60 protein-coding genes and 2 tRNA genes are annotated in these 81,412 nt (G+C 61.0%); 20 read left to right on the top strand and 42 right to left on the bottom strand.

Annotation, left to right across the window (positions count from 1 at the left end):
• Positions 1–253: 253 nt before the first annotated feature.
• Positions 254–1,246 carry an SIS domain-containing protein gene (locus ACTNA2_RS07140; protein ID WP_117648180.1) on the bottom strand — a complete coding sequence of 331 codons (993 nt, stop codon included), beginning with the start codon at positions 1,244–1,246 and terminating at the stop codon, positions 254–256.
• A 206-nt stretch (positions 1,247–1,452) separates the two neighbouring features.
• On the opposite strand from ACTNA2_RS07140, the gene ACTNA2_RS07145 reads away from it, so the two are divergent.
• Both ACTNA2_RS07145 and ACTNA2_RS07150 read left to right on the top strand, forming a co-directional pair.
• Positions 1,453–1,716 (top strand): GntR family transcriptional regulator, encoded by a 264-nt coding sequence (locus ACTNA2_RS07145; protein ID WP_441049009.1) that lies wholly within the window; start codon positions 1,453–1,455, stop codon positions 1,714–1,716.
• 30 nt (positions 1,717–1,746) lie between these two features.
• On the top strand, positions 1,747–2,175 hold the full coding sequence (locus ACTNA2_RS07150) for a GntR family transcriptional regulator (RefSeq protein ID WP_441049010.1): 429 nt from the start codon (positions 1,747–1,749) through the stop codon (positions 2,173–2,175).
• 21 nt (positions 2,176–2,196) lie between these two features.
• On the opposite strand, the gene ACTNA2_RS07155 is transcribed toward ACTNA2_RS07150, so the two are convergent.
• The 4 genes from ACTNA2_RS07155 to mfd all read right to left on the bottom strand — a co-directional run bounded on the left by ACTNA2_RS07155 (position 2,197) and on the right by mfd (position 8,489).
• Positions 2,197–2,787 carry an N-acetyltransferase family protein gene (locus tag ACTNA2_RS07155; RefSeq protein ID WP_441049011.1) on the bottom strand — a complete coding sequence of 197 codons (591 nt, stop codon included), beginning with the start codon at positions 2,785–2,787 and terminating at the stop codon, positions 2,197–2,199.
• Positions 2,788–2,865: 78 nt separating this feature from the next.
• Entirely contained in the window at positions 2,866–3,891 is a 1,026-nt protein-coding gene (locus tag ACTNA2_RS07160; protein WP_441049012.1) for a threonine aldolase family protein, read from the bottom strand.
• A 45-nt stretch (positions 3,892–3,936) separates the two neighbouring features.
• A complete protein-coding gene (locus ACTNA2_RS07165; RefSeq protein ID WP_441049013.1) occupies positions 3,937–4,800 on the bottom strand; it encodes a phosphatase PAP2 family protein in 864 nt (287 codons plus the stop codon).
• Between the two features lie 56 nt (positions 4,801–4,856).
• Complete coding sequence (gene mfd / locus ACTNA2_RS07170) at positions 4,857–8,489, bottom strand: transcription-repair coupling factor (RefSeq protein ID WP_441049014.1); 3,633 nt, start codon at positions 8,487–8,489, stop codon at positions 4,857–4,859.
• Positions 8,490–8,813: 324 nt separating this feature from the next.
• Between mfd and ACTNA2_RS07175 the strand changes: the two genes are divergently transcribed.
• From ACTNA2_RS07175 to ACTNA2_RS07185, 3 genes are all read left to right on the top strand, one after another.
• Entirely contained in the window at positions 8,814–9,770 is a 957-nt protein-coding gene (locus ACTNA2_RS07175) for an FHA domain-containing protein (protein WP_441049015.1), read from the top strand.
• A gap of 144 nt (positions 9,771–9,914) precedes the next feature.
• Complete coding sequence (locus tag ACTNA2_RS07180) at positions 9,915–11,924, top strand: DUF6273 domain-containing protein (protein WP_441049016.1); 2,010 nt, start codon at positions 9,915–9,917, stop codon at positions 11,922–11,924.
• A 35-nt stretch (positions 11,925–11,959) separates the two neighbouring features.
• Positions 11,960–12,949 (top strand): FHA domain-containing protein, encoded by a 990-nt coding sequence (locus ACTNA2_RS07185; RefSeq protein ID WP_441049017.1) that lies wholly within the window; start codon positions 11,960–11,962, stop codon positions 12,947–12,949.
• Positions 12,950–13,162: 213 nt separating this feature from the next.
• On the opposite strand, the gene ACTNA2_RS07190 is transcribed toward ACTNA2_RS07185, so the two are convergent.
• From ACTNA2_RS07190 to ACTNA2_RS07210, 5 genes are all read right to left on the bottom strand, one after another.
• Positions 13,163–14,920 carry an InlB B-repeat-containing protein gene (locus tag ACTNA2_RS07190; protein ID WP_441049018.1) on the bottom strand — a complete coding sequence of 586 codons (1,758 nt, stop codon included), beginning with the start codon at positions 14,918–14,920 and terminating at the stop codon, positions 13,163–13,165.
• Positions 14,921–15,079: 159 nt separating this feature from the next.
• Positions 15,080–15,742 (bottom strand): endonuclease III, encoded by a 663-nt coding sequence (gene nth / locus ACTNA2_RS07195; RefSeq protein WP_427796176.1) that lies wholly within the window; start codon positions 15,740–15,742, stop codon positions 15,080–15,082.
• Between the two features lie 63 nt (positions 15,743–15,805).
• Positions 15,806–17,608, bottom strand: coding sequence for an ABC transporter ATP-binding protein (locus ACTNA2_RS07200; protein ID WP_441049019.1), 1,803 nt, complete (start codon positions 17,606–17,608; stop codon positions 15,806–15,808).
• Positions 17,609–17,735: 127 nt separating this feature from the next.
• Positions 17,736–19,091, bottom strand: a complete 1,356-nt coding sequence (locus tag ACTNA2_RS07205; protein WP_441049020.1) for a DNA recombination protein RmuC — start codon at positions 19,089–19,091, stop codon at positions 17,736–17,738.
• 119 nt (positions 19,092–19,210) lie between these two features.
• Positions 19,211–19,633, bottom strand: a complete 423-nt coding sequence (locus ACTNA2_RS07210) for a hypothetical protein (protein WP_441049021.1) — start codon at positions 19,631–19,633, stop codon at positions 19,211–19,213.
• Positions 19,634–19,659: 26 nt separating this feature from the next.
• Between ACTNA2_RS07210 and ACTNA2_RS07215 the strand changes: the two genes are divergently transcribed.
• Positions 19,660–19,857, top strand: a complete 198-nt coding sequence (locus tag ACTNA2_RS07215) for a hypothetical protein (protein WP_441049022.1) — start codon at positions 19,660–19,662, stop codon at positions 19,855–19,857.
• A gap of 281 nt (positions 19,858–20,138) precedes the next feature.
• Here the strand turns inward: ACTNA2_RS07215 and rbr are convergent, their stop codons facing one another.
• From rbr to ACTNA2_RS07285, 14 genes are all read right to left on the bottom strand, one after another.
• Positions 20,139–20,678 (bottom strand): rubrerythrin, encoded by a 540-nt coding sequence (rbr, locus tag ACTNA2_RS07220; protein ID WP_154518486.1) that lies wholly within the window; start codon positions 20,676–20,678, stop codon positions 20,139–20,141.
• 113 nt (positions 20,679–20,791) lie between these two features.
• The gene (locus ACTNA2_RS07225) at positions 20,792–21,697 is read right to left on the bottom strand and encodes an adenine glycosylase (RefSeq protein WP_441049023.1); all 906 of its coding nucleotides are present in this window, start codon (positions 21,695–21,697) and stop codon (positions 20,792–20,794) included.
• A gap of 21 nt (positions 21,698–21,718) precedes the next feature.
• On the bottom strand, positions 21,719–22,204 hold the full coding sequence (locus tag ACTNA2_RS07230; RefSeq protein ID WP_154518481.1) for an RrF2 family transcriptional regulator: 486 nt from the start codon (positions 22,202–22,204) through the stop codon (positions 21,719–21,721).
• A 339-nt stretch (positions 22,205–22,543) separates the two neighbouring features.
• Positions 22,544–22,621, bottom strand: a tRNA-Asp gene (locus ACTNA2_RS07235).
• A 412-nt stretch (positions 22,622–23,033) separates the two neighbouring features.
• Complete coding sequence (locus tag ACTNA2_RS07240) at positions 23,034–23,501, bottom strand: YfcE family phosphodiesterase (RefSeq protein ID WP_154518649.1); 468 nt, start codon at positions 23,499–23,501, stop codon at positions 23,034–23,036.
• A gap of 94 nt (positions 23,502–23,595) precedes the next feature.
• A complete protein-coding gene (locus tag ACTNA2_RS07245; RefSeq protein ID WP_154518646.1) occupies positions 23,596–24,312 on the bottom strand; it encodes a LytR/AlgR family response regulator transcription factor in 717 nt (238 codons plus the stop codon).
• A 72-nt stretch (positions 24,313–24,384) separates the two neighbouring features.
• Complete coding sequence (locus ACTNA2_RS07250) at positions 24,385–25,728, bottom strand: histidine kinase (RefSeq protein ID WP_427794496.1); 1,344 nt, start codon at positions 25,726–25,728, stop codon at positions 24,385–24,387.
• The gene (locus ACTNA2_RS07255) at positions 25,725–26,912 is read right to left on the bottom strand and encodes a glycosyltransferase (protein WP_427794495.1); all 1,188 of its coding nucleotides are present in this window, start codon (positions 26,910–26,912) and stop codon (positions 25,725–25,727) included. Before ACTNA2_RS07255 ends, ACTNA2_RS07250 begins: the two co-directional genes overlap by 4 nt.
• Before the next feature lie 170 nt (positions 26,913–27,082).
• Complete coding sequence (locus tag ACTNA2_RS07260) at positions 27,083–28,342, bottom strand: MFS transporter (RefSeq protein ID WP_441049024.1); 1,260 nt, start codon at positions 28,340–28,342, stop codon at positions 27,083–27,085.
• Positions 28,343–28,443: 101 nt separating this feature from the next.
• Positions 28,444–29,388, bottom strand: a complete 945-nt coding sequence (locus ACTNA2_RS07265; protein WP_441049025.1) for a zinc dependent phospholipase C family protein — start codon at positions 29,386–29,388, stop codon at positions 28,444–28,446.
• Between the two features lie 92 nt (positions 29,389–29,480).
• A complete protein-coding gene (locus tag ACTNA2_RS07270) occupies positions 29,481–30,215 on the bottom strand; it encodes a LytR/AlgR family response regulator transcription factor (RefSeq protein ID WP_441049026.1) in 735 nt (244 codons plus the stop codon).
• Between the two features lie 39 nt (positions 30,216–30,254).
• Positions 30,255–31,640 (bottom strand): sensor histidine kinase, encoded by a 1,386-nt coding sequence (locus ACTNA2_RS07275; protein ID WP_441049027.1) that lies wholly within the window; start codon positions 31,638–31,640, stop codon positions 30,255–30,257.
• A 117-nt stretch (positions 31,641–31,757) separates the two neighbouring features.
• Positions 31,758–33,035 (bottom strand): metal-dependent hydrolase family protein, encoded by a 1,278-nt coding sequence (locus ACTNA2_RS07280; RefSeq protein WP_154518625.1) that lies wholly within the window; start codon positions 33,033–33,035, stop codon positions 31,758–31,760.
• 131 nt (positions 33,036–33,166) lie between these two features.
• The gene (locus ACTNA2_RS07285) at positions 33,167–34,618 is read right to left on the bottom strand and encodes an APC family permease (RefSeq protein ID WP_441049028.1); all 1,452 of its coding nucleotides are present in this window, start codon (positions 34,616–34,618) and stop codon (positions 33,167–33,169) included.
• 723 nt (positions 34,619–35,341) lie between these two features.
• On the opposite strand from ACTNA2_RS07285, the gene ACTNA2_RS07290 reads away from it, so the two are divergent.
• A complete protein-coding gene (locus ACTNA2_RS07290; protein ID WP_441049029.1) occupies positions 35,342–35,974 on the top strand; it encodes a C39 family peptidase in 633 nt (210 codons plus the stop codon).
• Positions 35,975–36,285: 311 nt separating this feature from the next.
• On the opposite strand, the gene arcC is transcribed toward ACTNA2_RS07290, so the two are convergent.
• Positions 36,286–37,248 carry a carbamate kinase gene (gene arcC / locus ACTNA2_RS07295; RefSeq protein WP_006235166.1) on the bottom strand — a complete coding sequence of 321 codons (963 nt, stop codon included), beginning with the start codon at positions 37,246–37,248 and terminating at the stop codon, positions 36,286–36,288.
• Between the two features lie 602 nt (positions 37,249–37,850).
• Here arcC and ACTNA2_RS07300 point away from each other — a divergent pair.
• The 3 genes from ACTNA2_RS07300 to ACTNA2_RS07310 all read left to right on the top strand — a co-directional run bounded on the left by ACTNA2_RS07300 (position 37,851) and on the right by ACTNA2_RS07310 (position 40,398).
• Positions 37,851–38,267, top strand: coding sequence for a DUF3830 family protein (locus ACTNA2_RS07300; protein WP_154518619.1), 417 nt, complete (start codon positions 37,851–37,853; stop codon positions 38,265–38,267).
• A 5-nt stretch (positions 38,268–38,272) separates the two neighbouring features.
• Positions 38,273–38,794, top strand: a complete 522-nt coding sequence (locus ACTNA2_RS07305; protein ID WP_441049030.1) for a hypothetical protein — start codon at positions 38,273–38,275, stop codon at positions 38,792–38,794.
• Positions 38,795–39,036: 242 nt separating this feature from the next.
• On the top strand, positions 39,037–40,398 hold the full coding sequence (locus ACTNA2_RS07310) for an ATP-binding protein (protein ID WP_441049031.1): 1,362 nt from the start codon (positions 39,037–39,039) through the stop codon (positions 40,396–40,398).
• Between the two features lie 281 nt (positions 40,399–40,679).
• On the opposite strand, the gene nifJ is transcribed toward ACTNA2_RS07310, so the two are convergent.
• From nifJ to dnaX, 7 genes are all read right to left on the bottom strand, one after another.
• A complete protein-coding gene (gene nifJ, locus ACTNA2_RS07315; protein WP_441049032.1) occupies positions 40,680–44,219 on the bottom strand; it encodes a pyruvate:ferredoxin (flavodoxin) oxidoreductase in 3,540 nt (1,179 codons plus the stop codon).
• Between the two features lie 476 nt (positions 44,220–44,695).
• Positions 44,696–45,634 (bottom strand): FHA domain-containing protein, encoded by a 939-nt coding sequence (locus ACTNA2_RS07320; protein WP_441041735.1) that lies wholly within the window; start codon positions 45,632–45,634, stop codon positions 44,696–44,698.
• 3 nt (positions 45,635–45,637) lie between these two features.
• On the bottom strand, positions 45,638–47,479 hold the full coding sequence (locus ACTNA2_RS07325; protein WP_441049033.1) for a serine/threonine protein kinase: 1,842 nt from the start codon (positions 47,477–47,479) through the stop codon (positions 45,638–45,640).
• Positions 47,476–48,384 carry a hypothetical protein gene (locus ACTNA2_RS07330; protein ID WP_441049034.1) on the bottom strand — a complete coding sequence of 303 codons (909 nt, stop codon included), beginning with the start codon at positions 48,382–48,384 and terminating at the stop codon, positions 47,476–47,478. Before ACTNA2_RS07330 ends, ACTNA2_RS07325 begins: the two co-directional genes overlap by 4 nt.
• 243 nt (positions 48,385–48,627) lie before the next feature.
• Positions 48,628–49,224 (bottom strand): recombination mediator RecR, encoded by a 597-nt coding sequence (gene recR / locus ACTNA2_RS07335; protein WP_099432550.1) that lies wholly within the window; start codon positions 49,222–49,224, stop codon positions 48,628–48,630.
• Positions 49,225–49,237: 13 nt separating this feature from the next.
• Complete coding sequence (locus ACTNA2_RS07340; protein WP_427719331.1) at positions 49,238–49,558, bottom strand: YbaB/EbfC family nucleoid-associated protein; 321 nt, start codon at positions 49,556–49,558, stop codon at positions 49,238–49,240.
• Between the two features lie 221 nt (positions 49,559–49,779).
• The gene (gene dnaX / locus ACTNA2_RS07345; protein ID WP_441049035.1) at positions 49,780–52,314 is read right to left on the bottom strand and encodes a DNA polymerase III subunit gamma/tau; all 2,535 of its coding nucleotides are present in this window, start codon (positions 52,312–52,314) and stop codon (positions 49,780–49,782) included.
• A 115-nt stretch (positions 52,315–52,429) separates the two neighbouring features.
• Between dnaX and ACTNA2_RS07350 the strand changes: the two genes are divergently transcribed.
• From ACTNA2_RS07350 to pknB, 7 genes are all read left to right on the top strand, one after another.
• Positions 52,430–53,155: a hypothetical protein gene (locus ACTNA2_RS07350; protein WP_441049036.1), complete on the top strand. Its 726-nt coding sequence runs from the start codon at positions 52,430–52,432 to the stop codon at positions 53,153–53,155.
• Between the two features lie 144 nt (positions 53,156–53,299).
• Positions 53,300–55,153 (top strand): serine/threonine-protein kinase, encoded by a 1,854-nt coding sequence (locus tag ACTNA2_RS07355; protein WP_441049037.1) that lies wholly within the window; start codon positions 53,300–53,302, stop codon positions 55,151–55,153.
• The gene (locus ACTNA2_RS07360; protein WP_427795134.1) at positions 55,150–56,157 is read left to right on the top strand and encodes an FhaA domain-containing protein; all 1,008 of its coding nucleotides are present in this window, start codon (positions 55,150–55,152) and stop codon (positions 56,155–56,157) included. Before ACTNA2_RS07355 ends, ACTNA2_RS07360 begins: the two co-directional genes overlap by 4 nt.
• Positions 56,158–56,163: 6 nt before the next feature.
• Positions 56,164–56,580: an FHA domain-containing protein gene (locus tag ACTNA2_RS07365; RefSeq protein WP_055250779.1), complete on the top strand. Its 417-nt coding sequence runs from the start codon at positions 56,164–56,166 to the stop codon at positions 56,578–56,580.
• On the top strand, positions 56,577–58,514 hold the full coding sequence (locus tag ACTNA2_RS07370; protein ID WP_441049038.1) for a Stp1/IreP family PP2C-type Ser/Thr phosphatase: 1,938 nt from the start codon (positions 56,577–56,579) through the stop codon (positions 58,512–58,514). The genes ACTNA2_RS07365 and ACTNA2_RS07370 overlap by 4 nt, the downstream gene beginning before the upstream one ends.
• Before the next feature lie 16 nt (positions 58,515–58,530).
• Positions 58,531–61,401, top strand: coding sequence for an FtsW/RodA/SpoVE family cell cycle protein (locus ACTNA2_RS07375; RefSeq protein WP_441049039.1), 2,871 nt, complete (start codon positions 58,531–58,533; stop codon positions 61,399–61,401).
• Between the two features lie 133 nt (positions 61,402–61,534).
• The gene (gene pknB / locus ACTNA2_RS07380; RefSeq protein WP_427795137.1) at positions 61,535–63,484 is read left to right on the top strand and encodes a Stk1 family PASTA domain-containing Ser/Thr kinase; all 1,950 of its coding nucleotides are present in this window, start codon (positions 61,535–61,537) and stop codon (positions 63,482–63,484) included.
• Between the two features lie 426 nt (positions 63,485–63,910).
• Here pknB and ACTNA2_RS07385 read toward each other — a convergent pair.
• The 7 genes from ACTNA2_RS07385 to ACTNA2_RS07415 all read right to left on the bottom strand — a co-directional run bounded on the left by ACTNA2_RS07385 (position 63,911) and on the right by ACTNA2_RS07415 (position 71,383).
• Positions 63,911–63,986, bottom strand: a tRNA-Arg gene (locus ACTNA2_RS07385).
• Positions 63,987–64,317: 331 nt separating this feature from the next.
• Positions 64,318–64,716 carry a DUF956 family protein gene (locus ACTNA2_RS07390; protein ID WP_427719318.1) on the bottom strand — a complete coding sequence of 133 codons (399 nt, stop codon included), beginning with the start codon at positions 64,714–64,716 and terminating at the stop codon, positions 64,318–64,320.
• A 120-nt stretch (positions 64,717–64,836) separates the two neighbouring features.
• A complete protein-coding gene (locus ACTNA2_RS07395) occupies positions 64,837–65,757 on the bottom strand; it encodes a PTS system mannose/fructose/sorbose family transporter subunit IID (protein WP_154518429.1) in 921 nt (306 codons plus the stop codon).
• A gap of 16 nt (positions 65,758–65,773) precedes the next feature.
• Positions 65,774–66,592 (bottom strand): PTS mannose/fructose/sorbose transporter subunit IIC, encoded by an 819-nt coding sequence (locus tag ACTNA2_RS07400; protein WP_055285302.1) that lies wholly within the window; start codon positions 66,590–66,592, stop codon positions 65,774–65,776.
• Positions 66,593–66,610: 18 nt separating this feature from the next.
• Entirely contained in the window at positions 66,611–67,600 is a 990-nt protein-coding gene (locus ACTNA2_RS07405; RefSeq protein WP_154518426.1) for a PTS sugar transporter subunit IIB, read from the bottom strand.
• Positions 67,601–67,978: 378 nt separating this feature from the next.
• A complete protein-coding gene (locus ACTNA2_RS07410; protein WP_427719316.1) occupies positions 67,979–68,407 on the bottom strand; it encodes a hydrogenase maturation nickel metallochaperone HypA in 429 nt (142 codons plus the stop codon).
• A gap of 198 nt (positions 68,408–68,605) precedes the next feature.
• Positions 68,606–71,383, bottom strand: a complete 2,778-nt coding sequence (locus ACTNA2_RS07415; RefSeq protein ID WP_441049040.1) for an FAD-dependent oxidoreductase — start codon at positions 71,381–71,383, stop codon at positions 68,606–68,608.
• Between the two features lie 189 nt (positions 71,384–71,572).
• Here ACTNA2_RS07415 and ACTNA2_RS07420 point away from each other — a divergent pair, with 189 nt between their 5' ends.
• The 3 genes from ACTNA2_RS07420 (at position 71,573) to ACTNA2_RS07430 (ending at position 75,025) form a co-directional block, all read left to right on the top strand.
• Positions 71,573–72,235, top strand: coding sequence for a TetR/AcrR family transcriptional regulator (locus ACTNA2_RS07420; RefSeq protein ID WP_427719312.1), 663 nt, complete (start codon positions 71,573–71,575; stop codon positions 72,233–72,235).
• Between the two features lie 62 nt (positions 72,236–72,297).
• Entirely contained in the window at positions 72,298–73,305 is a 1,008-nt protein-coding gene (locus tag ACTNA2_RS07425; protein ID WP_441049041.1) for a DUF5692 family protein, read from the top strand.
• A gap of 232 nt (positions 73,306–73,537) precedes the next feature.
• Positions 73,538–75,025 carry a hypothetical protein gene (locus ACTNA2_RS07430; RefSeq protein ID WP_441049042.1) on the top strand — a complete coding sequence of 496 codons (1,488 nt, stop codon included), beginning with the start codon at positions 73,538–73,540 and terminating at the stop codon, positions 75,023–75,025.
• Between the two features lie 132 nt (positions 75,026–75,157).
• On the opposite strand, the gene ACTNA2_RS07435 is transcribed toward ACTNA2_RS07430, so the two are convergent.
• The 3 genes from ACTNA2_RS07435 to ACTNA2_RS07445 form a co-directional block, all read right to left on the bottom strand.
• On the bottom strand, positions 75,158–75,352 hold the full coding sequence (locus ACTNA2_RS07435) for a hypothetical protein (RefSeq protein ID WP_229770727.1): 195 nt from the start codon (positions 75,350–75,352) through the stop codon (positions 75,158–75,160).
• A 144-nt stretch (positions 75,353–75,496) separates the two neighbouring features.
• Positions 75,497–78,124, bottom strand: coding sequence for an ATP-dependent chaperone ClpB (gene clpB / locus ACTNA2_RS07440; RefSeq protein ID WP_154518122.1), 2,628 nt, complete (start codon positions 78,122–78,124; stop codon positions 75,497–75,499).
• Positions 78,125–78,748: 624 nt separating this feature from the next.
• A complete protein-coding gene (locus ACTNA2_RS07445; protein ID WP_441049043.1) occupies positions 78,749–81,049 on the bottom strand; it encodes a hydratase in 2,301 nt (766 codons plus the stop codon).
• Positions 81,050–81,412: the final 363 nt, after the last annotated feature.

The raw sequence follows: 81,412 nt of genomic DNA on the forward strand, positions 1-81,412 counted from the left end.
GACATGCCGGGGGCGGACCGGGACGGGTTCAACGGCAGGCCCCGCCGACCGATTGCAAGCGGTCGGCGGGGCCATTGTGGCTCTTGACAGCGGATTGGGTCATATGAGCGAAAACCCGCCAGAGCGAGCAAGGTGCCTTGAAGCGAAGCGGCATTGACCTTCTGGTCATGCCGCTGAAGCTGAAAGGCAGATTGCCGCTCTGGCGGGTTTGCAGCGTCGAGCCGTTACGCGGTTTGGCAAAACCGCGTAACTCCTAGTAGTCGAGCTTCCACATGTAGCGGCGCGTCATATAGTCCTTGTGGGTGACGGCAGAGAGCGCACGCATGTAGACGTTGTTGAGGATCGGCGCGAAGATCAGGTGGTTGAAGTACTCGCTCACGCTGTCCTTGATGTCGTTGAGGCCGAGCTCCTTGGCGTCGAGCTGATAGACGCGCTCGCCACCGTACTGGTTGACGAAGCGGATGCCGCGCTCGTCGTTGCAGCGGCTGCGGCCGACGCTGATGAGCTGGAACAGCGAGGTGCGCTTGTCCAGGATCTCGAAGGGGCCATGGAAGAAATCGCAGGTGTTGATGGTGCAGGAGTCGATCTGTAGCATCTCCTGCACGTTGCAGATGCTAAAGACGTAGGCGGCACCAAAGAGCGGACCCTGAGCCATCACGTTGATGCAGGGCTTGTCGGCGTTCTGCTCGGCCCACTTGGCAGCGAGCGGACGGGTGTACTCGACGGCCTTGCGATAGATGGGGTCGACCAAGTCGAAGGCGGCCATAGCGGTCTCGTACTCGGCATAGCCCTCGGTCTGCTGCGTGAGCTCCATGGCAATCATGGTCACGACGGCGGAGTTGGTGCGGCCCATGCAGGACTCGTCGACGGCCAGGCTGTCGTACTGGATCTTGTAGTCGCAGACCTCGGTGAGGGCGGACTCGTCGACATAGATGGCGATGGTGCTGGCGCCGTGGTCCTTGGCCACCTGGGCGGCGACGATAGTCTCCTTGGTGCCGCGCATGGACACGACGACGGCCAAGGTGTTCTCGTTGACATAGGCGGGCGTGGCGTGCACGAACTCGTTGCTGGTGTAGCTGGAGCTCACGACCTGCGTGGCCTCGTGCTCCATAAAGTACTGGGCAGGATAGTTACCGCCGTTGGATCCGCCGGCGCCAATCCACACGACGCGCTTGATGCCGCCCTTGTCTGCCTTGTCGGCCAAAACCTGGGAGACGACATCTTTAACCTGTTCCTGAGTAGTCATCGTGCATCAGCCTTTCTTCTCGTTTGATGCTCATCACAGGCATACAAGTTACATACATGTTTTGGTTATGTCGACTAGTTGTATGCTATATTTGTCTTAGAAATTTTGCTGCTGCGGTTTTCGGTAGCTCGCTAACAGCAGTTTTATTGTTTTATTAAATACATGCTTGCTTAGGTAAGCATACAGGTTAGATATAGGTTGGCAATATGGGCGTCACATCTAAAAAGAAACTGACCCAATACGAGCGCTTGGCGGGCACGCTGCGCGATCGCATCGCTGCCGGCACGTATGCGCGCGGAGACAAGCTGCCGTCCGAGATGGAACTCATGGACGAATCGGGGCTGTCACGCAGCACCGTACGCCACGCCCTTAAGGTGCTCGTTGATGAGGGCCTGGTGCGCACCGAGCGCGGGCGTGGCGCCTTTGTGGGCGCCAACCCCGCGCTCCACCAGAAAAAACAGGGGTTTTAGTTCTATAACAAGCACGTCGAAGGCCAGGGCATGAAGCCCACCACCCGCACCGTGGACTCGGGCTTTGCCAAGGCGGCCGGCAGCATAGCTAAGTTCTTTGACGCCGCCGTGGGCAGCAAGCTCGTCAAACTTGTCCGCCTACGCTACCTGGACGACGCGCCGCTGTGCCTGGAGACCACCTACCTGCCGCCAAGCTTCGAGACGCTCATCGATCGCGATATCAACGGTTCGCTCTACGCCACGCTGCGACAGGAGTTCCATCGCGCACCGGCACAGGGGCATAAGACCTTTGAGGTGTGCTACGCCTCGCAAAACGAGGCGTTTTTGCTCAACGTTGAGCGCGGGCAGGCGCTGATCCTGATCACCGACTACGTCTACGACACCGACGGCCGACCGCTCCATGTCTCCAAGCGCATCCAACGCACCGACCGCGCCAAATACACCGAACCCATCGGCTAACCTGCCAAAATAAACCTGTCCCTAAATGGTAGGTTTGGGGAGGTCGGGGAACCAGGTTGGTTTGGGTTGGTTGGGCGTGCGCTCGGCTAGGACCAACTCCATCCAACACATGTCGTACCAGCGACCGAACTTTTGGGCGCAGCGGTCGAAGGCACCCACCAGGCGGTAGCCCATATGGGCATGGAAATCCTGACTGTTGTGCGTCAGGTACTCGTCGTCCTTGTCGTGCGGCACGGCGATGAGAGCGCACATGTTGGTGATGCCCATCGCAATCAGGCATTGCTTGAGCGCATCGTGCAGCTTGCGGCCCAGCCCGCCGTGGCGCACATCGCGCGCCAGGTAGATCGACGTCTCGACCGACCAGTCGTATGCCTCGCGGCTGTTGAGCGGACTCACATAGGCATAGCCTACCGGACGCCCGTCCAGCTCCATCACCAAATACGGGTAGCGCTTGAGCGTACGCTCGATACGCCCGGCGAACTCCTCAACGCTCGGCACCTCGTATTCGCAGGTAATCGCCGTATGGCGCACATACGGCTCATAGATGGCAAGCAACGCCGGCGCATCGTCGGGCGTCGCCAGGCGAATCGTCGGCTCGGACATTTCGGTCATACAACCCTTCCCCCTCAAAAACAAAGGCTGCCCTGCGCCAAGCTCAGGCGCAGGGCAGCCCCTTGTCACTACATCAGGCTACAGGACAGCCGCCAACGCGTCGATGTCCTCCTGCGTCGTGGCCCAGCTGGTGCAAAAGCGCACCACCGTGTGGGTCTCGTCGTACTTTTCCCAGTACTCAATCGAGGCATGCTCGCGAATGCGGGCCATGTCCTCGTTGGGCAGAATCACAAACTGCTGGTTGGTCGGCGTCTCCAAAAAGAACTGGTAGCCGCGCTCGTGCAGCACGCGACGAAGCGCCTGAGCCGTCTCGATCGCCTGGCGCCCAATCTCAAAATACAGGCCATCGGTAAAAAGAGCCTCAAACTGCACGCCCGTCAGGCGGCCTTTGGCAAGCAGCGCGCCATGCTGCTTGATACGCGGAATGGGATGCGCCGGGGCGTGCATACCGCAGAACACCACAGCCTCGCCGCAGAGCGCGCCGCACTTGGTACCGCCGATGTAGAACACGTCGCACAGCTGCGCCAGCTCGGGCAGGGTGATGTCGCACTCATCGGCCGCCAGCGCATAGGCCAGGCGGGCGCCATCCACAAACAGCGGAATCTCGCGCTTCTGGCACACTGCGTGAATCGCCGCGAGCTCGGCCTTGGAGTACAGCGTGCCGTACTCGGTCGATAGGCTCACGTACACGGCACCCGGGAACACCGTGTGCTCGTAGCTCTCGTTTTCGTAGAACACCTGGATATAGTTCTCAAGGTCCTCGGCGTGCATCTTGCCCTCGTAGCCGGGGATGGTGAGCACCTTGTGGCCGCCAAACTCGATGGCGCCCGCCTCGTGGCAGGCGACGTGGCCGGTCTCGGCAGCAACGACGCCCTCGTACGGCGCGAGCAGCATGTCGATCACCGTCGCGTTGGCCTGCGTGCCGCCCACCAGAAAAAACACGTCGGCATCGGAGGCCTGACAGGCCTCGCGGATAAGCTGCTTGGCACGCTCGGTATGTGCATCGGTACCGTATCCGGGCTGCGGCTCCATATTGGTGTAGACGAGCGCCTGCAGCACCGCCGGGTGTGCGCCGTGGGAATAATCGTTGTTAAACGCGAGCATGGCAATCCTCTCTTACCGGGTATCGGCCAGATGATTCAAACGGAGCTATTGTACGCCGCTGGGATAGGCAATGCGCGCGGCAAGGCACTCAAGTGCCAGCACCAGAGCAAAACCGCAGCTCACATCACTCAAAAAGTGCGCTCCGATCACGATGCGGCCAAACGCGACGAACGCCACAACCACAGCCGCCGTCCAAAAGACCACACGACGGCGCGACGGCTTTTCCTTAAAGGCCGCTGCGGGAAGCCCGGCGAGCATAAGGCCGATCGCCGCGTGCGCCGCGTGTCCGCTCGCAAACGACTTAAAGCCGTCCTTGGCTACACCGGCGGCAATATAGGCCCGCTTGTCGGGGTTGCCGATCACCCACCACGGCTGAAACTCGAGCCCCGGCGTCACCTCGACCACGCGCATGCGCGGGCGCGACCACAGCGGCTTGACGATCACGTTGAGGATGATGGCCTGAGCGACCCACACGGCAAGCACCATGAGCGCCCAGCGTGTGAGCTCATCAGGCTCGGTCGTGCGCGTGAGGCGATAGACGATAAGGTTGGCGACGATGGCCAGCACAAACGTCAGCACCAACTGAGCCGCGATGAGTTTGCCGCCAACCCTCAGGGACGAAGCGATCTCGTAGCCGGTCAGGCCAACATTGACGAGGATGCCGAGCACGGCGAGCCATTTGCTCCCCCTGGAGTCGGGACGCACCGCGCGCACGAGCATAACGCCCGCGACGCTCGCCGTCAGCTCAAACGGCAGCTCGCCGGTCGCCTCGATAAAGCGGCCGTACACGCTGCCGATGTTGAACAGCGCGCTCGAGATCTGATAATCGAAGAAACTGCCCACGCCCAGGCAGAGGGCAAGGATAACCGCGATAGCAGCGGCATCTTTCTTATAGATGTACCCGAACATGCTTTCCTTTCGATGGAACCAGATTGCCCAAATGGGGCGTTTACGGCGTCGACCCGTTAGTCATCGTCGGACGTGCCCAGCTGCTGCAGCAGCATGAGTGCCGCGGCCACGGGGCCGGTGCCGTCGTTGGCGTCGAGACCGCGACCCAGGCCGCTGCCCACGCCGGCGCCCGCCTTGTAGGGCACCGACAGTTTGCGGCTCTTGGGGAAGTTTACCGCGCCATAGCGGGTCTTAAGCTCATAGGCCACCTTCTTGGGAACGTCGACGCCCAAAAACGTGATGCGACCGCCACTGAGCGTAACGCTCTCGAGCCCCAGGCGCTCGCCGCGAATGCGGATTCGCGCGCGATTGAACAGGTTGAGTCCCGCCAACGGCAGCTCGCCATGCGCGGCCTCGGTCTCTTCCTGCACCTCGTCGATGCTCTCCAGGTCCCCGGCCGCCGCAAGCTTACGGTATACGAGCACGCGCTGATCCACCGCCGGCAGGTACTCCTCGGACAAGAAGTAGTCGGCCGGCAGGTTGATGCCCACGCTCGCCGCCTCCACACCGGCATCGTCGTCGCCGCGCGCCTCGGCCACGGCCTGACCCAGCATCTGCGTAAACAGGTCAAAGCCCACGCTCGACAGATTGCCGTGCTGCTCGGCGCCCATGAGCGAGCCGGCGCCGCGAATCTCCAGGTCGCGCATGGCGATACGCATGCCACTGCCCAGGTCCTGGAACTCGGAGAGTGCGGTCAGGCGCGCCGTAGCCTCCTCGGTGAGCGGCAGCTCGCCCGGGAACATAAAGTACGCGTAGGCTTGCGTGGCAGAACGGCCCACGCGGCCCTTGAGCTGGTAGAGCTGCGCCAGACCCAAGCGCTGCGAATCCTCGATGATGAGCGTGTTGGCGGTCGCGTTGTCGATGCCGCTCTCCACGATGGTCGTGGCGATGAGCACGTCGATCTTTTTGGTCGCAAACTCGATCATCACGTCCTCGACCTCGCGCGGGCTCATCTTGCCGTGCGCCACGCCCACGCGCGCCTCGGGCGCGGCCTCGTGCACGCGTGCCACGGCGTCGTCGATGGTCTTGACGCGGTTGGACACGTAGTACACCTGGCCGCCGCGGCCCACCTCCAGGCGAATCGCCGCGCTCACCACGTCGGGGTCGTACTCCCCCACGTGCACGATCACGGGACGGCGCCCGGTCGGTGGCGTGGTGATCAGGCTCATGTCGCGCACGCCGCTCGTGGCCATCTGCATGGTTCGCGGAATAGGCGTTGCCGAAAGCGTGAGCACGTCAATCTGCTCGCGCAGGTTCTTGAGCTGCTCCTTGTGCTGCACGCCAAAGCGCTGCTCCTCGTCGATGATCACCAAACCCAGGTTCTTGGGGTTCACATCGGCCGAAAGCAGGCGGTGCGTGCCGATGAGCACGTCGATCGTGCCCTCGGCAAACGCCTTGAGCGCACGCTTCTGCTGCGCCGGCGTGCGAAAGCGGCTGAGCACCTCGACCTCGAGGCCAAACGGGGCAAAGCGCTCAAAGAAGGTCTCGTAGTGCTGTTGGGCCAGAATGGTCGTGGGGCAGAGCACCATGACCTGACGGCCGGAGTCCACGCACTTAAACGCCGCGCGCAGGGCGACCTCGGTCTTGCCAAAGCCCACGTCGCCGCAAAGCAGGCGGTCCATGGGCTTGGGCGCCTCCATGTCGGCCTTAATATCGGCGATAGCCTCCAGCTGGTCGCGCGTCTCGTCGTAAGGAAAGCTCTCCTCCATCTCGATCTGCTCGGGCGTATCGGGCGGGCAGGCGATACCGGTAATCGAAGAACGGCGCGTATACAGATCGACCAGGTCAAATGCCAGCTTTTTGGCGTTCTTGCGCGCCTTGTTGGTGGCACGCGTCCAGTCGGCGGTGTTGAGCCTAGTCAGGCGCGGCTTGTCGCCGTCGGGACCAACATAGCGCGTGATGCGGTCGACCTGCTCGAGCGGTACGTAGAGCTTGTCGCCGTCGGCATATTCCAGCAAAAAGTAGTCGCGCTCCTTGCCGCCCACTTCCTGGCGCGCGATCTCGCTAAAGAGCGCGATGCCGTGGGTAGCGTGCACCACGTAGTCGCCCGGCTTAAACGGAAACGTGATCTGCGTAATGTCCACCTTGCGACGGCTGCGCGCGCGGTTGGCGTCCATGCGGGCATTGAGATCGGCGATCGAGAACACGGCTAGGTTGGCATCGGGCACCACCACGCCCTGCGGCAGGGCAGCATCCACAAAGGTCACGCGTCCGCGCGAGATGGTGGGTACGGCAGCACCGGCGGCAGCCTGGGCGGCGCCCGCCTCGAGCGAGCGGGCGTTGAGTGCGTCGACGCGGCGCTCGCGGATCGAGGCATGGGCCTCCTGGCGGGCAGCACGGTCGGCAGAATCTGCCGCTGCCACGCGTACGCGCTCGCCAATAACGCCGGCGTTTTCGGGGGCGGCCGTCAGCGACTCCTCAAAGGTAATGCCCTCGTCGCCAAAGGTGAGCTCCATCGACTCGCGCGCTCCGCGGTCGGGAATGGCAAACACGCAGGCATAGCGCTTGCCCACGACTTCCTGAACGCGCGTCATAAAGCGGTTGTCCGAGCCTGCGATAGCCGGCTGCTCAATCTTGAGCTCTGCCGTAACCGCACCGCCGGCGCGGATCAGGCTCACGTAGTTCAGGCGCTGCTGAGCACCAAAGTCGAGCTGCTGGGCGCGCACGTACAGGCCGTCCAAGCGGTCAATCCCCGCCTCGCCGGCGCGCGCCTCGATATCCTCGTAGGCACGCAGGCAGTCGTCGAACAGCGAGCGCGGCTCGGACAGAACCACAAGCGCCTTGCCGCTCACGTGCGCCAACGGGCTCACGGTCTGGCCGTACATCACCGGCAAAAAGCGGTCGAGCTCGGGTGTGACGATGCGCGCATCAACCATCTCGAGCAGCGCCGCCAGCTTGCTGTCGCTCTGGCTTGCGCGATAGAGCGCCACGTGCATGTTGTGAACGGCTTCGTCGGTAAGCGCCAACTCGCGGCACGGGAAGATCTCGATGCTGTCCTCGTTGCCGATGGTTTGGCCCGTGGAGCTCACCATACGGCGAATGCGATCAATTTCGTCGCCAAAGAACTCAATGCGCACGGGCGCTTTCTCTTGTGCGGGGAATACCTCGACGGTGTCGCCGTGCACGCGGAACAGGCCGGGTGCGTCGGCGGCGCCGGCATTGGTATAGCCCATGCCCACCAGGCGCTGCGGCACTTCGTCAAAAGGAATCTCCTCGCCCACCGCAAAGGTCGTGGACTCCCAGTAGCGGCTCTCGACTGGCGGCACGCAACGCAGCAATGCACGGGCCGAGGCAACCATGATGCAGTTGTCCCCGCGCACGATACGCCCCAGAGCCTCGCAGCGCTGCGCCACCACGGCATCGTCGGGCGCCTGCTCGCGCCACGGATAGTCCTTGCGCTCGGGAAAGCGGCACACGTGCGCCAGGCCCACGTAGGCGGCAAGGCTGCGCGCGGCGCGATCGGCCGCGTCCTCGCCGCTCACAATGTAGACCGTAGGGCGCGGGCGGCGCGCAAACTGAGCAGCCGCCATAAGCGTGCGGCCCGACTGCGACACGGCCAGCGTCACATCCTCGCCGGCGTCGAGCCCGGCCTCGACGGTCTGCAAGGCCTCGGCAGTGTAGAGCTGCGCGGCTATACGGTGAATGAGCATGCTGTTCCTCCGGCATCGCAACGCCAAAAGCCCGCCGGGGCAAGCTCGGCGGGTCGTGCGTCAAAGTTCGTTGACGCTTATGGTACCGCACGGTCCCGTGACCAAAAGCCAAAGCGACATCATGCCAAATGTTGCCCACAACGGTCTTGCCAACGCGTTTCCCAGCTAATTAATCCGCTTTCCGCTTTTTAATTTGATGTCTTCTGGCAGCAATTTACACCGTCCGCGCCCCATGGCGAGCATTTCGAGCTGCAAAGCGCCTATAATTGAGGATAATTGCGTATTCAATGTCACTTTTTTGATGAAGGGGGGGGGTGAAAATAAATGGCCGACACTCCATCTTGTGCACTGTACACCGGGCTCAAGTCACTCGGTCGCATCAAAAACGGTAACGCCGCGCAAATTCTCATGGACGGCAACGCCCGTTACGGTGGACGCCTCATCTCCGAACGCTTGATGGTCCCGTCGTTTATCTCACGCGAAATCGTTCACGCCAAACCCGGTGACCTTCCCGAGTCGCTGTTTGCGCCCTTTGAACAAAGTGCGCGCCAGATACTTAACCTCATCATACAAAACCGAGGCTCCGACCCCCAATCGCTGTGCAGGGTCGCTAAACGCTATATGGAATCGTGCGCCCCAGACATGCAGGATGCCCTTACCAATTGCGGCGTCGACGGCATGCTCTTTAAAAACGGCGTCGAGCGCATCGAGACCACTGACGATAGCGACATTAAAAACCGCCTCTACATCCATCTGGTCTTTTTTATCGTTACCGGCTGCCTTGGCGACCCCGCCCGCGCCATCGAATACACCGAGTCCTTTGTGTCCGACCAGATGCTCTCGACACTCGGCACGGTCGAGACAACCGTCACCTCATTTTTCTCGACAACCGCGCGCCCCACGGGAGACATTCGCCTGGGGCTGCTGCGCGTCGTGGGCAACTCGGCACGACCGCCGTTGCGTCCCCTTACCACGGACCCGGTGGGCAGCATTATCGGGTCGCTGACGAGCGACGAGAACGCCATCACCGACGTCGATTCCGATGTCTCGCGTCAGCACCTGCGCATTTGGCTCCAAGACGGACGCTGGCTTGCGCAGGGCCTCGGCTCCACCAACGGATCGTTTTTGATCTCGGGCGTCGATCGCTGCCGACATGCTATCGAACCGCCTAGACGCGAGCGCCCCGCCAACTTTGCCAACACCCCCGTCGAGATTCACAACGGAGACACGCTTTGCTTGGGCGCCACGACGCGCTTCTTGGTCATTCGCATCACAGACTAGCCCGCCCACACATCTTCGACGCACAAGGTGCCGTTATTTGCATCAACCCATGCAAATAACGGCACCTTTTCGATTAAGGCAACGGTTGCGCTACCTTTTCACTAACATTATCGCCATGCACTTTTTTCTCGAAAGGATCGCCCCGTGACGTACGACACGGATATGAATATCATCGCGTTGTCCCCCTTTGAACCAAACGCCATGTTTGCGACCACCGAAGACCCCGATACTATTCGCCGCTTTACCACCCTGTTGGATTGCGGGGCAGTCGGCGGCGGTTCCCACCATCTTCGCAAGGTCGCCAACACCGAGGGCGAGACCTTTGCGCTCAAGACGCTGTGGCCCCTCAGCGGCTGTGATGAAGACGGCTCCGCCGTCAGCCCCTCGGACATCAAGACGCTTACCGAGGAGTATCGCAATCTTGCAGCCGTCTCACTGTTGGACGGCTTTCCCAAAACCTATGGCTACGGCTATACCGGCTCCGTACCGGTCATCGTTATGGAGTGGATTGAAGGCCTGCCCCTTCGCGATGCTGCGGCAGAGCTAACCGACCCCGCCGAGGGCGGCCACATTCCCGCAAACACCGTCGCCGCGATTGGAAAACGCCTGGGAGAGATTCTCCTGGGTGCCCAAAAGCTCGATGCGCCGTTTGTACACCGTGATATCTCCTTGCGCAATATCATCATTCGCACGACGCTCCGGTCCCTTGCCCAGCAGATTGCACACTGCAGTTTTGACCTTTGCCTGGTCGATCTGGGCAGCTCGAGCATCAAGCGCTCAGACCCCTCGTTTACCATGTCCACCGGCATCTGGCGCAACGGCACCCCCGAGTTCGCCCCACCCGAGATGCTCTCCAACGACATCCCCGAGCTGGCACCGCTGCGTACGTCGCCCAGCATCGATACATACGAGCTCTGCAGCGTACTCTACACGCTCTATGCCGGCCACACGCCATATCGCCTAAACGAGCATATGGACCAGTCGCCCTACCTGTACAAGATCGAGCACGAGCACGAGCCGCTTGAGGCACGCGTACCCGGCGACCAAATGCTTGTCGATGTCATCATGAGCGGTATCCATAACGAGCAGTCCCAGCGCGCGCCGCTGTCTACGATTGTCGGCAAGCTCGATGCCTGGATTAAAGACATCGATTTTGAGCCGCGCACGCCGCTGCCCACCCCGATCGACATTAGCCAGCAACCGAAGCCTTCCTGCTCCGACAAGGCTCAGACGCGCCACCCAGTCATCTCGCGTCGCGCTGCGCTCGTGCTCGGCGGCGTCTGCGTTGCCGGCATAGCAGGCTCTGCCATTGCCACGGGATGCTGGGGGCTTATCGACCTGGCGCACGGCATCAAGCCGTCACTCGACGATTACACCTGGGAAGAACTCGCCCTGATCTCCCGCAAAATCCAAGAAACATCTTCCAGCAAAAAGGTGCTCGAGATTGCCGAAACCTACCACCTGGTAAACAGCAAGCAGTCGCTCAAAAACGAGAACACCAAGACCGTCAGGCTTTCCGACGGGACCAAGGCACAAGTCCAGATCGTGGGCTTTAAGGCAGACACGTTCACCGATGACGGCCTTCCCGCTGGCATCACCTTTATGTTCCGTACCCCCATCGCCATGCGCGCCGTAAACGACCACGCCGCGACGGGCGGTTGGGAGCAATCGTCGCTTCGCGAATGGTTGGCGGACAAGGGCATGGCCACGCTGCCCGACGATCTCCGCAATCAGATTCGCTCGGTGCGAAAGCTCACCAACAACACCGGCGGCACCAAAGACGCCTCCAGCATCACCGTCACCGATGACAAGCTGTGGCTGCCGTCCATGAGCGAGCTGTGCGGCTACCAGGCGCCCGAAACGTTCGCAGAAGGCTACGAGTACCTTTCTACCCTCTACAGCGGAGAAGGCGAGCAGTACCAGCTCTATCGCGAGCAGAGCGTAAGCGGTCTGACCACCAACGACGCCATGATCCGCACCGTCGCCGGCAAAAAGATCTACTACTGGGAGCGCACCCCCAGCGCCGACTGCAGCGAGGGCGCCAACTCGACGTACTTTAACCGCGTTGGAAAAGATGGCGACGTGTTTAGCTGGGCAACGCCCGGAAACAAACCAGACCAAAAGACCTATGTCCTACCCGGCTTTTGCATCTAACACCTTCACCGGATACCAGAAAGGAGCCTCGCATCATGCGCGCGGAAACACCTTCCGAGGTGCTCTTTGATTTCCTTAAGTGCGACCTGCAGATCAATAATCGAGAAGCGGCGCGTATCTTGGTTTCGGACAAGCCGCTGGGCGCCAAACCGGCCCCTAGGTTTCGCATTGCCGAAAAGACGTTTCTATCGCGACGCGTGGTGCACGTCGTTCCGGGTACCGACAAGATCGACCCCGAGATGTTTGCCGATTTTTCGCAGAGCGTCCAGAACTTGGCTGCCGCTGCAAAAATCGGCAGCAGCAGCAGTCCAGCGGCCGCCAACGCTCGCCAGCAAGTCATTACGACGCGCGCCCTCGAGCGCATGGCAACGTCGCTCGAACACTGGGGGCTCGATGGTTCCATCCTGCGCAATATCTTTGACCGCATCGCCGTCATGCCGGGACTCAAGCAAAGCGACCGGCGCCTTTTGGAGCTCCTTGCGCTAACGGTCTGCGGATGCTTGGCTGATCCCAATGCCGCCGCCTCCGAGGTCAAAGACTTTGCCATAACGCAACTGGCCCAGACCTTTGGCACGCTCGAGACCGCCGAGGTCGTCCAGGCACAAGGCACTAACCGCAAGGTCAACGAGCCTCCTGCAAAACTGGGGCTGCTCAGGCTTTCGAAAGACGGCTCGGCCTTGCCGCCGATCTATCCTTTGAGCCTCGATCCCGAGGGTACGGTACTAGGCTCTTTTGCACACGACCAAAACGCCATCACCAACGTAGGACCCGATGTATCCCGCCGGCACCTGCGCGTGGCGTATTCCAACGGCACATGGCTCGCAAGCGGACTGCACTCCACCAACGGAACGGTGCTGGTGACACGCAACGGCACGACCACCGTTATCGAAAAACCACGCTCGCTGCGCACCGCCGATGACGAGGACAGTCAGATTCCTATCCACGACGGCGACCTGCTCAAGCTGGGTTCCTCGACCGAGTTTTTGGTGCTGAAGATCTCCTCAAACGTACGCGCGCTGGCCTAGGGCCGAGCACATACAATAAGAATCAACGCAAAGGAGCGCCGCTGCACACATCGCAGCGGCGCTCCTTTATATGACGCGGACATCTAAATACGGATGCAGGAGCCGACAAAACTTACGCAAGATAACTAAAACATAAAAGCCGCGTGGGGGTCGGGTCCCCACGCGGCTATCAGGTTTGGGCTAATTAAGCCCTGAGGTAAACACTAGCAGAGATTAGTGCTCGCGACGCTTGGTCATGTACATGCCCACGGCGGCAGCCACGGCGCCGGCAAGGGAAGCAGCTGAGGTCACTACAAAGATCGGGTCGCCAGTGGTAGGAAGGGCAGCGGCGTCCTTCTTCTCGGCCTTAGCCTCGTCCTTCTTGTCAGCAGCAACCTGCTTCTTAGAATCCTCGGCCTTGCCGTTCTCGACGGTCTCCTTCTTAGCGTTAAACATAGCGTAGATGGTGAGGTCGCCGGTCACAGGCTGATCGAAGTCATACTGAGCCATTTCGGACTTAGAAGTCGACCAACCGACGAACTCGTAGCCAGCAACAGCCTCGGGGTCGGCGGGCTTGGAAAGCTTCTCGCCATCCTTGACCTTGACCGTGCTAACCTTACCATTCTCATAGATCGTAACGGTATGCTCGTTCTCGGTCGGCTCGGGAGTGGGCTCGGCATTCTTCTGCCAAACAGCCTGCAGGCACACATCAGCGTCGGGCATAGCAGTCTTGGAGAAGTCAATGATGTGGTCATCGGTGTCGCCGGTGAACTTGTAGCCGACGAAGGTGTAGCCGTCCTTGGCAGCGGGCTTGACCTGATCCCAGTTGAACTGGCCGGCCCGGATCTCACCATAGCCGATGGGCTCGTAGCCCTCGTCGTAATAGGTCACCGTGTGGACGGCAGCCTCGGCGTCCTTCCAGACAGCCTGAACATTCCAGTCAGCCTTGAGCTCGGTGCCAGCGGGGATGATCTCGCTGTCATCAGCGCCAACGAACTTCCAACCGACGAAGACCTTGCCGTCCTTGGCGGCGGGAGTCTGGTTCATCCAAGTCGTGGAGCCGGCGAAATCAACCAGCTGGATAATGGGATCGTAGCCCTCGTCATAGAAGTTGACGGTGTGGGTCTCCTTGGCAGCGTCCTTCCAGACGGCCTGAAGAGAAACGTCGGCCAGGATGGGGGTAGTCGCGAAGTCGATGATCTGGTCGTCGGAAGCACCCGTGTACTTCCAGCCGACGAAGACCTTGCCGTCCTTGGGAGCGGGCGTGATGGCATCCCAATTGAAGGAGCCGACCTGATAGGTGGCGTTGCCGATCGGCTGGTCGCCCTCGTCGTAGAAGGTCACGGTAGCGTACTCGACCGGGGCGTCGGCCCAGACGGCCTGCAGGTTGACGCTCTCATCCGTGTAGTTAAGAGGCTGGCCAGGCTTGATGATCTCGCTATCGTCGGCACCCGTGTACTTCCAACCGACGAAGACCTTGCCAGGCTTGTCCATCGGCTTCTGGTTCATCCAAGTAGTGGAGCCCTCGAAGTCGACGACGCGGATGATGGGATCGTAGCCCTCGTCGAAGTACTGGACGAGGACGGTGCGCTTCTCCGCGGGGGTCTCCTGCTTCTCAACGAAGTGTACATAGAGATCCATGTTGTCGTTCACCGTAGCCTCGTTGCCAGACCAGGTATTCGTTGCTTCGTCGTAGCTAAACTGCAAACCACTCTGAGTGTAGAGGTAGCCAATCTTGTAGCCAGGCTTCGCAGGCACGTTACCCTCGAGCGCCTCAGTTACCTTTTTTTGGCCCTTTTGAACCGAAATCCCCAGTAACTGCTGGCCATCTGCCTCATCGTAAACATTGAGCACGCACCAGTCATTAGCCTCGGTTGCGCTCTTGGCAGCAGGCTGCTGGACCTGTGCAGCAATAGCGGTTACCGGCGTAGAGCCAAGCACCATACTCAAGCTCAGACCGGCTGTGATAGCAGCGTTAAGCTTCCTATTCATGTGGTCGTCCTTTCCCGACTTGCTTCTCCGCGACCACTTCGCGAAAGAAGACATTTGAATTGCATGGTTAATTCAAGCCGAGAAAAAACTCAAAAGGTTGCGCAACCAAGCTATATCTAAGGTTTGAGACTTTTTTGCAAAAAAGTTTGCAAAAAGCTATTACACCATCCGTACGCTGGGGCAAAGATCTGCCAGCGGGCACTCGTCGCACTTAGGTTTGCGGGCGTCGCAGATCTCGCGGCCAAAGGTGATCCACTGGTGGTTGACCGACTCCCAATACTCGTGCGGCAAGATCTTGAGCAGATCCTGCTCCGTCTTGAGCGGCTCTTTGGCGTGCGTCTTGGGACTCAGCATCAGACGGTGCGCGATCCGGTTGACGTGCGTATCGACCGCGATGCCCTCGACAATGCCAAACCCCACGTTGAGCACGATGTTCGCCGTCTTGCGCCCAACGCCCGGCAGCTTGACAAGCTCCTTCATGTCGGCCGGCACCTCGCCGCCGTAATCGGCGACAATCATCTGTGCGGCCTCCACGGCGTGCTTGGCTTTGCTCTTATAGAAGCCGAGCGACTTAATGGTATCTGCCACATCGGCAACGCTCGCCCCCGCCATGGCCTCGGGCGTGGGCCACTGGGCAAACAGCTTCGGCGTCACCTTGTTGACCTGCGCGTCGGTCGTCTGCGCCGAGAGCAACACCGCTATGAGCAGCCTATAGGGATTCTCGTGGTCCAAAAAACACTCAACCGGGCCATAGCGACGGTTAAGGCGCTCGCACACCTCAACGGCGCGCTCGCGCTTGGCGGCATTGGTCTCGCGTGGCATAACGACTCCTCGGATCAGCGGCATAACCTACCTATGGGCACGATTGTCCCACGTATGGGGTCTTTACGCCTCCAAAAATGCGCCGGTCTGGCGGCCCCACAAGCTTGCGTACTCGCCGCCTGCCTCGACAAGCTGCGCATGCGTACCGTCCTCGACAATCTCGCCGTCCGCCAGCACCACGATGCGGTCGAGCGCCGCCACGGTGGACAGGCGATGTGCCACCACAATAGAGGTGCGGCCACGCATCAGGTTCTCAAGCGCCTCCTGCACCAGCGCCTCGGACTCACTGTCCAGGGCAGAGGTCGCCTCGTCGAGCACCAGAATCGGCGCGTCGGTAAGGATGGCACGGGCGATGGCCACGCGCTGGCGTTGGCCCCCCGAAAGCTTAACGCCGCGCTCGCCCACCATGGTGTCAAAGCCCCGGGGCAGGCGGTCGATAAACTCCAGGGCATTGGCCAAGCGGGCCGCCTCGCGGATCTGTTCGTCGGTGGCGTCGGGGCGGCCGTAGGCGATGTTCTCGCGAATGGAGCGGTGAAACAGCAGCGCCTCCTGCGGCACGTAGGCAACCTGGCGGCGCAGGCTCTGCTGCGTGCAGCGCGAGACATCCTGACCGTCCACGAGTACGCGACCGCCTTGTACGTCGTCCAGGCGCAGCAGCAACTTGGTGAGCGTCGTCTTGCCCGAGCCCGATTTGCCCACCAGGCCCACGCGCTGACCCGCCGCCACATGGAGCGTCAGGTCGTCGAACACGCTCTCGCCCGCCGCGGCGTCGCGGTATGCAAAGCTCAGGTGCTCAAAATCAATCGCGCCCTCGCCCACCTTGAGCTCGGGAGCGTTCTCGTCGTCTGCCACCAGACGCGGCTCGTCCAGCACGCGCGTCATCTCGGCCGCATCGCCCAGCGCGCGGTTGATGCGCTGCATCATGGAGCTTACGTAGTTCAGACGCATGGTGAGGTTGTACGTATAGGTAAAGATCATGACGAGCGCGCCGGCCGAGATGCCAAACCACGCGTTGCCGCCCGCCACAAACACACTCACCACGGCCATGGTAATGACGATAAGGCCCGAGGTCGTAAAGTTGCGCTGCATCATGGCGTGCATCGAAACCGTTTCGGCGTCGCGCGCGGCGCGGTCGGCAGCATCGAACAGGTCGCGCTCAAAGTCTTCGCGCCCGCAGGTCTTGACGGCCAGGATGTTCGTGACCGCGTCGGAAAGCACGCCCGACAGCTTGTTCTGCGCGGCGGACGTCGCGGCCGAAAGCGGCATGATGCGCTTATACATGAGCCAGACAAACGAGATGTAGACGACCATAATGCCCACCAGGATCACGGTAAACGTCGGCACCACCGGAGCGAGCGCCGCCACCGTGCAGACAACCGAGGTGACAGTGGGGATGAGCGAATACACCGTCACGTCCACCAACCCCGTGTAGCCGCTCATAAAACGGCTCGTCTGGCTCACAAGCGATCCGCCAAAACGGCTGGTGTGGAATGTCATGGATTGATTGGAGAGCGTGTCGAAGCACAATCGCGCCAAGTGATAGTTACCCGCAATCTCGAGCTTGTAGACGGTGTAGTCCTGCAGCTTGGAGAGGATCTGGCCTACCAGGTTAACGAGCACGAGCGCCAGAATGTAGGGGCCAAAGACCTCAAACACCCGGTCGCCCGCCACGGGGCCGGCCTGGACGCGGTCGACGATAAGCGCCATCACGTAGGTGTTGGCAAACGTGAGCAAAAAGATGTAGCCCGCCGACGAGAGCACCGAGAGAAAGACGATCAGCGGCTGCGTGCGCGTGACGTCCCAAAAACGCTGTAGCGTGCGGCGCACGGTTGAGCGTTTGAGCGGACTGGTGCTTCTCTGTGACATGGGCTTCCTTTCACATCTGGCGGGGCTAAACGTCATTGTTGCATACTAAAGCGCACTTCAAGCAAGCACGATGCGAAAAGCAGCGGGGTGCCCGCATTTGCGCCGTCGCCCCACCGTCTTGTTCTAATTATTCCTCGTCTTCTTGGTCTGTGAGAAGGCCCGCGGGCGTGAGTCCCAAGATCTCATCAGCTTGGTCGGCGTCTTCCAGCGCGTCGATGTCCTTGAGCTTGCGCTCCATGACGTTGGTGCGCGTGGTGATGATGCCCTCGACCGTCTTTCCCGCGGTCTCGATTTGCTGCTGGGCGCGGCGCAGCGCCGCCTGATAGCGCGGCAGCTCGGCCTTGACGGCAGAAAGCACGCGCAGCACGTCATCGGTGCGTTTTTGCAGCCTAAACGTTTGGTAGCTCATCTGCAGGCTGTTGAGGATAGCCGCCATGGTGCTAGGGCCGGCAACGTTGACGTGATAGTCGCGACCCAGGGTCTCGATAAGTCCCGGACGACTGACAACCTCGGCGTACAGCCCCTCAAACGGCACGAACATAATGCCAAAGTTGGTCGTTGCCGGCACACTCAGGTACTTTTCGCAGATATCCTTGGCCTCGCGCTTGACCATGGCGTCGAGCGTCTTGCGCGCAGCGGCGACGGCCTCAGCGTCACCCGACTCCTGGGCGTCGAGCAGATGCTCATATGCGTCACCCGGGAATTTGGAGTCGATCGGCAGCAGCACGGGATCGCCCTCGTCTACCGGCAGCTTGACGGCAAACTCAACGCGCTCCGAGGCGCCGGGCTTGGTGGCGACGTTTTCCAGATACTGGTCGGGCGTAAGGATGTCCGCCAGGATTGCACCCAGCTGCACCTCGCCCAAAATGCCACGCGCCTTTACGTTGCCCAGCACGCGCTTAAGGTCGCCCACGCCGGTGGCGATGGACTGCATGTCGCCCAGGCCCTTGTACACGGCCTCGAGCTGGTCGCTCACCTGCTTAAACGATGCCGACAGGCGATCGTTGAGCGTGCGGGAGAGCTTCTCGTCCACCGTCGCGCGCATCTGATCGAGTTGCACGTTGTTATCTTTGCGGATAGCACCCAGCTGGGCATCGACCGTCTCGCGCACCTTGTCCAGGCGGTGCTCGATGCCCTCGCGGTTGGCACCGAGTTGTTGGGCCGTCTCGCGGCGCAGGTCATCCATCCGGTCACCAGCTTGCGAAAACTCGCGTGCGATGTTCAGGTAGCGTTGCTGCTCCACGGCCGCATCTGTCGTCTGCTGCTGCGCGATGGCATTGGCCGTGCGGCGGGTTTCTGCCAGCGCGACGTTCAGGGCATCGAGCGCGTTGTTGGCCTGCTCGAGTGCCGCCAGCGCCTCTGCACCGCCATCGCTGCGCTCTCGCAGCTCGGCGCGAAGGCCCTTGAGCTGCAGGGCGCAAGCCACAGCCACTCCTACCGCTACCAAGGCGATCACGACCAGCACAATATCAACAGCAGACATAGACTCCGCCCAACAAACCCAATCGAACAATAATCGAACCGCAATCAATCTTACCCTGTCATATGCAGCGCGTGGCCGGCGGCGCATCAAGTTACCTTTGCGCTATGAATACTGGCAAGCTAACTCTCCCAGCCGGCGCGGATGGTTGTTATGACATCGCCCAGGCGCTGGCCGAGAGCTGTTAAATGTTGGAGCACTTCGCTGGGCGAAGCGCCGTTGAGAATGCACGTAAGGGCATATGAGGCCAAGAAGATTGCCGCGAGTCCCAACGGGATCAGCACGATCATCGCCAGCGTACGCAGGCGCTGGGCCCAGCGACGGCGACGCGCACGACGCTTGTCGAACGCAAGCTCCTGCGCATATGAATCTTGCTGTACGGAATAGGCTCCTGGGTCCACCTCACCCGCAGGCGATACCGCGGGCGCGGCGTTTTGCGCAGGAGGCTGGACGGCTGCCCCTTGCATTTGCATCTCCATAAGCCGCTGCTGTTGGCGCAGCATGCGCTCGGCTTGTTGCTGCGGGGTCTCAAGAAACAGATCCATGTTGGCCTCCTCAATAGGAGCATTCGATGCTTGCGCCCAGCATCCCGCACCATCGCGGCCGCGGCAATGAAATCCGCGGCAATAGCCGCAAAGATTCTTTTGTCAGAAAACTGTCGAAAAGTTCAACAACTCCCCTACCAGCACTTTCTTTGAGCTTTTTTCGCCAGCAATCTTTTGCCCTCTCGCCCTTGCGCCATCCGACCAAAACCCAACCAAAAGCTTGACAGAAATTGTGAAGACAGGGACCCCAAACAAAACGTGCCGCCCCAAAAGGGGCGGCACACAAACTAATCTATTAGCCAAAACTCGTTGGCAAGCCCGCGCCGTCAGAACCGCGGCGCATGCCTTTGCCTCGCGCGACCCTGCGAAGCCGTGAGCGAGAGGGAAAGGGATGCGCCGCGGTTCTGACGCCCGGAGCGGCGAGGCCGGCAGTTGCCCTGCGGAGCCGTGAGCGAGAGGCAAAGGTATTCCCCGCCCTGCGCTCCGCAGCAGCCAGCGCCACGCGCTAGTAGTTCACCACCTGCTCCTCAAAGTACGCCTTGGGATGGTTGCAAACCGGGCACACCTCGGGCGCCTTGGCACCAACATGCAGGTGCCCGCAGTTCAGGCACTTCCACACCTTTACGCCCTCGCGCTCAAACACCTCGCCCGATTCAATGCGCTCGACGAGCTTGTTATAGCGCTCCTCGTGAGCCTTCTCGACAGCGCCAACGCCACGGAACTTCGCGGCGATCTCGGCAAAACCCTCCTCTTCGGCGGTCTTGGCGAACTCGTCATACATCGTGGTCCACTCGTAGTTCTCGCCCGCGGCAGCATCGCGCAGGTTGTCCAGCGTATCCGGAACAGCACCGTCGTGCAGGTACTTAAACCACAGCTTGGCATGCTCGGACTCGTTGCCCGCCGTCTCTGCAAAGATATTCGAAATCTGAACGTAGCCGTCCTTTTTGGCCTTGGATGCATAGTAACGATACTTGGTGTGCGCCTGGGACTCACCGGCAAAAGCGGTCTCGAGGTTCTTCTTGGTTTGAGAATTCTCAAAATCCATAGGTGTACTTCCCTTCAATACGCGCCGCCCACAGACTTTGAGCGGCATTGTTTTTAGGATACCCTCATGCCGAGAATCTAAACCTTACTATCCTATTCTGCAAATTCGCGTCATCACACACTCAGCCAGCGCTCGCCTTCGGCACGACAAAAGCCTTCGCGCTCCAGGTCGGCAAGAATGCCCGCAATAAAATCGCAACCAACCGGTTCGCGACCCGCTGCGGCCTCCATCTTGTTAACGCCTGCAACAGCTTCAACAAGCGTTATGCCCGCCGGCTGTCCGTCGCGGGCTGCAAGCAGCATGCGCACGATATGGGCACGCTTTTGCCGACGCGAGCCCTCAAACTTGGACTGGCGGCTGTAGCCCGCCGAGCGCCTAGACGGATTGGGCAGCGTCTTTTTGAGATACGCGCCGTAATCCAGCAGCGCGTAATACCACGCGCGCGGCGTATCGGCATCGTCGAGCGGCACGGCAAAGGGAGCGGCCTCATCCGCCGCCGCACCGGGCGCCGCCGGGCAGGCCGCCTGGATCAACGGCACCAGCTCGCGGTCGGGAACAGACGGAACGTCAGGAAAAAAGTGATGCAGAAAGACCGTGCGCACATTGGTCTCCAGGTACACTCCCGGAAGATCAAACGCAAACGACCGAATGCCCTGCGCCGTTGCGGGCCCAATACCGGGCAGCGCGACCAGGTCGCGTGTATCACGCGGAAACTCCCCATCCCAGTCCTCCACGAGTCGCTGCGCAGCCTTATGGAGTGCCAAAGCACGGCGGTTGTAGCCCATGCCCTGCCAAGCGTCCAAAACATCAGAAGGAGCGGCCTGGGCGAGAGAATGCACGGTCGGAAAGCGGTCGAGCCATGCCGGCATGCGCGTCTCTACGCGTGGAACCTGCGTCTGCTGCAGCATGACCTCGGAAAGCCAGATGATGTACGGGTCGCGCGTGCGGCGCCACGGAAGGTCGCGATAACGCAGAACCCCTTCCGAACGAATCATCGAACGAAAGGGGTCCTGAATCATAGCTATGCTCCTTATGCGGCGCTACTCCTCCCGGCAAGCACACGCGCAAACGGCATACTCGGGAAAGGCGTCGCGGTCGGCGAACTTGGGATCGACGGCGGGGAACTGGCGGCGAGCGACGACATCGTCCAGCGAAACGGAATCGAGGTAGTCACGCATCAGCGCCTGGGCCCCAGCCCACAGGGGATGATAGCAGCACGTGCCCCTGCGTGCACAGTCGCCATCGAGTGCCGTGCAATCATTCATAACCATAGGGCCCTGAACGGCCTCGACGACCTGACGGATAGTGACCTCGCTCGGGTTGACCTTAAGACGCATACCGCCGTGGACGCCACGCAGGCTCTCCACAATACCGGCCTGAACCAAACCGTGTTGGATCGAACGGGCAAACGAATACGGAACATTGACCTCTTCGGCAGCAGTGCGAACAGAAAGCAAACGCTCCGGCTCCTCGGCAAGCATCGCAAGCATGCGGAGGGCATAATCAGTCTTCCTCGATATGTCCATGTTTCCCCTTTCAAGGAATACGAACAGCTCGAACGGGCTCCGGGGCCGAGCTTACGTCGAGACGCTAAATAACCGCCGGGACAACCAAATAGTGAATTAGATGTCCGCTGAAGGTCGAATCCAAAGCAAATTGCATCAGATTAGGCCTGCAGTGGAATTTAGTATAACCTAACCCCCTGTTTCGTTGAACGAGTGTTGCGCAACAAACCCCCCTGTTTAAACCGATATACTTAATTCATTTCCGCATCTCGGAAACAAGGAGCAGAATGAAAGGGACGGCCGAGCGGTTGTCCTATTAAACGCAAAAAGCCACGTCCGAAGACGTGGCTTTAATTGCGTTGGCGGGAAGTACGGGGCTCGAACCCGCGACCTCCGACGTGACAGGCCGGCGCTCTAACCAAACTGAGCTAACTCCCCAGGCAGTCGTTCGCGTTTGTTTCCGCTCGCGTGCGCTGCGGGGATTAGTATACACAGAAGTCTGTTCGCCGCGCAACAACTTTTTTGAAAATATTTTTTGGGTCCCTCCGGGAGGGTCTCCGGGGCCGGCTGGCGCGGGTTAAGTTTGCTGCTCTACAGTCCTGCGCAAGACGGAAAGCACATTAAGTGCTTTCCTTTGCGTGCGGAACTCGCGACAAACGTAACCCGCGCCAGCCGGCCCCGGAGACCCTCCCTGCCGTCACTATGTTCAACCAGTTTTGCGGGCGTGCGCCGCTGCGCGGCTAGCCCGCGTGCTCCTCGGCGGGGTTGGTCTGATTGTTCTTGTTGAAGCTCGGCCTTTGGCTCAAATGGAAACGGGGGATGCATTGTGCATCCCCCGTTTTTGTTGCGGTTAGTCTAAGTCAATAAACTTGACGCTTAAGACCTTGCCGTCCTTGACGAGCATTCTGGCCATGGTGGGGCCCCGGGTGCCCCTGGGGTAGCTGGCGCTGCCTGGGTTGAGGACCAAGCAGCGGCCCACCTGGGCCTCTTTGGTTACATGGGTGTGACCGTTGATGGCTACGTCCACGGATCCCACCGGGAGGTCTTCGCGGTAGTGGGCTACGGCAAACTTAAGGCCCTCGTAGCTAAAGAGCGCCAGACGGTCCACTTCGGGGCCGTAATCACGGTAGTAGTCGTTATTGCCCAGAACCGCTCGCACGGGGGCAATGGTTCGCAGATGTTCGTAGTCCATCTCCGACGTAAGATCGCCGGCATGGATAATCAGGTCCGCGCCGCTCAACTCATCTAAAAGCGCGGGCGACAGATAACCGTGGGTGTCCGAGATGATGTCGATACGCTTGGCGCTTGCACTGTTCATGGGATCCCTTCCGCAAAACGATTTGGTGCGTTCATACAAAAAGCCCCGCGGCTCCGCAGACGATTTTGGTCTACAGGGCTGCGGAGCCGGTGTGCTAGAGGCTCAGGGCCTTCTTGAGCGGTACGACGCGACGGCGCGAAACCGGTACGCGTTCGTCGACGCCCGTAATGCCCAGCTGGATAGCGCCCGAGGGAACCGTCTCGACGTCGGTAACACACGCCAGGTTAACGATATAGCGGCGGTGAACGCGGAAGAAGCCAAAATCACAGAGCTTGGCCTCGAACTGTGCCAGCGAGGTCGTCGACAAAAAACGGTCGTCGACGGTATAGATACAGGAGTAATCGTCCTTGGCCATAATGAAGCGAATGTCGTCCACGGGGATGAGCACCTTGCGGCCGCCCTTCTCCACCGGGATGCGCTCGATGGTCACCTTGCTGTCCGCAACGGGCTTCGTGCGCTGCATGACCTTCTCGATTGCACGATCCAGGCGGGCTTCCTCTACCGGCTTCATCAGATAGTCGACGGCATCCACATCAAACGCCTCAACCGCATGATCGCTGTACGCGGTCACAAACACGATCGCCGGCGGATTCTTAAGCTTATGCAGCGCCTCGGCAAGTTGCAGACCCGAAGCGCCAGGCATCGAAATATCGAGGAACACGACATCAACGCGACTCTCCATAAGCATCTCGATGGCGGAGCGAACGCTCGACGCTTCTGTGATCGTGCCGATCTTGCCCGTCTGCTCGAGCAAGAAGCGAAGTTCCGAACGGGCCGGGGCCTCATCATCCACAATCATCGCACGCAGCATGGGGATAAAACCTTTCGTCAACTAACTACGTCGGGCATACGCCAACCGGCGTTAAGCCCGTGACCAATTATTCTACTCTTGAATGTCGAAGATGCTCTCCGACAAATCGAGATGTAGGAGCACTTTAGCGCCCTTACCCGGCGCCGATTCGACGCGCGTATAGGAGTGCGGCCCATAAAAGCGATGAATGCGCTCCGAAATATTGTGCATGGCAACGCCGGCGCCGCCACCCTGCGGGGAGCTGGCGTCGGGGCGGGCAGAGCGCTCGTCAAACAGTCTGGCAGCGATGCCCTCGTCCATGCCCACACCGTCATCGGCCACCGAAATCAAAATCGCATCGTCACCATCCCTGCGCACCGTCACGTCAATCTTCAGCGCACTGGCATCACCCATGCCGTGACGCACGGCGTTCTCGACAATCGGTTGGATCACAAATGCCGGAACCAGCGTGTCCTCGACATCCTCGGACACGTCAAAGGTCGCCAGCACGCGATCCTCGCCAAAGCGCGCCTTCTCAAACGTCAGGTAGCGCTTGGTCTGTGCGACCTCGCGCGACACGGGAATGAGCGAACCCGAATTGTCGAGCGTTGCGCGATAGAACGAGGAGAACTCGCGCAGCAGCTCGCGGGCGCGCAGCGGGTCGGTACGCGTAAACGATGCGATGGTGTTGAGCGTGTTGAACAGGAAGTGCGGGTTAATCTGCGCCTGCAGGGCACGCACCTCGGCACGGGCCGTGAGCTCCTTTTGCACCTCGAGCTCGTGAATGGCGAGCTGCGTGGACAGGATTTCGGCAAAACCCGAGGCGAGCGCATACTGGGTACGGTCGACGGCACGCGGGGTCTTGTAATAGAACTTGAGCGTGCCGACGGTGCGGTCGCCCACCTTGATGGGTGCGATGATGCCAGCGGGGACCTGGTTGTGTGAGCCATCCGAACCCACCACGTCCACCACGCGGTTGAACGACTGGACGATACCGTGTTCGATGACGTAGCGCGTGGCGAGCGTATGAATGGGAGAATTGGGCAGCAGCTTTTCCTCAAACTCGCCCGCGCAGGCCAGTACGTTGCTCTCGTCGGTAACGGCAACTGTCATGGCGCGTGTCTCGGGCAAAATGCGCTGGCACACCAGACGTGCTGACTCCTGCGTCAGACCGCCTTTAATGTCCTCGAGCATGGCCGAGGCCACCGAGAGCGTCTCCTCGGTGTACTGCGAGCGAACCGAATCGGGATTGAGCGTCAAAAAGATAAAGATACACAGGAAGATGCATAGCAGCGTACAGGCGACCACGGTCGCGATTGGCTCGATTCCAGTCGCCAGGGCAAAAACAAAGTACACCAGCACACAAATGGCGCAGGATACGGCAATGATGCGAAAGATTGACATTGAACTATCGCGCTGGGCGCGGCGGTCGATCATTCAGTCCCCTCCAGGATGCTGGTCAGCTGGGCGTCACGCCAGAGCCCATCCATAATCTTGGGCCAGAAGCTCTGGAACCGCAGGTAGCTTGCGGCGTTTTGGCGTGCGTAGGTCCTGGCCTCGTCAATACCGTGGCGCCAAATGCGTAGGTATCCCTCGTGCTCGCGGGTAAAAATGCTGCGGACCATGGCAGTCTTACGCACGCGATCGTCAAGCTCGCGCGAAATCCACGGACCCGGATAGGGCATGAGAGACGCGGCTGTAACGGGAATGAGCTCTTTCTGATGCGCGGCAAACGTTAGCTTGGCACGTTCGTAGTACCAACGGTACACGTCCTGCATAAAGCGCGGCGAGCGTTTCTCGGACTCGGGCGGTAGATGGCGTACGGTCCACTCGTTATCAAACCATACGTCGTAGCCAAATATGCGCATATTAAAGAGGTAGTCCAGGTCCTCGCCACGAGTGATAAACGGGTCAAATGCCACGCGGGTAAAGGCGCGGGCATGGAGGGCCATAAGGCCGCCGCACACATAGTTTGAACGCGAAATACGGGTACCCGAGAGCGCCTTTTTCATCCAGCGATTGAACTCAATACGCTTGGTCCACCAACGGTGGCAGATGCCCACCTTGTCCGTGGGGGCCAGCGGCGATCCGTCTCGATCGTAAAAGTAGCCGCTCTTAACCAAGATCGGCAGGCCCTGACGCGTCTGCTGCCCCAACGCGTAAGTCGCGCGTTTCATAAAGTCGGCATCGATGACAGTCTCGTCGTCATCCAAAAAGATGACGGCATCGTGACCCAGCACGGCGGCACAGGCAAGTCCCATATTGCGGATGGCGCCATAGCCGCGCAGGCTCACGCATTCCCCCGAACCCTTGGGCGCAATCTGCGCTACGCGGTCGGCGATACGCGATGCCTGGGTATTGGTGACTACGGTAACTTTGAGCGTAGGGTGCGCGTCGACGATTTCGCGTACGCGCTTCGACACATCCGCCGTGGCCGAGATGGGACAGACCACCAAAAGGATGATTCGCGGAATATCGCGTACCTGCTCGAGCGAAGCAAGACAGCGATCGAGCTCGGGATTGGCGGCGTTGAGCTTCGTCGAGTGGTCATAGACACCGGGAGCGTTTGCATGGGCATCATCGCCCGCCCAATATGTTGGAATCACAACCGTGGCGTTCATGCCTTCCCTCCCTGCAACACAAAAACGAGGCGCCGCCAAACACAGGCGACGCCCCGCGACCTAGCTGATTCCATCATACCCACTTGGGCAAATCATTGCTCGCAAGTCGCAATGTTTATTGCGGATAACCCCAAAAGAGTACCGCGGACAGGCACAATAGCCGCTCGCTCCTATGCGGCATGCTCTGCCGCTCGAGTCATGCGAGACAGGCGGGCCAGCAGCATAAAGCCAACGACCAGCAGCACAGCAATGGAAAGAACGCCCAGCGACGGGTTGCCGGTCAGCGAGGTGACGACCGACACCAGAAAGGTGCCCATAACGCTTGCATAGCGCCCAAAGATGTCAAAGAAGCCGTAGTACTCGTTGGACTTTTCCTTGGGGATGATGCGGCCAAAGTAGCTACGGCTGAGTGCCTGCACGCCACCCTGGAACAGGCCGACCATAATGGCAAGCACCCAGAATTCAAAGGCGGTCTTGAGGAAAAACGCGGCGAACAGCACAATGCCCATGTAGGCGGCGACCGCCACCAGGATCATGTTGAGCGTGCCCACGCGTCCGGCGAGCTTGCCGTAGATGATGGCGGACGGAAAGGCCACGAACTGTGTAACGAGCAGGGCCAGTACCAGCTGGGTCGAGTCGATGCCCAGAGCCGAACCGTAGCTGGTTGCCATGGAAATGACCGTGTGCACACCGTCGATGTAGAAGAAGAACGCAATCATGTAGACCAGCACGATCTTGTTGTGGGCGATCTCGCGCATGGTGTGTACGACCTCGGAGAACACGCCGCCCACGATGTGGCCGATGGTGTCCTCGGGACCGCGCTCACGACCGTACTTTTGCTTATAGGTGCGAATGAGCGGCAGGGTAAAGATGAGCCACCAGGCACCAGTGATGACAAACGACAGACGCGTTGCCAGCATGGTGGGGACGCCAAGAGCGGGACCACCCATGATAAGCGCCAGGCAGATGATGAACGGCACGGTGGAACCGATGTAACCCCAGGCATAGCCCGAGCTGGACACGGCGTCCATGCGCTCGTCGGTGGTAATGTCGGGCAGCATGGCGTCATAGAACGTCATAGAAGAGTTAAGGCCGATGGTGCACAGCACGTACACGGTCAAAAATGCCATGGCGGACATTGGGATAGCCTGCGCCAGGCAAAGCACCAAGCCCGTGAGGAAGAAGCCCAAGAAGAACTTGATCTTGTTGCCGGCGTAATCGGCAAGCGCGCCCAGAATGGGCATGAGCATGGCAATGACCAGCGAGGCAATCGTCTGCGCGCTACCCCAAGCGACCACCAGGTCGGCCGAGGAAGCACCGGTATTGATGGCGTTAAAGTAGATGGGCACCACCGAAGTGTTGAGCAACACGAGGGCCGAATTGCCCACATCGTACATAACCCAGTTACGCTCGAGCTTGGTGTATTTCATGGACAGGGACCCTTCGTATTCGCCCGATATGCAGTCAGTTCATCGTACCCCAATTGCACAGAGGCACCGGTAAGGATTCGGCAAAGGGGCACGCACGAGCTCTACTCCTCGCGGTCGAACTCTTCGTCAGCGCCGAGCACGCGACCGCTGTAATTGACGTGGTTGGTCACGGCCTCCATATCGCCGGTCTCGATAAAGCGGGTGACCGTGCACTCGTAATCGACCAGCGCGCGGTCAAAGACCTCGGGGAAGCTCTCGTTCGAGACCTCATCGGTAAAGGGATTCTTCCACGTCAGATGGCCCAGATTGCCGGTGCGCTCGGGCGGCTCGGTCGTCACGCGGTGAGCAAGGCCATCGAGCAGGGAGTAGTCGTGTACTAGGCCCTCGACCAGGGCAATTGCACGCGTCTTGGCCGAGCCCGCCGGTTCAATGGCGCGATAGAGCAGCTGCATGTCGGCAACGGCGGCACCGTACTCCCCCGCTGGGATATCGATACCGTACACACGCCCGGCAACATAGCTCATCAGCACGCCGGCCACGCGATTGATGCGGTCGGTGGTGACGATCTCGCCCGCCGGCGGATAGTCCTCGACCGTGGCCCCGTCGCGCTTGAGCTGCAGCATCAACACGTCCAGGTCACTTTCGAGCACCGCATGGACCTGGCTGCCCGAATCCCCCAGCTCGGGATCGGACTCGACAATGCCAAACTGCTGCTCGTAGACAAAGGGGTGGGCATTACGGTCGAGCACGTAGTGCGACAGCAGGCCCAGCGTAAAGGCGCGGCCCAAGTTGGCATCGCGCGGGAGCAGATGGGACACGCCGTCGCGCAGGCACGAGAACTGGCGCGACATGCGCGAGCGATGCATGGCCTGTGCCAGCAGCGTGCAGTCGGAAACGCGCGGCGTCAGGATGTGGAAGAAAAACGGGTCGGGACCCTGGTTGCCCAGGATAAAGGCAATGCGTTCCTCGTCGGACGTAATGACGCCCTGCGGCAGACGATCGATGCTTTCCTCGCCAAACAGATGATGCGTAATAAGCGCAGGCATAATGATCCTTTCGATTTCATTCGATGTCACCCATTATGCCCACCGCGCGGCCATGCCAAACCCGCGTCGGCAAACGATGGCATGCGGACCGTCTACACAAGCCCCAGGCGCGCCTTAACCTCGGCAGCGCGACGACGGGACACGGGCACCGTCGAGGTTACGCGATCGAGCCTGAGTTCCATAAGACCCGTAGAACCGATCTCGACATTGTGCACGTCTTCCAAATTGACCAGATAGCTGCGGTGGACACGGATAAAGCCCTCGGAGGCCAGGCGCCGCTCGAGCGATGAAATCGACTCATTGATCAGATATGTTCCCTCGGCGCAAACGGCGTTGCAAAAATCGGCGCGCGCCTCAAAGTAGCAGACATCCGCCACGGGAATGAACACCTTTTTACCCCCACGATCCCCCGTCAGGCGCAAAGGCTGGCGCGGAGCATGGACGACACGGCGAGCGCCCAGGGCGGTCTCGATCTTGTCGAGCGCCTTTGACAGGCGAGCATCCTCGACCGGCTTTACGATGTAATCGACGGCATCGAGGTTATAGGCATCGGCCGCATACTCGGCAAATGCCGTCACAAACACCACGACCGGCGGTGTCTTTAAGTTCTGAAGCGTCTCGGCAAGCTCAATTCCCGAGCGACCGGGCATGGTAATGTCTAAAAACAGCACGTCGGGCTTGTTCGACAGAATCGATTCCACAGCTTCGGTGACATTGCCCGCCTCGGCAATCTGGCCCACACGCGCATCCTTTTCCAACAGATAGCGTAGCTCAGCCCTAATTGGGGGCTCGTCATCAACCACCAAGATGTTCCAGCCTTCGGACATATGCGCTTCCCCTCTTTTTTCTCTCAATCCAACCGCGTGCTACACCGTTAGCGGCGCCGGCTCATGCGGCTCGCCGTTCAACTCAACGATGACCTGCGTTCCCGCGCCCTCCTGGGACTTCACGCGCATGCCAGAATCTTCTCCGTAAAAGAAATGGATGCGCTGAAGCACGTTGAAGAGCGCCAGGCCGCAACCTCGCTTGACGGAGCCGTCGGCGGTAATGCTTTCGGGCTCCTCTCGGCGATGCTGCTCAAACAGATGCGCGCAGACTTCTTCGCTCATACCGATGCCGTCATCTTCGACGATGATCTCCAAGCCGTCATCGGTCTCATAAGCCCTAACACGAATGGAAAGCGGCTCGGTCTCGCGCTGCGCATGCTTGATGCAGTTTTCGAGCAGCGGCTGCAAGATAAACGGCGGCACCAGGCTGTCGCGCACCTCAAAGTCGATGTCGACCGAAACGCGCAGACGGCCGTCGCCATACCGGGCCTGCATAAGATTGATATAACGGGTGCCCTGCTCCACCTCGTGCTCGAGCGTGGTGAGCGTATCGGAGTCAGAAAGCGTCTGACGATAGTAGTTGGAAAAGTCGATCAGCAGCGATCGCGCCTTGTCGGGCTCGGTTCGAACGAGCGAAACGATCGTGCTAATGGTATTGAATAGAAAATGCGGATCGACCTGCGACTGCAGAGCGCGGAGCTCAACGCGGGCCGTGAGCTCATCCTGGCGCTCGAGCTCAAAGCTGGCGAGCTGCGTGGAAATGAGATCGGCGAAACCCGAGGCAAGCGCCGTCTGGCGCATATCGATGCTGCTCAGGCGGGGGTAATACAGCTCGAGTGTGCCCACGCAATGACCACGCACGCTAAGCGGCGCGACAATACCGGCACGCAGGCGGGGAAAATAGCCGCCCGTCTCATTGGACGCATCACGCGAAAACACGCTCTGCTCGCCCGTCTCAATCACGTTGAGCGTGGTCTTGAGCACTACCGGGGTTCCGGCAGGGCACTTTGCCGAGTCCTCGCCCCAGCTTGCCAGCACCTGCCTGCCGTCAGTAAAGCAGATGGCAGAAGCGATGGTCTCGGACAGGATGATTTTAGAGGCACCCAGGGCTGCTTCGGGCGTAAGGCCGCGCGACGTGTAGGCAAATATTTTTGATGCGATGGCGAGCGTGCGGTCGGTTGCGCTCGATGTGAGGTCATCGGGGACCACAAAGACATACGAGAAGAAGAAGCACAGCATGACCAGGCCGGCAATAACGACAACGCCTGGAACGGGATTGGGATTATCGGTTAAATCCCAGATAAGCAGCAAGATAAGCGCCGGAACGACAACACCGAGTAGGATGGCCTGGACCACATGCTGGGCCGTACGAAAGACCTTGGTAGAGTTGTAACTCTTGCCCAGAATCAGCCTATTGAGATCCACCGTCATCCCCTCTTGTCCGTAGCACCGATAGCAATAAAGAGGGCCGCAAGCGACCCTCTCCATTGCATTATGCAATCAAAAACTGTGTTTTACATCCAGCCATCGACAAACGGTAGCTTAGGCGCTGTACTTGTTTGGCTCGCCGAAGGTGCCGGCCTCGACAATCCAGCCGTCCTTCATGATGACGTCCATGTTGTCGGTGTTGAGCACGTGGATGTCGGCGGCGACGTCACCGTTGACGACCAGCAGGTCGGCGCACTTGCCGGCCTCGATGGAACCGGTCTCGTCCTCGATGTGGCACATCTTGGCACCGTTGAGGGTGGCGCAGGTGATGGTCTCGACCGGGGTGAAGCCGATCTTGTCGACGAACTCGTACATCTCCTCGATGGAGCAGGTGCCGTACGGGGTGACGAAGGAGAAGGAGTCAGAGCCGATCGTCATGACGACGCCGCGCTTCTTGGCCTCGCGCAGGCAGTCATAGTTGCGCTGCAGCTCCTTCTCGACCAGGGTACCCTCGTACTTGTCGTGCAGCTCGGGGACATAGACGGGAGGATAGGTGGCGTACCAGGTGGGCAGGAAGGCGATCGTCGGGGTGAAGAAGGTGCCCTGCTCGGCCATAAGGTCCATGGTGCGCTCATCGATATCGAAGCCGTGAATCAGCTGCTCGCAGCCAAAGCGAACGGAATCGTAGGCGGCGGCGTGGTTGTTGTAGCAGTGGCTCCACACGGGGATACCGACCATCTTGGCCTCTTCGACCACGGCCTGGATCTCCTCGGAGCAATAGTGCTGGTCGCGACCGGAGTCCCAGCGCCAGATGCCGCCACCGGTAGCCCAGATCTTGATGGCATCGGGGTTCTCGCGCAGGCGACGACGGACGGCCTTGCGCAGATCCCAAGGACCGTCGACCTGGTCGCCCCAGGGATGGGATTCCTTGTTGAGCTCCTGGGTGCAGTGGTGGGAGTCACCGTGACCGGCAACACGGCAGAAGCCGAGGCCGGTGGCCAGAACGCGCGGGCCCTTAAAGACACCCTTGTCGATGCAGTCGCGAATCTGGATACCAAAGCGGCCGATCTCGCAGACGGTGGTGAGGCCGTGGGTGAGGCAGTCGTAGGCCTGCTTGACGGCGACGGCCTGCTTCTCGAGAAGCGGCTGCATGACCCAATCGGTGTCATCGTCGGTCAGGTTGCCCGAGAAGTGCAGGTGGGTGTCGATCAGGCCGGGAAGGACAGTCTTGCCGGCGGCGTCGATAACCTCAACGCCCTCGGGAAGGTCCTGCATAACACCGGCGTACTCGATCTTGCCGTTGTCGTCGACGAGAACGAGGGAGTTCTCGACCGGCTCGGCACCGGTACCGTCGATGAGCTTGCCGCCAACGATTGCATACTTAGTGGACATGGTTCCTCCTTATGGATCCATATAGTGGGTGAGGCCGTGTTGGGTTAAGGCCTCACAAAGCTACCCAAGTGATGCCGGGTTCGGTACGCGGGAGAGAGGGCACCGCGCACCCAATCCGCCCCGGTTAGGCGTTACTTTTTACGGGAATTGGTGAAAGCCATGAGAGCCAGGCCAATAGCCAACCAGCCGATCACGATGCTCCACTCCACCATGTTGAGGGAGGCGGGAGAGAACGGAATCACGAGCAGGCCGATGATGATGGCGCAGGCAGCGATGGCGAGGCTGATGCCAAACTTGCCGCCGGGCACCTCGTAGGGACGAGGTAGGTCGGGCTCGGTGAAGCGCATGCGCAGGCAGGCAAGAGCGACCATGCCGCAAGAGAAGATGAAGGCGAGAGCCGACACATTGGTCAGAGGGATGAGCATGTTCTTGCCCAGGAACGGACCGACGACGGTGATGATGGCCAGAACGACGCAGGCGAGCTTGGGAGCGCCGGAATTGGGATCGACCTCGGCAAACTTCTCGGGCAGCTGGCCCTTGCGGCCCATGGCGAGCATAATGCGGCTCGTGGCGCCGTAGAAGGAGTTCATCGGGCCCATGGGTCCAAGCGTGGCGATGACGAGCATGGCCAGGTACAGGAGCATGTTGATGCCCTTAAGACAGGCAAGCGCGGGAACCGGGCTCTTAACAAACTCATGCCAGTCAAGGATAGTGCCGAACGAGTAAATGCAGACCATGTAGAAGCCGCCGGCGGCCAGCAGGGCCAGGGAGATGATCTTGCCGAACTTGTTCCAGTTAAGGCCCTCGGCTGCTTCCTCAGCCTGCTGAGGAATGGTGTCGAAACCGGCGTAGAAGAACGGGGTCAAAACCAGGACCGACACGATACCGGCGAACAGGCTGGTGCCCTCGGTTGCGGCCTTACCGCCGCCAGCACCGGCGACCTGGGAGAACACAGGCATGGCGTTATTCGGCGAGCCGGTGAACAGCGAGACGCCCATGGCGAGTAGCATGCCGCAGAGCAGGGCCTTGGTCAGGAAGGCTTGGAGCTTGGCGGCCGAGCTGGCACCGCGAAAATTGAGGAAGATGACGTAGACTGCAAAGCCGAGCGCGATCAGCGTCGGGAACAGGTAAACGTCGGCGCCCAGGATGGTGTAGAGCTTGACGGCGCGCAGCCACTCAAGACCGGGCAGGCTACCGAACATCTCGGACACGAGAGTCGAAATGGCAATGGCCTCCCACGGGCACAGGATGCCGTTGCCCAGGGCCAGGAGCCAACCGGTGATGTAGCTCATCGTACGGCCAAAGCTACGATCGACATACTCGACGATGCCGCCCGAGATGGGGATAGCAGCCGTAAGCTCACCGAAAACAGCTCCGACGGGCACGAGGAAGATTGCGCCCAAGAGGAATGCGATCATAGCGGGAACGGGACCGCCGCCCACGACCATCCAGTCGCCGACCTGCAGAACCCAACCGGTACCGATGATGGCACCGAAACCGATGGTGAAGAAGTTCCAGAGCGAAAGCGTTTTCTTCATGCCGCCGGTATCCTCGACTGCAACTTCTGCGTTCTTGTCCGCCATTGTTCCCCTCCTTTCCTTTCTGACGCCCCTTGGCGTCACCCCTTGCACGGCCTGTTTTACCGCGCACTTTTTATTTCATGGCTTTAAGATACGGCCTTGGCACAGCAACGCCACTCGTAGCTCGACCGAAGGCAGAACTGCAAAACGAGCGGCGCCGTTTTTGGGACGAACGGCGAGGGGCGCCACTCGGTGCGGGCGTCCGTTTTGATGACGCGACTCAATCGCTCGCGGAGGGCGTCGCTTTATGGCACCAGACTCGCTCCCGTCCATGCCGCTTACCGAGGTTTTGGTGTATGTCCTCATTTGCTGCACGTCTTTTTTGTAGGATGGACGGGTTATACATGAGACGAGGCGGTGCAAATGGCATACGAATACAACGGCGGCGAACGACAGCGAAACGTTCGCCTTGCCGGGCGTACCACGCCAGCATCCAGGAGTGTTTCTGACAACGACGGGCCGCAGCGTCCGCAGGATCGCCCCTCGTCGTCTATGCCGCAGAATACCAGCACGCGTCAGGCGGGTCGCCCATGCTCGGGCACCCGTCAACGCCGGGCCGAAGTGCCTCGGCGGCAGAAAATCGATCGGCGAAAGTCTGACAACCACATCAGCCGTTTCTTTTCGAAGCCCCGCGGCGGACGCGGCGCAAAGCAGCCACGGCCGCTGGGACGTGCCAGGGCCGCCAATCCGCAGATTCATCGTCTCTGTCTTGCCCTGTGCTCCATCATGGCATGTCTGGCATTTGTGTATCTGGGGTCGTGTGCCTCGCATGGCTCTGCCGGCCTAGAGCCCACCGCCGAGGAAAAGCTCCTCAAAGCCCCAGTCGCACCCGGCTACTCGTTTGCTTTTTCGACCCCACGTTCGCAGTGGAGTGCCGGCACCATGCCGCATATCTACCAGATCGACCCCGCATGGTCGGAGCTGCCCTACGCCGGCGGAACTATCCGCCAAAACGGCTGCGGACCCACCTGCCTCACCATGATCTACATCTTTAAAACGGGGCGCACCGATATGACACCGGTCGATATGTGCGCCCTTTCCGAGGCGGGCAACTATGCCCCCACCGGTGCCACCGAGTGGTCGTTTATGACGAGCGGCGCCGCGCAGCTGGGGCTTAACGGGACGCAGCTCTACAACAACCGAGACTCGATGGCCCAGGCCTTGCGCTCGGGTGCTCCCGTAATCGCCGTCGTGCGTCCCGGCACGTTTACCAACGTGGGTCATTACATCGTCCTCTACGGCATTGACGACGCCGACCAAATCGGTGTCTACGATCCCAATTCGCCCAGCCGTAGCGCCCGCCGCTGGGGCGTCGTAGAAGTCCTCAACGAAATCGAAGCCATGTGGGCCTACTACTAGTCATTGGGGACAGACTTAAATGGCCAATACTAGTCATTGGGGACAGACTTAAATGACCAGCCATTAAATGACTAGCCACTGGGGACGGTCTTTGCAGACGACCGCTCGCGCTGCCGAAAAGGACTGTCCCAAGATGCCGGCAGAAAAGGAACGTCCCCAAGTGCCGGGTTTCCGCGGTCTTCAGCGCTTCTCATGAACAGTCACCTCAATAGCAAAAGCCCCGCAGTCGGAGCGGACTGCGGGGCTCATGAAGAGAGGCTAGTTTGTGGGCGCTTTGCCTGGCGCCCACAAGAGAGGCAACAGAGTAGAGACTACTCGTGGATGCGAGTACCGGAGAGGCCGGCCATGGTCTCGGCGGCCTTGTCCAGGGCGCCGATAATGCAGGTGCGGCCCTTGCGGGAACGGGCGAACTTGATGGCAGCGCGGACCTTGGGCTCCATGGAACCCTTACCGAACTGGCCCTCGTCGGCCAGGCGCTCGGCCTCGTCGGCGGTGAGGTCCTCGAGCTCCTCCTGGTTGGGCTTGCCAAAGTTGATGGCGACATGCTCAACGGCGGTCAGCAGGAACAGAACGTCGGCGTCGCAGTCCTCGGCCAGCAGCTCGCCGCCCAGGTCCTTGTCGATGACGGCGGGAACGCCCTTGTAGCAACCCTTGTTCTCGTAGTCGCGGACGACGGGAATGCCGCCGCCACCGCAGGCGATGACGATGAACTCGTTGTCGAGCAGGTTGAGGATGGAGTCGGCCTCGACGATCTTCTTGGGATCGGGGGAGGCGACGACGCGGCGCCAGCCGCGGCCGGAATCCTCGACGAAGACCTTGGAGGGATCCTCGGCCATGAACTCCTTGGCCTGCTCCTCGGTGTAGAAGGGGCCGATCGGCTTGGTCGGGTTCTTGAACGCAGGATCATCCGGGTCGCACTCGATCTGGGTGACGACGGTGGCGGCGTGCCAACGCTTATAGCGCTTGTGCATCTCGCGGCCGATGCCCTGCTGCAGGTGATAACCAATGTAGCCCTGGGACATGGCGCCGCACTCGGGCAGCGGCATCTCGGGGGTGCCGATGGCGTCGTGGGCGGCGGCGAAGGCATTCTGGATCATGCCGACCTGCGGGCCGTTGCCGTGGGTGATGATGATCTCGTTACCCTGCTCGATGAGACCAAGGAGTGCGTGGGCGGTGTTGCTCACGGCCTCGATCTGCTCGACGGGGTTGTTGCCGAGGGCGTTGCCGCCAAGGGCGACGACAATACGATCGGGCTTGCCAAGAGGCTTAGACATTGCTGGAATCCTTTCTGTAAAAGGCCTACATCCCATTAATAACCCACGTCCGTGCAATACGCGAGTTTATTAAGGTTTATATTCTCTTTATCGCTCATTTTATTCATTTTGAAAACAGTTGAACGGTGAACGGTCGTTTTTACCCGTTCAGCGTAAAGATGCCCAGCTCAAGCATATCTAAGCTATTTACGTGCGACTTTATTTTGATAGAGCAGGGATTAGACCAGATTATGCAAACTATATCTTTGCTAAACACAAAACAGACAGCGCAATATCTTACTCACACTATACGAGATTCTATACATTTTTAAGACGAGTATGCACCCCTGCAATAACATAGCGTTTTTCATCCAACTTAGGGAATAGACGAGCACCTTTACCGCGCGTCGGCCGGCAGCCGGCGAGCCGTCTCGTCGATTGCCGCTTCCAGAAATTCAAAAACTGATATTGCGCGCGCAATTACGGCATGGTACTTTAGCGAAGAACAGCGCGGGCTGGGGCGACAGAGATCTGTCGTGAAGTTTGGGTTCGGCGACCCCGCTGCTGTCTTCTCCTTATCCGCCAGCGAACCCCTTGAGCGACGGATTGAGGAGGTCCTTACTATGACAAAAATGCTCAAGATCACGCTGAATGGCGAGACGTTTCTCGCCGACATGCTCTGGGACAAGGCTCCCGAGGCGTGCAAGCTGTTCGAATCGTCCTGTCCGGTCGAGTCACGTATCTTTTCGGCCAAGATCTGCGATGCCGAGGTAACCTATCCCGTATCGGGCCCCATCGCCAATTACGAGCACATCGAGAACCCCGTCTTTCACGAGCCAGCGGGCGCCGTGAGCTGGTATGGCGGCTGGTCGTCAATTTGCATCTTCTTTGACGTGTGCGAGCCCTTTGGCACCTGCAACATGTTCGCCCGCATCTGCGAAGCCGACCGCGAGCGCTTTGCCGCCGCCTGCCGCAATGTCTGGGACAACCAGGGCATGTACATTAAAAACGAAATCGTCGAGATCGAAACGGAGGCCTAAAGATGATGGATATCAACACCCTGCTCGCACTCGACCTTGCCGAGTACACCACTGCACTTGAGGCCCTCGCTGACCAAATGATGCTCGAAGAACCCCGTGACATCGACTACATGCGCCGCCGCAAGCTCGACACCGGCCGCGAATTCGCCGTCTGGAACTTCACCGTCGGCTACTGTATGAACGCCGCCGACGCTCTCTCCCTCCTGCTAGCCCAGGCCAACGAAAACGCCAACGACGGCACCGCCGACCTCGCAACGATCAACAACAGCGCCGCGCGCCTGTGCGACTGGTTCTCGGGCGCCTTTGACGTCACCGGCAAAATGGATGACACTACGGCAATCCTCGCCCACAGCCGCGACCTCTACGCCCAGGTAGAGACTCACGAACAGTTCGCGGCCCTCACCCGTGCCACTGAGCGCTATCTGGTCCAGCTCCAATTTTGGGTCGACCGCCAGATTCCCTGGCCGGCTATTAGCGACCTCGTCCACGGCTACCGCCTACGCACAGAGAGCGGCGAGACAAGGTAAAAACAGCCAGGTAGCACCAACATAGTCCCACCACGGGACCCAAAGTAAGAATCAGAGGGCTGGAGACGCACGCAACAGCGTCCCCAGCCCCTTCGCAAAGTAGAGCGCTGTTTCAGTGGCTTTGAGACCTTATCGGACCTTTGCTATCTTCCAATTTTTGTATATTTACGACGTTATTATCTGCCAATTTTTGTATGATTTTAGGCGATTCTATCTGTCAATTTTTGTCATTTGGGGGTTTAATGCTACGCCGTAAGGTCACTGATAGGCTTTTGAGCTGGAAGAATAACTCCAATAAGGCATTACTTGTTACTGGTGCGCGTCAGATCGGCAAGAGCTATGCGATTCGCGCGTTTGGAAAAAGCAACTACGCTTCGTATTTTGAGGTCAATTTACTACTCGATATCGAAGCAAGGAATGCACTTGTTGGCGCAAAGAACTCCGTTGACTTTATCAACCGCGTAGCCCTTCTTGCGGATACGCCGCTTGTTGAGGGCGATACGCTTGTCTTTGTCGATGAGATTCAGGAGTATCCGCAGATCGTTACACTCATGAAGGCGTTGGTCGAGGATGGGCGCTTTAGCTATGTCTTCTCGGGGTCTATGCTTGGGACTGAGTTTAAGGGGATCTCTTCTTTTCCGGTGGGGTATGTAGAGCACATTGTTATGCGCCCGATGGATTTTGAAGAGTTTTGTTGGGCAAACAGCGTTAGCGAGAATGTGCTTGCAGGCATTCGCAGCTGCCTTGTCGAGAAACATCCTGTCGAAAACTATATTCATGAGGCGATGCTCAAGAACTATAGAGCTTATATCGTTTGCGGCGGCATGCCGGAGGTCGTTCAGAATTATATTGATTCGGGTTATTCGCTCGTGAGCACACGTGAGCTTCAAACTCAGTTGGTCGATCAGTACAAAAGCGATATCTCAAAATATGCATCGACTCGAGCGTTTAACGTTCGGTCGATTTTTGAGCAAATTCCCGTTCAGCTTGAGGCGGAGTCTCATCGCTTTGTTGTTTCGTCTCTGGGTGAGGGAGCTCGCCTTAAAAAATATGAGCAGGATTTCCTGTGGCTTGTTAACGCAGGTGTTGGATTGATGGTCGCCAGGGTGACGGAGCCACGGAGTCCTCTCAAGAGGACGGAGAAAACGACAGCCTTCAAACTATACGAGTCTGATACAGGCATGCTAGCATCGCGGTACCCCGGCAGCACTGCACGCGCTGTCTATCTTGATATGAAAACTCCCAACCTTGGTGGTCTCTATGAGAACGTGGTCGCGCAGGAACTTGTTGCCCTCGGGGCGGATGCATGGTACTACCAAACGCGTGAGGTCGGTGAAGTTGACTTTGTAATCGAAGGCGCCCACGGGCATGTTGTCCCAATCGAGGTCAAATCGGGTAAGAAGGTTCGAGCGCACGCGGCCCTCGATCGTCTGATGAGTGTGGGCGAGTACAAAATTCCCGAGGCCGTTGTACTGAGCCACGAGAACCTCAGCAAAGAGGGCAAGGTTCTGTATGTTCCAATCTACATGACGTTTTGTCTTGATGAGTTTATGGAAAAGGATGACCCCAATAATGATTTCTCGTTCGCGCCCATATCTCTCTAGCCATTTGAATCTGCAATCCAGCCACGCCCCCATCCATCCCCAAAGTAGCGCGACTTTCGCGGCAAAGCCGCGAAACAGCGAAAGGGGCAAAAGGCCCCCTCAGCCACGTCCTTCATTCAGCCCCACAATCCGAGGACGTAGTCGTAGCAGGATCTGAGGGCTAACCTTCGCGGACATTCCGCAGGACGAAAGAACCCCCGCCGCACGTAGTGCGCAGCGGGGGTTCTTTCATGTCCGAGGACGTCCGCGAAGGTTAGCCCTCAGATCCTGCGGTGGGAGACCTAGGCCTCGTTGTACACCGTCTTAAGCTTCAGCAGGTGAGCGTAGCGGTCCATAGCGGCCTGCTCGTTCTCCTTGAAGAGCTCCTCGGCGCGCTCGGGGAAGGAGCGCGTCAGCGAAGCGTAACGGGCCTCGTTCATCAGGAACTCCTGATAGCCGCCCGCGGGCTCCTTGGAATCGAGCGAGAACTTCTTGCCGGCAGCAGCCTCGGGGTTGAAGCGGAAGAGGTTCCAGTAACCGCACTCGACAGCCTTCTTCATCTCGGCCTGGCAGTTCTGCATGCCGCCCTTCTTGATGGAGTGCATCTCGCAGGGGCTGTAGCCGATGATGAGGGACGGGCCGTCGTAGGCCTCGGCCTCGTGGATGGCCTTGAGAGTCTGAGCCGGGTTGGCGCCCATGGCGACCTGCGCCACGTAGACGTAACCATAGCTCATAGCGATCTCGGCCAGAGACTTCTTCTTGGTCACCTTGCCGGCAGCGGCGAACTGAGCAACCTGGCCCAGGTTCGAAGCCTTGGAGGCCTGTCCGCCGGTGTTGGAGTAGACCTCGGTGTCGAAGACGAAGACGTTGACGTTGTGGCCAGAAGCCAGGACGTGGTCCAGACCACCGAAGCCGATGTCGTAGGCCCAACCGTCGCCACCGAAGATCCAGAAGGACTTCTTGGTGAGGTAAGCCTTGTCGGCGAGGATCGCCTTGGAAGCGTCGCAGCCGCACTTCTCGAGCTCGGCAACGTAGGCGGCAGCAGCAGTCTTGGAGGCCTCGGCGTCGTTGACGGAGTCGATCCAAGCCTGACCGGCGGCCTTGAGCTCGTCGGACGGACCATCGGCAGCGATGAGCTCCTGGGTGGCGGCGATCAGCTTATTCTGGACGGCCTCGTAACCGATGGCCATGCCCAGACCGTGCTCAGCATTGTCCTCGAACAGGGAGTTGTTCCACGCCGGGCCGTGACCGTCCTTGTCCTTGCAGTAAGGAGCGGTGGCAGCGGGGTTGCCCCAAATGGAGGAGCAGCCGGTGGCGTTGGAGATGAACATGCGGTCGCCGGCGACCTGGGTCACCAGACGTGCATAAGCGGTCTCGGCGCAGCCGGCGCAGGAGCCGGAGAACTCCAGGTAGGGCTGCTTAAACTGGCTGCCCTTGACGTTGGCCGCGGTGAGCTCCTTCTTCTCGGAGACGTTCTTGACCATGTAGTCCCAAACGGGCTGCTGATCCATCTCCTGCTCGGCGGGAACCATCTCGAGGGCGCCCTTGGGGCAGACCTTGACGCAGTTGGTGCAGCCCATGCAGTCGAGCGGGGACACGGCCATGGTGAACTTCATGCCCTTGGCCTTGGGACCCATGGCGTCGAGCGTACGGGTAGCCTCGGGCGCGGCGGCAGCCTCGTCCTCGGTCATCGCGAACGGACGGATGGTGGCATGCGGGCACACATAGGCGCACTGGTTGCACTGGATGCACTTGGTCTCGTCCCAGTGAGGAACGACCACGGCGACGCCGCGCTTCTCGTATGCGGAGGCGCCCAGCTCAAACTGGCCGTCGGCGCAATCGACGAAGGCGGAAACGGGCAGGCTGTCGCCATCCATGCGATCGATGGGCTCGAGCAGGTTCTTGACCTGCTGGGCGATAGCGGACTTGGTCTCCTCGGAAAGCTCGACAGGAGCGGCGTCCTCGGCGGTAGCCCAGTCGGCCGGAACCTCGAACTTACGGAAGGCGGTAGCGCCGGCATCGATGGCCTTGTGGTTGGCGTCGACGATGGCCTGGCCCTTCTTCATGTAGGACTTGGTAGCCGCGTCCTTCATGTACTGCAGGGCGTCCTCGGCGGGCAGGACCTTGGCCAGCGCGAAGAAGGCGGACTGGAGCACCGTGTTGGTGCGCTTGCCCATGCCAACCTTGGCGGCCAGGTCGATAGCGTCGATCAGGTAGACGTTGACGTTGTTGTTCGCGATGTAGCGCTTGGCCACGGCGGGCATGTGCTCGGCGAACTCCTCGTCGCTCCACTGGCAGTTGACCAGGAAGGTGCCGCCAGGCTTGACGTCGCGGACCATCTTGAAGCCCTTGACGATGTAGCTGGGGTTGTGGCAAGCGACAAAGTCGGCCTTGGTCACGTAGTACGGCGAGCGGATCGGGGAATCACCAAAGCGCAGGTGCGAGACGGTAACGCCGCCGGTCTTCTTGGAGTCGTACTGGAAGTAGGCCTGAACGTACTTGTCGGTGTGGTCGCCGATGATCTTAATCGAGTTCTTGTTGGCGCCGACGGTACCGTCGCCACCCAGACCCCAGAACTTGCACTCGATGGTGCCGGGAGCTGCGGTGTTGGGCGCATCCTCGGCCTCGGGCAGGCTCAGGTTGGTCACGTCATCGACAATGCCGATGGTGAACTCGCGCTTGGGCTCGTCCTTCTTGAGCTCCTCGAAGACGGCAAACGCGGACGCGGGAGGCGTGTCCTTGCTGCCCAGGCCGTAACGGCCGCCGACGACCTTGATACCCGTCTTGCCGGCCTCGTAGAGAGCGGAGACGACGTCCTGGTAGAGCGGCTCGCCGATGGAACCCGGCTCCTTGGTGCGGTCCATGACGGCGATCTTCTGGACGGTCTCGGGGAGAACGTCCACGAAGTGCTTGATGGAGAACGGACGGAACAGGCGAACCTTGACCAGGCCGACCTTCTCACCGTGAGCGTTGAGGTAGTCGATGACTTCCTCGAGCACGTCGCAGAAGGAGCCCATGCACACGACGACACGATCGGCATCGGGAGCGCCGTAGTAGTTGAACAGGCCGTAATCGGTGCCGAGCTTCTCGTTGATCTTCTTCATGTAGCCCTCGACGACGGCAGGGAGCTCGTCGTAGACCTTGTTGCAGGCCTCGCGGTTCTGGAAGAAGATGTCGCCGTTCTCATGGCTGCCGCGGGTGTGCGGGTGCTCAGGGTTGAGCGCGTGGTCGCGGAAAGCCTGGACGGCGTCCATGTCGCACATCTCGGCAAGATCCTTGTAGTCCCACATGGCGACCTTCTGGATCTCGTGGCTGGTGCGGAAGCCGTCGAAGAAGTTGAGGAACGGGGTCTTACCCTCGATGGCGGCAAGGTGAGCCACCGGCGAGAGGTCCATGACCTCCTGGACGTTGCCCTCGGCGAGCATGGCGAAACCGGTCTGGCGGCAGGCCATGACGTCGGAGTGATCGCCAAAGATGTTCAGGGCGTGGGAAGCGACGCAACGCGCGGAGACGTGGAAGACGCCCGGGAGCTGCTCGCCCGCGATCTTGTACATGTTCGGGATCATCAGGAGCAGGCCCTGAGAAGCCGTGTAGGTGGTGGTCAGAGCACCGGCGCCCAGCGAACCGTGAACGGTACCGGCTGCACCCGCCTCGGACTCCATCTCGACGACCTTGACCGGGGTGCCAAAGATGTTCTTGCGACCCTGGGCCGCCCACTGGTCGACATGGTCGGCCATCGGGCTGGACGGCGTAATGGGATAAATTCCCGCTACCTCGGTGTACGCATACGAAACATATGCGGCCGCCTCGTTGCCGTCCATAGACTTAAACTTACGCGCCATATACCCCTCTCCTCTCATATAGGTATACAGGCCCCGGCGATTACCGGGATGTTGGCGTGATGGGATTTTCGCTGTTGCTTCCAGTCATCTGACAGGCGGACTCAGCAGCAGGTACATGGCGTGGAGAGAAGGCATGCCGAGGCGAGGAGGCTGCACGCGCTCCACAGGCCCAGCTACCCGTCTTGCACATGATCGAGCGCCGCAAAGGCCGCATGCCGGATGCTCCCGGGCACGCCCCGGTGATGGGAAGCGCCCGCAACGGAAATCCGCATGCGGGTTTATTGTACCCCGCCGTCAAGTGTAATTTCGACAAATATAGGCGGGCGGTAAAGGTTTATCCCGAGCGACCATCAAGGGCAAAAATAATCCTTCCGTCACCGAGGGACCAAATGGCAGTTGCGGTGAAATAGGGACTGTTTTTGCCGGCCGTAGCCTTAAACAGTCCCTATTTCACCGCAACTTATTTAGGAGATGAGTCAGAGGGCGCCGAGGAGGATGGCGTAGGTTGTGGATTCTCCGAGCCTGAGCTCGTCACCGGGGTTGAGCCGAGCGGAGCGGCCGGGCTCGACCTGGGTGCAGACGTTCGTCGCGCCGTTTACCACCACGGTTCCGTTGGTGGACGACAGGTCCTCGACGTACCAGACATTTTGGTCATCGCACCACACGTGGGCATGGCGAGCCGAAACGTCATCGCCCACATCGGTGATATCGCCCTCCCCCGTCGCCAGCGCGCCGATCTCGACGCCCTCCTCACTCGGCTGAATCCAGCGCGGGGCGCTCACCACGTAGCCGTTTTGCACGCGCAGCAGTCCCAACGGGTGCGCAGGCGCCGCCTCGTGCTCGCCCGTGACCGTCGAGGTGCTCAGCGAGCGCGGCGTCGACGTGGCGCCGCCACAGGTCGCATGAGCGTAGTCGAGGGCATAGGTCACCGACGAGCGGACATCTGCCGAGCAGCCCACGGCGACAAACAGCACCAGGATGGCCTCGGCGCGCTCGGCGGGCATGAGCTCAGCCGCCTGCGACAGGCGCTCGAGCGCATTGCGATAGAGATTCGTGTCCTGATGGCATTCCTCGAGTGCCCGCACCATGGGCTCGCCAGCGGGGCCGCACACCATGTTGGTCACGGCCGCGGCGTCCATGGGATTGCGGCGGCGCAGGGCCAGCTGCGACATAATGCGCGCGGCCGAGGTGCCGTAATCGGCAAAATAACGTTCCTGCAGCGTGCCGACCGGCGCGCGCACGATAAAGCGCGAAACCCAAGAGCGATCGGCAGCACGGCTCTGCGGACTACGGCCGTCGACGAGCGGGCGGCTCGAGAGCACCAGGCCGCACAGTTCGATATGGCTCAGGTGCGCTGCGCGCTTAAAGATGTCAAACATTGCCCCGCACGGGGTGAGCTCAGCTTGAGAAGCCATGGCTTAGCCCTCCTTGGTCGCAGAGATAGTGTCGGATACTTCGGCCGGCCCGCCAAAGGCGCGAGCAGCCGCGGCTCCGCCGGCAAGCGGCGTCGCCATGGAAATTTTCGCACGTCGCGCTGACACGACGGGAAGCTCAAAGGCAAACCCCATCGCCAGCAAAAACCACGTGAGCGCATAGGTTGCAATTAAGGCGGCAACGAAGCCGCTCGCTACGGCGCGTTGGGAAAACACGGTGCATGCAACCGCGATCAGCACCGGAACCTCGCAGGCAGAAAGCGCCAGTACGCCTTGCAGGAACCCCGTGCGACGATCGTGTGCCATGGCGCCGGCAGCGATGCCCACCATGCCCGGCGGTGCCAACGCCAGTGCGGCGATAATGGCCGGCAGCTTCCCGGACCACATAAGCGGTCCCACGACGAGTGTCACATGGGCGCCCGACGCCAACAGCGCAGCTGATACCACGACCACAGCCCAAAGCACGCCGCATACCGCCGTCGCCCCAACCATCGCCGCACGCCGGGCCGTGTGTCCCGATACCTCCATCGGGCACGGCAAGAGCGGCTCGGCGCGAAGCGAGCGGGCGACATTTTGCGCATAGTGGTCGCAAAATGCCGAGAGCGCCGCCTCCACCGCAGCCGGCTCGGGACGATCTTCCTGATGGCAGGACAGGCAGGCCATGACCACGTCGAACAACTGGGCATCGACAAACGCCAGCGCATCGCGCAGATCCTCGGAATTTGGATCGAGTCCCAGCTGCTGAGCCTGTTCGGCCGCGGCAAGTGCCACATCGGGCTCGCGTCGCAGCAGTTGCGTCAAGTCGCAGCCGGGCGCGTGGGCGCCAACGGGATAATCGGGCAGCGTATCCATCTTGAGGCGATAAGGGCTGGCGATATCGCACGTCTTTTTGCGCGAGCCCGAAGTACCCGACGCACCCGGCGCTACTTCGTACGGCGCGACACCGGCGATGAGCTCGTAGACCGTACTCGCCGCTGCATACACATCGATTGCCGGCGACATGCGAAGCATGCGCAGGTCGGGGATATCGTCGGTGAGCATCTCGGGCGGGGCGTAGGCCACCGTCGCGCGGCGCAACGTGGCATAGCGCTCGGTAAACGACGCCTTGCCGCCGGTGCCGGCCACCGCAGAGGCGGGCTCGAGCGCCAGCGAAGAGCCAAAGTCGATCAAGCACAGGTCGAAGGTGCCTTCGGCAAGCTGTCGGTCGAGCGGCAGGCGCGCCGTGCGCACCATAATATTAGCGGGCGAGATATCGCGATGGACGAACCCCTCGCCTACCAAGCTCATGCGGCAGAGCAGATCGAACAGGTCGCGACCCAAGCGCGCCGCCACGAGCGGCGACAGACGCCCGGCATCGTCCACGGCAAGGCGCGAGCGCAGGCGAGCGAGCGTCTCGCCCTCGACCCACTCCATGACAATCGCGGGCACGCCGTCAACCTCGCCCCATCCATACAGGCGGGGAAAGCCTCTAAGGCCCGAAAGGGCGCGATGGCATTCATATTCCTCGCGAAACGCCGCCTTGAACTTGGTGACCAGCGCCTCGTGGGCGACATCGTCATCAAATTCGTCGCGCGTTGGCAAGATGAGCTGCTTGAGTGCCACGGCCTCGCCCTGCGCGTTGACGGCACGCGTCACACGGCCGATACCGCCGCGGCGCATGGTGGCGTCATCGGCAAACAGCATCGTAAAACGGCGCAGGTAGGCGGGAAGCTCGTCCGGGCCCAGCGCAATGGCGGGCTCAAACCCTCCAACGCGCGCCAGGCGCAGGCCCACCATAGGGTCACGGCTGAGCGACTGGGTTGCCACAGAAGCAAGGCTATTCGTCATAGGGCGATCGCCGCCACTTTGGTATTGAAGTTGTTGAGCGCGACGTCGTCATCGCCATAATGCCCCACCCATTGGCACAGATTGGTGTAGCAACCCCATAGGTTGGCGTATTGCTGATACCACTTTGACTTGGGAGAAAACGTTTGCCGGCCAAACTCGGCACGGATGACAAACATATCGTTGGTCAGGCTATCGCACGGTCCGGTATCGCCCGTAGCGTTATAGGTCGAAACCACGCTGTTGGCGCGGGCGACATAGCCATCGAGCATGTTGTATTTGGTCACGAGCCAGCTGTGAATACTCTCCTCCTCGGCAGCCGAGAGACCACCCGAGCCCGTGTCGCCGCCGGCACCGCCGTCCGTCGGGCCGTCACTCGAAGATCCACCGCCAGAGGCGGAGCCCGAACCGGAACCGCCGCCCGAGCCCGCCGAACCGGTGCCAGAACCGGACCCGTCCGAGCCGCCGGGCTTACCCGCCTGCTGCGTATCCTGCTCCTTCTGCTGCTCCGCCTTGTTAACGACAGAAGCCACGCTGTTATTGGAAAGCTTCGTAATGACCTTGGTGTTGGTGAGCACGATAGTCTTGCCGTTTGCCAGCGTAACCTCGTTGTCCGATGTTTCTGGACTGTCCGCATCGTCGCCACCGAACACAACATGCGAGACCACGCTCGCCCACGCATATCCGGTTGTCGTTCCCAAGTCGCTTTTGGCCTTGCGCCCAATATGCAGCTCGCGCGCAGCATACGCCCGTACCATGGACGGCACCGTCATGCCATAAGCCGAAACACCGGCTATGACCAGCACGAGCGAGCAAGACAGCAGCACGTACGCCCGAGGCGCCAGGCCCAGCCGGCGTCGAATGCGCACCGCGGCGCCATGCTTTGTCTGAGTGCTAGCGGGCCGCATGCGTTCTCCTCCAACAAAAACACGCCGCTTAAAAGCGGCGTATTCTTTCAAATCCACATTTGAGTGTATCAGCGAACTCAAAAGGTTGTGCAACGAATGGGCAAATACGAGGTGAGAGTGGACCCATCCACGCGATAAGCGGATGAAAAGCAGGTTTGTTGTACAACAAATGCATGAACGCGTGCCCAATTATGAGCGCCCCGTGCGGCAGGCCGACGGGACATGCCGCGGAGCTGACGCCGCCTAGATCGCACGACGGGCCTCGATAGCACGGCCGAGCGTAAGCTCGTCAGCATACTCCAGGTCGCCTCCCACGGGCAGGCCGCTCGCCAGACGCGACACCTCGACGCCCAGAGGCTTGATGGTGCGGGCAAGGTAGCTCGCCGTGGTCTCGCCCTCAATGTTTGGGTTGGTGGCGATAATGACCTCGTGGATGTCCTCGTGGCCCAAGCGCGCCAGCAACTCGCGGATGTGCAGCTGCTCGGGGCCGATCTTGTCCATGGGGCTGATCACGCCGCCCAGCACGTGGTAGAGGCCGTGGTAGCTGCCCGTGCGCTCAATCGCCTGGACATCGCGCGGCTCACCCACCACGCAGATGCGGGTGGTGTCGCGCATCGAGTCTTGGCAGATGGAGCACTCGTCAGCGGTGGCGTAATTAAAGCAGCGGCTGCAAAAATGCACTTCCTGCTTAACCTCTAGAATGGCCTCGGCCAGGCGGCGCGCCTCCTCGGCGTCGGCCTCGAGCAGGTAGTAGGCGATGCGCTGGGCCGATTTGGGGCCAATGCCCGGCAGACGGCCCAGCTCATCGAGCAGTTTTTGCAGACTATGGTTGGCACTCATATATGTGCGCGTCTTAGAACGGCATGCCCGGGATGTTGAGGCCGCCGGCGATGGCGCCCATCTGCTTGTTGGCGAGCTCGTTGACGCCGCGGACGGCCTCGTTGACGGCAGCCATAATCATGTCCTGCAGCATATCGACGTCCTCGGGATCGAGCGCATCGGGGTCGATGGTGAGGTTGACGAGCTCCATCTCGCCGTTGACAGTCACCTTGACCATGCCGCCGCCGGCAGAGGCGTCGACGGTCTGGGACTTGAGGTTCTCCTGCGCGGCGGCAAGCTGCTCCTGCATCTTGCGGGCCTGCTTCATCATCTGCTGCATGTTCATACCGGCCATGATGGCTCCTTTACGTGTGGTCGCGCGACAAGCTGCAAGGGCAGCCGGGCACGGCGGGACTTTCAAACTCAAAAATCGTACCACGGCGCGGGGCAAACGAGCGGGGCGGTCGCGCTAACTCAGTCGATGTACATGTCCTCTAGCGTGACGCGCCGCCCAAGACTATGCAAGGTCGAATTATGCAAGGTCTCACAACTCGGCGTATATACCCGCCCGCATAGTTACTCCACCGGCTTGAAGATGGTGGACTGGCCAAAGACACTACGTATGAGGGCTTTGGCCTCGTCCTCGGTCTGCGGGATGCCCGGGGCTGCGCCCTGGTGACCGAAAGGACTGCCAGCACCGGGGTTGGACTCCCAAGGGGCAGCGAGGGCGTCGTCACTTGCAGGAGCGGACGTCGCAGCCGCGGGAGCTGCGGCCGAAGCGGCAGGGCTGGGCGCAGGCGCCGCGGCAGGCATGTCGAACGGAGCAAGATCTTCCCCGCTCGCATCGCCGGCGAAGCCGCCGACCATGGCGTCGTCGTAGGGTACCTGCTCGGATTCCCATGGCGCAGCCTGTACAGACGGCTGAATCTTGGGAGCAGACGCGCACTCGGACACTCGGGGCGCGGGCTCGGTCGGGAGCTTGCCCGTGGCAGGAGCACCGGCAGGGTTGTCGGAGCGCAGCCAAGGGGCCTTGGCCAGGTCGGATGACTTTGGTGCAGGCGCGGCAGCGGGCTTGGACGCGGGAATCGGAGCAGCCGGTTTGGGCACGGCGGGTTCAGTCACCGACGGGATCGGTGCCGCTACCGGTGCCGCTTTTGGCTGCGTCGCGCTGGCGCTCGAGGATGCAGGGGCCGCCGAGGACACGGGTTGCGGGTCCGCAGATGCCGCAGCCCGTGCAGATGGAGAATGCTCCTCATGTTGAGGAGCCGGCCTGACACCCCCATCCAGAACATAGTCGACGGTGCGACGACCGAAGACCGCACTGACTGTCGGCAAAAACACCGCCTGTGTATCAGCACGCCCGAGCATCTTGATAGCAAATGCCGTAGGGAACGAGACCGTGAGCTTAGAACCATCGTCTGCCGTAGCGCGAGCGTTCAACAGGAGTGCCGCATAAGAAGGTTGTTGGGCCTTGACGCGCTCGACGACCTCGACCCATTTGCGCTGGAGCTCGCCGGCATCCTCTACCGCAGGGGTCTCGGCGGCGCCGGCGGCAGCAACCTGAGCGGCAGTGTTGGGCTGGGGCTTAGGCGCCGGCGCAGCGGCAGGTACGGGAGCCGAAGCGGCGGTGGGCTGGGACATCGGAGCCGGGGCAGGCTGAGGCGCAGGCGCAGCGGGCTTGGGGGCCGGCGCGGGCTGGGCCGCCGGAGCGGCAGCGCCGCGGTCCCAGGGCATGCCGCCCTGGCGCGCGGGCGTAGCAGTGGGAGCGGCAGATGCCGTCGGAGCGGCAGCTCGGGCACCCGAGATCAGTGTCGGCTGCTGGGCAGCAGCTCGGGCACCCGAAATCAGCGTCGGTTGTTGTGTCGCCACAGGTGCAGCCGCGACAGCCGCAGGCGCAGCACCAGCAGCAGCCACGCTCGCCGGCACCGCGGCGTTGGCGACCATGGCCTCCAAGCGTGCCACGCGCTCGGCCAGGGCCTCAATGGTCAGATCGGCCTCGGGACGTGCCAGGCGCGTGCAGGCGATCTCGAGCACCAGGCGCACGTCGCTCGCACCCCTCATCTCCAACGCGGCATCGTCGAGCACTGTCAGCACGCGGGCCAGACGGTCGGCCGGATGCCCGCCAAAGGCAGCGGCCTCGGCAGCAAGCGCCTCAGCCTGCTCGGCCCCGCCCTCAAACAGCTCGGCACGGGTACCGGCAACGCAGGCCACATACACGTCGCGCACGTGCGCCACCAGGTCGCGCGTCAGCTCAAGCAGGTCATTGCCCTCCTCGACCTGTGCGCGAATGAGCCCATAGAGTTCAGCAATATCACGCTCGGCGATGGCGCGGGCAAACTCGCCCAGGATCTGGTCCGAAACCTCGCCCAAAAGCGAGCGGGCATCGTCCGCATGCACGGCGCCGTTGCCAAAAACGCTCAGCTGCTCCAGCGTGGAAAGCGCGTCGCGCATGCCGCCCTTGGCATGGCGCGCCACGATGGCCAGCGCCTCGTCGTCGTAATCGAAGCCCTCCTGCTCGCACACGTAGGACAGACGATGCTCGATATCCTCGTTGCCGATGCGGTGGAAATCGAAGCGCTGGCAGCGCGAGAGGATGGTCTCCAGAATCTTTTGCGGATCGGTGGTGCACAACACAAAGATCACGTGCGCCGGCGGCTCCTCGAGCGTCTTGAGCAGCGCGTTGAACGCCGCCGTCGTGAGCATATGGACCTCGTCGATGATATAGATCTTGTACTTGCCACGCACCGGGGCAAAGTTAACGGAGTTGATGATCTCCTCGCGCACATTGTCCACGCCCGTACGGCTTGCGGCATCGAGCTCGTAGACATCGGGGTGGTTGCCCTCGGCGATGAGCTCGCACTCTTCGCAAGTGCCGTCGGGCATGCAGCCGCTTGCGCCCTCGGCGCGCGCCGCCTCGGCATTGCGGCATAGCAGCGCCTTGGCCAGAATGCGCGCCATGGTGGTCTTGCCCGTGCCGCGCGGTCCGCAGAACAGGTACGCGTGGGACAGGCGTCCCTCGGTGATGGCGTGCTCGAGCGTCGAGACGATATGCTGCTGGCCCACCACGGAGTCGAAGGTGAGCGGGCGATACTTTCGGTACAACGATTCCATGGGTGCTCCCCCGGGTATACTGAGTTTTGTTGCCGCGACGGCCATGCGGTCGCACGGCATACTGCACTCATAATAACCCGTACGGCGAGCCCGCCGCGATAGGAGTCCAAAGAGCATGGCAGACGCAGAGAGCAACCTCATTCCCTCCGAAGCAGCCGACCAGGTCGAGGTCGCGCTCGAGAAACAGGCAGCAGCCGACGACGGCATCCTGTACCTCAACGAGTATCAGTACGAAAACGACCTCGTCACCGACTTCGCCCGCTTGGTCGCCTCGCCCAGGCGTCGCGGCTCGCTGTATGTCGCCGCGGCAATTGCCGCGCTGCTCGGCATCGGCATGTTGGTGGCCGGCGGCAACTGGATCAAGTTTGGCGTCGTCCTGATCGTGTTCGGCGCCTTTTTGGCCTGGTGGAGCAAAAACCTGCACCACACGCTCGCCCGCGACTTTATCGACGCCGTCGAGGCCGACAAGTCCATGGGTGGCCGCTATCGCCGCGTCGCCGCCAACGAGGACGGCTTGATGGTATGGGGCAAGAGCGGCAAGTCGCAGTTCTTCCCGTTTGAGAAGCTCGACCACGTACTCGACGGCGAGCGCATCTTTGTTGCCATGTTCGCAGACCAGGGCGTGACGATCCCCAAGGACACCTTTGTTCGCGGCGACGCCGAGCAGTTTGGCTCCTTCCTTAAGGCGCGCATCAACAAAAAGCTCCGCATCGAGACCAAGAAGAAGAAAATGAAGGCCGAGAAGGCTGCAGCCGAGGCCAAGCAGGGAGACAAGGCAGACAAGCCCCAGGACAACAAGGGCAAGCAGTGCAAGCAGAAGAAGGGCAAGAAGAAGCGCTAAGGCCAAGTCATACAGGCAGCCTCGCATCCCGCTATCCTCCCCATGCACCAGAGCGTGCTACACTAGCAGCATCTATGCCACCGCGAATGGCTCGGCCCCGCGCCCGCCGCTCGCAAACGAACTTTAAACGCACGAGGGTTGGCCATGCCGCTTTTCTCGCAACATACCGCCCGGTTCTCGCCGGACGTCCCTTTGGAGGGCACCAGCTCTCGCGAGCGTCTCAAGCGGTACCAGCCGCTCGAGACGCTTGCGACCGGTGGTTTTGGCTCCATCGAGATTTGCCGCGACACGCACCTGCGTCGTCGCGTGGCCATTAAGCGCATCCCTCTTATCAACGGCTCCGGCATGCCCGCCAGCGACATCATGGATGTACTGCGCGAGGCACATACCGCCGCCATGCTTCAACATCCCAATATCGTGCAGGTTATCGACTTTACGCATGACACCGCCTATGCCTACCTGGTCATGGAGTATGTCGACGGCATGTCGCTGGCCGAGTTTTTGCATCGCGTGGACGGCCACTCGCTCACCTTTGACGAGGCAGCGACCATTGCCGACGCGTTGGGTCAGGCGCTCACCTTTGCCCATGCAAACGGCGTGCTTCATCTGGACATAAAGCCCGCCAATGTGCTCATTGACCACTCGGGCAATGTAAAGCTCACCGACTTTGGCATGGCGCGGCTGTCATCTGCCGGCGGCTTTGGCGGATCGCGCGGCGGCACCATCGGCTACATGCCGCCCGAACAGCTCGATATCGAGACCGGCACGGTCGACGAGCGCGCCGATGTCTTTGCCCTTGCCTGCGTGATCTACGAGGGCCTGTGCGGCAGCGCCCCCTTTATGGCGGCAACGCCTGCCGACTCGCTCGACCGCATCATCGGCGGCGCCACCTACCCCAGCGAGCTGATCCCGCACTTTCCCCCGGGAGCCGAGGCAGCGCTCATGAGCGCCCTCTCCCCTATGCCGCAAGACCGCCCCGATAGCATCGAGGCATTCTGCGACCAACTCCTTGCCGGCTTGGGGAGCGTGCGCGAAGGCCGTCGCAGCTTGGAGCAGATGGTAAGCGAGCTTTCGGACGACGAGCACGCGGCAGACGATATGGAGTCGCTGCCTTACGAGGATAACGCCATCGAAGTCGACCCCGCGCTTGGTTGGGCGGGCACGCGCTGGAGCTGCGCGCGCGATTACACCATGCGCGGTATCTCGGCGCTAACGTGTGCAACCTTCAGCTTTTTGCTTATGCAGACAGCGGGCGTCGCGTCGCTTCCCGGTCTGGTCGCCGCGGCCATCGCTATTGGCGCGGCGGCAGGCTTGGCACCGCAGATCGGCTCGGCTATCTCGGCCGTGGGCTTTTTGGTGCTCATGGCCAACGCCACCATGCAGGCGCAGGGCATCCTGTCGATGCTGCCGGTCGCGGTCATTTTTGCCGCCGCCATGTCCGGATGGTGGATTGCCTGGGGACGCACCGAAGCGGCCGCGAGCGCGGCACTCACCTGCGCGCTTGCGCTAGGTTGTCTAACCGGCGACGCCATCCTTGCCGCCGGGGCCGCCGCGGGCTTCGCGGCGTTTTGGCTCGGCCCGGCAAGCGCCGCTGCCGCCACGGGTATAGGCGCGCTTTTTGCCCGCCTGGCCGCAGCCGCCCTCCCTACGGGAGGCGTGCTGGGGCTTGGCAATGTCGCCGCAGCGCTGGGCGACGCGTTCCTCTGGGCCGCCTTCGCACTGATCGCAGCAGCAGCCGCGGCAACGTCGCTGCTGCTCAATGCCCATGCCAAGCGCGCCGAGCAGGGGTCAAACCTCGCCGCCATCGTCGCAATTGCCGTCGCCGGTATCGGCTCGGCCGTATCGTTTTGTCTTGCACACCATATGGAAATTGCCAGCCTTGCGGGCACGGTCGTCGCCAAGGCGGCGGTTGCGGGAATCCTATCCTCTATAATCGTTGGGATATGCCTGTATTTGCTCGGATACCAAAGAACCTATACGGAGAGTGATCTTTCGTGAACTTCCTGAACATCTTCGAGGACCACGTGGCCGGCATCTTCGGTGCCACCCGTGCCCCGTTCTCCTTTAAGAAGCTTGCCAAGCAGGCTGCTCGCGACATGGAGGATCAAACTCTGGTGATTAACGGCGTCAACACCGCGCCGGCGCTCTATACCATCCTGATCGCCACCGATGACGATCCCATGCTTGCCCCGTTCTATCCCGAGCTTTCGCGCGAGGTGCGCGAGTTTGTGAAGGCGCAGGCCGAAAAACGCCGCTACGTCTTTGTCGGCGAGCCCCTTGTTCGCTTTATGATCGACCCTCAGCTGCGCGCCGGCAAGTTCTCGGTCTTTGCCGAGAACGTCGACGCTCCCACGCTCGGCCGTCTGTACGAGGAAGAGCGCGCCTATCAAAATGGCCTGGGACAGAACAGCTCGGCCACAAGCCGTGCCGCAAGCGCCCCCCGCGCCGGTCAGCAGCAGTTTGCATCGCCGCAGCTACACCCGGCCGCCATGCCCCAGCAGCAGCCGACACCCCGCGCTGCCACTCCCGACCCGCTCGCTGTGGCCGACCCCTTTGCACCCAATGTCCCCGATCCCGCAGCCCCCATCCCTGTGCCGCAAACCGTCTCGCGCGACGCACTTGCCGGTATGGGCGGAGCGGCTGCCACTGGCGCCGCCGTGGGCCTTGGCGCTGCGACCAGCATCGCCTCCAACATGGCAAGCCCCCGCGCCCCGCAGCGTCCGCTCGCCCAACTCGTCGACGTCGTGAGCGGCGAGAGCCACAACATCACCTCCGCGCAGGTGACCATCGGTCGTGAGCGCTCGGTATCCGACATCGCCCTGCGCGACCCCAACGTGTCGCGCCGTCATGCCCAGCTCACCTTTACCGGCTCTGACTGGTCGATCGAGGACCTCAACTCCACCAACGGCACGCTCGTCAACAACCGCCGCATCACGCGCTGCCCGCTGCGCAACGGCGATCTGCTAACGTTTGGCCTGAGCACCTTTGAATTTAGGGGTTAATCGCTTATGAACATCGATATCGTCCTTTTTGCAGGCCGCATCGTACTGGTCGTCCTGCTTTATATCTTCTTGTTCGCCGTCATGAAGACTGGCGTGGGGCTCGTGCGCGGCCAGCGCCGCGACTCTGCCATCTGGACGATCGATGTGGACAAGGGCCCGCGCGGCATCCGCGGTATTCACGTGGATATGCTTGGCCCCGTCATCGTCGGTCGTTCGCCGTCATCTGACATCTGCATCAACGAGCCGTTTGTCTCTGCCTCGCATGCGCGTTTTTCGCTGCAGGGCCCGGCACTTATTATCGAGGACCTCAACTCGCTCAACGGCACCCTTGTTAACGGCCGCCAGCTGGTGGAGCCCGCAACGCTGCGCGAGGGCGACGAAGTCCAGATTGGCGACGTGGTCATGAAGGTGAACCGTCGATGATCGACGAGGAGAACAAGTCCGCAACCATGTCCGAGGCGCTGGCTGCCCCCGCGGCCGTGCCGGCTCACGCCGCCCCGGCGGGCCCTGCGCCCGTGGAGCCCGAGGACACCGTGTTCTCCCTGCCTCTTTCGCATGTAACGCAAGACCATCCGATGCCCACCGATGGCCAGGATGAAGATAATTCCACCGATGCCCCCATCGGCGCGCACGCCGTTGCCGATCAACCTTCGGCAACGGAAACTACACCTGCGCCGGCCCACTTTGCCGAGTCTGTCGCCGCGGCAATCGATGAGAGCGCCGCGGTGTTTTTGGCCCCCGAGCCCGCGGCACCGGTGTTTCCCGTAGTTCCAGCACCCTCCGCAGCGCCCGAGCCCGCATCTACACCGGCACCCGCGGCGGCATCCTCCCCCGCGGCCGCATCGGCGCCCGAGGCCGTGCAGCCTACGGCCGAAGAGATGCCCGTCACAGCGACGGAGGACGCCTCTCAGCCCCACAGCACGCCCGCGCCCGCGCACTTCGCGGCACCCGAGCCCGCAGCCGTCGCCCCGCAAGACGAAGAGCCTGCCGACAACACAACCGAAGTGCCCGCCACGTCTAAAGTCGACGATCCGAGCAACGAGGCCAACGCCGTCTCGCCCGGCGACACGGCCGAGATTGATGTCGCCGCCGTGGAGGCCAAGCTCAAGGACCCTGGTTCGACCATGAGTTTTGAGCCGCTGGCCGACGAGCGCATCGAGACCGATTCGACCTACGATGCCGGCACCACCACGCAACTCATGTGGGGCGCCCGCTCCGATGTTGGCTGCGTGCGTCCGCACAACGAGGACTCCTACCTGGTACAGTCGCCGCTCTTTTGCGTGTGCGACGGCATGGGTGGTCACGCCGCCGGCGAGGTAGCCTCCTCCATCGCGGTCGAGACCATCGCCAAGACGGCGCCACAGGCTGCCGACGCCGCGCGCCTAGCCGCAGCCGTCGAAGCTGCCAACGCCGCCGTCATCGAGGCCGCACTCAACGGCCTGGGCAAGCCCGGTATGGGCTGCACGGCGACCTGCGCCTATATCGAAAACGACATGCTCGCCATCGCCCACGTGGGCGACTCGCGCGCCTATCTGCTCCACGAGGGCACGCTCATCCGCGTGACCCGCGACCACTCCTATGTGGAGGAGCTCGTGGACGCTGGCGAAATTACGGCCGACGAGGCGCGCGTCCATCCCAACCGCTCGGTTATCACACGTGCACTGGGTTCGGACCCCGCCATGTATGCCGACCACTTTACCCTGCACATCGAAGAGGGCGACCGCCTGATCCTGTGCTCGGACGGCCTTTCGAGCATGATTCCCGATAGCGAAATCGAAAACATCGCCACGCAATCGTCTACGGCGCAGATTTGCGTCGACAACCTGGTGGACGCCGCGCTCGCTGCCGGCGGCCACGACAACGTGACGGTAGTCGTTGTGGACCTGGTCGACGACGGCGTCATGCGCGAGGCGAAGCGCGTTCGCCGCCGCAACGTCACCATTGCCGCCATCCTGGGCATCGCTTTTGTGCTGGCGGCAGCCATCTGGGCCTACGCGGGCGTCACCGGCTCGTATTACCTGGGCACCTACAAGGACACCGTCGCGGTCTACCGGGGCATTCCCGGCAAGCCGCTCGGCCTTAAGCTGCACTGGCTCGAGAGCACGACCGCCATCAAGCTATCCGACCTACCCGAAGACACGCAGAATCGTCTGAAAGCAGGCATTCCGCAAACGAGTGTCGACGACGCGCAGGACACTATCTCCAAGTACCGTCATCAAATCGATGAGGAACAGACCCGCCAGGTGATCGACGCGCAAACGATTCGCGACAACACCGACCAGGAATCGACTTCCAAATCGAATTCCGAAAAAACCGCCGAACAGTCCGCCGAGGCCGAAGCCTCCGATAAGAATTAGAAAGGGAGTGCCGCTTATGAGTCGCCGCAACACCGAAATGCTCTTGCTCATCGCCTCGGCGTTCCCCGTCATCCTGCTGTATGCGATGTACGTGCTCACCGCAGGCGCTTCCATCTCGTTTGAAACGCTCGCCGTGCCGATCGGTCTCTTTGCCGCCTTCGCCGCGGCGCATATCGCCGTGCGCATCCTGGCGCCCGGTGCCGATCCGGCCATCCTGCCCATCGTCTTTGTGCTTTCGGGTATCGGCATCACGTTCGTAACGCGTCTGGCACCCGCCCTCGCCATCTCGCAGCTCGTCATTCTGTTTGTCTCGGTGGCACTGATGGTGGGCACGCTCGCGATGATCAAGAATCTCGATGTGGTCATGCGCTACAAGTACACCTTTGGCATCATCGGCATCATCTTGCTGATGCTGCCCATCTTTATCGGCACCACCATCTCGGGCTCCAAGCTGTGGATTCGCATCGCCGGCTTCACCATCCAGCCCGGCGAGTTCGCCAAGATTTTTATCGTATTGTTCTTGGCCGGATACCTAGCCGAGAACCGCGAGCTACTCTCCATCTCCAATCGTAAGATCTTGGGCCTCAAGGTCCCGCGCCTGCGCCTGCTGCTACCGCTGTTCGCTGTGTGGGGTGTATGCCTTCTGGTCGTTGTCTTCGAGCGCGACTTGGGCTCCGCCGTGCTGTTCTACACCATCTTCTTGCTGATGCTCTACGTCGCCACGGGACGTTTCTCGTATGTCGTCATCGGCCTTGCGCTTTTGGCAGTGGGTGCCGTGGGCGCCTACAAGTTCCTGTCGCATGTCCAGGTTCGTTTCCAGATCTGGGCCGACCCCTTTAAGGATGCCCAGGGCCAGGGCTACCAGATTGTGCAATCCCTTTTCTCGTTGGCTGACGGCGGTCTTATCGGCGTTGGCATCGGTAATGGCATGGCCAATAACATCCCCGTCGTCGAGTCCGACTTCATTTTCTCGGCCATCGGCGAGGAAATGGGCCTTTTGGGCGGCGGCGCCGTACTCGTCCTGTTTATGCTCTTTGCCGTGCGAGGCCTGACCACGGCCGCCCGCGCTAAGTCCGACCTTGCCGCATTTAGCGCCACGGGCCTCACGGCCGCCATTAGCTTCCAGGCCTTCTTGATCGTTGGCGGCGTTACCCGCCTGATTCCGCTGACCGGCGTCACCCTGCCCTTTATGAGCCAGGGCGGCTCCTCGCTGCTGGCGAGCTTTATCATTGTCGCCCTGCTGCTGCGCGCCGGCGATGAGGCCACCGGTCGCGAAGCCGAGCTCACCGGCACCGGCACCATGGCCGCTATCTCTGACGACCAGGTCGCTTCTGCCGCGGCGCATGCCGGCACGCGCTTCGCTTCTTCGTCTTCTTACGGCCGTGGCAGCCACTCCACCGGCTCGCGCATGCGTCGTCGCCTGCTCGATACGCCCGAATCTGGCGTGCTCGGCCGCGTGGCGCTCGCTAACCGCCTAACCCGCGCGGTGTTTGCCTTTACGGCCCTGTTCGCCATCCTCATCGGCAACCTCACCTATGTCCAGGTCATCAAGGCCAAGGATTACCAGGATATGCCGACCAACAATCACACCATCGCCCGTTCCAAGTACATCCAGCGCGGCTCCATCATCACGTCCGACGGCGTGACGCTGGCCGAATCGCTGCAACAGGAGGACGGCACCTACGTACGCTCCTACCCTAACGGCAACCTGGCCGCCCATGTGGTTGGCTATGTGAGCCAGCAGTACGGTACCGCCGGCATCGAGAGCGTGATGAACGACACGCTCACCGGTTCCAAGGATTACTCCAGCTGGAACAACGCCATCGCGTCGCTCGCGGGCCAAAACCAGCCGGGCAACACCGCCAAGCTCACCATCGACTCCCGCATCCAGACGGCTGCCGAACAGGCTCTCAAGGGCTTTAAGGGCGCCGTTGTGGTCATGGACCCGCGCACTGGCGCGGTGCTCGCATGCGCCAGCTCGCCCACCTACGACAACACCAACATCGACGCCCTGCTGCAATCGGGCGGCGGTGAGGACAGTTCTATGTACGACCGCGCCATGGACGCCCTCTATACTCCGGGCTCCACGTTTAAGGTCGTCACGCTTTCGGCGGCACTCGAGACCGGCACCGCAAGCCTTTCGAGCACTTACCAGGCGCCCGGTTCCATGGATATCGGCAATGCACCGGTCACCAACTCCGCCAATGAGAGCTACGGCACGATTAGCCTGCAGCAGGCCTTTGCCGTGTCGTCCAACGTCGTCTTTGGTCAGGTGGCAAACGAGGTCGGCGCCAGCTCGCTCGTACAGTTCGCCAACGCCTTTGGCTATGGCCAAAAGCTCGGTCAGGACCTAACCGCCGTGGCGTCCATCATGGCCGACCCCTCGCTCATGACCGAGTGGGAAACCGCCTGGGCCGGCGCCGGCCAGCCCGTCGGCATGGACCACACGCCGGGCCCGCAGACCACCGTCATGCAGAACGCCGTTATCGCGGCGGCCATCGCCAACAGCGGCGTCGTCATGGACCCGTTCTTCGTTGCCCAGGTGCTCGCCCCAGACGGAACCGTGGTCAAGACCACGCAGTCCCGCTCACTGGGCCAGGCCGTCAGCGCCACCACGGCCGAACAGGTCAAACAGGCCATGCTCGACGTCGTTCAATCCGGCACCGGCACCGATGCCCAGATTCCGGGCGTCAAGGTTGCCGGCAAGACCGGCTCTGCCGAGATCGTCGGCACCAAGGTCAACTCGATGTTCGTCGGTTTTGCGCCTTACGATTCACCCACGGTCGCCATCTCGGTAGCCTTGGAGGATTACGACAAGCACGACGTCGAGGCGGCAAAGATCGCCGGCATCGTCCTGACCGCGGCACTTGCCGCCCAGGGAGCGTGATGCCCGTGATCGATGCGCAAGCATGGGGCGTGCCGCGGCCGATAACGCTAGCGGCAATGCGCCACACGGCCCCAGCGGCCTCAAATTTGGTACTACACACATCGTTGAGCGAATAGTCATGTTAGGAGCAGGAATGGAACAGAGGGTCCTCGGGGGAAGATACCTCCTCAAGGATAAGGTAGGAACGGGCGGCATGGCGACCGTCTACCGTGCACAGGACCAGGTCCTCGACCGCACGGTAGCTATCAAAATCATGCTGCCGCAATATGCCGGCGACGCCACCTTTGCCGCACGCTTTAAGCAGGAGGCCCAGGCAGCCGCCGGCCTCTCCTCCCCCTATATCGTCGGCGTCTACGATTGGGGCAAGGACGGCGACACCTATTACATCGTCATGGAATACCTGCGCGGCACCGACCTTAAGAGCGGCATCAAGAGCCACGGCGCCCTTGACCCCAAAAAGGTCGCCCAGATCGGCTCGCAGATCAGCTCCGCGCTTTCGGTCGCCCACAAGCACGAGATCATCCACCGCGATATTAAGCCGCAGAACATCATGGTGCTGCCCGACGGCAACATCAAGGTCATGGACTTTGGCATCGCGCGCGCCAAGAACAGCCACCTTACGCAGGACAACAACGTTTTGGGCACCGCCCACTACGTAAGCCCCGAGCAGACCCGCGGGCAGGATCTAGGCCCCACCTCGGACATTTACTCGCTGGGCGTCGTGATGTACGAGTGCGCCACCGGCCGCGTGCCTTTCGACGGCGACGATGCCATCTCGGTCGCACTCAAGCAGGTCAACGAGCTGCCCGTGCCGCCGAGCCAGATCAACTCCGGTGTCGATGCCGATCTTGAGCGCATTATCCTCAAGTGCATGGAAAAAGATCCGGCTAACCGTTTCCAGACGGCCGACGAGCTGCGTCAGGTGCTCAACAGCTACCTGTCTGGTCGCGCCGTCAACGTGCCGGAGCCTACGCGCGTTATCGGCGCCGTTGGCGACCTGGGTGCCACCAAGACCCGAGAGCTATCCGACCAGACGCGCGCCATGGTACGCCCCGTCTCGGGCGTAAGCGGACAAAATAACGCTCGCAGCTCCGTCTCGGGTTCAACCGGCTCTTACGCCACCGAGCAGCCCAAATCCAACAAGAACAAGATCATCGCCGCCGTAGTTGCTGCGGTAGCCGTAATCGGCGTCATCGTGGCCTTTGCCACCGGACTCTTTGGCGGCGAGCAGGTCCCGGTTCCCGATGTGTTGGGTAAGGACCAGGAGACCGCCGTCGAACTGATTAAGGATGCCGGCCTTGACGTCGGAACCATTGACCAGAGCTACAACGACGACGTCGACGAGGGAAAGGTTGTCGAGCAGACTCCTAACGGTCACACCAAGAAGCCCAAGGGCACCAAGGTGAATCTGGTAATCTCCAAGGGTCCCAAGCCCTCCGAGAAGGTTGATGTCCCGCAGCTCGTTGGTCTGACCAAGGACCAGGCAGAGGCGGCGCTGGCAAGCGTCGGCCTTAAGGGCAATGCCACCGAGGAAGCCAACGAGGCCGAAAAGGGCGAAGTCTTTGAACAGGGCACCGATGCGGGCAAGGAAGTCGAGAAGGGCACGACCATTTCGTACAAAGTCTCGAGTGGACCCGACACCACCTCCGTTCCCGATCTGACCGACATGACCGAGGCTCAGGCACGCAACGCCCTCGATATGGCCGGCTTTGGCGTCGATGTGACCTACCAGGAGAACGATTCCGTCACCGAGGGCACCGTCATTAGCTGGAACCCCAGCGGTAAGCAAAAGCCCGGCGCCACGATTACCGTCGTCATCGCCAAGAAGTCCGGCAAGGCAAACGTTCCGGGCAACCTGTACGGCAAGAGTATCTCCTCCGCCGTCACCGCGCTCAACAACGCCGGATTCTACAACATCGCATTCTGCGATCAGAACGGCAACCCCGTGAGTGGTAACGAAAACGCCACCGTGACGGGCGTCTCCCCCACTGGCAAGCAGTCCACCGACAGCACGATCACGCTGACGGTTTCGATTTCTGGCTCTGGCACCGATTCGGGCGACGATTCCGGCACGACCAACTAGTCATCGAGACATTGCCCACAGCGGCTGATGCCGCAAACATATTCGCTCATAGGCGCCCGCTTGCTCCCCCAGCAAGCGGGCGCTTTCTTTATCCGAAGCAGCGAAAACTACGGTATGCCTTTAAACCAGAAGAGCACGGTACCGCAGCGGTACCGGGCTCGATATTGCTCTGGCGCCCCCGGGCGGATTCGAAAACTCCCCCCGCGGGGAAATCGGTGACGCGGGTGTCGACGGCCCGAATCCGGCCCTTAGACCAGAAGAGCCCGGTACCGTGGTGGTACCGGGCTCGATATTGCTCTGGTGCCCCCGGGCGGATTCGAAAACTCCCCCCGCGGGGAAATCGGTGACGCGGGTGTCGACGGCCCGAATCCGGCCCTTAGACCAGAAGAGCCCGGCACCGTGGTGGTACCGGGCTCGATATTGCTCTGGTGCCCCCGGGCGGATTCGAACCGTCGACACCCGCTTTAGGAGAGCGGTGCTCTATCCCCTGAGCTACGGAGGCATGTTGTACTAGTGTAGCAGATTTGCGCCACTGCCATGCAGCGCATAGCCACTCTTCGAAGTTACGGTAGAGCAGCCCTCCGGAAAGCGTGTCCCACTATCCAGACGAATTCTGGGACGGGCTTTCCGGATGGGGCCTCTCTAGGAAACTACGACCCGAAATTTGAGCTCGAAACGGGATATGGTTTCCCAAATGAGCACGTTCCGGAAACTGCATCCCAGAATAGGCGCTCAAACTGGGATGATATTTCCCCAGCGAATCCCGCGAAGAGCTACAGGTAGTCATTGGGGACGTTCTTAAATGACTAGTCGTATAAGAACGTCGCAGGCGACTAGTTGCCTTTGTGAAAAAGGCCTTTGATAACGGAGGGGATGCTCTTGGCGCCCTTGGCCGTCACATCGATAAAGTCGGGCGAACGCACGAGCTTATCCTCGTCGACGTACTTGCGAACTGCACGAAGCGTCTCTTTGTCGTCGCGCGTCGAAAACGTAAAGTGGCCGTTATCCTTGGTAAAGATAGCAAAACGCGTGATCTTCTTAGTGCCGCGCAAAACCTCGGCGGCAATATAGTCGACCTCGTCCCACGGAATTTGAATAAAATCCTCGGGATTGCGCTCGTTGTAATACTCGAACGCCTTATTGCCCACCATCACGTTACCGTGGCTGGTAAGCCCCATCAGGCAGGTTGCCGGTGTTGCCAGATCGACCGTGCTGTTCTGAGATTGCGCCATGCGCGCCTCGCCCTCCAAATAAAACAATCGGACCGCATCCAGTGTACCCACCGGGTGCGGTCCGTTTCAATGGCTCAAAAGCCCTTGCCTAGCAACTCTCGGTCTTAAGCCGAAGCGCGATTACATGAAGCCGCAAACGCGACCGATGATACCGACGGCGAAGAGAGCCAGGATGATGACGATCGGGCTGACCTTCTTCTTGAGCAGCTTGCAGACGAACAGCGTCAGGCACACGGCAGCAAGGCCGGGGATGAGCTGATCGAGGTTAGCCTGAAGCGTGGTGACCTTCACCTGATCAAGGGCGGTAGCACCGACGGAGTTGTACATCGTCAGCGCTTCCTTGATGCCCTCGGCACCGGAAGGCAGGTTAGCCCAGTCAATGAAGGCGCCGGCAGACTGCGTGACCTTGGAGACGACCGGGGTGAAGGAGATGGACACCCAGCGCTCGACCAGGGCGCCGATGATGAACATACCCAGGATGGAAGCACCCTCGGTGACCTTGCCCATCAGACCGCCGGAGAGGTCCTTGGCGATGGAGGAGCCGACCTTATAGCCAAACTCCTGCGTGTACCACAGGAAGGCGTAACGGATGATGTTCCACGCGAAGAAGAACAGCAGCGGACCGGCGATGCTGCCGGACAGGGCCAGGGAAGCGCCCAGAGCGCCCAGGATCGGGCGAAGGGTGAACCAGAAGGCGGGGTCGCCGACGCCGGCGAGCGGGCCCATCATACCGACCTTGACGCCCTGAATGGCGACGTCATCGATCGGTGCACCGTTGGCGCGCTCCTCCTCGAGAGCGAGGGTAACGCCAATGACGGGGGCGGAAACATAGGGATGGGTGTTATAGAACTCCAGGTGGCGCTTAAGCGCGGAAATCTGGTCGTCCTTGCTGGTGTAGAGCTTCTTGATCGCAGGGATCATTGCGAAGCACCAGCCGCCATTCTGCATACGCTCGTAGTTCCACGAGCCCTGAAGGAACTGATGACGGAAGCAAACCTTCTTGCGGTCAGCCTTGGTGAGCTGAATCTTGTTCTCTGCCATATGTATCACTCCCCTCCTACTCGTAATCGTTCAGAATGTCGCCGAGCGGGTCACCGGAGCCACCGCCCATGCCGCCACCCTGCTTGGCCAGATCCTTGAGGCCAAGGTAGATGAGGGCAAGGGAGATGCCGATGAGACCAAGAGCGATCAGCGTGAGCTGAGGGATGGCAGCAAGGACAAAGCCGAGGATGAAGAACGGCCAGGTCTCCTTGGTGGCCATCATGTTGATGACCATGGCGTAACCGACGGAAGCGACCATGCCGCCGCCGACAGCCATGCCGCCGGACAGCCAGTCGGGCATAGCGTTAAGCGCGTTGGTAACCGCCTCGGCCGGGATGATGCACAGAAGTACTGCCGGGATGGCGATACGAAGGCCCTGCATGAGGATGGCGGCGTACTGCCAGCGCTCGATGCCGGAGAAGTCGCCCTTCTCGGCGCAACCGTCCATGGCGTGAGCGATAGCGGTAGCCAGGGTACGGCAGATCATGGTCAGGAACAGACCAGCGACCGACAGCGGGACGGCGACGGCGATGGCGGCGGTAACGGCCTTGGCCGAATCGGTGGCGCCACCGTTGAGGGCGAGCACCATGATAATCGAAGAAGCGACCGAGGCCAGAGCGGCGTCAGGCGCGACGGCTGCGCCGACGTTAGCCCAGCCAAGGGCCATCATCTGGAGCGAACCGCCCAGGAGGATGCCCTCCTGAAGGTGACCGGTTACGAGACCGATAAGCGTGCATGCCACGAGCGGCTGATGGAACTGGAACTCATCCAGAATGCCTTCCATACCGGCAAGCAACGCGACAATCGCAACAAGCAGAATAGTGATTGCAGACATGTATCGGACCCTCCTTTACTATGCTTGAGCGGCCAGTTCGGCCTTAGCTTTCTTCAACATGGCGTCGAGATCCTCGGAGGAATCCGAAGGAACCTTGCGGACCTCGAACTTGACGCCCTTGGCCTTGAGGGCCTCGAGAGTCTTAACGTCGTCATCGCCCATAGCGACGGCGTTGGTGACGACGACCTTGCCCTTGGAGTGAGCCATGGAACCGATGTTGACTTCCTTGATGTCGACGCCGGCCTCGATAGCCTTGAGCAGATCCTGCGGGTTCTCAAAGAGCAGCATGGCCTTGGTGTCACCAAAGCGCGTGTCCTTGACAACCTCGGCCATCTTCTTGATGGGCACGACGTTGGCATGGACTCCCGGAGGGGCAGCCTGCTCGATCATGGTCTTGCGGAGCTCGTCGTGAGCAACGCCGTCGGAAACCACGATGATGCGGTTGGGGTTGATCTGCTTGGTCCACGTGGTGGCCACCTGACCATGCAGCAGACGGGTGTCGATACGGACGTGGGCGATCTTGATGTGCCCATCGCCGATGACCGTTCCCGGAGGGATGGCGCCTGCAGGAGCAGCGGCGGCCGTGGCCGGCTTCTTCTCCTCGGGCTCCAGAGACTCGGGCTTGACGCGCACGCCAGCCTTAGCCTCAGTCACGAGATGTTTTGCGATCGCATGTGCAGTGTTCTTTGCGTCAAAGCGCTGCGAATATGCCTCGATGAGCATAGGCAGGTTGACACCGGTGACGATAGCCCAGGAATCGTGGCCCTCGATGAGACCGCTGATCTGGTTGAACGGCGTGCCGCCCCACAGATCAACGAGGAAGAGCACCTGCTCCTGGTCCTCGAAGGAAGCGATTGCTTCCTCGACCTTGGCACGGAAGTCGTCGGGGCCCATGCTCGGCTCGAGCGAGACCACGGCCACAGACGGCTGATCGCCAAAGACCATCGAGCCCGTCTGCTTGATTCCGGCTGCCAAGTCCCCGTGGCTAGCAAGAACAATACTTACCATCACATAACCTCCTCTTTGTCTACGTATTTCCTACACGACATGAAAGGAGTATACCTGTTCGTCCTGTAAAATTATAGAGAAAAATGCGAATGATTGGATAATTTGTTTAAACGTCTAGGTTTGTTACAAGTTGATTACGTTACTGCTTTTTGACGGATTACACGCCAAGGTGTCACTTATCAAGCCATTCATTTTACAGATACAAGCAGGCTGGTCATTAATATCGATTTTAGGCAAGCGCGAATGCGCTTGTACTGCAGTTATTTTGTTTAAACAGACATAACTTGACTATTAGCGTGACTTATGCACTAACGTAAGTAGTCGTTGGGGACGTTCTTAAACGACTAGTCAAACAAGAACGTCCCCAACGACTAGGGGCTAGACGATGTGGAGGGGGTTGGCAGCGTCGACGGCATCGGGGGCGTCGGAGAGGCCGTCGGGAGCAGCATCTGGCGGGTCCTCGTCGGGGGTCTCAATCTGCTTGATCATGACCTCCTGGCCCTGCAGCAGGTATGTCTCGCCGCTACCGCAATGGGGACAGATCTTGCCGTGCTCGACCGTCGCATAGTCGCGGCCGCACGCCTCGCAATGCGTCACGGCCTCGACAGGCTCCACGATAAGCTCCGCGCCCTCGGTGATAGGCTTTTTATCTGCCGCCCAGCGCCAAGCGTCGAGCAGCAAGTCGGGAACGACGCCCGAGACCTCGCCCAGCAGCAGCGTGACGCTCGAAACGCGACTCACGCCATTGGCGCGCGCCACGTTCTCGACATCGCGAATAATGTGATAGACGATTCCCAATTCATGCAAGGTAGAAACCTTTCAGCAACGGTTGATGCGATGTCAGCCAAACGTCAGCGAGCGGCGATCCAGGTGCCCCAGGTTGCCCCGAAACAAGGCGTCCGCTGGGCTTTTTGCCCGCGGCGCCGCAGTTGAGGGGCAAGATGGGGTATCTGGGCGCCGCGCAGCGTCGGCAGTGCCGCCGTTCGTTAGAACGGCGGCATCTCATTACTTCTTCCCGAATTTGATCTTGATGGCACGCTTGAGCGCGTACTTGCCCAAGCTGGGGAGCTTTTGCTCGTATTTGACCATCGTGGAGCACTCGGGGCGGTCGCGATCCAGGTGGATGGCATCGAACGCGCACTTGGTGGTGCACAGACCGCAGCCGATGCACTTGTTGGGGTCGACGATCGAGGCGCCGCAGCCCAGACAACGGGCGGTCTCGGCGCGCACCTGCTCCTCGGTAAAGGTCTCGACGTACTCGCTAAACGGCGCGGCCTTCTCGCGCTCGCGGTCCACGTGGGCAACCTCGCGGCTCGCGTTGTCATAGCTCTCGATCACAACATCGTCGCGGTCGAGCGCGATGTAGCGGCGCTGGTTGCGGCCGATGGTGAGCGTGGAGCCCGGTTGCACAAAGCGGTGGATGGACACGGCGGCCTCGTGACCGGCAGCGATGGCGTTGATGGCAAAGCTCGGACCGGTGTAGACGTCGCCGCCCACAAAGATGTCGGGCTCGGCGGTCTGGTAGGTCTGAGGATCGGCAAGGGCACCCTGGCCACGGCCAAGCTCCACCTTGGAGCCAGCCAGCAGGTCGCCCCACACGATGGACTGACCGATCGACATGACCACGCGGTCGGCGTCGACACGACGCAGGTCGTTCTCGTCGTACTCGGGCGCAAAACGGCCCTCGTCGTCAAAGACACGCGTGCAGCGCTTGAAGGTGATACCGCACACACGACCGGCCTCGTCCAGATGGACCTCCTTGGGGCCCCAGCCGCAGCTGATGTGGGCGCCGTCCTCAACGGCCTCGCGACGCTCCTCCTCGCTGGCGGGCATCTGGGCCTCGCTCTCCAGGCAGAATATCTCAACGTGCTCGGAACCCAGACGGCAGGCGTTGCGCGCGACGTCGATAGCCACGTTGCCGCCGCCCACCACGATGGTGCGGCCGGACAGCGCGTCGATCTTGCCACTGTTGACCTTGCGCAAAAAGTCGACGGCCACGGTCACGTCCTCGGCATCCTCGCCCGGAATACCGGCGAGGCGGCCGCCCTGGCAGCCAATGGCAACATAAAAGGCCTTAAAGCCCTGCTCGCGCAGCTCGTCGAGCGTCACATCGCGACCGACCTCCACGCCATAGCGGAACTCGGCGCCCATCAGGCGAATGACCTCGACCTCGGCCTCGATAACATCCTTCTGCAGCTTAAAGCTGGGAATGCCATAGGTGAGCATGCCGCCCGGGCGCTCATTCTTCTCGAACACGACGGGCTTGTAGCCCTTCTCGGCCAGGTAGAAAGCGCAGGACAGGCCGGCCGGACCGGCACCGATGATGGCGATCTTCTGGTCGAAGCCGCCGGCGCGCGTCGGGGTCACCACAGGTGGGACATAGCGGGTCGCGGCATCCAGATCGCGCTGGGCGATAAACTTCTTGACCTCGTCGATGGCCACGGCCTCGTCCACGCGACCGCGGGTGCAGGCATCCTCGCAGCGGCGATTGCACACACGGCCGCAGATAGCGGGCAGCGGGTTCTCGCGCTTGATGAGCGCTAGCGCCTCGTCATAGCGGCCCTGCGCCGCGAGCTTCAGATAGCCCTGAACGGCAATGTGCGCGGGGCAGGCCGTCTTGCAGGGCGCGGTGCCGGAATCGTGTGTCTCGATGCGGTTGTCGTTGCGGTAGTTGGGCGACCACTTGGTGTGGTCCCACTTGGTGGCATCGGGCAGCTCCTGGCGCGGATACTCGGGCACCTGTCCGCCGGCCTTTTTGCTGCAGAGCTTCTGGCCGAGCTTGACGGCACCAGCCGGGCACACCTCAACGCAGCGACCGCAGGCTACGCACTTGTCCTTCTCGACCTTGGCGACATAGGCCGAGCGCGACAGGTTGGGCGTGTTGAACAGCTGCGAGGTGCGCAGGGCATAGCACACGTTGACGTTGCAGTTGCAGATGGCGAAGATCTTGTTCTCGCCGTCGATATTGGTGATCTGGTGCACAAAGCCGTTGTCCTCGGCCTGGCGCAAGATGTCATAGACCTCCTCACGCGTCACATAATGGCCGCGGTCGGTCTCAACCACATAGTCGGCCATATCGCCCACGGCAATGCACCAGTCGGCGGGGTCGTCGGCGCAGCCCTCGCCCATCACACGACGGCTCGCGCGGCAGCTGCAGGTGCTGGCGGCATATTTGCCCTCGTATTTGTCGAGCCAATGCTCGATATGCTCGATCGGCACCGAGGTGCTCGAAGCATCGATAGCCTTCTCGACCGGAATGACGTGCATGCCAATGCCGGCTCCTCCGGGCGGCACCATCGGCGTGGCTTTGGACAGCGGCCCCTTGGACGCCTGCTCAAAGAACTTGGCATAGACCGGATGCTCCTCGAGCTGGCCCACGCGCATGTTGAGGAACTCGGCGGAACCCGGCACCAGCATGGGCAGTACCCACTGCTTGGCGCGCTCGGGATTTTCCCAGTTGTACTCGAGCAGACCTGTGTAGCTCATGTCGTCGAGCATCTTCTCGATCTGGGCCTCGGGCATGCCGGTGAGCTTGGCCATCTCGGGCAGCGTATAGGGACGGCGCATCTTCATCTTGCAGAGCACTTCGGCCTGCTCGTCGGTTGCGGCCTCGGCAAACGACCAGTACTCGTAGCCCAGCAGCTCGTCGCGATGCAGCAGACGGTTGGTGCAATGCTCGCACAGCTTGACAATGGCCTCGCGCGGATGCTCCGGCAGCGGCGGCACGAACTCCGAACCGATGTCGGGCTCGGTGTAGCTAATTCCCGGTCCGTTGAGAATCATGGTTGTCCCTTCTCTTGCCGCAGCCCGACGAGGCCGCAGCGCCCCTCTTTTTTGCAGGCCGGGCATGCCCCCATGCCGTTCACCCGCCATTGTTGACATTATGTCAAAAATAGTATTGACGAACCGTCAACACTATTCAAGACTATTAGGCGAACGGTCGGGCCCAAACGGATGAAAGGCGGCAAGCGCATGAGCGATAACGCAGCGAACACCCCTGTGGCCGACGCCGTCCCCACGCCCGACAGCGCGGCAAAGCGCCTGACAGGTGACGAGCGCCGTCGCGAGATTCTCGCCGCCGTGCGCGCCGTGAGCTCCGAGCTGGGCGTGTCCCATCTATCCGTCTCGGCCGTGACCAAGCGAGCCGGCTGCACGCGCTCGCTGTTCTACCACTACTTCGTCGACATGGACGCCGCCGTCACCGCCGTCATGGACGAGGCAATCGACGGTTTTATCTCCGAGCTCGAGCAGTGGAATGCCAGCCGCATCGTCGGTGATATCGAGGGCGCACTCGACACCGTCGCCCCGCTCTTTAAGCGCCTGGTTGTGAGCGGCCACGAGCTGCCGAGCACGCTCATCTCGAGCAGCGGCGCGCTCTACGGCGGCTTTCTGCACAACGTGGTCCAGCGCGTGGCGCAATACATCTGCGACACCACCGTGGTGGACTTTGTCGCCCATCATGACCTGCGCATCGACCATGTCTACGAGACGTTTTACACCCTCATCATGGGGCTGTTGATGTACATCCGCACGCACCCCGATGTGCCCGACGAGACGGTTAAGGAGATTATCGCCTCGACACTCCACATCGAGGGCTACACCGCCAAGTATTCCGAGCGCAAGCCCAGGAACTGATGACATTTGGCCAAACTGCCCGCGACGGAAGAGGGGCCGCGGGCGTATGAAAGGAGAGCAGCATGCTGTTCGATGTTTGGGGTAGCGATACCCTTATCCACTGGGCCGGCTGGGCGATGGTCTTTATCGGCTTGATCGTACTCAACGAGGTCGGCCGCCGTACCAAGCTCGGCGCGGCCATCATCTTTGGCGTGGCTCCGCTGGCCATGACCATCTACTGCATCGCCATCGCCGTCGGCGTTTCGCAGGGTGCCGAGTGGGCGCTCACCAACCCCACCCATGTATACCAGAACAGCTGGTTCCATTACGCCAAGGTATACGCGGCGCTGGCCGGCTGCTGGGGCTTCATTGCCATTAAGTACCAGTGGGGCAAGATCGGCAAGGCGCATTGGTTCCGCGCATGGCCGTTTGTGATCGTCGCCATCAACATCTTGATCGCCGTCGTGTCCGACTTTGAGAGCGCCTATCACTTCTTTGTCCTGGGCGAGTCCACCTGGGTCACCTCCGAAGGTGCTACGCAGCTGGCCGGCTGGAACAACGTGTTCAACGGCATCGCGGGCATCATCAACATCTTCTGCATGACCGGTTGGTGGAGCGTATACGCCTCCGAGGACAAGACCGACATGCTGTGGCCCGACATGACCTGGGTCTACATCATCGCCTACGATATCTGGAACTTCTGCTACACCTACAACTGCCTGCCCACCCACTCCTGGTTCTGCGGCTTTGCGCTGCTGCTGGCGCCCACCGTCGCCGCCTTTATCTGGAACAAGGGCGGCTGGATCCAGAACCGCGCCTTTACGCTGGCCATTTGGTGCATGTTCGCCCAGGTGTTCCCCTACTTCCAGGAGGAGTCCATCTTTGTGACGCACTCCACGCTCGACCCCGGCGCCGCCACCGCGGTCTCGATCGTCGCACTGGTCGCCAACATCGCCGCGATCATCTACGTCGCCTACCGTGCCAAGAAGCTCAGCCGCAACCCCTACAAGCAGGATGTCTTTGAGGGCACCAGCGATTGGGAGAAGGCCACTGCCCGTCGCGCCAAGGTTGATTACGCGCACGCCGAGTAACGCGCCTGACGCAAACATCGCTTGAGCACGAAGCGGCATAGCCGGCTCCGCGCAACTCAACGCACTGCAGAGCCCCCGAAACGTGATTCGTTCGCGTTCCGGGGGCCTTTTGCTGCCGCGAGGATGCGGCTGAACGATACGCTCGGGTTAAATCGGATCTTATATTTCGCATGCGCTTTATATGGCTCCATTTTTGGGTACAGTGTTGAGCCGATATTGCATTGGGGGATATATGAGCGATGAGACACGTGGCCGCGAGGATGCGGCCCAGGATGCGGAAGCATGTGCCGAGGCCTTGGAGAGCCTTGACCGGATTGCGCTAGACGAGCTCTCGTTGAGCGATTTGGCCGTCGACGCGCAGGACGAGGTGCGCGAAGGCACTGAGGACGAAGGCAGCGACGCCAAAGACGCTTCTGACGAGGCCGAAGCCGAAGAGGACGATAGCAAGGACGACGTCCAGTCGGAATCCGCCTCGGGAGAAGAGACCGCCCTGCTTGGCAGCTTGCCTGCCGATGACTCGCTCACCCGCGAGCTTCCTGGCCTGGGTTCTGCGCCGGCCGTCGACGAGACCATCGCCATGGGCGATATTCCCCTGCCGTCCGTTCCCTCGGCACGCGAAGCCAAGGCTCGCCATCACAAGATGTCGCCCAAGCGACGCAATTTGATGGTTGCCGGCGTCGTTGCCGCCGCGCTCGTTGCCGGCGGCGCGGGCTATGCCGCTTGGAACGGATACCAACAAGAACAGGCCGCCATCGCTGCCGTCAACGCCCACACCATGATGTCGGTGCAGATTGGCGTACATGCCGCAGGGCTCGACTGTTCCACCGGCTCCAAGATTCCCGTGCAGGTGAGCGGGCAAGACTCTGACGGCTCCTCCGTGAGCGAGACGCTCTATGTTGATGAGCACGGTCGCGGTATTAAGCTGCTGCCTGGCGACTATACGCTCTCCATCGCTGGGTCCCCCATCGCAGCTGACGGTACCATTTACACCGTGCCGACCACCAAGGCGCAGGTTAGCGTAAAGAGCGACGGGCAGGACCTGAGCGCTCAGGCATCCTTTAAGCTTAAGGTACCTTCGGCAGACACGGTGACCGACGACCAGATCGATGCCGCGGCCAAGTACGCCGAGGAGGGCGGCGCGAGCTCTGCCGCGGTCGCAAAGGTGCTCCAGCAGGCGGCAACCGCGCGCCGTGACGCCGCCGTCAATGCCATGAGTTCCCGCGAGGCGCAGGCGGCCCGCGACGCCGATGCTCGGCATAAGGCAACGAACCTGTATCAGCTCGATATTCCCGTTGAGTGGTACGGCAAAGTCGCGACTTGGCAAAACGGCAATACGTTGTGCATCTATCTTGCCAGCGACAGCAATACGCCGATCGTGACGCTTGTCGCAGTGCGCGACGGCGAGAGCTTTACGCCCGATAAGGGCGATACGGTTTTAGGTGCGGCAAGCCTTGGCAACGGCTACACGGTCTACGCCAGCGGCCCCGTCTATCCGTATGTGGTGCCCCAGACCATCAACGGGCGCACGCAAGACCCCGTGTCGACCTACCCCATGGACACGGCCATCGATCTTGTCGAGCTTACAACCGGCAACCGCTATACCTATAGCCAGATCAAGAACGTACTGGTCGGCAAAGACGGCAAGGCCGACGCTGCCACCAAACTCGAGACCGACTACCTCGCCCAGATTCTGATGCCAAGCATCAAGGCCCAAGACTAGCCGGCCGCAGCGAGGGTAGCTAATTTGGGACGGGGCTTTTTTAGCTGCCCCGACCGTTAATCGACTAAGCCGGCACATTACCAGCCGGGGCAGCTAAAAAAGCCCCGTCCCAAATTAGCTACCCTGCAGGAGTTAGCGCCACGGGTCGGCTTCGAACATCGGCTCGCGCTCGGGGCGGCGATCGCTGTAGGGATCGTAGCCGTCGTCGTCCTCGTTCTCGGCACGGATGTAGGGGTCACGCGGCTTGGGTGCCGGCTTGGGCGCAGGCTTGGGTGCGGCGGGCGCTGACTCAGGCGCCGGTGCGTTCGTCTCGTTCTCGTCTTTCATCTGCATAGCTCCTTGCCATGTACTCATGTTCAACATCATCGATTGTCGCACGAAAAAGGGCGGCGGACCCAATTGGATCCGCCGCCCTTGGCGTTTAGAGACGTTTAGAGACGACTGGCAGATTTTAAGGCATGGCCCAACAATCTACTCGGCGTCGGGCACCTCGTAGGTGGCAGACGGCGTGTTATCGCACACGACGGTAAAGGCACCGTCCTTGTCGACGTCAACCGTCACCTGATCGCCCTCGCGCACCGTACCGTCGATGATAGCGGCGGCGATGGCGTCCACGACCTCGCGCTGCACCAGACGCTTGAGCGGACGGGCACCAAAGACCGGGTCCAGACCGCCCACGGCGAGCATCTGCTTGGCCGCCGGGGTGATGGCAAGCGTCATGCGCTCCTTGGCCAGACGTGCGCGGACGTCGGCGAGCTGAATATCGACGATCTTTTCGATCTGCGCCATGCCGAGCGGATGGAACACCACGATATCGTCGATACGGTTGAGGAACTCGGGACGGAAAGTCTGAGCCATGGCCGCGTCAACCTGATGGCGCATCTCCTCCTCGTCCTTGCCCGAAAGATCGGCGATGGCCTTGGAGCCCACGTTAGACGTCATGATGATGATCGTGTTCTTGAAGGACACCTGACGACCCTGACCATCGGTCAGACGACCGTCGTCGAGCACCTGCAGCAGCACGTTGAAGACATCCGGGTGAGCCTTCTCCATCTCGTCGAGCAAGATCACGGAGTACGGGCGACGGCGCACGGCCTCGGTGAGCTGTCCACCCTCGTCGTAGCCCACGTATCCCGGGGGCGCACCGATCAGACGCTGGACGCTGAACTTCTCCATGTACTCGGACATGTCGATACGCACGAGCGCGCGCTCGTCGTCGAACAGGCACTCGGCAAGTGCCTTGGCGAGCTCGGTCTTGCCCACGCCGGTGGGGCCCAGGAAGAAGAAGCTGCCGATGGGCTTGTCCGGATCGGAGAGGCCCGCACGGCTGCGGCGCACAGCCGCGGCGACGGCGGAGACGGCCTCGTCCTGGCCGATGACGCGCTTATGCAGCTCGCCTTCCAAGCCCTTCAGCTTGTCGAGCTCACCCTGCATCATCTTGGAGACGGGCACACCGGTCCAGGCGCTCACGACCTCGGCGATCTCGTCGGAGGTCACCTGCTCGTTGAGGCCTTCACCGTCCTGCTGCTTTTGTGCCTCGAGCGCGGCCTCGGAATCCTGAATCTGCTGCTGCAGACCCGGAATCACGGAGTAACGCAGCTCGGACGCACGGCCCAAGTCTCCGTTGCGCGTCGCACGTTCCTCTTCGCTCTTGGCCTCATCGAGCTGGCCCTTGAGCTCCTGCACATGGTCGATGGCGTTCTTTTGGTTGAGCCAACCGGCCTTTTGCACGTTGAGCTTTTCCTGGACCTCGGCGATTTCCTGGCGCAGGGTCTCCAGACGCTCCTTGGAGGCGTCGTCGGTCTCCTTCATGAGCGCCTGTTCCTCAATCTGCAACTGGGTGAGCTGACGCGTGGTGGCGTCGATCTCGACCGGCATGCTGTCGAGCTCCATGCGCAGGCGGCTTGCGGCCTCATCGACCAGGTCGATGGCCTTGTCGGGCAGGAAGCGGTCGGCGATGTAACGATCGGAGAGGTCGGCGGCGGCCACGAGCGCGCTATCGGTAATGTGCACGCCGTGGAAGATCTCGTACTTCTCCTTGAGGCCACGCAGAATCGAGATGGTGTCCTCGACGGTAGGCTCGCTCACCATAACGGTCTGGAAACGACGGGCGAGCGCCGCGTCCTTCTCGATGTACTTGCGGTATTCGTCGAGCGTGGTCGCACCGATCGCGTGCAGGTCGCCGCGGGCGAGCGCCGGTTTGAGGATGTTGCCGGCGTCCATGGAGCCCTCGGTGGCACCCGCGCCCACAATGGTGTGGAGCTCATCGATGAACAGGATGACCTTGCCTTCGGACTTTTGCACTTCCTTGAGCACGGCCTTCAAGCGGTCCTCGAACTCGCCGCGGTACTTGGCACCGGCGACCAGCGCGCTCATGTCGAGCTCGATGAGGTCGCGGTCGCGCAGCGTGCTCGGCACGTCGCCGGCCACGATACGCTGGGCGATGCCCTCGACGATGGCCGTTTTACCGACACCCGGCTCACCGATGAGCACAGGGTTGTTCTTGGTGCGACGGGACAGGACCTGGATAGTACGACGGATCTCGTCGGTACGGCCGATAACCGGATCGAGCTTGCCGGCACGGGCCAGGTCGCAGATGTTGCGGCCGTACTGCTCCAGTGCCTCAAACTGGGTCTTGTCCTCGGCGGACGTCACGCGGTCATCGCCGCGCAGCTCCTCGTAGACTTGCTCGATACGCTCCTTGGTAACGCCGGCGTCGCGCAGCACGCGGCCCGCCTCACCTTTGTCCTCGGCAAGCGCCATCAGCAGATGCTCGGTCACTACGAAGCTGTCGCCCATCTTGGTGGCCTTTTTCTCGGCCTTCTCGATGACGCGAACGAGCTCGTTGGACAGGCCCATCTGCTGGCCCTCGCCCGAAACCTTGGGTGCGCGGTCGATGGCATCTTGCGTGGAGTGTGCAAGCTGGGCTGGGTCGGCGCCGATGCGCTCGATAATCACGGAGATATTGCGCTCGCCGGCACCGAGCAGGGCGGACAGCAGGTGAATCGGCTCCACCGCGCCGGCCTGTGCGTCGGCAGCTGTGCTCATGGCGGTCTGCAACGCCTCGCGCGACGTCATTGCTAGCTTATCGATTCTCATGGAATCACCTCTCTTGGGGCGGCCGCCCTACGGGGCGGCTTCACGTTGTCCGAGAAGTATTGTTGCCAGCTTTGTACGATCTTATACACAAATCTAAGTCTCTATATATAAGATTTTCTGAGTGATTAAGAGATAGGGAGCAGGCATGCTCACCCGCTGCGGCCTCGTCCCCTTACTATCTCAATATGTAACATCTAGCGGCTGTTTATGGCTCCAGATGTTACAAATCAAGATGAAATGACCAGCGGCACCCGTTTGTCTCAATCTGTAACATCTACTCGGCAAATTAGGGTCTAACTGTTACAGATCGAGACGAACAGAAGACACCCGAATCGAAAATCTAAATCTGTAACACCAGGCCCACTTTTAGCGGCCAAGATGTTACAGGTCGAGAAAAACCGAGAACCGCCACAAAGGTGCCTGTCCCCTTTGTGGCGGTTCTCGACAAAAAAGAAGCCGCCCCATTAACAGAGGCGGCATCAAGCAAGTCTATTTATTAGCGTCCCTCAAGACCCAACGAGAACGCAGAAATGTAGCCCGGGGCTTACCCTTTCCCGAACGCGACCCTCGCGAAGCGCGTGAGCGGGCGGGAAAGGGTAAGCCCCGGGCGGACAATTAAGTGCGTTACTCGGCAGCGGCCTTGAACTTGTTGTAGTTGATCAGGCAGCCGGCCTTGACGATGGCACGCTCCTCAGCCGTCATATCGGCAATGTAGAGCTCAATCTGCTCGACCGTGCCGTCGGCGCGCACCACGTAGGCGGCGATGTTCTGCAGGTCGCCATCGAGCGCGGCACGGATACCCGGCACGAAGACGTAGTCGCCCACCTCAAAGTTGGGCTCGGCCTCCATCTGGAAGGGCACCATGCCCCAGTTCATCACATTGGAGCGATAGCGCTTGGTGGCGTACTCGTGGACGATGTTGGCCAGACCGCCAATCACGCGCTGGCAGCTCGCGGCCTGCTCGCGGGCAGAACCGTCACCGGGCTTCTTGGCATAGAGCATGGAGCCGTACTCGGTCGCCTTGGCATCGGCCGCGACGCCGGCGCCGGCCAGCGCCTCAAACACGCCGGCAAGCTCGGCATCGAGTGCCGCCAGATCGCCCGCCGCCTCGCCGGCAACGCGGCGCTTCTCCACGGCGTCGACCTCCTTGGAACGACCCACGTAGGCCGGATCGCGGCGGCTGAGCGTAAACTCTGCCAGGCCCAGCGGGTTGGAGCGGAAGGAGCTCGTCTCGCCCGAGGGAATGAGCTCGTCGGTCGTGGTGACCGGGTCCATGATCTTGGAGCACACCTTGAGCAGGATATCGTCGCCGAGAGGCTCCATCGCGGGCCACGGCTTGATGTTGGGGCCTTCGACCAGCTCGTCAGCAGGCTCGGCCTTGCCAAAGCCCCAGTACACGCGCTTTTTGTACGGCGCGTCGTCAAAGGTGTACTCGCAGGCCTCGTCCCAAGTCTCCTCGGGCAGGTCGGTCGCCGGCGTCAGGACGCCTCCGTTGGCGGCCGTCGCCGCAATGGAGCGAGCGTCCATTAGGGCCACGGCGCTCAGCTGACCATTGCCCGGCTTGGAACCCTCGCGGTTGGGGAAGTTGCGCGTGGTGTGGCGGATGGACAGGCCGTTGTTGGCAGGCGTGTCGCCGGCACCAAAGCACGGACCGCAGAACGCCGTGCGCACGATCGCGCCGGCCTCCATAAGGTCGTAGATATAGCCACGGCGCGTAAGTTCGAGTGCCACGGGCTGGCTCGTGGGATAGACCGATAGCGAGAACTCGCCGCAGCCGGTGTTGGCGCCCTTGAGCACGCGGGCAGCCTGGACCACGGAGTCGTAGTTGCCGCCCGAGCAGCCGGCGATAACGCCCTGTTGCACGTGCAGCTTGCCGTCGACGATCTTGTCGAGCAGGCTAAAGTGCGTCTTGCCCTCGCCGATCTTGGCGGCCTCGAGCTCCACCTCATGCAGGATGTCCTCGAGGTTCTCGTTGAGCTCCTCGATCTCAAAGCCGTTGGAAGGATGGAATGGCAGCGCGATCATGGGCTTGATGCTCGACAGATCGACCTCGACGCAACCGTCGTAGTAGGCGACATCGGCGGGCTTGAGCTCGCGGTAGTCGTCGCCGCGACCGTGCATGGCCAAAAACGCGTGTGTGTCCTCGTCAGTGGCCCAGATGCTCGACAGGCAGGTGGTCTCGGTGGTCATGACGTCGACGCCGTTGCGGTAATCGGTCGTCATGCTCGCGATGCCGGGGCCCACAAACTCCATGACCTTGTTCTTGACATAGCCCTTGGCAAAAACGGCACGGATGATGGCGAGCGCCACGTCGTGCGGGCCGACGCCGGGACGCGGGGCGCCCGTGAGGTAGATAGCGACGACGCCGGGATAGGCAACGTCGTAGGTGTCGCGCAGCAACTGCTTTGCCAGCTCGCCGCCGCCCTCGCCCACGGCCATGGTGCCCAGGGCGCCATAGCGGGTGTGCGAGTCGGAGCCCAGGATCATCTTGCCGCAACCGGCGAAGTTCTCGCGCATAAAGGAGTGGATGACGGCGATGTGCGGCGGAACGAAGATGCCGCCGTACTTTTTGGCCGCGGAAAGGCCAAAGACGTGGTCGTCCTCGTTGATGGTGCCGCCCACGGCGCACAGCGAGTTATGGCAGTTGGTGAGCACGTAGGGCAGCGGGAACTGCTCCATGCCCGAGGCACGCGCCGTCTGGATGATGCCGACGAAGGTGATGTCGTGGCTCGCCATGGCATCGAAGCGAATCTTGAGCGACTCGGGGTCGCCGGACGTATTGTGTGCCTGGAGGATCGAATACGCGATGGTGCCGCGCTTGGCATCCTCGGGCGTCTGCGTAATACCGCGCTCGGCAGCCTCGGCCGCAGGCACAACCTCGCTGCCGCCGCGCAGGTAGATGCCGTCCTCGTACAGCTTGACCATACTGTCTCCCACTCTGCCCAAAAGATTTGGGCGCATAGCATGCATTCGTTCAATATCGTGCCATAGAACGGTTGCGAGTGGGTTACGAATCTGCACGTTCACTTTATCTCGGTAAAGTACAGGACGAGCCCGATGTGGGTCAGCAGATTTGGTGCAAGAGCGTCCCTTTCGACTAGTCATTTAAGAACGTCCCCAATGACTACCAACGACTACCGCATCCGGAGCAAGGCAACGCCGCAGGTAGAGGATGGACAGACACTATGACCCAATCCGAGGGCACTAAAAAGATAGGAGCCCCCGCTCGTGACCGCGGGTCGGGGCTGCGACAATGATGTTGAAGTGCCATAGGCGCAGCCGCGCCGC

Source organism: Collinsella sp. HCP28S3_E9 (assembly GCF_052065455.1).
Classification (GTDB): Bacteria; Actinomycetota; Coriobacteriia; order Coriobacteriales; family Coriobacteriaceae; genus Collinsella.

What these genes read in the sequence shown, in the direction of transcription:
- ACTNA2_RS07140 (WP_117648180.1), bottom strand. Translation starts at nt 1,246, where the DNA reads ATGACTACTCAGGAACAGGTTAAAGATGTCGTCTCCCAGGTTTTGGCC.
- ACTNA2_RS07145 (WP_441049009.1), top strand. Translation starts at nt 1,453, where the DNA reads ATGGGCGTCACATCTAAAAAGAAACTGACCCAATACGAGCGCTTGGCG.
- ACTNA2_RS07150 (WP_441049010.1), top strand. Translation starts at nt 1,747, where the DNA reads ATGAAGCCCACCACCCGCACCGTGGACTCGGGCTTTGCCAAGGCGGCC.
- ACTNA2_RS07155 (WP_441049011.1), bottom strand. Translation starts at nt 2,787, where the DNA reads ATGACCGAAATGTCCGAGCCGACGATTCGCCTGGCGACGCCCGACGAT.
- ACTNA2_RS07160 (WP_441049012.1), bottom strand. Translation starts at nt 3,891, where the DNA reads ATGCTCGCGTTTAACAACGATTATTCCCACGGCGCACACCCGGCGGTG.
- ACTNA2_RS07165 (WP_441049013.1), bottom strand. Translation starts at nt 4,800, where the DNA reads ATGTTCGGGTACATCTATAAGAAAGATGCCGCTGCTATCGCGGTTATC.
- mfd (WP_441049014.1), bottom strand. Translation starts at nt 8,489, where the DNA reads ATGCTCATTCACCGTATAGCCGCGCAGCTCTACACTGCCGAGGCCTTG.
- ACTNA2_RS07175 (WP_441049015.1), top strand. Translation starts at nt 8,814, where the DNA reads ATGGCCGACACTCCATCTTGTGCACTGTACACCGGGCTCAAGTCACTC.
- ACTNA2_RS07185 (WP_441049017.1), top strand. Translation starts at nt 11,960, where the DNA reads ATGCGCGCGGAAACACCTTCCGAGGTGCTCTTTGATTTCCTTAAGTGC.
- ACTNA2_RS07190 (WP_441049018.1), bottom strand. Translation starts at nt 14,920, where the DNA reads ATGAATAGGAAGCTTAACGCTGCTATCACAGCCGGTCTGAGCTTGAGT.
- nth (WP_427796176.1), bottom strand. Translation starts at nt 15,742, where the DNA reads ATGCCACGCGAGACCAATGCCGCCAAGCGCGAGCGCGCCGTTGAGGTG.
- ACTNA2_RS07200 (WP_441049019.1), bottom strand. Translation starts at nt 17,608, where the DNA reads ATGTCACAGAGAAGCACCAGTCCGCTCAAACGCTCAACCGTGCGCCGC.
- ACTNA2_RS07205 (WP_441049020.1), bottom strand. Translation starts at nt 19,091, where the DNA reads ATGTCTGCTGTTGATATTGTGCTGGTCGTGATCGCCTTGGTAGCGGTA.
- ACTNA2_RS07210 (WP_441049021.1), bottom strand. Translation starts at nt 19,633, where the DNA reads ATGGATCTGTTTCTTGAGACCCCGCAGCAACAAGCCGAGCGCATGCTG.
- ACTNA2_RS07215 (WP_441049022.1), top strand. Translation starts at nt 19,660, where the DNA reads ATGCTTGCGCCCAGCATCCCGCACCATCGCGGCCGCGGCAATGAAATC.
- rbr (WP_154518486.1), bottom strand. Translation starts at nt 20,678, where the DNA reads ATGGATTTTGAGAATTCTCAAACCAAGAAGAACCTCGAGACCGCTTTT.
- ACTNA2_RS07225 (WP_441049023.1), bottom strand. Translation starts at nt 21,697, where the DNA reads ATGATTCAGGACCCCTTTCGTTCGATGATTCGTTCGGAAGGGGTTCTG.
- ACTNA2_RS07230 (WP_154518481.1), bottom strand. Translation starts at nt 22,204, where the DNA reads ATGGACATATCGAGGAAGACTGATTATGCCCTCCGCATGCTTGCGATG.
- ACTNA2_RS07240 (WP_154518649.1), bottom strand. Translation starts at nt 23,501, where the DNA reads ATGAACAGTGCAAGCGCCAAGCGTATCGACATCATCTCGGACACCCAC.
- ACTNA2_RS07245 (WP_154518646.1), bottom strand. Translation starts at nt 24,312, where the DNA reads ATGCTGCGTGCGATGATTGTGGATGATGAGGCCCCGGCCCGTTCGGAA.
- ACTNA2_RS07250 (WP_427794496.1), bottom strand. Translation starts at nt 25,728, where the DNA reads ATGATCGACCGCCGCGCCCAGCGCGATAGTTCAATGTCAATCTTTCGC.
- ACTNA2_RS07255 (WP_427794495.1), bottom strand. Translation starts at nt 26,912, where the DNA reads ATGAACGCCACGGTTGTGATTCCAACATATTGGGCGGGCGATGATGCC.
- ACTNA2_RS07260 (WP_441049024.1), bottom strand. Translation starts at nt 28,342, where the DNA reads ATGAAATACACCAAGCTCGAGCGTAACTGGGTTATGTACGATGTGGGC.
- ACTNA2_RS07265 (WP_441049025.1), bottom strand. Translation starts at nt 29,388, where the DNA reads ATGCCTGCGCTTATTACGCATCATCTGTTTGGCGAGGAAAGCATCGAT.
- ACTNA2_RS07270 (WP_441049026.1), bottom strand. Translation starts at nt 30,215, where the DNA reads ATGTCCGAAGGCTGGAACATCTTGGTGGTTGATGACGAGCCCCCAATT.
- ACTNA2_RS07280 (WP_154518625.1), bottom strand. Translation starts at nt 33,035, where the DNA reads ATGTCCACTAAGTATGCAATCGTTGGCGGCAAGCTCATCGACGGTACC.
- ACTNA2_RS07285 (WP_441049028.1), bottom strand. Translation starts at nt 34,618, where the DNA reads ATGGCGGACAAGAACGCAGAAGTTGCAGTCGAGGATACCGGCGGCATG.
- ACTNA2_RS07290 (WP_441049029.1), top strand. Translation starts at nt 35,342, where the DNA reads ATGGCATGTCTGGCATTTGTGTATCTGGGGTCGTGTGCCTCGCATGGC.
- arcC (WP_006235166.1), bottom strand. Translation starts at nt 37,248, where the DNA reads ATGTCTAAGCCTCTTGGCAAGCCCGATCGTATTGTCGTCGCCCTTGGC.
- ACTNA2_RS07300 (WP_154518619.1), top strand. Translation starts at nt 37,851, where the DNA reads ATGACAAAAATGCTCAAGATCACGCTGAATGGCGAGACGTTTCTCGCC.
- ACTNA2_RS07305 (WP_441049030.1), top strand. Translation starts at nt 38,273, where the DNA reads ATGGATATCAACACCCTGCTCGCACTCGACCTTGCCGAGTACACCACT.
- ACTNA2_RS07310 (WP_441049031.1), top strand. Translation starts at nt 39,037, where the DNA reads ATGCTACGCCGTAAGGTCACTGATAGGCTTTTGAGCTGGAAGAATAAC.
- nifJ (WP_441049032.1), bottom strand. Translation starts at nt 44,219, where the DNA reads ATGGCGCGTAAGTTTAAGTCTATGGACGGCAACGAGGCGGCCGCATAT.
- ACTNA2_RS07320 (WP_441041735.1), bottom strand. Translation starts at nt 45,634, where the DNA reads ATGGCTTCTCAAGCTGAGCTCACCCCGTGCGGGGCAATGTTTGACATC.
- ACTNA2_RS07325 (WP_441049033.1), bottom strand. Translation starts at nt 47,479, where the DNA reads ATGACGAATAGCCTTGCTTCTGTGGCAACCCAGTCGCTCAGCCGTGAC.
- ACTNA2_RS07330 (WP_441049034.1), bottom strand. Translation starts at nt 48,384, where the DNA reads ATGCGGCCCGCTAGCACTCAGACAAAGCATGGCGCCGCGGTGCGCATT.
- recR (WP_099432550.1), bottom strand. Translation starts at nt 49,224, where the DNA reads ATGAGTGCCAACCATAGTCTGCAAAAACTGCTCGATGAGCTGGGCCGT.
- ACTNA2_RS07340 (WP_427719331.1), bottom strand. Translation starts at nt 49,558, where the DNA reads ATGGCCGGTATGAACATGCAGCAGATGATGAAGCAGGCCCGCAAGATG.
- dnaX (WP_441049035.1), bottom strand. Translation starts at nt 52,314, where the DNA reads ATGGAATCGTTGTACCGAAAGTATCGCCCGCTCACCTTCGACTCCGTG.
- ACTNA2_RS07350 (WP_441049036.1), top strand. Translation starts at nt 52,430, where the DNA reads ATGGCAGACGCAGAGAGCAACCTCATTCCCTCCGAAGCAGCCGACCAG.
- ACTNA2_RS07355 (WP_441049037.1), top strand. Translation starts at nt 53,300, where the DNA reads ATGCCGCTTTTCTCGCAACATACCGCCCGGTTCTCGCCGGACGTCCCT.
- ACTNA2_RS07365 (WP_055250779.1), top strand. Translation starts at nt 56,164, where the DNA reads ATGAACATCGATATCGTCCTTTTTGCAGGCCGCATCGTACTGGTCGTC.
- ACTNA2_RS07370 (WP_441049038.1), top strand. Translation starts at nt 56,577, where the DNA reads ATGATCGACGAGGAGAACAAGTCCGCAACCATGTCCGAGGCGCTGGCT.
- ACTNA2_RS07375 (WP_441049039.1), top strand. Translation starts at nt 58,531, where the DNA reads ATGAGTCGCCGCAACACCGAAATGCTCTTGCTCATCGCCTCGGCGTTC.
- pknB (WP_427795137.1), top strand. Translation starts at nt 61,535, where the DNA reads ATGGAACAGAGGGTCCTCGGGGGAAGATACCTCCTCAAGGATAAGGTA.
- ACTNA2_RS07390 (WP_427719318.1), bottom strand. Translation starts at nt 64,716, where the DNA reads ATGGCGCAATCTCAGAACAGCACGGTCGATCTGGCAACACCGGCAACC.
- ACTNA2_RS07395 (WP_154518429.1), bottom strand. Translation starts at nt 65,757, where the DNA reads ATGGCAGAGAACAAGATTCAGCTCACCAAGGCTGACCGCAAGAAGGTT.
- ACTNA2_RS07400 (WP_055285302.1), bottom strand. Translation starts at nt 66,592, where the DNA reads ATGTCTGCAATCACTATTCTGCTTGTTGCGATTGTCGCGTTGCTTGCC.
- ACTNA2_RS07405 (WP_154518426.1), bottom strand. Translation starts at nt 67,600, where the DNA reads ATGGTAAGTATTGTTCTTGCTAGCCACGGGGACTTGGCAGCCGGAATC.
- ACTNA2_RS07415 (WP_441049040.1), bottom strand. Translation starts at nt 71,383, where the DNA reads ATGATTCTCAACGGACCGGGAATTAGCTACACCGAGCCCGACATCGGT.
- ACTNA2_RS07420 (WP_427719312.1), top strand. Translation starts at nt 71,573, where the DNA reads ATGAGCGATAACGCAGCGAACACCCCTGTGGCCGACGCCGTCCCCACG.
- ACTNA2_RS07425 (WP_441049041.1), top strand. Translation starts at nt 72,298, where the DNA reads ATGCTGTTCGATGTTTGGGGTAGCGATACCCTTATCCACTGGGCCGGC.
- ACTNA2_RS07430 (WP_441049042.1), top strand. Translation starts at nt 73,538, where the DNA reads ATGAGCGATGAGACACGTGGCCGCGAGGATGCGGCCCAGGATGCGGAA.
- ACTNA2_RS07435 (WP_229770727.1), bottom strand. Translation starts at nt 75,352, where the DNA reads ATGAAAGACGAGAACGAGACGAACGCACCGGCGCCTGAGTCAGCGCCC.
- clpB (WP_154518122.1), bottom strand. Translation starts at nt 78,124, where the DNA reads ATGAGAATCGATAAGCTAGCAATGACGTCGCGCGAGGCGTTGCAGACC.
- ACTNA2_RS07445 (WP_441049043.1), bottom strand. Translation starts at nt 81,049, where the DNA reads ATGGTCAAGCTGTACGAGGACGGCATCTACCTGCGCGGCGGCAGCGAG.